Source organism: Paenibacillus alba, from assembly GCF_013204855.1.
GTDB classification, from domain to species: Bacteria; Bacillota; Bacilli; order Paenibacillales; family NBRC-103111; genus Paenibacillus_E; species Paenibacillus_E alba.
Genome location: NZ_JABMKZ010000004.1, coordinates 115343 through 230685 on the forward strand (window position 1 = coordinate 115343; position 115343 = coordinate 230685).

The window sequence follows — 115343 nt, forward strand, 5'->3', positions numbered from 1 at the left end:
CCCAGGGTTCATGCGTGGTTACCGTATCTGCCACCTTGTAGGAAGGATATCCGTTTTCCGTTCCATTCTTGCTCATCCACGAAGACTGGTTAGGCACGTCGTAAGGAATTTCGGACTGATAGAAATAGGTTCTTCCGCCGTTGCCGTTCCACAGTGTCTGATATTTGTTGTGATGCTCAACGAACAAACCGTAAATGGTGACATTATTTCCGTTGACTACAAGTCCGTAATTGGACACGTTAACCGCCCAACCGGTTCCTGTGCCGTGGTCGGCTCGCCAAATCCAAAAATGATCGCCGATGACGTTGTTGCTGTTGATCTTCAGGTCGGTATCTGCCAGGCCTGCTCCGGCGCCGCCTACTCGGAAGAAAAGATCCTGTAGGGAGGTCGGGTTGGAGGAGTGGTTCAACGAACTGCCAGTAGGTCCGACTTCCAACAACGAAGGTGAATTAGACGGGCCGGCATCGAACAATATTCCCGAGATATTCACGCCGTCCACATCGGAAACGGACATCGCAATTTTCCCGTTATCGGGAATCAGGGTCGGCATGCCGATGCCCAATACGACGGTGTTGGCATTTGTAATACGAATGGTATCGTTCAGGTGGAAAATGCCAGGCACAAACAGGAGGTGCTTACCTTGGCTGAGCGCCGAGTTGATGCTGGCTGCTGTGGCCGTTTCAGGACGAGCGATATAGAATTGATCGATGGAGATGGATGTGCCCGGTGTCGATCCACTTGCCCAGCTTACGCCTTTGGCGTTCGTCCGAAGCGATGGGACAAAAACGCTGTACTGCCCAGAGCTGTTGATGTAAAGATATGGTTTCTCGCGAACGATGGGTGTACTATCGACGATTGTGTAAGGAGGATCTGGGAAAGTAGCCGCTGGTGGCGTAGTGTCTCCAATCATCACTGTGTTCCAGACGGAGCCTCCCCATGATGCATACTGGTCATTCCGGTTAAACCATTGCTGCTGCGAGGCGGGAGTGATTTTATTACTTATGATGGAATCGGCCATGTAGCCACCGCTAGCCCAACCGGCATTAAAGTTCGAGTCAAAGTCGAACAACTCAAGATTGCCTTGAACTTGCAAGCGCCTCATAGGTGCCGCCTGCGAAACCGCCCATCGCATCTTGCCGCTTGACGGCGTAACCTTCAGATTCTCGATCGAGCGCCAAAAGTTCTGTGTCGCGTTGCCGTTAGCCCATTTAGCGTCTACGTTGAGTCCGCCTGTAATATTCACGTCTCCGGGATTCTGTCCCAGCCCGCCAATATGTGTATAGAAACCTTCCCGAATATTTACATTGTAGGTTCCGGGCTTGAAGAGCATCGCGTATCTCTGTGTACCGAACTGATTAGTTTCCTGTGTGTTGAAAATGTTAGTTGCCACACTCTCAATGTCGGTGGCGGGCATCGTTGGATCGAAGACGTAAACATTCGGACCGAATATCGTAGTATTCGCGTCACTGATGGATACCGCTCCGGCGGCACCGGAAAAAGCGGTCAATAAACTCGTAGCCATGGCCATAACAGAGACAGCCGATAGGACTTTTTTGATCATAACTTCGTATTCCTCCTCTATTGAATCAAGTTACAGTTCGTTTACTCTCTCTCCTTTGCAAATCTTTTTCTGAATAAGATCCCTAAACTTGAATTTGGGCAGTTCCCAAAACATAACCACCTCCTTTTCAATTTAAAATCGTAATCCTGTCCATGAAGATCACATGAAAGCGTTACCAAAAAGGCGCAAGACGGTGGATAGTAAAGGTTCTTGTCTGTACTAAGGTACGATTCCACACGTCCTTACTTTGAAGTATAATGAAAAGCATTATCCCATATAAGAAAATAAATTGACCATTTTTAATACTTTTTTAACCAATTAGTGGAAATTGCTACGCTTATATAAACAAAGAGCGGGCTTCAGCTCCCCGCTCCTTCGTATTGACTCAATCCTTTTCTAAATATAGCTATGCCTAAAACCACGCAGTAAATTGCAGCCAACGGAGTCAGCAATCCTATCCAGCCCCAGCTCATTTTGTCGAACAAGTAGGCCGCTGGAAAAAAGCTTACAAATGCATACGGAAGTATCAAGGAGAAAAATAACTGTACACCAAACGAATAGATCGTAATAGGAAATTTGGCGAATTCGGCCAAGCTGCTGACCATCATCGGCAATGAATTATTAGGGGCATGTGTCCAGAAAACAAGCGAATTGGATATAAGGTTAATTGCGGTACGCGTAACCATGGCTGAGATAAATAATACGAATCCTATCAGCGCCTTATCCCAAGTCCACTCGATATGAACATAGCGAAGTGCATTTACAAGCATAATACCTCCTACCACCATGTTGCCTAAACCGTTCATTCCGACAGCACCACTAAGCACCTGAAGCACCGGCGATATGGGGCGGAGCAGCATTCGATCCAATTCTCCCGAGTTGACCAGAAAACCAATCCGCCATGTCCCTTCAAAAAAGAACTGAGAAACGCCTGTCGTAAAATTAATGATCGCATAAATAAAAATTACTTCCCAGAAATCCCAACCGTGGATTTGCGGTATTTTTTGATAGATGACCCAAATAAAAATGAGTCCCATCGCCTGCGTCAAACCTGCTGCAATAACGAGTAGCAGGAAGTCCGCCTGATATTCCAATATGGCTTTCAATTGCTGGCTCATCAGCCGCATATATAAGTACATCGATCGACTTATCTTCCTCTTCAACCGGCCACCTCTTTCCCTTTTCAGCTTCGTTACCTCTTAGCCACCGTGTATCGTCACTTTTTTCACCGCTATGTTCCACAGCAGTTTACCAAGCAGCCATAACACCACGCCCCATATTAGCTGGACCGCGACCATTCGAACAGCTTCCATGGAAGAAGCCTGACCCAAATAGATCGAAGCCGGAATGTGAACGATCCCCTGAAACGGAAGCAGCAGACAAAGCGATTTCAACCAATCAGGGAAAAATGCCAAAGGAGCCAATGCACCTGAGAGCAGGTTGGTGATAGCTGCTCTCGCCAGTGAAATACCGTAGAAGCTATCTGTCCAAAAGCAGCATAAGCCCGCGAGATAGACGACTCCAAATTTTACAAGCAGCGCGGCAAGCAAGCTTATTGCAAATAATATCCAGGCCGTGAAGCCTACAGGCATCTGAACTCCTGAGAACAAGGCGAGTACCAAGATGGTCAGCACAATGGTCACCGTTCCTTCAAATAAGCTCGTCCCCAACGTTTCAGAGAAGCGTGCCTTTTGAAAGTCCAACGGCTTCAACAAATCCAAGGAAACGCTGCCATCGCGTATTTTCCCAGCAATACGGCCCTCCGAAGTAAAGGACAAAACTGAATTTGATATAAACGTTATTAATAAATACGCTTTCATAGCTTCCCAAGTAAACCCGCCTACCTCTGTTCTCTCCGCGTAAATCGCTTTCCACAAATACATCATGGATACAAGGAGGAGAAGGCTGCCTACAATATTGATGATAAATGAACTTCGGTAGGCGATGCTGTTTTGCATAGACATTTGGGCTAGTGACACATATTTTCTAATCATTCGCCACCATCGCTTTCGGCCGCTCCGCATCCGTTAATACAAGCTCCCCTTCATAAACCCTGCGAATCACGTGCTCGATCTTCGGCTCATCGATGCGGAAGTCAATCACTTCACCCAATCGCATGACACGGCTCACTACTTCGCTGGCTGATACCTCAAACCGGTCAAAGCGAATCGCAATATGCTGACCGTCCTTCTGTTCTACGAAGACTCCTGGCCAGTCGGTTAACAGATGTTCATTGCCCGATAGCGGCTGACTCAGCTGGAAGTGAATCGTCCTTTCCCGCGCAAAGGCATCCTTGACAGCCTGAAGGCTCCCATCATAGATGATCCTTCCTTGATCGATAATAACAAGCCTGCGGCAAATATCCTCGATGTCCTCCAAATCATGCGTCGTTAAAATAATCGTCGTTCCCTGTTCGCGGTTCATTTGCTTAATAAACTCTCGAATCTTCACTTTCACTGCAATATCCAAGCCGATGGTCGGTTCGTCTAAATAGACAATTCGAGGGTTGTGCAGCAGAGCAGCAGCTAAATCCGCTCTCATCCGTTGTCCCAGCGATAGTTTGCGGGTAGGTAGATGCAGAAATTCATCCAGCGAGAGCAGCTCCGTAAAACGATCCATATTGTACCGATAAACCGCATCCGGAACTTCGTAAATATCTTTGAGCAGCGCAAAGGATTCTACGATCGGAAGATCGAACCACAACTGTGTTCGTTGGCCGAATACAGCCCCGATGGTTCTCGCATTGTCCGTTCTTTGCTTATGGGGAACCACGCCATCAACCATAACACTGCCGGATGTCGGTACCAAAATACCTGAGAGCATCTTGATCGTAGTCGATTTACCAGCTCCATTAGGTCCTACATAAGCTACGGCTTCCCCTGCTTCAATACTCAGGCTGATGCCGTTTACCGCCTGCTTCTCTCTGTATTCCTGGGTAAACATGTGTTTAACCGCACCTACTAAACCGGGAGCTTTGACCGCTTGCCGAAATGTTTTGGTTAGATCCTGTACTTCAATTAGACTCATCCGTTCACCTGCCATTCTTATTTGGCTTACCAAATACTTGGTAATTTTCCATACTACAGAATAATACCTTAAGGATGGATATTTCGACAATCACTATTTTATTTTAAAAAAGGAATGGTCACTCTACGTAAATTGCCATCGTAACGATCTAACGTAATAGAAGTCCAACTTCCGTAATGGGGTCAAGCAGGGATTGCCTTCGCCGCTAGTTTAATCTTTCCTCCTCCATAATCCCCCAGAACAGGGGGTAAATCCACTCCTTGTATAAAAGGAAGTATGTTTTGAATCGTATGTCAATGTTACAATCTCTAACCCAACACGTTCTGCCTCTTGCAGTAATTTCCTAACTAAGGATTCGCCAATTCCTTTTTTCTGAAATTCCGGATGCACAATTATGTCTTCCATGTATCCATGCTGCAACCCCATCCCAGCAACATAGCCGAAGGCTATAAGCTTATTTTCCTCATCTCTGAGACCAGCCCAAAAGTTACATCGTTCAAATAATGTTGGATAATCTGAATATCTGCCGTCCCAGCCAACAATTTCCCTCAAATTGGGAACTTCATCCGCTGCTATTGGCAGATTAATTACAATTTCCTGCTTCAATGTATTATTCTCCTTTATTTTTTCTAAATTTGTTCTACACGATCTTGAAACTATCCTGCTGAGCGTTACTTCAACGGGAATAGGTTGCTGCTGCCAGGTTATTGCGCTATCGTTCCCAGTTAACGGAATATTCGATTCTAATTCCAATCTTCGAAATGTTCTGTTACAAAACGAATCTCACTCTCATAGTGCGCCAAGTGACCCTCATCAACCATTTTTTGAAAGGCTGGATTCCCGTCGGCGGCACCATTTCCCAACGTATCACAAAGTACTTTCAAACGTTGAGTAATCCACTGTCGCAAATTATTAGGGACTGGAGTTCCATAAGATTCAAAAACCAAATGAATTCGCCGACGGCGCTCCGCAGCGTGTATTTCATATTGGTATGCTACAGTTTTTCCAGAAGAATGGTCAGGTGAGAAACTCGCAAGCGGAACCGATGTGTAAAGGAAGTACGCAATGTCCCACATACGCGGAGCTGGGCCTGCCATGTCAAAATCAATCAGCGCCACAGGAGACCCCTTTTGAAAGACAACATTATACAAGGCTGCGTCATTATGACAGATCACTTCGTGTTCGGCATCATTGGCATAGCTAAGCTGCCATCTGTCCTCTGTATTAGGAATGAACCCTTTAGTTGCATCATGGAAACGGCGCAAAAGGCGTGCCAAACCCATAAGCGTTTCGTCCGACCACATGTACGGTTCAAGGTTTGGATAATTGTTTCCTGGAACTTCCCCTGAAATATAAGTCAATATTTCACGTCCAGAGTCATCAATTCCTAGAAATCTTGGTGCTCCCTCAAAGCCTTGTGTTTCCAAATGTTTAAGTAGTTCATGAATATTCGTGCTCCAATAACCTATGGGGCGGCGAACAGTGTTGGCCATACGGACTATGTGATTTATATTACCGCCTCTTAACACTTCTTCCTGAGTCACTAGGTCTCGTTCCTCTCTTTCTGAGCGCTATCGTTTTCCGTTAATTCAAACGTACTGAAGAACCCAAGTCTTTATTTGAGCCGCTACATCAGCTACGTCGGCAATCGTAGTATCAACAATCGGCATTGGTGGGGTATATGCCTTATCCGCATTTTCAAGCAACCATTTTGCAAATTTCTTGTAGTCCTGAATCATTTCTTCTGGCCAATTTCTTGCACGTAATCGTCTCTCACGAGTTTCATCATCACAATGTAAATTTAGGTAATATATATGCTTAAAATAAGGAAAGTCAATGCATTTTTCAATATCCCAAGTCATTGCTGTTCCGCATATAATTGTCATACGTCTGCTTTCAGCTATATTTCTCGCAACTCGAAGCCAAACGTTTCTTATTTGCTGCTCATCTGAAATACCAATCTCGCGAAGATTATCGATATCAAAGATATTAAAATCAGGCAATACTCTTCGCAGTTCATTAATAACGTAGGTTTTCCCCGATCCACTAGAACCTGTTACGATAAATAGGGGTATCTTTTGCTCTGATATTGAAATAATTTCATTAACCATTTACAACCCCACCTTAGATTAAGATAAACATCTTCGATTTATCTTATATACGTAGTCAAACAATAACAAGAGAATCTATTGTTATAGCCAAATTTAACCAAGTGAATTGAACTCTGCTTCCCTCTAGCTTAATACAAAAAAGGAGCAGCTGCCGCGGCGTAACTGCTCCTTAAGTCGCACTCATATCCTCTAACTCTCTTTCATCCATCAACAAAATCGAAAAAGATGAAATCCTGCGAACAGGATGTATACATCAAATGAATAAAGCAGGCCGCCGCGGCGCCTGCCTTATTTGTCTGTCAGTATGAAGCTTACTTTCTGCAATAGCACCTTCATCGGTACTTTCTTCTGTTCTTTTCATATATAAAAACTAGAAAACATTTATCCGTCGGAGAATTCGATTTAAGCTGTCATAAATAATAATGTTTCCTGCATTATCGATCGTAAATAAGGGATTCCCCCCTATGTTTAATGCACTTGGACCCTCTACCTGATAGGCTATGGATTCTTCATTTTCGATTTTATAATTAACCGCAGGCGGCTCATACGTTTGTGTTTTAGGATCAAATAAACCTTTGTTATACGTTAAATTATCAATATTTACATACTCCTCTAAATTTCCAGAAACATCAACTCGATATATTTTTTTTGCGTCGGATATGTAGAAATATCCATTCCGCGTTGCGGCTCCCGTAATTTGACCCAAATGAAGCTTAGCCACCTCACTAACCGTGCCATCCAAGTTAATCTTGCTGATTTTTTTGTTTTCTTTATCCAGTACATAAATGTTGTCATCCATGTTCACAGAAACATAATTCCCTTGCTTATCGGGTAGGCGTCCAATTACTTTAGTTTCACTTGGCGACTGGAAGTCGTATAACTTCCCCAAAAATGTATTGCTGTAGTAAAAATGCTCTTGATCCAAAAACGAGATGAAATTATTTTCTTCATTCATGGAACTATCTAAATTGTACGTCACCATCTTCACTTCTGGCAGTACCTCATAAATGACTGTTGCTTCTTCGATATAGGTTTCCGATGCCTGTGCAATCAAATACAGCTTGCTATTTAAACTATTGTAATACAGCTTTTTGGGAGTGATGTTGTTAGACGGAACACGTTGCATAATGCCCCTTGAATCTTTATATTGTATGTTAAATTTACCATCAATGAATGTAGTTTTCTGGATGTTTCTCCCATCCCCCTCCTTTTGATTATATGACAAAATGCCATATCGGTAATTGTAATATTTCTCATTGACATCAATCATGTACACATTGTTATTTGAGTCTGAAATGATATCTCTAATTTTAACATAGTTTGATTCTGCACTGGGCAGCGCTATCGATAAATTATCTACAGTAGGTTTGTCTCGCTTTGTCTGAACTGCGACAGGTTGAATGGCTTTACTAGTGATCGTAATCGCCAGCGTGGCACTGTCGAACGAAACCTTCTGATCCATATTTTCAGAAATAAATCGAAGGGGCACCATTGTCGTGTTATTGATAATGGTCGCAGGCTGCTCCAATGCAGTTGAGACTCCGTTTATCCTAGCATCCTTACTGTCGATGGTCAGAGTGATCGCAGTTTTGGCCGTAGACAATGTAATGGTCCGCGTAAGTTCATCCCATTTCACTGCAGTCCCCAGAGACTCAGCAACAAAGCGAAGCGGCACCATTGTCACGTTATTCATTAAAGTAGGCGGTGCCGCAAGCGTCTGGTTTTGACCATTGACTGTAACAACTTGCTCATTTAGTCTTAGCTTCATCTCATGATGATTCGCGATTGCTGTTGAGCCCACTGCAAAAGCAGGCTGAATAGATAGGAAAAAGCAACTTACACCAAGTACTATATGCTTTCCGAAGTTTTTAATCATCATGGTTTTCTTCCTCATTTTCTACAATTATTCGGGCAAATTACACTTCCAAATTTATTTTATTCCACACAACATTCCAATTCCCTTTTACCTTCATTTAGTTTACTTTAGTTTACAAAAGAAACGGCAGCCGATCATCTGGCCGGCTGCCGTCATGTCTTCATTCACTATAGTTTCTCGATAGCTAAGGATTTTCCCTACGATTCCCTATGCTTGTAACCGTCAACGATTAAATCCAGCTTTCCTGTTTCCGGGTCGATGACAAGGCCATGAACTGGAATATTTTTGGGCAGGAGGGGATGGTTCTTGACCGTTTGCACGCTTCCTTTGACAGAATCTTCCACACTATCGAAACCGTGCAGCCACTGTTGCAAATTAATTCCGGAACTTTCGAGGGTGTCGATCGTTTCGGATGATATGCCGTTCTCCTTCATTTTATTAATGGTTTCGCCAGGGTCAATACAGCTCATCCCACAATCATGATGTCCGACCACAAACACTTCATCGGCATTTAATTCATATACAGCGACAACAATGCTACGCATAACGCTTCCAAATGGATGCAAAACAATCGCTCCAGCATCTTTAATGATTTTCGAATTTCCATCCTTAATATTTAATGCTTTAGGAAGAAGCTCGGTAAGCCTTGAGTCCATACAAGTTACAACAACCATCTTTCTATCTTTGAATCTAGATGTTTTATATTTTTCAAATTCCTTCTTCTCTACAAACTCCGAGTTAAATTGTAACATATCATAAAGTCGGTCCAAGCTTTTCACCTCAATTTTTTCTTGTTATCTTATAATCTTATCATAACTTACGAAGTACCCTCAACATATCAATCTTTATTTTAACTATTGTATTAAGAACCCGTCTGTATGGTGATGTTTGAGATCAGGGCTCTACGCTCTTTCACCAACAAATATTTTTCGTCGATCATAAGCAAAAATAATCATCGCTGCGCCCAAAATCGCACAAATCATATACATAAACGAGTAGGAAGTAACGTCAGCGATCGGGCCCATCACAACACCGCCAAGCGACATGCCCAAATCAGCTGTCGCAATGAATAAACCAATCAGCATGTTACGGCTCATCTGAGGTAGCACAAAACTCAGATAGGTGGTTAATGCCGGATATAGAAGCGCTTGAGCAGTTCCCATGAGTACTGCGCCTGTGTAGAAAAAAATGGTCCCTCCTTCCAGTGAATAACTGACACACTGAGCCGCTACTGCCAGAGTGCACATAACGCCCATAATAAATAACGAATGCCATCGCCCGTCAGACGGGATTTTTTTTCTTAAAGCAAAGCGAGCCACGACCACGACCCCCGCCTGAAGCATGAGATAGACGCCGGCGCTGCCGTTTTCCAACTGCGCCGCGTACAGCGGCAGGAAGTTCGTAATTGCACCGAAAACACTCGAAGCAACGAGCATCAATAAACCGCATTTAAACAGATACGGATTTTTGATTAACTGCCCCAATGACTTTATGACTCCAAATCCAGGCACCTCCCGCGTTTCAGTAGTCCCCTTCAATTCTGTTGCCATGGGGATACTATAGCCGAATACGGCGGTACAAATTGCAATGGCGATTAGCAGCAGTGTGAAATAGTTCATTCCCCCCGTTTGCCAGATGCCGATTGCCAGAACGGGTCCAAGAATACCGGGCATATAGGTAAATAAAGAATAGAGCGATATCCCCTGCGAACGATCCTTTTCCGGAAGGGCGTCGATAATACCGATTTGCAAAGTCATAGAAAAAAATGCTGTTGAACAGCCTTGGAGTATCCGTGCAATCAAGTAGCCTTCCAAGCCACTACATGTATACAGCAGCAGTGCAAAACCGTTAATAATAAGAATAATTCGCAAAATTTTCAACGGCCCTCGTCGTTTGATGATCTCTCCAGCCCATGGACGAAATAGCATGGCAGTGCACATATATGCCCCCATGATCCATCCAATCACCGTATTGCTGGCTCCCAGCGCTTCTCCGCGCAGCGGAATGATGACATTTAATATGGCATTGGCGCTGAAAAAGAGAAGAGCAAGCGTGTATAAACGCACAAATGGCCAGGACAATGCTCCAGTCAAAGCCTCCTCCTCCTACTTTAAAACGTAATGTGCTTCTTCAACAAACTTTTTGCATAGTCGGATTGAACATATTTTAAATATTCTGTCCTCACGATTTCTTCAATCTGCCCATCTTTAAAAATTATGATTCTCTCACAAAGATAAGCAGCCGCTTGAATATCATGGGTGATAAAGAGATAACTCGTTCCGTAATTTTCCTTTAACTCTTTTAATAGATCAAGCACTTGCATCTGGACAGAGACATCAAGCGAACTGATGGCCTCATCCAGTACGATATATTTGGGCTGGGTAGATAAGGCTCTGGCGATACACACGCGCTGAACCTCTCCACCCGATAACTCATGCGGATATTGGGTCCGATAGCTCGTGTTCAAGCCGACTTGTTTCAATAAGGAGTCAAGCTTCCTTTGTTTCTCGGAAAGACAACCGTTTCGCAGGTTCAGCGGCTCCATTATCGCCTGTTCAACGGTATAATACGGATTCAGAGACGACGTATAGTCTTGAAAAACCACGCTGATCTGACCGGCTCTGACCGTTTTATCTGAAACGTCCCTTCCTTCAAACTGAACAATCCCGTGATCTGGCTTCTCGATGCCTGCAATCAAACGCCCTAATGTTGATTTTCCGCTTCCGCTTTCTCCAATAATTCCCAGGCATTCACCGTGTTTGCATGTAAAACTGACATTCTTCACAATTGGCTGCTTCTCTTTCGAAAAAAAACTATTTTTTCGATAAGCCTTGGAAACACGCTCAACGACTAGCAATCTCTACCCTCTCCTCTATCACAAGCTTTTTGAAATGAGCGCTCAGTGCCAATCGGGAAGAAATTAGATATTGCGTATAGGGATGCTGCGCTTCCGTAAAAACAGCTTGGGTTCGACCTCTTTCAATGATGGCTCCGTCCTTCATGACCAGCACTTCATCTGCAACTTTCTGGACAACCGCGAAATCATGAGAAATTACAATCATGGAACAGCCAGTTCGCTCTCGCATGTGAATCAATTGTTCAACCACTTCGAATTGCGAAATGGCATCAAGCGCTGATGTCGGTTCATCGGCGATGACGACCTCAGGCTCCAGGACTAGCGATAAAGCAATCATCATCCGCTGAAGCATCCCTCCCGACAGCTCGTGCGGGTATTTATTTAAATTCTCGGCAGGGTTCTTCAGCATGACGCTTGCCATCGCACGGATGATGTGTTCTTCACTTTCTTTCCGATTCCAGCCAAAATGCTGGGCAAGCGTTTCTCTCATGTGAACACCGATCACACAGGATGGATCAAACGCGCGCATCCCATTTTGAACAATCATGCAGAGCTGCTTGCCTCTTCTCTTTCTCATTTCCTTCGCTGAAAGTTTCAAGATATTCTCACCATTCAAATGAATGGCACCGGATTGACGAATCCACGGTTTGTTCAGCCTCATAATGGCTCGACAGGTCATCGACTTTCCGCTGCCGCTTTCACCTACAATGGACAGACAGCTTCCCTGTTTCAACTGAAAAGAACTGTCAGCTACAAGTAGTTCATTGGTGTTAGCATCCCATACATTCAGATGCTCAACTTTCAGCACATTCATCGTTTAAATCGTCACCTCTTTGGCCTGCAGCTTTTTAGGTGAAGTGCCTAATTGGGGGTCCAGCGCAACCTGAAGCGCATCCGACAAGAAATTAAAGGCCGAAACGATGATCATAATGGCCAGCCCCGGCGCAAGCATGAGCTGAGGCTTTGAGAACATTACGCTTCTCGCCTCGCTCAGCATCATCCCCCATTCTGCATGTGGCGCTTGAATTCCTAATCCTAGAAAGGAGAAGCCGGACATTTGCAAAATCATCGAGCACATCGCACTGCTTGCAATCACTGCAATATCGGAACAGGCAGCCGGAACAATATGTCTATAAATAATTCTCAGATTGCTAATACCTGTTACTTTGGCAAATTTCACATAGTCCAGTTCCGCATACTGCATAACGGAAGCTCGAATCACTCGTGCGAACCATGCCCATTTCATGATAACAAAGGCAATCAGTATATTTGCTAACCCTGTGCCTAGGATCCCAACAATCGCCAATGTCATGACATAGCCGGGAAAAGAAAGCATGATATCGCAAATTCTCATAATCAGGGCATCTGTTTTCCCTTTAAAATAGCCTGCCATGAGTCCCAGAATAGCTCCAATCTGCAAAGCTGCGAACAAAGCAACGGCAACCCACAGCACACTGGGGCGAATTCCGTATATTAATCTGGATAAAATACATCTTCCCAAGTGGTCGTTTCCTAGCAGAAAGCTCCAAGATAGACCGGCATAACGAAGATTCATATTGACCTCTTCTGGGTCATGCGGCGCAAATAGCGGCGCGCATAATCCGACAATTATCGTTCCTATAATTACGACAGAAGAAAGCATGGCAAGTTTATCTTTTGCTAAGCGCTGTGCAACCTTCATGACATATTGTTCCTTAATCTCGGGTTCATGGCAGCATTAATGAGATCCGCAATGGTATTAAATCCGACGAAAGCTACTCCCAAAATCAGAACGTAGGCTTGAATTACCGGGAAATCCCTTCCCATAATTGACTTAACGCTCAAGCTTCCTAATCCGGGCCAGGCAAAAACATTTTCTATGACGACCGTACCTCCAAGTATCGTAGGTATCGCCATACAAAATATCGAAACGACGACTTGCAAGGAATTTCTGACGATATGCTTGGTGATGACAATCTCTGACAAGCCGCAGGCCCTGCCATAGAGCACATAATCTTCATTAAGGTTATTCAGTATGGCGCTCCTGACGTTTCTGAAGTAAATGCCGGCGTAACTGATTGAGATCACCGAGACCGGCAGGATATAGCTCCGGTAGGATTCCATACCGCTTGTCGGCAGCAAATCCATTTTCACAGCCCAATACCAGATAAGCAGCGAACCTAGCCAGTAGGCAGGCATTGCTGTTACAAAAAAAGCCAAGCCTCTAATTGATTTATCCACCCATGTACCTTCTTTCATCGCACAAACGACACCTAGAAGGAGTGATCCTACAATGATGACGACAGAGGCAACGAAAGTGAGTTTTAACGTATTTAGAAAAGCTGGGCCTATTAACGAGCTAACAGGTTTTCCTGTCAAATAGGACTTGCCGAAATCCAAGTGCAAACAGGCAGTAAGCCAGTGTATATAACGGATGAAAAATGGCCTGTCAAGCCCCAATTCACCTTTCGTTTGGGCGATAAGCTCATGTGTAATTTGGGGAATATCTCTTGCATGCAGCACGGCTTCGACGGGATCCAACGGTGAAAGATTAAGCAGTACAAACGTTACGAATGAAATGACCAACAATAGTGGAATGGTTAGGAACAGTCTTCTCATCGCATACCTTCCCATAGAAATCTCCTTTGTCTAAAACACGAATCAAACCAGAATGTTATTCAAAATGCATTTGTTCAAATGGTAGTTCAAATTGCGTTTGTTTGAACGCGATGCTTTTTAGATTTTTGGGTGCTACCACGGTTACACGACCATTGGTGAGCGGTATGAACACGGCTTCATCGTGTACAATTTTCATAATATCGGCGTACAGCGATGTTCTGCTGTTCTCATCCGTGGACAATGTCACTTCATTAATTTTTTTGTACAATTCATCGGCTTTTGCAATACCTTTTGTTGTATACAAATAGGATGATTCCGTCGTAAACGCAGCTATCGTGCTCTGAGGATCATAAGCCAGTCCCCATGTCTGATTGAACAGTAAATCGTAATCGCCTGTCGCTCTTCTTTTGGCAATTGAAGTTGAATCCTCTCCAACAATAACTAGCTGGATCCCGATATTTTTGAGTGAATTTTGAATAAATTCAGCTTGCGTTTTTTGAGAAGACGAATTGCTGTCGTAATACATGCTAATGGCCAGCTTCTTGCCATTTTTCATTCTGACGGAAGTTCCGCTTTCTGACTCCCAGCCTGCTTGCTGCAAGTTCTTTTTGGCTGCTTCAGGATCATGTCCGCGCTGCTTCAACTCCACATTCGCATAATTGACATTCGAGGAAAAAAGTGAATTAGCGGGAGACTCCGTGCTGTTAAAAATATTTTTGCTTATGCTCTGCCGGTCAATGGCATACCAGATGGCTTCGCGCACGGCCGTTTCACTAACTGCACTATCGGTTTTGCTGCTATTGGCCACGAGCATCTTCGTATTCATCGATTCGCTTCGAACCAATTGATAATTGCCTAAAACCGCTAATTGATTCATGGCATCGACGTCGATGCTATCTGTGCCCCGATCATCTGTGAACACAAAGTTGATTTCACCTTTTTGTAAAGCCAACAAGGTTGTTTCTCCAGATGGAAGCACTTTTGCCGTAATTTTCTTGATTTTGGGCTCACCGCCCCAGTAACTTGGATTGGCTTCAAAGGTGGCATATTCATTGGTTTTATGCGCAGTCAACTTATATGGCCCCGTACCGTTGTAGCCGCTTACCCCATCCTTCGTGCTCCCATTTACAAAGTCATTGGGGGATAGAAAGACATAAGGTCTGGTCATGGATAATTCGAGCAAAGCCGGAGCATAAGGCTCGGACAACACCAATTTGAACGTATTGTCATCTATCGCTTCGCTTTTCACAATTTTCGTTGAGAACTTAATCCAAGCATGCTTGCTCGCATTCGCCTGAACGGCGTCGAAATTTTGTTTCACGGCTTTGGCATTAAAAGGTTCTCCATCGTGAAACGCAACATTTTTACGAAGATGAAACGTGTATTCTTTGTGATCTGCGGAGATGTCCCATGATTCTGCCAGAGCAGGTTTGATGCCGTCTTTCGTGTTTTCAACCAAGGATTCGAATACCATTCCTTGAGCGGACATAGCGCCTGTATATAGATGAGGATTCATATCGTTGATATCTTTGGGCGTTGCATATATAAGTGCTATATCCTTTTTATTAGCCGCTTCTTGGACTGCTGCAGCCGATGTTGCTTCCTTGTTGCTGCTGCAGCCTGCCAGCGTCAGAACAAACACGATGACTATCTGCAGCATAACGATTCTTCTTTTACTCACTAGAATTCCTCCTGCATCTCTTTATTGATTTCACTGCATATTCGCTGTATATCCTCATTGAAACTTTGAGTGGCAAAGGCAGCCGACTGCTTGAGCTTTTGATGAAAACCAGCTGCTTCAACTAATTTTCGCTCATATGTATGAAGAAACTTGTCAATGGTTGGACATGGTAAACCGAGGTGTGTCATCATGCCTTGGATAATTTTGATGCGGTAATAGTCTTCTTTCGGCATGCGGGGGATGTCCAGTTCCCCTTCCTTATTCATAAATATGTTCCTAAATGGAACTGCCGAAAAATCGAAATATTTGCCGTCTTCATTCGGTTCAGAGAAGGGATCAATGAGCAGCGAAGTATAGCGGATGTACAATAAATATTCTTGATGAATCGTCTCAAAGTGGCTGAAGTTTTCGATATCATCACGGGACAAGCTTCCCAGTCTGACGGGATAATTGTCATCTGTCATGAATTGAAGCAGATTTAGCCGTTTAATCCGCAAAGCATCCAGCATGTTCATAATTTCTTTCCATTGCGCTAGCATATCTCGGATCAAATATTGTGTGATAGGACCTTCGGGATACATCTTATAGACATATTTCTGAATAGGAGAATCGCCGAATATGGCATCCAATGAAAATTCATTCATGAACAGTGCCGGGTGAACATACAAAGAGATATTTCTTGATTCAGCCTCAATAGGCGTTTCCATCCGCTCAAGCACAATGCCGGATCGTTCAAATATTTGTCTGAGTACTTCGAGATTGTCAGAAGCAGTCCAGGTGGAGCCTGCAAAAATTTTCTTCTTCACGGCTGTTGTAAGAACATGATGATGGGCGCTCTCAGGTATCCATCTTGTATCGCCAAAATAGGTGGAGAAACTGATGATTTCAACCGCTGTGTCTAATTGTTTCATATAATTGCGGACTAGACTGTTTGAACCAAGCGTAGGCGAAATTAATACGATGCATTTGACGCCTTTCAAAACATCACGGCTCACCTGTTGCAACACTTCGATGTAAGCATCTGTCGTTATGGCCAGAATCAACGTATCCCACTCGCCGGTTATCGTGCCGAAGTCTTGGAATAGTTGATCGATAAGACACTCGCCTTCCATCTCTCGATGATTATCATTCTGGACGCTTACTCGAACCCTCTGATTGCTCTGTTTAAGCGCCGAATATAATTGTTCGGAGCGCGCGGACGCTCTTCCGGCGATTCCCAATCGGCAAGAAAGCTGCTTGTTTAAGCATACAGCGAGCTGAATCGTTGCAGGGCCTGTGCCCAGCAGCAAAATTTGCTTGAAATTGCTCATAGCTGCCCTCCTTTTCCTCTTATCATCCTGAAAGCTTGCTAAGTCTTCCGGTATAAGGCAATATCGAATACTTGATCTGGACGCAAGATCGTATCCGCAAGCATCCATTTATGTTCGTCAACCTTCTCCATCGGGTAATTAAACAGCGACTTCAACTGATTCCCATAACGCATAGCCACAACGACATGCTTTTTCGTTAAAACATGCAATTGATCCAGCAAATCATACTTATTGGATACGGTTGAACTGAAAATGATATGGGTTGCTTCTCTGGTGAAATTCAGCTTTTCCACTGTTTGTTGTTCCAAACGAATGTTGAGCTCTCCGCCTAGCTGTTTCACAACCTCGTATCCTAGTCTGATAGCTTCCTCATCAATATCGATTCCCACTACTTCTGCCCCTGTCCGTTTGGCAATGAGCAGCGGCGTCATTGGAAAAGAACCAGACCCGATCAGTAAAACCTTGGAATCAGAGGTTACTTCAGCACTTCCAAACTCCTTCTCAATACACGACTCAATATTTCGAAAATAGTCTGTGATATCCGCCTGTCCGTGCCGCAGCTTGAGCGCCCGATATTTCTCCATATGGGCAACAGCAAGCGCAGATTTGCTTCTCAAAGCTTCTACGAGCAGCGTAATTTCTTCAAGTTTATCCAGTTCCATGCGTTCCCAGACTTCTCTATTTGCGGGATTGGTGATAAATGTAGAATAGCTATTGATTAATTGCTCTAACGCTGGACTGTGAATCAAAGTATGATCATAACATGCTGCCAGCTCATCGAATTGTTGTGAAAATGCAATTAAAGCTACTTGCATCGTTTCTACTGCCTCCATACAGTTCCCTCCAATCAATTATCATCGTCAAAGTCAATGAATGCCTTACCCTGTGCGACAATACCGACTAGTCCCTCAATATGGAGATTTGCCGGTTCTACTGCATTCCAGCTTGCATTAACTTGAATGATGCCGCCGGGTTGTTTGATCTCAGCAACGATCGCTGCTTCATGCTTCCAAGCCAGGTAAGCTCCGATTGAAGCCGTGCCTGAGCCGCAACCCCGTTCCCAGACCATACTGTCCAAATGTGGAACATAGATGAGTGGAGCCATTTCCTGCGCTGCAGCCTTATACAATAAGATTCCTATCAAGTTAGCTCCGAGCGTTAATCCGAGTAATTTGGCTAATGACTCCGCTTGGCTTCTAATTGATGCTGCAAATTCATCGACTTCCATGACGATATGAATAAAACCAGGATATCTCATAATAAGGATAGCCAGTTCGTTTCCTTCGTACTGAATGATCCGATCTTCCATTTTTAGTGGACTAGGCATCTCAACCTTACAGTAGAATCCGTCCCGCCTTCTTGTCACAGAGCAATTGATAGCTTTCTCGAGGCCAGAGACTTCTAAAACGATGTCTATCGAATCATTGAGCGCTATCTCTCGTTCAGAGGCAAGGAAGGCGGCTAACGACATGCACGCATTACCGCAAAACTCGCCGCCGGCCATGTGTAAATATGCTGCTGCTTGACCGTTTGCCGGCTTTTCAATAAACCCGACTTGCTCCGCATACACATTGTCATAGGACATGAGCTTGGCAGCGATAGGTATGTACTCTTCAGTCTTGTGGTTCGATTTAACTAAAATGGTCATGTTCTGGGTTGGACTGCACTTAATGAAATCTACAATCTGTCTCCCCACTTCTACCCTCCTCATTAAACGTAATAATTACTATTATAAAACAAGGGTTAATCTGTCTTATCCATATCTAATATTTTACGACATTAAGAATAAAACATAATAGTAATTTTTACGATTTATAAACCAAAATATACCTTTTTATCATTTGCCTTGTCAATATAATCGTAAAATTTACTGTCAAACAGGCAGCCCTAGAACGTTGCTCACACGTCCAAGGCTGCCTGTTACTTTTTTCTATCGATTACATCTTCTATCGTTAAGCCATTAATTTCAAACCAACCGCTGCACTTAGCACCATCGCGATGAACACCAACCGTTTCCAATCTTTGGATTCGCCGTAGAACAGCATCCCGACGATAGCGCCGCCAACCGTTCCAATCCCCGTCCATATCGCATAGGATGTGCCCATTGGCAAGCTTTTCATCGCCTGGCTCAGAAGCCCGAAGCTCATCACAATGCCGACGATGAAAAGGCTGAACGAGCGAATGTTTTTTGCTTTATTAATCTGGTTCATGCCCACAACGCCTACGACTTCGAACATCCCCGCAAACATCAGATATATCCAGCCCATTATACAGCGACTCCTTTCTTATTCTGCTCTTTTGTCACAAATTTTAGTCCGAATACGCCGGCTAAAAGCAGAACAATGAGGAATACTTTAATAAAGCTGAACGGTTCTCCAAACAACAACATTTCCACCAGCACCGTACCCGCTGTCCCCATCCCGGTGAAGACGGCATATACCGTCCCAACCGGCAGTTTGGTAGACGCGCTGATCACCAAATGAAAAGAGATATACATCGCAATAATCGTGCCGATCCACGTCATTGTAGTATCTGCATGTTTTAATCCTGTAACCCACATGACCTCAAAAAAAGCGCCAATAAAGATATAAATCCAATTGCGGTTCATGGTTGTGTTCCTCCTGTTGATTTACTTTTTGATGCCGCGCCAGTATACGAACCAGGATGCCTCGATCCTTTTGAGTGATCGTTCGGTTCCTCCGAATAACAATTCTACAAACATGCCGTCCAAAACAGCGAGAAAAGCAATGGTCGCGGTATTACTGCTGATATCCGAGCTAATATCCCCAGCTGCGATCGCTTGATCAAAAACGGGGATTAGCATCTTCTCAAGGGTGTCCCAATAGCGATAACCTTCTTTGACAATGACATCATAAAGATGCGAAGGCGGAAAAAAAGACACGCGCAAAAATAATTTGGCATTATCATCTTTTTCATAACACACTTGATATTGGGTAAGAAAGCCATATAGAAGCTGATCAAGGGAAAGCTCCTTATAACGATCGAGATAATCAACCGAAAATTGCAATTCCTTCGTAAACACATCATCAAGAAGATCAAGAAAGAGTTCATCTTTTCCTTTGAAATGCGTATAAATGGATTGTTTCTTGATGCCGACTTCCGCAGCAATATCCGCAAGCGAAGCGCCTTCGTAACCGTTTTTGGCAAAATGTTTAAGAGCTACCTCTTTAATCCGCGCTGCCGTCATGTTTATCATCCTTCCGAACGTTCGTCAGGATGATTTTATCACGTTCTCTGTCTTTAGGCAACTGAAAGCAATATAAAAAGACCTCCAAAGGCTCCGATAACGATGGAAAAATACCGAATGCAAAACAAGCTTAGAAGGTCCATTAGGACCGTCCAAGCTTGTTATCTTTTACTTTATTTGCTCTTTTGAACCAACATTTTCAGCAGAATCGTTACAGCCTCAGCTCTCGTTGCATGGTCTTGAGCGGCGAATTGGTTCGCGTCTTTACCTTGCACAATACCTGCTCGCTTCACGTTAGCAATACTGCCTTTCGCCCACGTTGGAATATCCTTGTCGTCTGCGAAGTCAGTTACAGCATTTTCTTCGATAGACAAACTCATAGCGCGAGCTATCATCACAGCCATCTCCGCACGTGTAACTTCTGCATTCGGAAGGAATGTGCCATCATCATTGCCTTTAATGATGTCAGCTTGTACCGCTTGTGCGACAGCCTTCTGCGCCCATGCTCCGATATCTGCAGAATCTGTGAAGGTCGGTGTCACGCCTGCTCCTTGCGGTTTCAACGTATTCATCAGCATTACAGCAAATTCCGCACGAGTCACGGTATGATTCGGTTTAAATGTATCATCCGGATAACCCACAACGATTCCACTACTTATTGCTTGCTTGATGCTCGCCTCTGCCCAGTGCCCCAAGATATCACTAATATTAATTGCCTTTGGCGTTTCTTTTGGTGTTTCTTTTGGTGTTTCCGTTGGGTGGTTCGTTACAGGTATACCCGTAGCTGGGTCTACAACGAATAACGCAAACTTCCCAAAGTGATTAACTTCTACACTAATGTGGTTGCCGTTGATCTTACCCCCGGAGACACTCGTCCATTCTTTCTTCCCATCTTCATAATAGAAGACACCCACCGATTGATTGCTCTTCAAACTTGTTGGATCAAATGTTAGAGCTATCGTTACCGGTTTACTGAAGTTTTCCGGGATGTTTTTCAGAATTTCAAATACTGAGCTGCCCAGAACCTCTTTATTATTTATCATATTTTGGGGGTTTAGGACTTTCTCTATCGTTAATTTCAGTTCTTTATTTGTTGCATTAGCCGGAATCGAGATCCCGATCTTATCTTCAAGACTAACCTCGCCTATTGTACCCAAGGGAAGCGTTATTTGACCATTCGTTGAAATCAATTTGGTTTCAACTGGTGGTGTTGGTGGTGTTGAAGGCTCATCCTTTTCTGGATAGTAGGGTGGCAATGTTGGCAATGGCAGGTTCGCGGTTCTGGCTTCGACCAGATTGGAGGCCATTCTGTAGCCTGGAGCAAAATTGGCGCTCAGGCGGAACTGATAGTTTGTATTGTCTGTCAATGGATGAATCGTTGTCTGTGTTTCATTGGCAGCCAAGGCTTTTTGGCTCCAGTTTTTTCCGTCTTGCGACCATTCAAGTTCGAGATCGGTTGCCCCCTCTACCGCAGGCCAAGTGACGGTCGCCTGGTCTGAAGTTGTGACGATTTGCGGGCTGTCCAAGGTGAGTGAGAATTTTTGCACACGGCGCAGCATGGAATCATCTACATAGATATTTCCGGCATTATCGGCGGCAACACCGAATGTAACCTCAAATTCTCCAGGGGCTGAGCCTTCCTTGCCCCACATTCTGATTGATTTGCCATACGGATCAATCACTTGGATTCGATAATTCTTCGTCTCCATTACATGCAGATTTCCGAACTGATCAAAGGTGAGCGCTTGTGGAAAACTGAATTTCCCCGGTTCGGCGCTTTCCGTCTCTCCCCATTGTCCAAGATATTGGCCCATGGCATCGAATTTCTGAATGCGAAAGTTGCCTGGATCAGCGATAAAAATGGTGCCATCGCGATCGATCGCGACACCAGACGGTGCATTGAATTGCCCAGGAGCGCTTCCACGTGCACCCCATGTGAGCAAAGTTTGTCCCATCGGATCATATTTTCGTATCTGATGCAATCCCGCATTCGATACATACACGTTGCCCTCTTGATCGACTGCCATCCCCAATACGCCTGCATTCAGAAAATTAATATCATCCCAATGCCTCAGTTCGGTGCCGTCTGGCTGAAATACCCGAATGTTGCCTTGTCCGTTATTCACATAAACAAGTCCACTATGATCAACCGCAATGGCCCGTGGCATTCCGAAGACCATTCCGTCAATATCCCATGCTTGCAGAAACTGCCCATTTGATGTGAATTTCTGCACACGGCTGTTCATTGTATCCGCTACATAAAGATTTCCGGCTTGATCAATCGCCATCCCTTGGGGAAAACTAAATTGACCCTCTTCTTCGCCATCTTCTCCCCATTGACTAAACACAGGAGCAGCGAAAGCCTTCTCGCCATATCCGACGAACAGCGCGGACGTCATCACAGTAGCTGACAAAACACATTTCAAAAATACTAAATTGCTTTTCTTCATTGTCTCACTTTCCTTTTCACCATTCTTGTTGTCATAAATCAATCTGTAGCTGTCAAACCTGAACCTTGCTGCGCACTTCTCCTCTCAAAACAACTCAATTAATTGATAAAGATATTCATTATCAACGTTATTGAAAAAAAAGAGAGAATGATTTCTGTTTAAATAGCTCATTTTTATGATAATGATTTTCATTATCAGCTATTAATACTGCTCTATATTAGCAATAAAACAAATTTCTTGTCAATTCAATTATTTTTTCAGTGTAGTCTTAACACCAATTTACCTTAAATAAACGGCTTTCTCTTTGAACTTTTTGATCCTCCTAACAACAGGACGCCACCTGCTTGTTCGCATGCTTTTCCAATTATTGAATACATTTAAGTATTCGATAAACAGGAGGACACAAGTCATGTCACAACACGGGCAATCGTTCATGAGAGGTACGTTGGTCTTGTCTGTCGCTGCTTTCATCAACCGTATACTCGGTTTCATCAGCGGCATGTATATTGCTCGCGTACTGGGCGCAGAAGGGATCGGCATCTTGATGATGGCTCACCCTCTCGTCCCTCTCGTCATTACGATTACGGAGCTTGGATTACCGGTGGCAATTTCAAAGTTGGTTGCAGAGGCCAACGCTCGCGGCGAACGGATGAAAGTGAGGCGCATCCTGCATGTTTCGCTCGCTGTCACAGGCTTCTTAAGCGTAGCGCTCACCACCATATCGCTGCTTGGATCTGAGTGGATCGCCTCCATTTTGCTAAGCGATCAACGCGCTTATTATGCGATGCTGGCGATTACGCCGATAGCGCCAATCGTCGCTGTTTCCGCCGTATTAAAGGGATACTTCCGCGGCATGCAGCAGATGAAGACCATCGCGGCTTCCGATGTGCTGGAGCATACCGTACAAATCGCTTGTGTACTTGCGCTAGTCCATCTTTTGCTTCCTTACGGCGTCGCTTATGCAGCTGCCGGAGCAATGGCTGCCTCTGTTGTCAGCGAAGCGATCAGCCTTCTATTCCTGATAACAAGCTACAAGTTATATGGTGAATCAAAAATACCAGGCGAAACTTGGGCAAACCACCTGAAACAAGGAAGAAGCACACTTGGCGAACTGCTGCAGATTGGGTTGCCGACGACCGGGTACGGTGTCATTCATTCGTTATACAGCACCTTCCAACCGCTTCTTATTACAACCAGTCTCGCGCTGGCCGGCATTGGTACGGCGTTAGCCACTAAGCAATTCGGCATGCTGGCTGGTTATGCGTTTCCGCTGCTGTTCATGCCAAGCTTTATCACGCAGTCTTTGTCCACCGCTCTCATTCCTGCGATTGGCGAGGCGGCGGCGAATAAGAACAGTCTGCTTATACATGAACGGATGAATCAAGCTATGATCTTGGGACTCCTGATCGGCGCGCCAGCAACCGTTATCCTGTACGAGTGGGCCACTCCGCTAACGACACTTGTCTATCATGCGCCGGAAGCAGGTTTGCTGCTGAAAATACTAGCGCCGATGTTTTTCCTGCATTATTTCGACGCTCCGCTTCATGCCATTCTACTCGGGCTCGGCCGCGCGAAAGCTACCCTATTGAATTACATAATAGCCACGATATTCAAGAGTGTCTCGATTTTCGTGTTCGGCAGCCAATATGGTATTATTGGTGTTGCCTACGGCATCGGTATCGGCATCGTGATGCAAACACTGCTGAATTTCTTTTCCATCTCAAGCTCGATCGGATTTTATTGGAGTATTCGTCCTTATGTCAAAGTTGGGATCAGCATGATGCTGATGGTGATATGTGGACACTGGACCTATGACTATCTTGCCAGCCATGGTATGCCGCAGGTATGGTGCGTAGTCACTTCCATCGTTTGTTCCTTGTTTCTCTATTTCGTCACACTCGTATTGACGGGTACGCTGAATTGGAAAAGGACGCGCCACCGATTTTCGATTCCATGGTAAATTCAAAAGAAAAAGCAGCCATAATTGGCTGCTTTTTCGCTTCGTCGACAACACCTCTTAAACTTGAGATCGCGTTAAGTTATACCGATTTCGGGGCACTGGCAAATTCAAATGATCACGAAGCGTATCACCTTCATAATCGGTCCGGAATAAACCTCTCTCCTGCAAAAGAGGAACGACCAGATTCACGAAATCTTCTAAATTGCTCGGTAAAAGCGGAGACATCAGCATAAAGCCGTCTACGGCTTTTTGAACAAACCATTTTTCTAAATTATCGGCTATTTTTTCAGGCGTTCCTACAAAGTCGTTGACAGTATAAGACCCGGTTAATAAAGAGTAAAGTTCTCTAAGTGTGGGGTTCTCTTTGATAACGAAAGGGCGAAACTTTTCATATTCGAATCGTACACCTGTCAGTTCGCCAAATCCAATATCAAGCGTTCTGGCTTCAAGTGTATGCTTACTCAAATCCAATCCTCCAAAATAATCGGTCAGGAACTTTAAGCCTGTTTCGTCGGTTATGAGTGATTCTAAGTAGGCAAGCTTCTGCTGTGCGATCTCTTCGGTTTCCCCAATAATCGGCGAAATGCCCTGTAGAATCTGTACTTCATCGGCGGAACGGCCGAATGAGACGACCTTATTTTTGAAAGAACGGTAAAATTCCTGAGAGTCCTCGAGGCTATTCTTATGCGAAAAAATAACCTCTGCGCTCCTGGCGGCAAACAGCTGCCCAGCCTCTGAAGATCCAGCTTGCACTAGAACAGGATGGCCTTGTCTAGAGCGATTAATATTTAACGGCCCCTGCACCGAGAAAAACTCGCCTACATGGTCCAGCTTGTGAAGCTTGCTGTGGTCAAAAAACTGCCCGCTTTCTTTGTCGCGAATAAAAGCATCATCCTCCCAGGAATCCCATAAGCCTTTAATCACGTCAATAAACTCTTCTGCTCGCTTATACCGAAAGCCATGCTCAAAATGCTCGCTGCCATTGAAGTTCAATGCTGTATTTCCGGACAAATCTCTTGTCGTTACAATGTTCCAACCAGCTCTGCCCTTGCTGATATGATCAACAGACATGAATTGTCGCGCCAGATTAAAAGGTTCCACATAAGAGGTGGAGGCTGTTGCGACAACTCCGATCTTTGAAGTCGCCCCTGCTAACGCTGTAATTAAGGTGATAGGCTCATAGCGGGTCAAAATATTCGGATGCGACTCCTCATTGATAGCCAAGCTATCCGCGATAAAGGCAATATCAAACTTCCCTTTCTCTGCTATTTGAGCCAAATGTTTATAATAATCAATATCAATGCTGGAATCCGCCTGAGCATCAGGATGTCTCCAAGAGGCTACGTGCATACCGGTTCCCACTAAATAGGCGGACAACTTTATTTGTCTTTTACGAGACATGAGATCCTTCTCCTTTAATTCCGAGTAATATAATAAATTTAATATGTATTAATTTACCACCCTCTCTAATAACCGTCAATCCTAGGATAATAAGCGGGATCAAGTGGCAAAAGAAATGTTCTTGACAGAATTTAGGAAGTCATTTAAATTAAACTAATAAACTAGGAATACTTGGTATTAAAAGTGAGGGATTATCATGATCGTCATCAAAAATCTCAATAAAACATACCGAACACGCCAATCCGTGTTTACTGCCTTGGAGAATGTCAACCTTGAGATTGAAAAAGGGGATATTTTTGGCATTATCGGTTTTAGCGGTGCAGGCAAATCAACACTAATCCGCTGTCTAAACCGGTTGGAGGAACCTGATTCCGGGATCATTGAGATCGAAGGCAAGGTCATTACAGCTCTGTCAGAGAAAGACCTTCGCCTAGCGAGACTGAAAATCGGTATGATTTTCCAACAGTTCAACCTCCTTGATTCCAAGACTGTATTTGAAAATGTGGCCTTCCCTTTGAAGGTTGCAGGCCATCCCAAAGCGTACATTCACCAGCGTGTTAGAGAAATACTGGAGCTTGTAGAACTAAGCGATAAAGAGAATGCCCATCCATCCCAGTTGAGCGGAGGTCAAAAACAGCGAGTTGGCATCGCCAGAGCTCTCGCTAACGAGCCAGACGTACTGCTTAGTGACGAAGCCACATCAGCGCTTGATCCTCAAACGACCTACTCCATTCTAGAACTTCTGAAAGACATTAACCGCAAGCTTAATTTGACCATTGTACTGATCACCCATGAACTCGATGTACTGCAGCATATATGCAAAAACTTTGCTGTCATTGAGAAAGGCACAATCGTTGAACAAGGATCCGTGGACCAATTTTTCCTGAATCCGGAAAGCGACACTGCCAAGAAATTCGTAAAAATCATAGATTTCTATCGCAATAAGCATCATGTCGAAGAAAGGGTGAGAGTCAGCCTATGATTCAAGAATTAATCGAATTACTCTGGCCAGCTCTTTTAGAAACACTCTATATGCTATTTTGGTCTTCCATTTTCGCATTGATTATGGGTACTGCACTTGGCGTCACTCTTGTGGTAACGGAGAAAGGCGGTATTCTTGAGGCTACGGGGCTCCATAGAGTCATTAATATGGTCATTAACTGCATCCGCTCTATTCCTTCTATCATCTTAATCGTCCTGCTTTTGCCTTTATCTCGTTTGATTGTCGGAACGACCTTGGGTCCTACCGCCGCTATCGTGTCGCTTTCGATCGGTATCGCACCTTTCTTAGGCAGGATTATCGAAACATCGCTGAAGGAAGTTAGCATTGGGAAAATAGAAGCGGCCAAAGCCGTTGGAGCTTCCCCGTTTACGATTATTTTCAGAGTACTTATTCCTGAATCCTTGCCAGCACTTGTACGCGGAGTAACGATTGCCGTCATCGCCATCACCGAGTTTACTGCCATCGCTGGAGCCATCGGTGCCGGAGGACTAGGCAGTTTGGCCATCCGGTTCGGATATCAGAGATTTCGTGAAGACGTCCTGATCGCAACGGTCATTATCATTATTCTTCTCGTGCAAATTTTTCAGTGGACAGGAGATTACATCTCTAGGTCAATAAACAAAAAACGATTCAAGCTTGATTAAAGCTAAAACATGATTGTTCCTATCGGTTTCATTTGATTGACCAAATATACATAAAAGAAATAGGAGTGAGTTATCCATGGGTACAAAAGGATTATTTTCTATCGTTTCATTATTCGCAGCTTTTAGTGTACTCCTTGCTGGGTGCGGTGCTACTAGCAGCACGGAAGCATCGAGCAGTCCTAAAGCCTCCTCACCCGCAGCAACTGCGGCTGCACCAAGCAACGCTCCAACAGAAGCACCAAAAAAAGAAGTCACTTTAACCATCGGATCCGCCGAAATCCCGCATTCGGAAATCCTGAATTTCGTTAAACCGAAGCTAAAGGAACAAGGAATTAACCTTGTTGTTAAAGTCACGGATGAAGGTCTGTTGAATCAACTGCTTAAAGATAAGCAAATCGACGCGAACTTCTTTCAACATGTGCCTTACTTCGATTCAGTCAAAACAGAAAAAGGCTTCGATTTTGTAAATCCGATTAAAGTACATGTTGAGCCTATCGGCTTCTACTCCACCAAGCTCAAATCGAAGGATGAGATTAAAGATGGCGCGAAAATTGGTATTCCAAACAACCCATCCAACGAATATAGAGCGCTTGTACTCCTTCAACAGCAAGGCTTAATCAAGTTGAAAGACGGTTTGACAACTTACCAAACAACACCCAAAGACATCGTCAGCAACCCGAAGAACCTGAAATTTGTGGAAGCTGAACCCCCTACTTTAGCTAGATCCTTACAAGATCTTGATGGCGCGGTTATCAACACAAACATTATTATTGAGGCTAAACTCGATCCCAAAACAGCCTTATTCAGAGAAGATGCAAACTCTCCTTACGCTAACGTAATTACGGTTCGCAAAGGCGACGAAAATCGTGAAGAAATCAAGAAGCTGGGTGCTGCATTGACCTCTTCCGATGTGAAGAAGTTTATCGAAGACAAGTACGGAGTTGCTGTGGTTCCTGCATTTTAATAAAGTAAACAAAGAAAAAACGTCCTTCAAGCCGGTTACAGGGTTTGGAGGGCGTTTATTATTGTTCGATGATTTCTAGCTCATTATTGGAATACTCAAAAATTCTTTACGAATCTTATTCCAGTATCTTCATATCCAAGCTCTTTATAGAATTTATGCGCTTCGTTAATCCTTTGATGTCCTGTTACTAACCAAGTGCCCTTACATTGATTTTGAATTGCCAAGTCCTCAGCATATTTCATTAATATTCTACCTACTCCTTTTCTTTTTGCTTCAATATCAACAACAATCACTGAAATCTCACCGTATCTTGCTATGTCTTCTATATTCTCTCGAATTCTAAATCCTAATGTACCCATTATTTGATCTTCTTCATATACAAACAAAGAATCAAACGGACTTTGAGCTACAAAATCTATTCTGTTTTTCATTATATTCTCGGTGATTTCTCTATTTAGAAGTTGTGTCATTAACCGGCTCAATGCTAAACAATCCTTGGATGTTGCCTCTCTAATTGTATATTTCAATCTAAGCTCTCCTTAGGTTCTGAAGTGTTTAATTAATTTTCGCTCTCAGCACTTGAACCCTCACGGACTTAAGACGCGTAGCGCGTGTCCGATGGACTTTGGCAGTACTGGGATGTCTGCCTGATTCGTATTTCGTTAACGTAACGTCAAATTTCGTAACAATATTTCACCCTCAGATTTAAAGATCTTCCTGCATCTTATAAATTCCTCGATTTCAGATAATTTTACCGGTCTATATCCAGGACCACCACATCCACAGGAATGATATGTAAAACCGTTTTTATATAACAGTTCTACTTTCATCCATTGCTTAAGATCGTTTTGTTTAGGTGCCTTAAAATCATGTCCCATATCCTTCATACTTTCGCTGCATTGAGGGCATTTATAATGTCTATTTTATATCTAGTTCTCGAGCAGATGTTTGTTTAAAAACCTTTCTGCATTTAAAACATGCGTAAATATCCTTGTAAGGACCATACATAGCGTATCGACACTTATAAGCCTGACAACTTCACGCTTGAAGGCTTAACGTCTTGCCCAACCAAGTCTTCAAATGCCATTGTTTCACCCGCACTAACTTAGTTTTCATATGTATCCCCCAAGTAATAAGAAATATATCGGCAAATTATATCATAAAAAAGGTAATAGAGGGATAATTTTGCACCCTCCCACAATTCACTTATATATTTTTTGAATCAAAATGTATAGGAAAAGATATTTCACCTATTTATAAAGGTTTGCTACTATAAACTTGTTATTCCATGGGAGGTAGAAAAGATGAACGGTCGAAAACTAGGTGCCAGCGGCTTGACAGTTAGTGAGATTGCTTTGGGAAACTGGATTACGCACGGTGCTCAAGTGAATAATGAAACAGCCAATGCTTGTGTTCATGCTGCTTTGGATGCGGGGATTACGACCTTTGACACAGCAGATGTGTACTCGGAAACGAGGGCGGAAACGGTATTAGGTCAAGCCTTGAAAGGAATTCGTCGAGAGAGCATCGAGTTATGCACCAAGGTTTACCATCCGACAGGAACAGGACACAACGACAGAGGTCTTTCCCGTAAACACATGATGGAAGCCTGCCACGCTTCACTGAAAAGATTGCAAACGGATTACATTGATGTCTATTATGCCCACCGCTTTGATCCGACGGTATCACTGGATGAAACCTTTTTGGCTTTTTCCGATCTGGTTCGCCAAGGAAAAGTTCTTTACGTCGGGGTAAGTGAGTGGACGGCAGACCAAATTACCAAAGGAGCTGCGTTGGCTCAGGAGCTGAGGGTTCCACTGGTGTCTAGTCAACCCCAGTATTCGATGCTATGGCGTGTAATCGAAGATGAAGTCATTCCCGCTTGCCAGCGAGAAGGGATCGGGCAAGTGGTCTGGTCACCTCTAGCCCAAGGAATTCTTTCAGGCAAATATGCGCCGGACAAACCGTTGCCACTAGGGTCGCGTGCCTCAACTTCGGCGGGAGCTCCTTTTTTCGAACGATTAGCAGGTCAATGGCTCCGCACCGATGTATTGCTGGCAGTATCCAAGCTCTCCTCTGTAGCACTTGAAGTGGGATTGACCTTGCCGCAGCTTGCAATCGCATGGGTGCTGCAAAATCCTCACGTGTCTGCCGCGATTATTGGCGCATCGAAGCCGGAGCAAGTCCAAGAAAATGTCAAAGGTGCCGGGGTTCGCCTTGAACTTGAGGTCATGAAGCAAATCGATACAATATTAGATAGTCTAGTAGAGCGTGATCCAGCAAAAACCGGTTGAGTACCGTGCTATCTACTATCCATTGGTGTTGAACCCACTTCTTCCACTGTCCTAAGAAATGCAGACAAGACAGATTTATTCACATCCGTTCTCCAAGCGGTATAGAGAGGAACAGCCGGTACGCTTTCAACAAACGGCCGAAATACGACACCGCTGCGCCGAAAAACCGCAACGGAAGAAGGTACGATGGAAACGCCCAGGTTCGCTGCTACCAGGTTTACAATGGTATACATCTGGATGGCTTCTTGTACAACATGGGGATACACGCCATGCTGTGCGCAGAAACCAAGGATGAGATCGTGAAAAGAAGCTCCCAAATGGCGCGGAAATAAGATGAAAGGTTCCTTCACCAATGTGCTAACAGAAATGACAGGCTGGCTCGTTAATGAATGCTTTTCGGGCAAAACAGCAACGAGTGATTCGTTTGTAAAGGTTCGGTACTCGATATGCTTTGACGGCTCGATGAAACGCAGAAAGCCAACATGAATGGTTCCGTCTTGCAAGGCTTGCCATTGCTGTGTGGAAGTCATCTCGTGCAGCGTAAGCTGTATTTGGGGAAACCGTTCCCGGAATTCTTTCAAAATGTCAACCATTATATCTCCTGCTGCTGAATCTACGAATCCAACAACCAAATTCCCGATGATTCCTTGGTCAGCCAGTTGCGTCGTTTTAATGGACCGCTCCAACTGGGATAAAATCATTTTGGCTTCCTCTAAAAAAACCGCCCCCGCAGGGGTAAGACGGACTTGTCTCTTATTGCGTTCCAACAGTTTCACGCCAAGCTCTGTTTCTAGGTCTTGAATTTGTTGACTGAGGGGTGGCTGTGTCATGTTCAATTTTTCTGCTGCACGACTAAAATGAAGTGCTTCCGCTACTGCAATAAAGTAATGTAATTTTCGTATATCCATCCTTTTTCTTCCTTCTCCGCGCTGTCTGTAACGGCAAGTTTAAAGGCCATCCTTTATGGGAGGCCCTTTTTTGATCTCTAGGGTTTACTTCAGTATTATGATAAAGTTCCACTCGCTCCTCTTCTCAAACAAAAAAAACTTGATTTCTCAAGCTTTTTCAAATCCACTCTTCGGATCAAGCACGCGCAAGCCGAAGTCGATCATTCCACTCTGTGGCCATCTATCACGTTACATCTCTAAGAGTTACAGCATTCCAACAAGAACGAATTGCATCGCTGACGTTCTCACTGCTTAACTCGAAGATTCCATGTAGATGGGCCTTCAGCATGTAAACAAATGTGCCGTAATGCATCTGCACCATCATTTTCGGATTCATCGGCGTAAACATCTTTGCTTGAATGGCTTCTTCATATAACGCGTTCATTGGCCCACACCATCCGCCGGTATAGACTTCTTTCTTTACCTCTTCATAAATGTAAGGCGAGAACGAATACTGCTCAATAAATTGAAAACCCTGAGGATATTGTTTTCCCAATTCGATAACCCGACCCCAACCGAATTCAAACTTTTCACGAATCGTTGTGCCTTTCAGTAAGCCATCTCGCACATACTCTCCATTAAATGTAACAATCGCTTTGTACAATTCGTTAACGATATCTTCTTTACTTTTGAAATAATGATAAATATTCCCGGTTGATACACCAGACTCCTTCGCGATAAGCGCCATTGAGGTAGCCTGCAATTCCTTTCGAATGATGATGTTAAGTGTTGTTTCAAGGACAGCCTGCTGCACCTTGTTATAGTTGTCAAACATGAGGTTATCCCGCTCCCACCATAAGATCGAATGTTCATTCTAATCTAACATACACCTCATACAATCCGTAGTCAAGAATGTCAGATCGACTGGCGTTATGACGAAGTATTTCATAATGGGCTTACTTATAATTGTTAGCTATCGTCTCCAAATATTGTTCAATGGACACAGAATTTCTAAGCGCCATCAGATCATTGCCTGCTGTTCCGATGACAGTGCGAAATTTATTGCTCTCTCCAGTCGCCAAAGCGGCTATGGCATCCACAATAATCTGAGGATCATCCAGTGTAGAGCTGGATTCCGCATGATTCATTAAATTCTGCACTTTCGTCATCAGATTATCGTAATCCTGTATGTTATCATCTCGGTTCCAAGTGATACTGTTCTTGAAATTATTTCCTGTAGAACCTCCCTGCTCGATCAACCTAAGCTCGATATTCAACGGCTTCAGTTCGTAATAAAGACCTTCCGTCAGTCCTTCCAAAGCAAATTTAGACATATTATAGAGAGATCCGAGCGGCACCGCTGTTGTGATTCCCATGAAAGAGCTGATATTGATGAACATACCTCCGCCATTGGCTCTGAAATGAGGAATAAATTTACGTATAACATTGATCGGTCCTCGCGTATTAACGGCGAATTGCCAGTCGATCGCATCCTCTTGGGCTAATTCCAACGGACCGTAAGTCCCCATGCCGGCATTATTAACGACAACGTCGATCTTACCGAACGCAGCTATAGCTTGATCTATCGATGAGGATTCGTATTCTGTCAATTACTTGAGTCAAGCTCATTAACGTCGATTTGCCAGTACTACTAAGATGAAGATAAAAGGACGAATATGGAAACCGCCCTTTTACCCATTCAGCCATTACAATATTTCGATATACCCTTCTGTTCCATGCACGCGAATTCGTTGTCCATCTTTTATCAGTTTGGTAGCATTCTCCACCCCGACAACTGCTGGCAAGCCATATTCACGTGCGATAACGGCTCCATGGGTCATCAGTCCACCCACTTCGGTGACTAGTCCTTTAATGGATACAAACAATGGTGTCCAGCCAGGGTCAGTAAAGGAGGTGACTAATATATCTCCTTCTTCTATATCAGCATCTTCCATGCGTAAGATAACACGTGCACGTCCCTCTATCACTCCGGAAGAAACAGGCAGACCTGCAATAGCTTCGGCTGGGAGATTTTCACGTTCGTACTTCCCCGTAATGATTTCACCATCAGACGTTATAACACGTGGGAGAGTTAGTTTTTCATATAATTTGTAATCGTCTATTCGTTTGCTAATGACTTGATCATCCAGTTTATTGGTGCGTACGACATCGCGAAATTCTTCAAAAGTGAGATAGTATACATCTTCTTTTTCATGAATAACACCCGCTTGTACGAGTTGTTCGGCTTCTTTCAGTAAAGCTTGCTTATAGACGAAGTAGCGATTAATCATGCCGTATTTGGGATATTCACGATAACCGATGAAATTCCGGATTAGGCTGATCACTCGTTCTGTCTCTTTGGCTTTATGTTCACCATCCGGTAATTGTTTCAAGCGATCTAATAACTCTTGTTCTTTTTGTAAAGCTTCCTTTCGCCCTTGCTCAAATTTCCTTTTGCCAGCATTAGGCTCAAAGTTTTTGATGTTACCAAGAATTATCGGGACAATGGTCATTGGTTTTTCACTCCAACGAGTTTTGGTCACATCGATTTCTCCGGCACATCGCATTCCGTATTTATTGAGATAAGCATAGATAGCGTCTTGGGTTTGCTGTCCACCATCGAATTTAATCAATTCATTCAAGAAGTTATCATCTTTTACATGCTGCAAATAATCAATGACTTCTGGATATGGACGAATCACATCTGCGACATCCAATAGCGCCAGACCCATTTCCGAAGTAATATTGTTTGGTACAGATTGAGAAAGCGTATCTGCTACGTTCTTTTCTCCTAGCCATTTGTTCATTTTTTCATTGATCCATGAAGAAGCATCCATAGCAGTCATAAACACAGCCGAACTTTGTGGGTCAAATAGAATCTTCTTTAATTGCTGGAAATCTTCCAGAATAAAATCAAATAAATCTGACCCTGTTTTCGTTTGAATGTTTTGTTTTAACTCTTCTATTGATGCTTGACTACGCTTAATCAAATCTGAAACGATGGTTGGATCGTTTTCGATTTGTGCTTGAAAACCCTCAGACGACATATCTTTATTGCTTTCACCAAATCTCTGTTCTTTTTGATCATTTGGTAACAATTTTATAAAATCTCGCTCTATGATGGTCTTGAGTGCGCCTTTTATGAGCGGATCGGATCCCAGGGTATTTAATAAAGCTTCCCGGCCAACAGGTGTAGCCAGCCTAGTTGCAATATCAACGAACAACCTCCCACCGGCTTTTCGCATAGGTGCTTTCGTTGTTAATAAGAAAAAAGACAATCCCAATGGTTTGATGGGGTCGGTCATCATTTGTTGATGGCCAACAGATACATAGACATGATTTTCTTGATCATTCGCTTCAGGGATAGGATATAAAGTCGTGATTGGACGACTTTGGACAATATAAAATGTATCCTGGGCCAAGCACCATTCGATATCTTGCGGGCTGCCAAAATAAGCTTCGATCTGTCTTCCAATGCGTGCCAGTTGCAAAATTTGTTGTTCAGTAAGTGTTTGAGTTCTTTGCTGATCAGAATCGATCTGCTTTGTCTCTGTTCCGCCTTCTTTTCGTCCATAGATAGCCAATTTTTTGGTTGCTATCCGCTTATTGACGATTTCCCCTTCCTGTACTTGATAATTATCGGCAGATACCAAGCCAGAGACCAACGCTTCTCCAAGTCCAAAACTGGCATCGATAGATAGCAGCTTTCGGTTGGATGTTATGGGATCAGCGGTAAATAAAATCCCTGAAGCCTGCGGGAAAACCATCCTTTGAACGATAACGGATAAATAAACTTGGCTGTGGTCAAAGCCATTTTGCATACGGTAGATTACCGCCCGATCCGTAAATAGAGAAGCCCAACATTTGCTGATATGCTGCAAGATGGCATCGACGCCGATGATATTTAAATAGGTGTCTTGCTGACCCGCGAAAGAGGCATGTGGCAAATCTTCAGCAGTTGCACTAGAACGCACAGCATAAGCATATTCATCACCAAACTGGGAGTGATAGTAAGTAACTGCTTTCACAACATCGGAAGGAATTTCTACCTCCATAATGATTTGTCGAATCTTCCTGCTAATTTCACCAATTTGATCGCGATCTTCTGCTTTTAGCCTAGTTAGTCGATCCAACAAAGCCTGATACGCTTCGTTTTGCTCGATGGCTTTAGGATATCCCAATGTTGTAACACAAAACCCTTCTGGTACTTGTATTCCTTCAATTTTTGATAACTCCCCTAAATTTAACCCTTTTCCGCCAACGAGCATAAGCTGCGTTTTATCCATTTCCTGAAAACTGAGAACGAAAGAACTCATTCCATATCTCCCCTAATCATTAAATTGAGAAAACATTTGACAAGAGCTTAGCGGCATGGTAAAGTTAGAGTGTAAGATACATATTCTATATTCATTTTCACAATAAAAGCCGCAATCTGATTATATCATCGTGTTTGTTTATATGCAATATGAAGAACCTGATACACTATCAGGTTCTTTTTTGGTTTCCCGTTATCCATAATCCCCACCTTTGGTCTCGAACGCTGCAGCCTATAATGATGGCTTTCAAAAATCGTTTCAAGAACAAGGCATTCCTCATTTTTTGCATTCCTGTCCATATTATCACAATGAAAAAATCAGGCTTCATAAAATTATTAGCATGCCTGATTTCATCCATTGCATATATGTTCTTTTATGCCATTCGCATCCTTAATTTGACATAACTTTATCATAATTATGCTAATTCATCAATGAGACTGCTTCTTACGAGATGCATCTGCCACGACCAAGGGCTGTATGGCACGATGCGTGAATGCGTTGTTATAAGGACAGCACCCCAATGGAGTAACTGTCCCAATGCTTTCAGGTTATTCATCTAAGTTGATGCTAACAATCTCATAGATCGTATAAACGGCTTTCTCGTTTCTGCATCTATTTCTATTCGAGCATGAACCCCAAACACCTCAGCGAGCGCCTTCTGGTTCACAATTTCTTCAGGTGTCCCTTTGTACCGTATTTCCCCACCTTTCATCATGATTAAGTCATCCGAGTACATGACCGCATGATTCAAATCATGTAGCACCATGATAATCGTCATGTCCATTGATTCTTTGAGTTTCACAACCAACTCCATGACTTCCAATTGATGACTAATGTCCAGATAGGTAGTTGGCTCATCCAAAAACAGCAATCTCGGTTGCTGGGCAAGAGCCATAGCCATCCAAGCTCGCTGCCGTTCTCCACCAGATAAAGAAGCTACGCTGCGGTCTGCAAGCGGCAGTACACCTGTTTGTTTCATTGAATTGCAGATAATTTCCTGATCTTCATCGTCCAATCTTTGCAGCATATTTTTATGGGGAAATCGGCCATAAGCCACTAGATTTCGGACACTAACATCCGTTGCTTGATCATGCTGTTGCATGAGAAAAGCTAACTCTCTGGCAAGTTCCTTCGGCTTCCATGATTTCATTTCCCTGCCGTCCAGCATGACGCTTCCTCGATCCATCTTCATCTGCCGTGCTAATGTTTTCAGTAATGTACTTTTCCCACATCCATTTGGCCCCAAAATCGTTGTAATATGGCCTTTTTTTATATCTGTTGTCAAAGAGGAAATGATGGTATGCTCGCCATACCGGACGGATAGGTGATCCACTTTAATGATATTCATAATTCCCTCCTGCGAAGCAGAAACAAGAAGAACGGTGCTCCAAGGACACCCATGACAATCCCTACCGGCAGCTCAATGGGCGCAAATGCAAGACGAGCCACCGTATCAGAAATTGTAAGTACAGCTACACTTAATAAGACACTTGCCGGAAGCAGCCAGCGATAATCGCTGCCAATGAGCAAACGAGCAGAATGTGGAACGATCATACCTACAAAACCGAGCAAACCAACTACACTGACGGTACTAGCCGCAAGCAAAGTTGCGATCGCAGTAAAGTATAACCGATACATTTCTACACGCAGACCTAGTGCCTTGGCTTGTGTATCCCCAAGTGCCATAATATTTAATCGTTGGCTGCCTATCAATGCAAGCACAGTTCCTATTATCGTATAAGGAAGAAGGATGTTAACGTGGGGCCAGCTTCTTGCTGATAATCCGCCAACTAAGAATAACAGGGCTCCCCCTACTCGATCACTGTAAAAGGTGAGCAAAGCAGAAATTCCAGCATTGAGCAAAGCAGACACAGCTACTCCTGCAAGAATAACTCTGAGCGGACTTACTCCACCGCGCCAAGCCATCAGATAAATGAGTAAAGCGGCACCAATAGCACCGATGAATGCCACCGGTGTAAGTAAGTACACATAGGATGGAAATAAGATAAGAACCCCGATTCCAAATAAACCGGCTCCTGAGGATACGCCAATAATATGAGGATCAGCCATCGAATTACGCATGACTCCTTGTAGAAGCGCTCCTGATAAAGCAAGACTGATACCGACCAATGCAGCAACGATTGTTCTTGGCAGCCGGATATTCCATATAATATCGCGATAGGTGCTCTCTCCGCCGAGTAACGAAAGTATAACTTCAGGGATCGCTATATTTACGGCTCCGCATATAAGACTTAGACCTATTCCCAGCAAAGCGAAGAGTGCGATTACGACAAGCATACTAGCACGCCATTTTGCACTTTTTTGTTCGATTTTCATTTTACTTTTCCCCGAAAATATCAGGATAAACCAGCTTAGCCAGATAGGATAAGGATTGATCAAAGTTTAACCCTGGATTAGTTACAAAGAGTGAAGATGGGAGGAAATAGATATTATTTTCTTTGACAGCCCTCAATGTTTTCCAAGCAGGATTACTTTCTAAATCAGATTTGAGCTTCTCTTTGCCGTTATCTTCTGTGCCATGCACGGAGAAGAATAGAAAGTCTGGATCCAGTTCAACAAGTTTTTCCAAGCTATAGGGAGCTGAACTAGGCATCTTACCTGCTGGGAGGGATTCAGCGACATTTTTAAGCTTCAAGCGATTGGCAACGTCCAGTGAAAGCGTCGAATTCTTTTGTACGCTAATCCCCATTGGCATGATAGTAATCATTGCAAATTTGGGGCTTTGTTGTGGCAGTTTGCTTATAACGGTTTGCATTTTTTTCTCCGTTTGATCAAGCGCAGCCTTAGTCTCATCTTCTTTCCCTGCTATTTTCCCGAATAGTTCGGCAGCAGCTTTAATATCTTCGTAGCTTTTGATATCGAATAAGGCCAAGGGCACTCTAGAAGCAGCTAAAGAATCTTTCAAGGAGGCATGGAACATCGATTGACCTATAACGAGGTCGGGTTTTAGGCTCATCACTTTTTCCAAGCTAATATGGTTAATCTCACCAACTTGTGCCGTATCTTTGGCCGTTTCTGGAACAAGAATTCCCGGAGCAGTCGCTAATCCAACAGCTTTGCCTCCCACTTGATAGAACAATTCCTGAATTTCTGTGTTTAACAAAATGACACGTTGCGGTTTGTCCTTTAAAGTTAACTCTTGCTTCGTACTGTCTTTGAAAGTCACAAAATTTCCGTTCGAAGGAACAATACTGTTAGCAGGTGTAGCTGGAGTTGTCTGCTGCGCAGCGACAGTAGGGTTTGGCGATGATATTTCCGTAGGCTTCGCGGATGAGCACCCTATAGCTAATGTAGATAAAACGAATGTGCTTGCAATGACTAACCCTAAACGTTTCAAGAAAATTGCACCCCTTTATGTTTCATATGCCATTGATCATATAGCAATATTTAGGGGGCGTGATGACTCCAAAGTGCTATTTATAAGGGAATAATGTGAAGAATTTTTGCCAATTACCCGAACCTAACCTAATTTCGCCATGATGCGCTTTGCAGTCTGCATGCATTTGCAACGACCGAAACCGAACTAAGAGCCATGGCTGTTCCTGCGACCCAAGGAGCCATGTAACCCATAAAAGCCAGCGGTATAGCCAATACATTATACATAAAAGCGAAAAGCAGGTTTTGACGGATGTTCCGCATCGTCTTACGGCTCATCACGATGGCGTCCGCAACACCTCCCAAATCACTATGAAGTAAATTTACGTCTGCCGCTTCCTTCGCGATCTCCGCACCAGTGCCTACAGCAATACCGATATCTGCGGCTGCAAGAGCTGGGGCATCATTCACACCATCACCGACCATGGCGACACGTTTGCCTTTTCGTTGCAGCGTTCTTACTAAGTCTACCTTGTCCTGTGGAAGCATTTCTGCATAGACCGTCGTAATACCCGCTCTAGCAGCAATCGTATGAGCTGTTCTACGCTGGTCACCTGTAACCATTACGATCTCTGTATGCAACTTTTTTAATCGACGTATGGCCTGAGGTGTCGATGATTTCAATGTGTCCATAAGGGCAATAATACCTGCAATCGCACCATCTACCGCAGCAAATAGAACCGTTTTCCCTTCTATTTCTAATTGTTCTGTTACTTGGGCAAATCTTTCAATCGAAATCTCTGAGTGATTCATAAAAGTTCTAGAGCCAATGATGAGGTGGTGTTTATCTACTTGAGCAATCACACCCATTCCGGCAACGACTTGAGATGAAATCGCATCTTTGACTGGAAGTCCGCGCCGAACAGCTTCTTTCACAATCGCTTTGGCAAAAGGATGCTCCGTTCCCTTCTCAGCAGCAGCAAGCAAACGAAGCAGTCGATGTTCCTGACCTGAATCTGTAATGAGATCTGTAACCCTTGGAGCTCCATGGGTAAGTGTTCCCGTCTTATCTAGCAAGACGACATCGATCTGCTGCAATTGCTCCACATACTTCCCTTCTTTAAATAAGATGCCCGATTCCATAGCACGACTCGTACCAACCAAAATCGAGGTTGGCGTTGCTAAGCCTAGAGCGCAAGGGCATGCGATGACAAGTACAGCTATGGCTTTAAACAGTGCCCCTTTGAAGTCTCCCGGACTTAGCCAAAAAGACCATATACACATGGTAAGCAAAGCAAGTCCTAGTACGGCAGGAACAAATACAGCTGCGATACGATCAACAGATCGCGCTATTTCAGCCTTAGAACCCTGTGCTTCCTCCATCAAAAGGATCATTTTATTCAAAGCTGTATGAGATCCAACAGCAGTCACTTGCATGGTAAGGACCCCGTCCATATTTAAGGATCCGCCTATCAGCCGGTCATGTTGACGTTTACCCATAGGAACGGATTCTCCAGTAACGAAAGATTCATCCACAGAAGAGTTGCCGTTCAATACGCGTCCATCCGTAGGAATAATTTCTCCGGGAAGAATAAGCAGTGTGTCTCCAACTTTGACGTTATTTAACATGATGGTCTCCTGATGGTACTCAGGTCCGATGATTATTGCCGTCTGCGGACTTAGGTTTTGCAATTGATGAATGGTCTTCAAACTTCTGTTTTTGGCCGACGCCTCCAACCATTTGCCAAGCAGCACAACGGTTATGATCATGGCGCTTGTCTCAAAATATACGGCGTGTGGGTCAGATCCCCCAGCATGCATCATGTTAATGGTCATATAATGACTGTACAAGTACGCGCATGTCGTACTAAGGACTACAAGCACATCCATATTGGCAGTTTTGCTTTTCAGAGCTTTCCATGCATGAAAGTAAAAAGGAGCACCAATGACAAATTGAACAGGCGTGGCAAGGATCCATTGAAACCACGGCTGAAGAAATAACTCAGGAATCCAAATACTGGATGTTAGCGTATAATGACGCACCATTGCCCACAAAAGTGGAATCGTCAGGAACGCAGATATAAGTAATTTTGCGCCTAAACCAAATACTATTGTCTGTGTCTTATCCTTCTCTCTAGACTTTCTAGCTGAATACCCTAACTGTTCAATGCGAGCAATAATTTGCTCTTTAAGAGCAGAATCGGAGTCCATCAGTACGGTAGCTCGTCCTAATGGTAAATTGACCACAATTTCGCGAACGCCACCCATTTTGCTTACGACCTTCTCAATACGCGCAGAGCAGGCCGCACAAGTCATCCCTTCAATATCCAAGCTCACTTTTTGAAGCATCGAATTTTCATTCACTTTGTCCTGCCTCCCATACAAGTCCACGTACTTACTTGCAACTATATGGGCTATGTTCAAGGAACATGCTAGATTCGTTGTAACTTTTTAAATCGAGTCTTCAAATAGCTCTTTCGAGTCATTAATTTGAATGATGAGTGTCTGAACCAGAACCATCAATCTTCCTATGTACAATTTCTTCTTGATCTAACAACTTGTACAGAACCAACATCGAAACCGAGAACACTATATCCATGAAAATAATTGAAAGCGTTGGGTAATCTGAGATCACCATGACACCCAGCATTGCGCCCATCATCCCCCCCATTAAACCAGCTAACATGCCATCTAAGGAAGCGATAAGATGTACGGATTTTCCTGATACATAGCCAATGAGCATACCAATAGTGACTCCAATGACGGTTGGAAGAAACAATGACGTCAAAAGAATTGCTGCAATTGTACCAACAAGCAAGCTTGAACCCATGGCAATCGTCATTGCTGCCATCATGCCTGTCATTTTAGATAAATACTTACCCTTTGATCTTAAAATGAAGATGAGAATAACAGCTACCAGTAGTACGAAGATCAAAGAAATGATACTTATGTTAATTGTTAGCTCAGAAGGTCCCATTTGCATCTCTGCTGAAATATCCCCTCCGTGTTCATGTGCCGCAACTGTTAATTGACTCATTATCTTCCTCCATTCCAAATGTACATATGCCTCTACAGCTACTTTATTCTAGTTAATGCGAAGGATAGTCAATCTTCTGAAGGTACTTTCATAATTGAACAAAAAATAAAAATCCGCCATTTCAGCGGATTTGAAATTTAACTATTGTATTGTCACTCAACTATATTCTTCCATTCAATAATACGATCACATATTTTGTTGACTAAATGACGCTCATGACTAATGACTAATACACCTGTACCATTACGTTTCGCCCAGTTCAGGACAGAATGCCATATTTGCGCTTGGGTGATTGCATCGAGCATGGTTGTCATTTCATCGGCTATCAGATAACGGGTTCCCTCTCCAAGCGCTCTAGCAACACAAATACGTTGTAACTCACCACCGGATAATTCGTTTGGGTATCGACCTAGCCAGTTGTTTTCGATGGCTAATTCAGCAAGTATATGATTGTTGCTCGCTCCTGACTCTTGAAGAGTTCGACGCAGTTTCCACCTAGGATTCACTGCTTGTTCCGGATGCTGCAGCACCAGTTGCACAGAATTCCGCTGACCGCTGGGAATCCGGCCGCTATCAGCAATAACTTGTCCTTCATGAGGTTGAAGGTGACCGGCAAGCAATTTCCCCAGCGTAGATTTCCCACAACCGCTAGGCCCGACAAGTCCAACAATCTCTCCGCGTTCCATACTAATGTCCACATGCTGAAAAACCCATATCCTATTATAATGATAACCGAGCTTCTTTCCCTCAAGTGGCATGCAAGCACCTCACTTCCCCATCTCTAAGTTTACGAGGTTCAGGAGCAAGCTCTTCACATTCCGATGTAGCCAGAGAACAGCGCGGAGCAAACACGCAGCCCTTCGGTAAAGCATCCGGTACAGGTTGAACGCCGGGGATTGCCGCAAATTGTTGGCTGGGAAGTGCTTTCCATAGCGCCTTCGTGTAGGGGTGCCTCAGCATTTCTCCATCTCCCGTAAAGTCACTGCGAAGTGCGATTTCTACTACAGTTCCTGCATAAAGTACGGCTATTCTATCTGCCACAGTTAAAGCCGCCTCAACATCATGTGTAATCAGCATCACCGCACAGCCTTCTTCTGCCTTCTGACGAAAACGAAAAAATGTTTCTGTCATTGCCAAGTCATCTAGGCCAGGAGTCGGCTCATCCGCAATTAACAACCTAGCTCCGCTAACCGTTGCGGTCGAGATGAGAATTTTACGAGCCATTCCGCCGGATAACTGAAAAGGAAACCATTTTGCAACATACTCGGCAAGGTTATACTTGTTGAAAGCTTTCCGCTGAAGCTCCACAGGATCACCTTGACGAACAGACTGCCGCACCTGCTCCCCGACGCGCATCAAAGGATCCAAATACTGGACAGACTGCGGGATGAGCGCGATTTCTTTGCCACGCAACCTTCTCTGACTTACTGGTGTCAAGGCTTCGCCTTTAAAGTAAATATCGCCTGAGACCTGCGCATTATTAGGGAGAATACCGAGTATGGCATGGGCAAGCAGACTTTTACCTGAACCGCTTGAGCCGACGACCGCCAAGATTTCTCCTGACATGATTGTAAGATGAAGGTTATGAATCATTTCAGTATGCACCTGACGTAGACGGCGATCAAACCGAGTAAAGCGGATCGAAAGTTTACTTACTTTCAGCATAAGCGAGCCCCTTTCTCCAAATTTCATATATTATTGTCATGAGCATGTCGTGGATCCACCCATTGTTTCAAGTTTTCTCCTAACATAGCGAAAGCCCGCACCAGTAACAACAGACATAAGCCTGGAAACAAGGCCAACCACCAAATTCCTGAAGATAAATAGCGCATCGATTCCGATAAAATAATGCCAATTGCCGGCTCGTGTGGGGATAGCCCCATACCTATAAATGTAATAGAAGCTTCATGCAAAATAGCATGCGGGACAATGAGTATGAATCCGACCAAAAGTTGGGGAATTAAATGAGGAATAATGTGCCTAGTCGCGATCCACCAACTGGATTTGCCGAAATTGCGAGAAATTGCAATGTAAGGCGCTGTTTGAATCTGCATCACTTCCGTGCGTATAACCCTCGATAAGCTTGGCCAATGTGTCAAGGCAACACCTATGATAATGCCTTTGGCCCCTCCGCCAAGAACAAAGGCAATTAATAGAAGCGTCACTAGATGAGGCACACTTAGAAATAAATCAGTCAACCAGCTTACGAAGCGATTCACGACATTGCCCATTATCGCGGCCGCAAGTCCCATAATACATGCAATGATGACGCTTGAAGCCCCTGCGACTAGACCTACTTGAAGACTGAGAGCAAGTCCTTTGATCGTGCGAGTAAGCATATCTCGCCCAAGCCAGTCTGTACCAAAAAGATGCTGACTGGAAGGCCCTAAATTACGCTGTTCCAAATTAGTGGATAGACCGGAAGTATTCATCCAAACGGACATTAAATAAATTGCTACTAATACGAACAATGCAAGCAATGATGATAGCCATAACCGATGTCGATAATGAAGTTTAGGCATCAGCATTCCCTCGCGCAGAAGACTTTTTATGATCGCCTACCCTCTTTCATTCTTGGATCGATAAATCGGTAACTTAAATCAGCCATCGCATTTCCTGAATAAACAAATATTGTACTAAACAACACAACTCCCATTAGCAGCGGGATGTCGCCGCGGAGCCCAGCTTCTACTGCCGCCTGACCCAATCCCGGATATGAGAATACTTGCTCAGCTAATACAGCTCCGCCGAACAGCTCGCTGAACGAGGCAAACTGCAGCGTAAGTGCTGGCAAGGCCACATTGCGAAGACCATGTCTCCAAAAGATGGTGAACCCTCGCTCGCCTCGGGCTCTTGCAAACAGCCAATAGTCTTTGTCCTTCACATCAATAAGCTTTTCTCTCGTATGCAGCGCAATTGCTGCGACTCCTGTAACACTAAGAGTCAGAGTAGGCAGCAGTAGATGCTTGACGCGATCCATCAATTGAACTTGATCGGAAGTAATGCCGGCAGGGACCGCAAGACCAACTGGCAAGATTCCTAGCCATACCGCAAAAACAAGAATAAACAGTAAGCCGACCCAAAAAGTCGGTGTTGAGGAAAGGGTATAACAATACCAACGGACTAATTTATCGATCCACGTATTTCGATTCATCGCCGCGAGCACACCCGAAACGAATCCGATCAGTCCAGACAGCAGCCAGGCGGCCCCCATAAGCGCGAGTGAAGAAGCGAAGCGCTCACTGATTACTTCCAGCACAGGACGCCGATAAATCATGGAAGTTCCCAAATCACCGCTCGCCAAAGCGCTCAGCCAATGCCAATAGCGCATCAATGGCGGATCATTCAAACCCCAGTATTGTACGATCGCTTCGCGCTGTTCCGCACTAACCCTCATCATATCGGCACCAACATAAGCTTGAATGGGATCAATCGGCGAGAGATGAACTAGTGTAAAAGAAATCGCGCTCACGGCAATTAGCAGAAAAATCAGACCTAGTCCTTTGCGAATCAAGAAAAGCAAGAAGCCTCGAAGCCGGTTTGTTAGAAATGTTGAGTCCTGTTTTATGATTTCCATTGCCATTCCTCAATGTTATCGGTTACCGGCCAACCATGTCCATGCGGATGAATCTTTTGATTGCCGATATTAAGACCGGATTTAACCAAATAAAGATGATCTAGATTGACCAGCCACGCCCAAGGTGCATCACCTTTTGCGCTTAATCCTGTTTCCCCATCCCATTGAGCCTTTTTCCAGAATGCCCAAGCTTCTTTTTCATTTGTTGCCCGCAAAGCTTGCGTCATGTAATCTTCTACCTTCGGATTATTATAAAAACCAGGGTTATAGTATTCTACTCCGCCAAATTTATTGCTGTAAACATTGTACATCTCGAGAGGATCATGACTCCCCCATCCCAATAGAACTGGATTAGCGTGCATCTGTTTTACAATGTCGTCCCAGCTCTTCCCCTCCACTTTGACCTGAATACCTAAAGGTTTGAGCATATCCGCTGCAGCAATAGCAAGCGATTGGCGAGTGACATCACTAGAGGGATAAAGCAACTTAATTTCTGCTTTTAATGCCCCTTTTTCTACGATTCCATCGTTATCCGTGTCATTCCATCCGTTCTCAGCAAGCAGCTTTTTCGCTGTATTCATGTCTGCATCCGCAAAAACCGCTTCTTGATTGAACCAAGGAAGACCGTCATTCAACGTATAGGCAGGCGTACCATGCCCTTCTAGTACACCTTGTACCAATGCCTTCCTGTCCAAAGCCAGATTAATCGCCTTACGAATGGATGCATCAGCGGTCACATCATTACCAATCGGATAACCATCCTTCGTTTTACCTCCAGATTTCACAAAAGGAAACATAATGCCCCGATTATCGACAGTTTTGGCTGCGATCAGCTCCATCCCATTCACAGCTTGTTTGCTGAAAGCCGCTGGGATAGCTGCCATATCGATTGTCCCCGCTTTGGCTGCCGCAAAAGCAGCATCTTCTCCTAGGAACAGGAAGGTGATCTTTTGGAAAAATGGTTTATTACCGTAGTAATCTGGATTGGCTTCAACAATCAATTGCTGACCCTTATCCCATTGAACTAATTTAAAAGGGCCAGAACCAATCGGTTTAAGGGCATAATCTTTGTTATGGGCATGTTTTGGAACAATGCCTGTTGACACAAGCATCTGTGTAAACGTAGATTGCGGTTCTTTTAATGTAAACTTTACCGTTGTGTCATCTGAGACTTCTACGCTTTTTACGTTGCTCAGATCGATTGAGGAGCCGCTTGCTGCAGCGGTTTGATAAGTATATTGCACATCTGCGGCCGTTAAAGACTTGCCATCGCTGAATTTGACGTCCTTGCGCAACTTCACTGTCCAAACTATACCATCCTGACTTACCTCATATCCGGTAGCTAAATCATTAACAACATTCAAATCTTTGTCTCGTTTGAGCAGCGTGCTTTGAAATAACGGTGAACCGTAACGTCCCCACCCGGTAGTCGGATCAAATCCTGTATCGGGCTCACCGCCGATTGCCAGAACAATGTCTTTTTTCACTGATTCGGCCACTGGCTCTGGCTTCTCTGTCTTACATGCAGTTACACTAATCACTACTGTCAATAAAATTAAAAAAATGAATAAACGATGCCTCAAATCATTCACACTCCCTAATGTTCACGTGTGCAGTAACACGATTCGATAAAATAGTAACACACTATTCTGTCATAGTCATTATTAATTTAAGTGAAATACGTAAGGCAATTAGAAAATATAGGGATAAAGTGCAATACCATCTGTATATCTACTTTCTCTCTCGGCCACTAGGAGGGCAGATTTTGCATTTCACTGGATAGACTCCAGTCAAAGTAACATCACCTCCGTTCCCAAACCCGAAACACTGGAGTTATTCCAGTGGAATTTGGGGTTGAGGCCTCTAGGAGTGCGTTTTTTTGCATTTCACTGGATAATCTCCAGTCAAAGTAGCATTCCCACCTTCCCAAACCCGAAAACACTGGAGTTATTCCAGCGGAATTTGGCAACAGGGTTGGGATTGTAGTTGGGGTTGAATAGGCAGATGCGGTTGCTGTTAGGGTTAGGCGTCACTAGTAGGACTCTCTAAAACAAAAGGGGCTGCCTCGCAACAGTTAATACCCTAATCAACAAAATTCGTGTACAATAGAATAATTCTTTTGAAAGTGAGCTGAAAACTGATGATGTGGTCACCACTATTTGAAAATGATGTACCTGTAGTTATTCTCCCTTAACGGTAGAAAACTACATCTCCGTTAAGGACAGGAATTGTCTTGAAAAACGGAGGGTACAAAATGAAAAACACCTTATTAGGTTCTTTCTATTTATCACTCGCTGCTAGTATTTGGGGCGGCATGTATGTTGTAGTAAAACATGTGGTAGACGTTGTGCCGCCACTTGAATTAGTATGGATTCGTTATGTAATTGCGCTTTTTGCATTGCTAATTATTAGCGTTGTAACCAAACAATCATGGTGTATTAAAAAACGAGACTTGCTATTAATTTTCATCATAGGACTTATTGGAAATACAATTTCTATCCTAACCCAGGAATTTGGTACGATGCTTTCTACAGCACAAATGGGTGCCATTATTACTTCAACGACACCTGCATTTATGGTGCTATTTGCGCGCATCCTTTTAAAAGAAAAAATTACGTTTAACAAAGCAATATCAATTCTTTTAGCCACAATCGGAGTCGGTATTATTGTCGGAAATGCCGATATCGATCCATCTCTTCAACTTGGTGGTCTATCACTGCTTATTGCAGCTCTAACCTGGGCGCTTATGTCTGTTCTTATTAAACGGGTACCGGGGCAATATTCACAAATTGTCATCACGTGCTACACTACCCTTGTAGCAGTTATTTTGCTTACCCCTTCTGCAATTAGCCGATTAGCTGAGCTTGATGTTCAAGCCATGAAGCATCCATCTATTTGGGGCGGTCTTTTGTACTTGGGAGTTATTTCGACAGCATGTGCCTTTTTACTGTGGAATCGCGGGTTGCAAATGCTTAATGCTTCGAGTGGCGGATTGTTTTTCTTTTTCCAACCAATAGTCGGTACTTTTTTAGGGTGGTTATTACTAGGTGAACAAATTGACTTGTCCTTTTGGATAGGTACTTTATTAATTTTTATTGGTGTATTGTTAGTCATTCGAGAAGAATAAGCATTATAAAAAGCTGATTGGCGTTATTTGCCGATCAGCTTTTTGTTATGCCCCTCTGTCAGATTGATGATAGAATGAAATGCAAAGTATTAAACGCCTACGCACAAATAGACAGACCCTCCTAGGAGTTGACATGATACTATGATTGTGGAAAATCACCTTATCCTTTGGAACCATGTATTGCTGAAAATAATGGATGTGCAGCGGACCGAGCTCCCGATTGGCGAGTATTTGCACACATCCCAGCTTTCGTCGAGTGCTCTATTGTACACGATAAAAGGTCGTGCACGGCTCCTGCTGGACGGAGATGAGCACCTATTGGAGAATGGCTATGTTTGTCACGCCGGCAAAGGCGCAGTTCTTAGTATCATGGACATCACCGACCATTTTGAATATTATATCATTCAGTATAAGGCCTCTCTACCGCTGCCATGTAGCCAAGATCTGCTTCAATTACTGGCTCGTACGGAACCATTTGATATCCAATATGGTTTTGTGGTCAGTCATGCTGCTCCGCTGCTCATCTCCTTATCCCGCATGGAGCGGGAATGGAACCAACCGGAAGCGATGGCGAAGCTGCAGGTGAAATCGTTATTTTATCAGTTCATTTGCGAGCTGATGGGACAACTGCAGCACCAGCGATTGGAGCAGGATTCACCGGATATCGTGCTCCAAGCTGTCAGATATATGGATGAACACTATTCCGAACAGATTACAGCAGACACTCTTGCAGCGCTATTGAATTGCAGCTCTCGGACCATGCAGCGTATGTTTAACAAGCGGCTGGCACTTGGGCCGATTGACTACCTGATGCAGATCCGTATAGACAAGGCTAAGGAATTACTTTGTCGTACGAATGCAGGGCTCAAGAATATCGCCGAAGCCGTCGGATATGTGGACAGCTATTATTTCAGCCGATTATTTAAGCGTTACACGGGCGTTTCTCCAAGCGCATATCGAGAAGCGATGCAACAAGCCATAGGCGATGAACCGGAGAATGTTAGTGTTGTCGCGCCTACACTGGAAACAGTTGGCAGCCATAAGAAAGCGGCGTCAGATCCGCTGGATACTGCTATCCGCCGCTCACTGCGGACGATCATTCATCTTAAAGGTGAACTGCTGCTCCGGCGGCAGCCTGAGAAAATTGCTGTGCTTGATCCCCAGTTTATGGACCATATGCTGGCTCTTGGTGAACAGCCGGCCGGCAGCGTCATGGTAACCGGAGATCTTAATAGCTTTCCTGGGTATCTGATCGGCAAGCTCCGTGCGGTTCAGGCCTTGGGAACGATGAATGAACCCGATCTGGAAGCGCTGCTTGCTTTGGCGCCCGATCTGATCATCTGTACCGAGTTCCAGAAGAACATTTATGAAAGCCTTACGCATATAGCACCGACCGTCATGCTCGAGCGCAATCGCGACTGGCGAGATACATTGCGAACCATCGGGCGGATTATAGGCAAGAAACTTGAGGCAGAACAGGTCTTACAGCAGTATAAACACAAAATCAATGGGTTGAAATCGCTGCTTGCAGCTAAGCTGCATGGGCAGTCGGTAACGATGATCCGGCCGCGGGACAATACCATTAGGCTGCATACATGTGCTCATCGTACGGCGGCGATTCTATACAACGATCTGGGGCTGCATCCGCCGAAGTTAGCGGTTGACCGCAAAAGGACCAGTTCAATGATACCTTTGGAGGGGTTGCCAGAGCTGGATGCGGACCATTATTTCGTATTGACCGACAACAAATTTCAAGCTTGGTCGGATGAGATCCAGACCACGACGACATGGAAAAGTCTACGCGCCGTGCAGCAGCATCATGTCTATCACGCCAAAGCGAGCATTTGGATTGCTTATTACGGCCCTATCGCGATGAATCAGGTGGTCGATCATGTAGCGGAAGTTTTCTTGGATGCAAAATGATTCCATTTCTTATACAAACACTGTTGGCTCCGGATCCTCCGATCCGAACAACAGTGTTTTTGTGTCGCCACAATCCATGGAGATTGGCGCAAATATCCATTGAAGATAACCGAACTAGCCGTTATATTGTTCTAAGTGATGATGAGTTTCATTCTCAATAAGAAAAAGTGGAGGAATTACATAATATGTATCCAAAAATCAAGTTTGTATGGACCATTAGCCTTTTAGTCAGTTTGGTTATGTTTCTGGGCGCATGCTCAGCCTCAAATCAAAGCAGCACTAACGCTGGGGTAGGAACCCCGAATCAAGCTAACGCCAAAAATACGGAGTCCGCAAACGGCAACTCCGCAGAGACGCCCGCCCTCGCAGCACCGGTCACTATTCAGCATCTGAAGGGTGAAATGACGCTCAAGAGCGTACCCAAAAAAATTGTCGTGCTGGACGTTCAGTACGCAGATCAAATGCTGGCGCTGGGCTTTAAGCCCGCGGGCAGCGTAATAGCCGAAACCGACAACGGGCTCCCTCCCTATTTGGGCGATAAGATGGGCAATATCCCGTTACTCGGAACCTATTTGGAACCTAATTTGGAAGGAATCATTGCAATTGAACCCGATCTCATCATCGCTACGGATTACCATAATAAGATCTACGATAATTTAGTGAAAATCGCACCAACGATTATCCTACAGCGTACTGAGGATTGGCAAACCGTACTATTGAAGTTTGGGCAAATCTTGAATAAGCCACAAGAGGCACAGGATATGGTTACTGGATACAAGCAAAAAATAAACGATCTAAAAGCTGCATTGGCACCTAAAATGAAGGGCCAAACAGTTGCCTTGATCCGGCCTAGAGATAAAATGATTCGTCTCCAAACGACTTCACATCGTACTTCACAAATTCTGTATGACGATCTGGGCTTGGCTCCACCCCAAATGGCAATCAACGCTAAGGATACAAGCACGATGATTTCACTTGAAGTTCTACCAGAATTAGCTGCCGATCATATGTTTCTGCTTCAGGACGATACGAATTTGGAGCTAACGACGAAATTTCAGGACACTTCCATCTGGAAAAATTTGAAGGCGGTTAAGGACAAACATGTATATGCGGAAAACACGGCGCAGTGGATCGGTTATTATGGACCTATTGCCATCAATTTGATTGTCGATCAGATCGCTGATGCGCTCAAATAAATCCTTTTGAACAGAGAATACTAGGGGGTTTTGGTGTATGAACAAGCAGTCGCGGCTCGCGCTGGATGAATGGGATTACTTGAGCCGACATTTTGGCTTGTGTGAATCTGATCCAACCCGTTCTGTTTATTCAGTGAAAGCATTGGACTTGCTCGATGTGGAGATATGCTCTGATTATCTGGACCGGCTAACCGTGCTGCTGCAGTCTCCGTCGAGGATGATCACAGCTTCGCAGTTTTTTAAAAGGTACGCGGCCTTGACCGCAGTTCCGCTGCTGTACGCCATGACAGTGTACAATAAGGGACTGGATTTATCTGCCGATAATTGCTCTCTTGCATCTTCACCGGGTCACTCCTGGCTGGAATATGTCAGTCTTGGCGATATGGATGCTGCAATACCCGAAGCTAGCGAACGGCATATTTGGCGCAATACGGTTATTCAAGCTCTTTTTGCCGGGAATATAGGGAAATTAATAGCGGTCATGTCTAAAGTGGCCAACATCCCCAAATCGATATTATGGGAAAATGTTGCGGTTCGTGTGTTCTCACTATACGAGAAACGAATCGGGGTAACGGGTGAACAGCAAGAGCAATCCCGAGCAGACTTTCAGTATTTGATTCATCGGGCTCCTGGTGCTTTATTCGGGGAAAAACAAAACCCGTTAAGCCGCTTTTATGGCAAACCGACATTCTCATCAGCTTCTAATATGCCTATGCGGGTTCGTAAAACCTGCTGCTTCTACTACGAGGTCTCCAGTGTGGAAGAGTACTGTTCCAGCTGTCCGAAGTTGAAGAGCTAAGGCATACAAGTAGTAAAAATGCGGCAGCCATGGACGAGAAAATTGAGTCCTAGACTGCCGCTGTTTATTCGAGCTCTTTATTTCAATACATAGCAAACTTATAGTGAATCGTTACCTCCAAAATGTAATCTTGTCAGAACTTAATCGAACTGACTCATGCCCTTCTTCCTTGGCTTTTCCTATTGAAATAATCATTATTGGCGCATAGCGTTCTTCATCTAAATCAAATGCTTTTGCTACCTGATCAACTTCAAAACCGGCCATTGGGTTCGTATCATACCCATGTGCATGAGCTACTAACATTAACTGCATGGCAAAAAGGCTGCTATCGATTTTGGCAACTTCAATTTTCAGTTCTTTTGGTAGAGCCGGAAACATTGATAGAATTGTACCGAGTTGACGATCCCGTACTTCAGCTGGCATTTTTCCTTGTTCCACGGCTGTATTGTAAATCTCTTCAGCATATACATAGCTTTGGGTATCGCCAAAAATTAATAACATGGCGGATGAAGTATCGTTTTGTAAGGTATTGAATCGTACAAGAGGTCTCAGTTTTTCTTTTCCTTCCGGAGTATCAACCACAATTACACGCCAAGGCTGCATATTGGCAGAGGACGGAGCCAAACTGGCTTCCGAAATAATTTCGCTTATCTCTTCATGGGATATTTTAATGTTCTCGTCATAATTACGCACAGAGCGTCGTCCCTTGACTACACTAGTGAAATCGTTATTTAAAATATGGTTAAACATAGAATCTCTCCCTTTGATAACATTAGATTTTTTTGACATTGTGTATGCCATTCGTTATCATATTCGTATTATGAACTATAAACCTAGGTTTATAGCAATACATACAGAGGTCCTATTATGAAAATAAATGATGTTTCCAAATTAACGGGTCTGCCAATATCAACATTGAGATTCTATGAACGTAAAAACCTAATTCCGGACACATTTGTTAAAAGAGATGTAAATAATTATCGTATTTACTCAGAAGAGATTGTTGAATTTCTCAATGATGTGAAGGTACTTTTATCCGTAGACTTTTCTATAGAAGAGTTAAGTTTGCTAGTAAATCAACAACTTAATTTATCATACGAGGTAAAGAAAAAAATAGTTGAACAAAAAATCAAAGAAATTGAAGATGTCCAGAAACGATTGAAAAAGTCGAAACAATTTTTGAATGCAGTCTTGGAAGGAAAAGCAAATTTTCAAACAAAGTGTTAAGGATACTCACAGGCCCCCTACTTCAAGTTGGGAAAATAGAAGGCAGCCGTCTCAATCCGACGGCTGCCTTCTATTTATACTCGTAGTCGCTTCATATCTTGTCTAGGTGTAAAGCGAAAAACCACTGATCTACATCGGATTTGTTCATTTATCGTAATTTGGATATCCTACCAACAAGTTTAAAGAGTTGTTTCCAGGTTGGTCATTCGATTCCGTTCATCGAAATGTGCTGTAACCGTAAGCTTAGCAGAAACGCCTGTTAAACTGTCATTCGATTCAGAAACTGTAAAACCTTTGTCTTTCAAATAAAAGCTAAGTGCTTTTCTATGATTGAGCTCAAATGCCATGATTAGTTGTGGAAATACGGTCAATACCGCTTCAGGTCTTTCCTTTAAATCTTCTTCTATCACATCAATAGTGAAAAATGCCGTTCCTGCGCCAAAGTTGCCTGCATAATAAAAACGGTTTTTAAACATTCCTGAAGCAATGCTTGCAATCATATGTCCTTCATGGTCGGTCGCAGACATTTTTGCTTCTTTCAGTTCAAATATGTTGTTCTTAATACCATACGCTTTCATTTGATTGGCTTGTGTCAAACTACTTGAGGAAATCTGTGCTTGCGTGTTTGCCCAAGCCCATAACCAAGTGTCTGATTTGTGCGAAACACTACCCAACATTTGAATGGGGAAAGTCAAATCCTCCCCAAATGTCGCTGTTCCCGCGCTCATATCAACATTCCAATCAAGATTGGCGATTGTATTGGACATTGCTAGTTGTTTCTCAAAAGCAACACCACTGTATCGCTCTAATAATTCTTCTAACGATGAAAAGTTCTCAACATCTTGTAAAAAAACTTTATGTGCAACAGGTTCAGAATTTCGCTTCTTTAAAAAATCAAATATTCCCATTTCTCCACCCACTTCATATGAATTCCGTTATTACACTTTGCCGAAGAAAAAAGCACGAAAAATGCCCTCGATCCCCTTATAGGACAGATGGCATTTCTTGTATTACTTCCAATATTGAGCACCAAAAGCATCACGTCCGGAGGTACTCCGTTCTTCCTTATATTCCTTGGGGTTTTTGATGTGGTAATTCTGGTGGTATTCCTCCGCAGGAAAAAAAACCACAGCCGGTTTAATCTTTGTTACAATCGGCTTATCAAAACGTCCGCTATTCCCGAGCTCTTCTCTTGACTTTAGGGCAAGCTTATGCTGGTCTTCATTGTGATAAAAAATGGCAGTACGATACTGGCTGCCTCGGTCAATATATTGTCCTTCATCATCGGTAGGATCTATTTGTGGCCAATATAGCTCAAGCAGTTTCTCATAAGGAAAGATGGTCGGATCGAACGTAATCTCGACAACTTCCAAATGACCGGTTTTCCCAGTTTTCACTTGTTCATAAGTAGGATTTTCCACTGTACCACCCATATAACCGGATAGTATCCCATGTATACCTGGTTGTTCTTCGAACGGGCTTACCATACACCAGAAGCAGCCACCAGCGAATGTTGCTTTTTGCATCACTTGCTCTCCTCGATTCCATTGTAAACTGATTAGATATTTGCATTTTCGTGACGATTTTTATTATAAGTCTTAATCTACTATAAGTACACTGGAGTTCTTCGATGGACTTGTTGAACGCGAGTATTGGCAGCAATTGATCCTACTGATGCTACTGGACAAGGTAACGATCGTAAAAGCCAATATCGAGCTGCTATCTTATTTCATGATGAAGAACAACATATGCTAGCCATAAAATCTAAAGAAGAACTTGGAAAAAGCGGTAGGTTCGATAAGCCTATTGTCACCGGGATAGAGGAATCTTCTGTATTTTATCCAGCTGAAGAGTACCATCAGAATTACCATCGAAAGAATCCAAAGTATTATAAAGAATCCCGAGTATATTCTGGTCGTGATGCGATTATAGAGAAATACTGGAGTTAAAGATCTCATTTTGCAGTGTTATCCTGTTTATTGCTTTAGTCTTTATCTTCAATGACAGCAATTCCATCTATTTCAAGAAGGCAAAATGGACGCGCAAATTCTGAAACAAATAGAACGGTGAGTTGCATTTTCTGAAGCTAGAATCGTTGCGATATTAGTAAGCGCCTGCTTAGTTTGCAATTTCAAATCACCAACTCCAACTAGCTCACCTGTTGAATTAATAGCATGTTGTCCGCCTATATAAATTGTTTTTGCCTTTCCACTTACGGTAATCGCTTGACTAAATGCTTTTGATTTAAATAATCCCTCTGGGTTTTTATGCTCCATTTTGAATGTAGACATTGGTTATCCTCCTTTGAGCAATTCAATCTTCTTATTCCCCGTGATCGGAACCGATCAGCTCTCCCATCGTTCCCCGAACATAATACAGCTCTACCATGTACCTATAACTGTCCATCAATTGAATGTCCTTCTTGGCGAAGCCTTCTTTCCAGTCAGCGAACGCTAATCAGTATGGCTTGCCGATTGCGACTGCAAAAGAAACACCTCTCGTTTATTCTTAATGATCTAAATCAATTTTTAAGATATGAGATAAAAATACCTTCTTTTGGAAGGGAATAAGGATATTTCATCTGTTTTTATTAAGGAGTTACTGGACGCGTGAAAGCTCTTTATGTTTCCCTTGAAGAATGTGCTAAAATATGGTTAAGCAGATTAATACTCTGCGTATACGAACGCACAGAGGTTTCCAAAACTTTAATTTAGGAGGTTATAATATGGATGATTATTATTTGGTCAAGGACGGTAGAATTGTACGCTGGGACGGGCTAACACTAGGGGGAAGCAAAATCAGAGCCGATGAGCTAATTGAGTCATTTGGACGTAAGGCTATTGATGAAATTGAACAATTTGGATTTTACACTATAAAGAAATCTTAACGTACCTCCGCATTAACGTAATAGAGGCTGCCGTTTGTATCGGCAGCCTCTTTTCATTCTGTGTTACGTACACTAAAGTATTATTTATTCTGAAGCCCCATGATTATGAAATTCAAGCAAACCTGCCCGCGTCAATTCATCCACATGAATTTCAGACAATTCCTCTAAGATCCCCATTCCATATTCGGTCAATCGTATGAAAATACTGCGTTTGTCCTCCGGATTCGGAAGACGCTGAACCAACACCATTTCTTCACACCGCTTTATCAACTCTGCACAAGCATGGGGGGTGATCTGCAAACGCTCAGCAAGCTCTTTGGGCGTTGCGTAGTCCCGTTCGGGAAATCCCATAATAGACAGCATCAGTTGGTGATATTGAGGGGTAAGCCCTTTTCCCCGCGCAGCTTCCTCACTGAAGCGAATAAATTTACGAATGCGATATCGGAATAACGCTAGTTGCTCGTACACATATTTGGGCAATTGCTTCTCATTCATGTCAGGTTCAGGCTCCTTATCAAAAACAGATTACATATAGTTTATAGTATTCACTCTAATGGGACAATTCCAAAAAATAAATAAGGCATAATCAAGTCACTTTATATAACACGTATATTACCATATTGAAAAAAAACATGAACTTTAATGTTTTAATGTCATGTTATATAACATATAATATTGACTTAAGTCGTAGAGCGATATATATTTATGATAGTTATATCCAGTTATGTTTTGTTGAGTATTTCGTTCTATGTATCAACAAATCCATCCGTGCTTTGCACGAAAATGCGAGTGATCCTATATGTCAACCTTACCAACCAAAAAAGTGAAAAGCGTTTGCCCCTATTGTGGCGTAGGTTGCGGAATCGTACTTGAAGTATTTGAAAATCGCGTAACCAAAGTGACGGGAGATAAAGATCATCCCACTAATTTCGGCAGGCTGTGCACCAAAGGTAACACGTGTGCGCAAGCAATCGCCGAATCTGGACGTTTGGAATATGCTTATAGTCGCTCGAATCGAAACGAAGAGCTAACTAGAAACGGTATTGACGCTGCAATTAAAGAAACTGCAATGCGATTGCGCGCAATCCTCGATGAATATGGACCTGATGCTCTATCCTTCTATGTTTCAGGTCAAATGTCATTGGAAGCACAATACCTCATTAACAAACTTGCCAAAGGATTTGTTCGTACCAATAATATCGAATCCAACTCACGCTTATGTATGGCTAGCGCAGGGAGCGGCTACAAATTATCTCTTGGATCGGATGGTCCTCCCGGCTCTTATCAGGATATGGATCGCACAGATTTGTTTTTCGTCATTGGAGCCAACATGGCTGACTGTCATCCAATTCTTTTCCTTCGGGTCATAGATCGCGTAAAAGCCGGAGCCAAGCTGATTGTCGTTGATCCGCGCCGCAATGCGACTGCTGACAAAGCAAATCTTTTCATGCAAATCAAACCTGGCACAGATCTCGCTTTGCTGAACGGTCTTTTGCATTTACTTGTCAAAAACGGTCATACAGATTCTTCCTTCATCGATGAATTTACCTCTGGTTGGGAAATTATGCCTGATTTTCTGGAAGCATATACGCCTAGTATAGTGTCTGAAATTACAGGCATCCCCGAAGCGGATATCCGTCAAGCGGCATTATGGATCGGCGAATCGCCCGAGTGGATTAGCTGTTGGACAATGGGCCTCAATCAAAGCACACATGGTACGTGGCATACGAATGCCATCTGTAATCTGCATCTGGTCACCGGCAAAATTTGCCGCCCTGGCAGCGGCCCCTTCTCGCTCACCGGACAACCGAACGCGATGGGCGGTCGAGAGATGGGGTATATGGGACCTGGACTACCTGGGCAACGTTCCGTACTAGTGGAGGCTGAACGAACGTTTATAGAGGATATGTGGGAAGTACCTCGAGGCACCCTTAGAACTGAAATTGGAACCGGCACGGTATCGATGTTTCAAAGTATGCAGGCTGGAGACATCAAAGCGTGTTGGATCATCTGTACGAACCCAGTAGCCACCGTACCTAATCGAAAGAACGTTATCGCCGGCTTACAGAAAGCGGAACTAATTATTACACAGGACGCATTTTTCAATACGGAAACCAATCGATACGCAGATATTTTGCTCCCCGGTGCATTATGGTCAGAGGCCGAGGGAGTCATGATTAACTCCGAGCGGAACTTGACACTTATGCAGAAGGCGGTTGATCCACCCGGTGAAGCGCTCCCTGACTGGCAGATTATCGCCAGAGTTGCTTGTGAAATGGGCTACTCCGCTGCCTTTACTTACACTTCTTCTGTAGAGGTTTACCAAGAAATCCAAAAGGCTTGGAATCCTAAGACAGGCTATGATATCCGAGGTGCTTCTTATGAACGACTTCGTGAAAACCCCATGCAATGGCCCTGTGCGCCAGAAAGCCTCGGTGATCGGAATCCAATCCGATACTTGAACGATGGAATCAGCCAGAAACTGAAGAAAAATAAGGATGGCAGCCTACCACGTATTGTGTTCCCGACTGAAAGTGGCAAGGGAATCTTTCTGGCACGCCCCTATTTACCGCCTGCTGAGATGCCGGACAGTGAATTCCCCTTTATACTGAACACGGGCCGTTTGCAGCATCAATGGCACACCATGACCAAAACAGGCAAAATTCCCATGCTAAACAAGTTAAACCCGGGTCCATTTATCGAAATTCATCCTGAAGATGCCGAGGCGCTCAGCGTAGTCGACCAAGATCGAATCGAAATTCACTCACGGCGAGGCCTAGCTATTCTGCCTGTCGTGATTACCGACAGAGTACGCCCCGGCAATTGCTTTGCTCCGTTTCATTGGAATGATGTTTTCGGTGAGAAACTTGCTATCAACGATGTCACCAACGACGCGATTGACCCTATTTCTTTTCAGCCCGAATTTAAATATTGTGCCGTCTCTCTGAACCGTGTTGCTCCGCATTCTGAAATGATTCCATCCATCGCGCAAGGCGATGCAGTAACCAAACAAAGGGAGGTCGTACACATGGCGCAAATTGATACAATTGCAAGCATGTTGGGTATTCAATCATCCTCTGTGATGACGTTGGAAAGTCATGAAAAAACATATCTTTCAGGATTCATAACGAGTTTGCGTACGGAAGAATCGCGTACATTATCGGGTATTCCGGTACTGCCCCCTACTGCGCCTCTCGAACCGACCAAACGGTATTGGCTTGATGGTTTACTCGCCGGGATGTTCTCGCGTACGTATCTTCCCGACGCAGGTACCATTCCATCGCTTACGACTCCCCTATCATCAGAGAACTCTCCTGCTTCTTCACTGAAGACAGAGAAAGCAAGTAAGCTCCCTGTCACCATTGTTTGGGCCTCGCAAACCGGAAATGCCGAAGGAGCTGCCAATGATTGCGCGAAGAAACTGCAAGATGCCGGTTACGACATTCGACTTGTAAATATGAATGCTTACAGTATTGCTGATTTAACTTCCGAGCGCCATATCCTCTTCATCGCGAGCACATTCGGAGCTGGCGATCCACCCGATAACGGCGAGAATTTCTGGCAGTCGTTGAAGGCAGACAACATGCCGAGATTGCCCAATCTTCGCTACGCTGTTCTTGGTTTCGGAGACACGAATTACGATCTATTCTGCGGATTCGGACGTAATATGGATACACGTTTAGAACAGCTTGGTGCTAGTCGTCTCTTAGGTCGCGTCGATTGCGATACGGATTATGGGGAGCAAGTCGAAACATGGATGACTGCAATTGCGAAAGTTTTAAACGAACCTATTGACAGTTCCGCACCAACACCACTCCCCGTAGTAGACATCGACTTGGGCCCTGTTCCAGAAGCAGTTGCGACGATCGAACTGATAGAAAAGAAGGAATATGATCGAAATCATCCGCTGCTCACAGGTGTCATTGTCAACCGGCGTTTAAATAAAGCAGATTCAGAAAAGGAGACGCGCCATTATGTGTTCGACCTCAAGAACAGCGGCATGCAATATGAGGCAGGAGATGCCTTAGGGGTATGGCCAACCAATTGTCCTGAACTGGTTCAAGAGATTATGGCAGTGGTTCAGTTAGATCCTACCGTTCTAATAAAAGTAAAAGGTCAAGGAGAAATGAAAATTGGAGAAGCCCTGCTCCGACACTTCGAAATTGTCCGTATCACACCGGGGATTCTCCAATTCGTTCAAGAACGTACGCCAAGCAAGATACTCGAACATCTTCTGAAAAGCGAAAATAAATCGGAACTGAAGGACTGGCTCTGGAGCCGCCAACTCGTTGACTTCCTGCATGAGTTCCCAGTTACCATCAACGCAAATGATATTATCCAACTACTCAAACCATTACAGCCGCGTTTATATTCCATTTCCTCTAGCCCGAAAGTGAATCCAGACGAGGTTCATATCACAGTTTCAACCGTGCGCTATTCATTCAACGACAAAACAAGATATGGTGTCTGTTCGGTCTTCCTTGCTGATCGAGCAAAACTTAACTCAGAAGTTCCTATTTTTGTCCAGAAGTCAGCTAATTTTCGTCCTCCAATGAATCCGGAAGTACCTATGATAATGGTCGGACCGGGTACCGGTGTAGGCCCGTTCCGTGGTTTCCTTCAAGAACGTTTGGCAAGCAAGGCAAAAGGAAAGAACTGGCTCATTTTTGGTGAACAGCGTGCCGAGAGTGATTTCTATTTCAGAGATGAGCTTGAGTCTATGCAAAAGGAAGGTTTTCTACACCGTTTGGATACTGCCTTCTCCCGTGATCAACCTGAAAAGATCTATGTGCAACATCGCATGATGGAGCATGGGGCCGAGTTATGGGCATGGCTCAAAGAAGGTGCTCACTTCTATATTTGCGGAGATGCAAGTCAGATGGCCAAAGAGGTCGATGCTGCGCTTAAAAAATTGATTCAGGAACATAGTGGCATGAGCACCGCTGAGGTAGAAAACTATGTGAAAGAAATGGCGAATTCAAAGCGATATGCAAAGGATATCTATTAGTCACAGATCTGATAAACTAAAAAAGCCCGCGATTTACGCGGACTTGATTCGGACAATATTCTATTCATCCGACATCCACCAACTAAACGTCGGTGGCTTTTTTGCTTTCAAATAGGAATTCAGGGAATTCTCCCTATTCTTCTTCTTGCTCTTGCTCCTGCTCTTGCTCAGAAATATTCGCAGAACTAGTAGTTTGAGTTTGTGTTGCTTCCTCATTTGCTGAGGTTGCTGCTTGATTGCTAGCTAATTGAGACTGTGAAACTGCATTGCTAGCTTGATTGTTTGCTTGATTGGATTGTTGAGTAGCCATTATGACTCCTTTTTAAATAGTTATTTGCACTGGAAAAAAGCACATATCTAATATGCACAACAAGCTGCTTTTTTATGACATTTCCTTTTTCACCCCTCTTTAAATGGTAAATCATGGAGATATCGCCTTTTCCAACTTTTCATTCATAAAATCGCTTTGATTTACTACATAATAAAGGTAAAGACATAATGTGAAGGAGAAAGCTATGAGCCGGCAGAAACTTCAAGACAGACTGAAGATGAAGAAAGTTGAGCCAAGTCATGGAGAGCAATTCAACGATCTGCTTCGCTATGTATTCCAGGTGACGAATCATGATCTGCATACTTTCGGCTGGGAAAACCGCGAGATTGCCCAGGCCAAGCTTCCTGTACTGAAGCAGGCCGACGTACTAGGCTGGTTCGATGGCGATAAGCTGATTTCCCAGTTGGCGGTGTACCCGTTCCAGGTTAATATTTTTGGGGAGATCTATGATATGGGCGGCTTAACCGGCGTTGGAACCTACCCAGAATATGCGAATCTTGGATTGATGAGCCAATTGATGCGCACAGCGCTTGCAAATATGCGCGAACGGCAGCAGTCGATCTCTTATCTGTATCCCTATTCGATCCCGTTCTACCGCCGCAAAGGCTGGGAGATCATTTCCGATAAGATCTCATTCGAGGTGAAGGATACGCAGCTGCCGAAGCTGAAGACTGTGGCTGGAAATGTGGAACGGCTCTCGATCGATCACCCGGATATTCGCGATGTGTACCGCCGTTTCGCTCTGAATCGTCATGGTGCAATGCTGCGGAGCGAATTGGCCTGGGAAGAACATTTGCGATGGGATCTGGATGATCTTACCGTAGCGGTCTATTATGACGATAATCAGCAGCCGCAAGGCTACCTGCTCTATTGGATTGCCGAAGAAGTCTTCCATATGAAGGTAATGGTGTATATGCATGGAGAGGCCCGAGCGGCGTTGTGGAATTTCATCAGCGCGCATTTCTCGATGATAACGCGGGTCAAAGGCCATATATACACGACAGAGCCTCTCGCATTCCTACTGGAAGACAGCGATATTAAGGAGACGATCTCACCCTACTATATGGCACGGATAGTCGATATTCACCGCTTCGTGAAGCAGTATCCGTTTCTGCCCCAAACCACGGAATGCCAGTTGACTTTTACCCTGCATGATCCGATGTTGGAGTGGAATCAGGGTAAATTCACGCTGAAGGTGGATGAGCAAGGTAGCGGTCAATTAGTGGAGGGCGGCGGTAATCCGGAGGCAGCCTTCGATATACAGACGCTGACGACGATGCTGATGGGTTATAAACGTCCGGCATATTTGGCGCAGGTAGGCCGCTTCCAAGCACAGCGGGCGACTATTGAGCTGCTCGAGAAGCTGATAGAGCGCAAGATACCGTATTTTGCCGATTACTTCTGATGCTCGCTTAGATCGTGCAAATTAATCTGCTAATCCTTGGCTAAGTGCTAAAATCTGATCTTTTATATTTACATGACTTAATCCCCCGTGATAACAAACGACAGATGCAATGTCAAGGTCTACATATTTTTTCAAAGAAAGACGAGCTGCCATCAGATCCAGTGTGGTAGGAACATGGATTCCCCCAAGAATCCCGTCTGCACTGTACATCGAATCCCCGGCAATGAGAGTCTTACTATGCTCTAAGTAGAGACTGATATGACCGGGAGTATGTCCAGGAGTATGGATAACACGAATTGTGCCGCAAAACGGCAGTTCCTGACCGTCGATCAAGGTTTCATCCACTTTGCCTTTTGGGGGATTCTCAAGGTGTCCGTCTTTGATAAGAGGTATCTCTCCCTGAATATACGGCTTCTCCAGCTCGTGTGCATATACTTTAATATCCTTGCCACGCTCCTTCAGAATCTCAGGAAGACTGCCGATATGATCCACATCCTGGTGCGTCAAAATCACAACTTTTAGTTTGTCGAAGGACACTCCTGCCTTTTCCATGGCTGCGCGTAAATCTTCCATTTGCCCTGGGAATCCGGTGTCTATTAAAACGGCCATTTCTTGATCCCACATAAGAATTGGGTGAATCATATGCCCATGATAATCAAGATGAAGCATTTCTACTCCTTCAGATACTTCCATACGGTTAAACCTCCATAAAATATAATTATTACGTAAAATAATATTATTACGTTAATTTACCCATTGTCAACCTCTTCACGATAAAAAAACCCACAGCAACGGGGCTGAGGGTTCATATAGATCTGTCTTTTTGTGTTTCGTATCAGCAAGTCGTTGGCTCTTCCGTTTTAGCTGCTAACGGGTAAAACTCCTGAATCTGCACGCTGCTCAACGAGAAAATTCGTTTTGCGCGCTTCACGAAGCATCAATAATCCGATTAACAAGGACGCAGCGCCAATAATGATTAATAATGCACTTATCTCCAGACTGTAGGCTGTCAGCGATCCATGCCGAAATGCCATTCCGCGTATTAAGCGGTTAAGCCAATTCATTGGCAGCGCCCATGCGATGACCTGAAAAAACATGGGAAACGCAAGCGGAGTCAACTGAATCCCTGTAGCCAAAAACGATGGATACAACACAAGACTTGTTCGCAAACCCACTTTGGCCTCATCTTTGGCCGTATAACCAATCAATATCCCCATAAGAGACAAGGCAAAAGAATACACCAGCAATGGGAGAATAAAAATATAAGGCTCTGCTTCAAAGCGCATATTGCCTACTTGCTTTAATAGTCCATAGCTTAGAATTAAAGAGAATGTACTCAGAACAGCATAGGGTACGCTGCGAACCCATAGCTGAACAGGCGATACGCCGTTTGCAAGCAGCTTCCCTTCTTTGCGAAGACGCGGCGCAATCGATCCTGCTGCGCTGGTTGTCATCATTAGCACGATTATATTCACAAATCCAAGAACCATAAAGCCTACATAACTTGTCGTCGGATTGAACAGCATCCGCTGCTGAAGTGATAATGGAGATATAAGCCCTTTGGCAGTTTCCGCATCCATCCCATTTTGCCCCAGTCGTGTCATGGAAAGAGTCATATTTTCCGTTGTGATGATCTCTTGAATGGCGGTTCGGATACCCATAAGCCCTGAGGGCATCGTGTTATCCATTAGAATCCCAATATTCGAAGACATGCCTTGCAACTTACGCAGCTCCAGTTGTTCAGGAAGCAGAATGACCGCTACAGCCTGCTCGTTGGCCAGCAAGGTTTCGGGGTCTACGCGGCCCGCGTATACATTTGTGACTTTCATGTATTGGGACGCGTTCATTTTCGAAATCAGTTGCCGCGAATAAGCACTATGGTCCTCGTCAATCACAACAACCGGCGATTTGTTGATTTGGTTTTTCGAAAACATCAACCCAAAAAACAAAGCCGCAATCAGCGGGCCGATAAAGATTGTAAGAAGAAACTTGCTGCTTACTACGTGCTTCCACTCCTCAATCAGCGATTTCATCAAGGTCCACCTCCGCTGTCATACCCGGAAGAAGATCGGCGTTTGCATTCACGGCAATTCTGACAAGAAACATGCTTAAATCAGCTTGCCCTCTCTCTCTCGTCATGCGCAAATTGGCAAATTGAGGGGCAGCCGAGATCGAAGCGACAACGCCATCCACTTGAGCAGATCGCTTCAGATATGGGAAGCGAACCTGAACACTTTTATTGACATCAAGCTTATGAATTTCCCCTTCTTGCACATATAGGTCCGCATAATAGCTAGTCTTTTGCACAACCGCAACCGGCATACCTGGCGCAAGCTGATCTCCTGGCTTTACCATGATTCTGCTAATCAATCCCTCCTCCGGCGAAAGTACGTCCACCTCTGCGCCTTCGGCTGATTTTACATGGAATAGAACATCTCCCTGTTTGACGGAATCGCCTGCCGCTGCGTTGGTTTTAACAATTGTCCCTTTACTTTTATCGTAGACGACCATTTTTTGCTCCGCTTCAAGTACGCCTTGTTTTCTGCTCTCCGCCTGACTAGCGGCATCTTTGCCTTTAGCAGCAAGAAGGACACCTCCTGCAATAACCACGACGGCAATTCCAATAAATAAACCTACTTTAAGTTTCATTGTTCGATCTCTCCCTCTCCCTGAATGCTTTTTCAAAATATGATGTTCGTAATATATTATAATCATCATATTTTAAACCCGTCAATAGCTTCAAGAACAATTGACACGTTTTATTATGATGACTATAATATTTTAAGATCGATTTATAAGTAACGGAGTGATTTCAATGCCCTATCCCGAAGGCCATAAGTTAAAAGTTAGAGGCAAGATCATTGAAAGTGCCGCTCAAGCTTTCCGTACGAATGGGATTCGCGACATAAGTGTCCCTTTCATTATGAAAGGAGCCGGACTGACTCATGGAGGGTTCTACGCGCACTTTGACAACAAAGAGCAACTGGTCGCCGAAGCCTGTCGCTATGCGATTAACGACACGATTTCATTTCTGCAGGATGTCGCTGACCAAGAGAATGCAGCTCCCAAAATCAATGCCGTCATTGATTATTATTTAAGCTCGTATCATCGCGACAGAACAGAAATGGGCTGTATCCTGCCTGCCCTTTCCGGCGAAATTTCCCGGTCCTCCGATGAAGTTCGGCAGGTGTTCACCCATGAGTTGGAGCGAATGATTGACTTTATTTCCAATGTGGCGAAAGTGGACACAGCCATAGGCAGCGTACTGCTTAGTACAATGGTCGGAACTTTAGTGCTGGCACGATCCGTTAATGATAGCAAACTTAGCGATAGTTTTCTCACAGCTGGCAAGCAGCATGCCAAAGAGTTAATTAAGACCTAAACGAAAAAACGTCACCTCCCTTTTACAGGAAGTGACGTTATATGGCGTTATCTTTTGGAGATCGTATCCCAGTCGGTTGCGGTGAAATTTCCCATATGCCAGAGCGAAATGCCTTTAAGATGATAAACTTTGGCGAGCCAGATTTTTTTGGCGATACTTTGCGTGTCTTCATAATAGATTTCGTTCGCAGTGCCGCTATCCTGATAATGAATCAGCTTCAGGAAATACGGCAGGCTCCAGGTTAGGGAAACATTCGGAGCCGTGAGGCGTTTTTCCACTAGATCAATGCTCGGACCTGCGGTCGTCGTCTGACCATTCGTTGTGATCCACTGGTTCGCCTGCTTGGAAATGCCGAGCACTAGCTTGCTGGCTGGCACTCCCTGCTTGAGCGCCCTCTCCACCCCATCCCTGACGAGCGGCAGCGGAGCAGAAGGAAGTTTCGAGTCATCATGTGTAAAATCGTACGCCATGAGGTTAAGGGTGTCGGCCGTTTCGCTGAGACCTTTTAAATCATAGCCTTTATAATAATAATCAGTTGGAACGGAAACAGCGAGGGTCTTACTCCCTATGGCCGCTTTCACGTCTCTAACAAATTGCAAGTAATTCGGCGCGTCTGACGCATTCATCAATCCTTCAAAATCCAAGGAAACGCCGGAAAATCCAAAAGCCGGATCGCCAAGTTGAGTGACAAGCTGGCCAATAAACGCCTTCTGCGCTGGTACATCTCGCAAAAATACTGACAGTTTCTTGCCATCGTCGTAAAAAACCATCAGGTCTTTATGAACATGTGCCTGGTCCGCCGACTTTACCACATCCGTATACCCCTCCGGAATTTTGTAAGTGGTCGTATCCGTACCCAGTTTTGCCGTACCCTCCGTATCGTATTCGAGATGGGACCAGCCCATCGCGACATTGTCGACGAGAGGCATTCGGCCGATGGCAGGGCTCGATTTGATTGCGTAAAATCCAGTAACCTCCAATTTATTCGCAGCTGCTTCGATATCGATGAGGCGGTTGATCACGGCGGCTGCTTCGCTTCGGATCAATCCGCTTTTCGGACGGAAACCTTGGTTATCACCTTCCATGACGGTCCGGTTTACCGTATAAAACACATACGGAGCCAGATTAGCACTAATTTTGGAGCTGTCGGCAAACACTCGTTCGTCCCGCTCCTTCGACCAATCTCCTGATGTCCACTGAGAGCCGGCCGTTCCTGCTTTCCCCAATAAATACTTACCGACGACGGCGGCTACTTCTTCACGTGTAATCGGCTGCTCGGGCTTCAATTCACCCGCTTCGTTCACCATAAAATCAATCCATTGGCGCTCCGAAGCGGCCGCTATGTATGGAGATGACCAACGGCCGATCGCGTCCGTAGGCACGATCCCCGAAGTCTGGGAAATGTCCAGCTTAGCCGTAGCGACCAAGAGCTTGATGAAGGCTTCCCGCGACAACGCTTCTTGCGAATGATAACGGGAATCCGGGTACCCCTCAATAATACCGAGCGCCGATAACGTATATACGTAATCTTTTTCCCAGGCTTGGTCCGCCACATCCTTATATGTGACCATTGGGACATCGTAGGCATACGTGTTACCAGCTGTTGCGAACAGGAACACAACGGCAAATCCAACCATTTTCTTGTACATGTTTTTCTCCTTCTCTGAGTCGTTAACTCTATTAAACGTGCAAAAGAGTAAAAAGTTGCTAGAAGATATCATTCTTATAGGTCGATGTATGTGTCTATAGACTAATTAATGAGTATTAATTTTTATTTTTATTTTTCGGAAATACACCCCTTTTTTTACCAGATGTGGTAAAGTGGAAAATGAAAGTATAAGCGGTTTAATTTTAAGAAAGGAGGATTCCGTTGTTAGTCATAACCATCCCCTGCTGTCATTCCAAAAACTAAAAAGGAAGTGCATTTATGATTACACGAAGCAAAATTATCGCTTTAAGTCTCAGCATTTGTTTGCTACTCACTTTATTGCCTATATCAGGCTTCGCCCAGACAGAGGTTGAGGCAGTAACTGCGGCCGGCGTTGTTCCGAATCCGTGGAAGCAACAAAATATCGGTTCGCCTGCATTGACAGGCACCGCTTCTTACGATCTGGGCACGGACCAATTTTCAGCAAGCGGCGCAGGCACGGACATTTGGGGTAAATCGGATCAGTTCAATTATGTGTATCAACCTTGGACGGGAGACGGCGCCATTATTGCTCTTGTCTCTTCTCAAACAAACTCGAACGATTTCGCCAAGGCAGGCATCATGATAAGGGAAACGCTCAAAGCTGATTCCAAGCATGTGGATTTACTATTGACTCCTACCAACGGATTCACCTTTCAGTACCGGACAGAAACAGGCGGAACTTCCCAAAGCGTAAAAATTGCTTCGACGAGCCCAGCTTGGGTGAAGCTGGAACGCAAAGGCAGCGTCATCAAAGGATATGTGTCCAACAACGGTTTGAACTGGGGCGATTTGGGCAACTTGACTTTGAACATGAGTGCCTCGCTCTATGTAGGATTGGCTGTCACCAGCCATGATGCTTCTAAGTTAAGCACAGCCACTTTTGACAAAGTGAAAGTAAACGCTACCGGTGATGTATTCCCCCCAACCGAACCAACCAACTTGCAGGCAAACAGTGTAACGAATACAACGGCTAACATATCCTGGACCGCATCGTTGGACGATGTTGGCGTGAAAGGCTATGACGTGTACAAAGACAATGTACTGACGCAAGCGAATGTAACGAACACTTCCTATACCTTTACCGGCTTGACGCCAGATACCACTTATACGATTACTGTGAAAGCCAAAGATGCGGCGGGGAATATTTCCAATGCCAGCAAGCCACTAACGGTGAAAACGACCAATCAAGCCGATACAGAGAGCCCGATTGCCCCGACCAATCTTGCAAGCTCAAGCAAAACATCCTCGTCAGTTAATTTGACCTGGACGGCCTCAACAGACAATGTAAGCGTTTATGAGTACGACATCTATACAAATGGCATACTAGCCGGCAGCACGCCTGCTACATCCTTCAATGTGACAGGTCTTACGGCAAATACCTCATACAATTTCACTGTAAAAGCAAGGGATTTAGCAGGAAATATATCCGTGGCAAGCAAAGCGTTGTCTGTCAAAACTAACCCTGCCTCTTCCGATCCTTATACGCCAGAAGTTGTCGCAAGCAATCTGGAAACGCCATGGGCGATCGCTTTTGCACCGGATGGACGAATTTTCTTCACGGAACGCAACAGCGGCAGAATTCGTGTCGTTGTGAACGGGCAATTGAAATCAACGCCAGTCATTACTCTGGGCTCTCCTTTTTATTACATGCCTAAGAGCGAAGGCGGACTATTGGGGCTAGCGCTCGATCCCGATTTTGCTACCAATCATTACATGTATATTTACCATTCCTACAAAACCTCCGACAATAAAGTCGCTAATCGGGTCGTTCGCCTTATAGAAAATAACAACACAGCTACACTTGACAAGGTTCTTATGACTGATCTTCCAGGTGCGGTCTACCATAACGGCGGCCGTTTGAAAATTGGCCCTGACAAGAAACTGTATTTCAGTGACGGCAACTACGGTAACAAAGACGATACATTAACTTTCCTTGGAGGAAAAACGTTCCGCTTAAATTTGGATGGAACGATTCCAAGCGACAATCCGTTTGGTGCCTCATCTCCGATCTATAGCAGAGGTCACCGGAATCCTCAAGGATTAGCCTGGCAGCCTGGCACGAACCGTCTATTTGAGTCAGAGCATGGCGAGGCCTCCCATGATGAGATCAACTTCATTGAACCTGGCAACAATTATGGTTGGCCCAAATATGAGGGCGATGATCAGAATCACGCAGGCATTACACCACCGCTTATTTATGCCAATGGCACAACCTGGGCGCCCTCTGGCATCACGTTTGTAACCAAAGGGCCATGGGCGGGGAATCTGCTTGTCGCCAATTTAAAAGGCAAACAGATCATTCGCATGGTGATTGGACAGCAGAACGGCAAGCCGACGATCGACAGCAATAATCTCAATTATTTGTATGTAAATAAATACGGCCGCATCCGTGATATTGTCGAAGCGCCGGACGGTTCGCTTTATTTCGTTACCAGCAACAATGGCGATAAAAACGGTGACGGCACGCCGGATAAACTGATTCGATTGGCTCCAAACTTCTAACCAAGAGCGCCTCCTTGATGGTATTGGGTTTCTAACCCATGCACAAACCATCATACCGAGGCGCTCCTTTTTCGGTTGAAGAAAATTTTTATAATTTCAGAGTAAATGAAACACAAATGGAGGATATTAAGTCCAGAGGAAATTACATGTAAAAGGCGAGATGAGAGATGAACACCTCGACAAGGGAAGCAAAACTAGCCTATATTGATCAAGTTTTTGAGCATAGTTCTGATTTTATAAATAAGGAAGCCTATATTTATCAAGCCCAGATCCAAGTATGCTATCTCGGGACACTCGTTCATTATGAAGATACTTATGACACATTAGTAGCCAGGTTGGCACATTTGGATGTTAAGGATAACCTGATCGATCAGATCGCCTTATCCCCTTCAACAAGGGTGAATGTCCCCTTAACCGAGCTCGTGAATTCCATCTTACAAGGCATGCTGATTATTTTCCCCCAAGAAGGTTACGAAAACATTGTGATGGAGCCCTCTTCGATCAACAGCAGTCGAAGTATTGTGGAAGCTCAAACGGAAAATCCGATTCAGACATCATTAGATGCCTTTACGGAAGACATGTATGCCAATATAAGTCTCATTCGCAGAAAAATGAGGGTCAAAGATTTATACGTCCAGACTTACACTCTTGGGGCACAACTCCCTCGTGAAGTGGCTATCCTCTATGTGGAAGGGCAAGCCGATCCGAAAGTCGTTCAACTCATCCAAAACTGTTTGAATGAAAACGCCAGCATGGATATTTCCGATGTGCAAGGACTGATGAAAGCTCTTAAACAGCCTAGTTACAGTATTGTTCCTACTTATCTAACTTCTGAGCTTCCTTCCACAACCAAACACAATTTGATGGACGGCCGCGTGGTCATCTTCTTGGATCATTTTCCATTCTCACTTTCATTTCCCTCGATTATATCGGACTTTTGGGATGTAAAAACGGACAAAGATCAACCCACCTTGTATATGTATTTATACAGGATTGTTCGTATCTTGAGTTTAATCATCGCTATTACGATGCCAGGTTTATATGTGGTTCTCAATTCTGTCAACCCTGAACTTTTGCGTATCCAGTTGGCTGTATCGATCACAAACTCAAGAGAAGGCGTTCCCTATCCTGTTCTTGTTGAATTGTTGATGATGCTGTTCATCATTGAAATGGTCATCGAAGCGAGTATTCGTCTTCCCAAAAGTATCGGCCCTACCATTACGATGGTCGGAGGTATTATTCTGGGACAAGCTGTCGTTCAAGCCAGGTTAGTCAGTTACTTTCTTATTATTGTCGTAGCCGGCTCGACGATAGCGCATTTTACGATGGGCACGTATATGAACACAGTCTCCATTCGGCTGTACAAATATGTCGTAATCTTGTTTTGTGCTTTGTATGGCATCCTGGGTCTTATGTCGTCCATCGCCTTATTTTGTTTTTACCTTGGTACGATTACAACGTTTGAGGTGCCTTACTTGAGTCTCTCCACTAGAAGAGGGAAATCCAAATGAGCAATAGAGCCCTATTAACGATGTTTGTAATCGCTCACCTCTCGTTGTATTTTTATATTTATCCTGTCAAAATGATTGAAGCAACGTCCACTGGACATTGGGAGCCTATTCTTGTTGGTTTTCTTATTGAATTGTGTTGTGTATGGGTATATGTGAAAGGACTCTCTGCTTTTCCGGGCAAGGATATTGTGGATATCTGTAAAATGGTAGCAGGGAATTGGATCGCGCGCCTTCTGCTTATTCCTTTGCTGGCCTTTTTATTTTTGAATTCCAACATTACCCACAGCTATGAGATGGAATCAATCAGTATCCTTTTACTGCCTAATACCCCAACGTATTTCATTGTATTACTCTATGTCATTCCCCTTTACATTGCATGGAAAGGCTACGAAGCAATATCAAGGGGAGGGATCTTGTTGTTCATCTGTGTGCTTCCTTTGATTATATTCTCATTGATAAGCTCGATGAGTAATTTCGATTTCGATAACATCTTTCCCCTCTATGATACTCGGTCGAATTTCTTCAAGAGGCCGATGTTTTATTCTGCTTTTTTTGTGCATGCCGCTTTCTTATTCTTAGGCATGGTTAAGATGCGGCACAAATTGCCGATGCGTCAAGTCACTCCTATTATAGGAATCCTTTTTATGTTTGCCCTATTCTCTGTTTATGTGCCTATGCTCATTTTCGGACAGGAATCGATTATCTATTTTCGCTATCCGAATGTGTTGACATCAGATACGGTTGACAGTGAGTGGGTTGTATTCGATTGGCTCCCTACTTTCTTCGTTATTGCGATGATCGCGATCGCGATGATAGAAGCGGCAGTGACTTTCTGGATGATGGCAACGCTGATCGAAAAGCTATTTTTAAGAAAAAAACGGGGGATAGCTGTCCTCATCGTTGGCATATTATCTTATATCTTCAGCTGTTATTTGGATAATATTGACACATTGGAGAAATTTACTATCGTGAGTACCCTCCTCTGCTTCTACAGCATTATTGGTATACCGCTTGCCGTCATTCTCATGAGTCTGAGGTATAGGAGGAATCCTGCTTGATCCGTCGCTCATTCCTATCGATTATGCTTCTGCTGTGCACCTTAAGCGCGCTCCTTACAGGTTGTTGGGACACGAAAGATATTAATAAGCGACTCATGCCCGTTGTTATGGGAATATGCAAGGAGAAAAATCAGGAATACCAAATTATCTTGCAAATCCCTAGTCCTCAAAAGCAAGGCTCTCAATATATGGAGAGCAGTTCCGCGACAATCACCAATGCGATTGACAACATTCGAACCAAATCAGAAAAAAGCATCGACCTTCTACATATCCGACTGTTTCTTGTCTGTGAGAAAACGGCAAGAGAAGATCTTGGCGATATCATCGATTACGCGGTACAGGCAAACGATATTTCGATTAAAGGGCTGCTGGCGATTGTTAGAGGGAACTTCAATGAAGTTATCCATCATCAAATAAATGCGAATCCAGAGCTTTCTTCTTATGATTTCTTCAGTGAACAGGCTGGCTGGACACCCGAAACGACGATCACACGCTTATGGGAAGCATACCGGGATATTAAGTCATACACGCAAGACATGTCGATTCCGATTCTCACCAAAGGAACGGATACGCTGTATCAGTTTGAAGGATCCGCCATCGTCCGTGTAAATAAAATGGTAGGTGAAATTTCTTCTGATGAAGTATTGATTTACAATGTATTCCAGGAAAAGTATACCGGAGGCACCATTGAGGTTGCCGACCAAAGCAGTGTTAAGATCAAAAAAGCAACTATTAAACACTCCGTTAAATGGACGGCATCAGGACCTGAATTAAAGAGCCGTATTCTGTTGAAAGTGGAGATTTTAGAGAATAAAAATGAAGAATCCGAAGAACAGATTGCATCGAAGCTCAAAGAAATCATTGAGAAAAGAGCCGATAAATTACTAGCTGAGCTTAAAAATGATCGGGCGGATGCCCTTGGCATCGGGCAGCTCTTTCGAAGAAAGATGAACGAGGAACAAATTAAAAATTGGAAACAACATTGGTATTTGAATATGGAGCATGACATTACCGCAGAAGTTACTATACTTAATAGTATTTATTTAAAGTCTCCGAATAAAATCAAGAAACCAGTGTCTTAAAAGTTCAATAAACAAGCTGGCGCCGTGACTCTAACGGTTTCAGCTTGTTTATTGTTGAATCAACTTGTTTGTTCCGAGATCGCCTCAAAATATTCTAAAACGACCTCGCGGAACTCCTGAGCAGCCCGCGAAATGTACCGGCTTTTGTGCCGCAATAAAGCAATCTCTCTTACCAATTCTTGTTCTTCAACTTGGAGATAATGGATCTGTTCCCGCGCATTCATTGCCGTGCTAGGTATGAAGGCAATGCCAATTCCGGCTTCCACGAGAGCGCTTAGCCGGGTTGGCTCATTTCCCTCATACACATATTTAGGTACAAATCCTGCCGAGCTGCAGACAGAGTCTACTAAGTCGCGAGTCGTATAACCTCTTTTTACACCGACAAATCTTTCGTCCTTAAGTTCTGTTAAGGATACGCTGCTTCGGTCTGCCAGCTGATGCCCCAATGGAACAGCTACAAGGATGGGGTCGATGAACACAGTTTGACATTCAATATCATCCCCATGTAGAGGGGGCGAGGACAAGCAGTAGTCAACCTCTCCCCGGTGAAGAAGCGTCACCATTTCCTGTGTGGTCAGCATTTGCACATGAAACTGGATTTGGGGATGCTTTTTCTGAAATTCTCGAAGAATATTGGGCAGCGTACTTGCATTGGTCACTGCCAATTCAATTGTGCCATGTTCTGGGCTGGATAGATCGCTAAGCTCCTGCTTTCCCTGTTCCAATTCAAACAAAGCCCTTTCTGCACGATGGAGGAATCGGCTTCCGAACGCATTCAAGCGCAGCTTCCTCCCTGTTCGATCAAATAGTGGAACCCCTAGATCCTCTTCGAGGCGTTGAATCGTTTTACTAAGCGACGATTGAGTAACGTGCAGACTTCGCGCCGCTTCGGTCACATGCTCCAATCGAGCTACCGCGAGAAAATATTGCAATTGAAGAAGCTCCAATTCGTACCCTCCTTTCATTCCCTCAAGTCAATGAGATCATAACATAAAATGCGTTGGAGTAAATATCGGATTTCCATTACGATATCATTAATACACTTAGGGGGAAAGCAAAAATGAATACTCGCAATAGGTGGTTGATGATTTCGGTTGGACTGGGGATGCTCTTGAACCCCTTAAATTCTTCGATGGTTTCTGTGGCTATTCCAAGACTGCAAAATGCGTTCCATCTTGACTTTACAGTTGTTTCATGGATTATTTTTTCCTTCTATATTGCAAGTGCTATCTCTAATCCTGTCATGGGAAAAGCCAGCGATTTATTCGGACGCAAGAAGATCTTTCTTATCGGGCTTGTAGTAGCCTTCGTTTCATCCATATTAGCTCCGCTATCACCAAACTTTGGTTGGCTCATTGTGTTCCGCATTGTGCAATCTATTGGGACCAGCATGATGCTTTCAGTTGGAATGGCGATTATTCGCATTCATATTACGGAGAAACAAGCGACTGCGCTATCCGTTCTGACCATCTTCCAATCGGGTGCGGCAGCCATTGGCCCCTTTATTGGCGGGATTTTGATTCATTGGTGGGACTGGTCCGCTATCTTTTTCGTCAATATTCCGTTCGTGGTCGTAAGCTTTCTACTCTGTTGGAGGACTATTCCTAAGGACGAAACGCCATCATCCGTTGCACGCGGCATGTCCTTTCGCCAATGGTTGGCTCTGATTGATGCGTCAGGAATCATTCTCTTCACCGTGGGACTCATTGCCCTGCTTGTTGGACTGCTTTCGGTAAAATCATCTGGGAGTATCTCATTCATGAATGTTATTGTCGGGCTAATAGGCCTCGTTGCCTTGGGGGCTTTCGTACGTCATGAATTGCAAACAAAGTCACCCTTCATTCCTTTGCGGACATTCGCCAAATATCCAGCTTTAACTTGGGTTAATGTCCAATTTATGGTCGTGAACGCACTTTTTTACGCGCTCTTTTTCGGGATTCCGTCCTACTTGCAAACAGTACGTCATGTCAGTGAATTCCATACCGGCATTCTGATGTTAAGCTTAGGCTTGTGCTCGCTCATTGCTTCTCCGCTAGCAGGACGATGGATCGATAAATCAGGACCTAGGCCGGCATTGCTCGTGTCCGCAATCCTGATGACACTCGGGTCCGTGTGGATCGTAACATGGAATCAAACTTCGCCGGTTATCAGCGTATGTTTGGCATTAGCTGCCTTCGGTATCAGCAATGGGTTGAACAGTGTCGGCATGCAGGCGGCCTTGTTCAAAAGCTCTCCCAAAGAAATAATCGGTGTAGCGTCCGGTTTATTTAGCACCTCAAGAAACCTGGGAGCCATTCTCTCTTCATTGCTCATAAGCATCGTAATGGGAGGTACGTTCAGCTTCGCGGGATTTCGAGAACTTGGAATTATCCTCACGATCATTGCCTTATCCTTGGTACTTATGAGTTGGAGGCGCCGGGAGTCAGAGGAATTGCAAGAAACAGCCGTTTAGGCGGTCATCATTTCGTTAGTAATTTCTTCTCTTTTGTGCTCAGTGAAATGCCTTTTTTGGTTATGGAAACTTTCCTATCGTCCTTCAATGATTTCCAGGCAATATCAAATTGGACTGTGTTCATACTAAAAATAGGTATAATCTCACTATCCCCATAGCCATCAGGCAATTCAACCAAATAATCTGTATTTGCTTTGGTTTTCAAAACGTCCATAATTTGTTGCTCATCTTTGCTTAACACTCGACCCTGCTTAGGCGCAGGGACTTGTGACGCTCCGGAATTCTGGTGAGTACTTCCTTTCTTTACCGCTTTTGTTGTCTTGGATTGTGATGATTTTGCTGATTTTGGTGTCGCCAAGTTAGTGTACTTTAAAGAACTGTCTAGGTTGATCTTATACTCATATTTCTTATGTAAAATGTCGATAATCGATTTCACTCGGATATCATTTGGTTGTTTACTAGTCAAATTGCTTATTTGGTGTGCAAGCTCAGATTCAACCCAAATCTGGTCTTGTACTCCTGTTTCTCGGAATAACTTGTCAATGTTCGTGGCCAATAAGTTGTCGATGACACCTTCTTCGTTTTTGGAAGGAGCATATTGCGTAACAAGTCCCCCAGGATCTGCAAGAACAACTTGACCTTGCTCATCAATAAGAAATTGCAAGTCAGAAATGCGAATCTCTGCCGCTATCATTCTATTTTCCATCTCAATAATTTGGTGGATGCTTGAAGCATTCAGGTATTTGGGGATTTTAAAATGTTCCGTATCCTTGACCTTAACAAAATCCTTGGAATGCTCGGCATAACGCTTCATAATAACTGCCGGAAGGTCACCGTGTACGGTAATTCCGATAATTTCAACCATAGGCAATTTAGGATCAATTCGCTTGATATCATGGAGTATGCTGAGCTCGCCACAAAGCATTTTGAAGCTATCATCGCGATTCATAATCCCCATGACCATGTCATCGTGGTCGATTAAACCAAATACACTCTTCTGCTTGCCGCTGGCTATTGGGTCTTTAGAAATGGCTGCATCTTTAAATTCATCAAGAAAAGGAAAGTTTTTCGTGTGCAGTCGGATCAGATTATAGCTGGCAAGCAAGTTGTTATTCGTTTTGTCCATCATGAGTTTAGCGATCGCTTCATCATATTTAAATACATTCACAAGGATGGACAAAGGATCCTCTATAAGAGAAAATACAACCTCAGGGTCTTCTCTATCTACAGAAAGCAACCGCCTCGTTTCATAGTCGATGGTACCAAGCTGAGAATTTACTTTATCCTCAAGAAGCAGCGTTTTCAAATGTACTTTATGTTCCGATTCGACCGCCAAATCCATAAGCCTGTAGATTTCCTTATTAAGTCTATCCCTATACTCTTTCATTAAGGCGGTCTCTTCGAATTCTGGCTTCTCTGCTCTAAATTCAGCGATTTGATCTCTGTTTTTTATAACAAGACTGAGGTCTTGCTCCTCCAGCAGCGCTTGCAGCTGCTTGTTTTTGCGTTCAAGGGTCTGATCTCTCTTCTCATCTTCCCAGTTAAAGGTAGGCTCTTTGGTATTGCTTCGGCGCGTCCTTTTCCAAAATTCGGCTTCTGCCGCTGGATCTTTTGCTACCATGGGTTTATCCCAGGAGGTCAAAAGATGGTTGAGCACCCCAACTTCGCTTTCTTTCATGCCTTCTTTCGATTCCGCGGTAAAAACACCCAACATCTCTTCTTTCCAGTTTTGTTCATATTCCTCATTCATTACTTGAAAAGCTGCCTCTAATAAAGAGTGAACTTTTCCCTGAATCTCGTCTTTACTTACCGCATTGACCATGTCCATCAATGGATTCTCCGCATCCGGCAAGTGTGTACAGTCGAGAAGTATTTTAGCGATGTCATTGTGCTTAAGTCCTGTATACGTCTCAAGATTCTCAATAACTTTCATGCCGCCCAGTTTTTCGCTCTTATGATTTCTCCATAGGATGTTATCAATCCAAATTTTCTTCTCAGCCAGCCCTGGCGGTGCATCAAGAATAACGCGTTTGAGATTTGGCAAGGTGCCAATGAGATTTTCCCATCTCGCTGCTTGATCATTACCTTCTTCCTCCATGAAAATAACCTTCATGCCCACCAGTGCCGGGCCTTCCAGAATCCCGCTGCGCATCCCCACACTCACGACATCGTATTGTCCCGAATGAGCCAAATAATGAAGCATGCGAATCTGTCCTTTACGTCCTTCATTCTGGTAAGGAAACTCCGGATGATTCCAGAACTCGGTTAAATCCGGTACCGTTGTCACGCCCATTTTATCCCCGATATTTACCGGTGTTCTTCCTGATTTCGTAACATCCTTAATAAGCTTTTGCTGACTCCCTTCACTTGTATAGTGATGTGCATGAGGGTGTGTAAGCTCGCCTTGTTTCATCCATAACAGGGCATAGGCTCCTGGGGGCATTTGCATCTTATCTTCCAGCCATTTTTGGAGTTCAGCCTCTTTCTCAATGTCAGCTTTACCCAGCCATTTGTCTTTAATCGTGGCATAAGAACCTTTGGTGTCCTTGTCAAAGCTATCCTTAATTAATTTCGTTTCTGACGTAATCTCCATCGGAGCAAACTTTCGTTCTTTATTTTCTTCTTCTGTTGAAGTTTCAAATTCCGCAGCCCTTGTGCTTATCCAATTTTTTTTGTTGCCAATGAAACCCTCATTATATTCTTTCTTGGCGTTAGGTACATGCAGAATGTAGACATTCTGTTTCCCGCCGATCACCCCTTGATAGAAGCCTTCCATCATTTTAGCCGTTCCGTAGTGCGCGAAATCCGAAAGAATGACGACGCTCATGTCTGGACGAATAGCCAACGCGCCAGCGACGCCATACATGTCTCCCCGCATATGTGCCCCTTGGACGATCAGCGCACGTTGTTTCGTTAAAGAAATATTACTATTATCGTCGGGTGGTAGGGGCAATCTGAAAGCATCCTTCGTCTTCTCTATGAGATGATTCAGCATGCCAATGGCACCATTGAAATCATTAGAATGATAGGCGGACAGCAGCTGGTCCCAGGTGTCAAGAATGTTTGCTTTCTGGTCAGGCGAACGTTTCGTGGCTTCAAGTATGGCTTGTTTAAATGTCTGTTTATCCGTATTAATAGCAATTTCCCACATATATTGGTACAAATATTTTTTTAGTAGGTGATCTGGAATAATATCCGTACTCTGTTCCTTCATATATTGATCTGGGGATTTATCTATGGAACGCTGCAGTTTAGGTCCATCAGTTGAAGCTGATCGACTGATTACCGGTTTGTTTAATGTCCTAGGAGATTGGCTGCTTTGATGCCTCAGTAACTGCATGACGGCTTGATTGCCCACGGTTCGTTGCAACTGCATAACCGTGGCAGGACTTAAAGGCATCCCTGCGGATATCGAAGCGGAAACGCCTTGTGCCTTCGTTTCTACAGCAGCTTGGGATTGCAGGCTTGTTGCAGCAGCAGGTCCTGCTTGTGTAGGTGACTTGGCTATTATCACAAATTCCCTCCTCGCTCAATCGAATTTCATCGCATGATGTGTCCAGGACAGCTTAACAGCTCAAGGTATTAAACTTGATACTATGAATCTATATATGGTAATAGCTTACAATTACACTCTAAGTTATGCAACCTAATTATTGAAGCTAGAGTGATTGCAAAATACAAAAAGTCCTGATTACCAAGTATGACAAACAACCGCAGTCAAGGGCTTGATAAATAACCCATTAGCTGCAGCTGTTATACGTCATTTAAACCTGCTTATCCTTTAAGCCCCGTCGTGCTGATCCCATCGACCAGATATTTCTGAAATCCAGCAAAAACGAGTACAACAGGCACAAGCGATAAGACCGACATGGCGAATAAAGCGCCCCAATCGGTTTGCATCGTCGGATCTGAGAAATTTTTGAGCGCAAGGGCGACGGTAGCCAACTTGGGCGAATTGAGATACAACAAAGGACTGAAAAAATCGTCCCACGTCCAGTAAAATTTAAAAATCGCTACGGTGATAATTGGGGAAATCAGCAGCGGAAGAAGAATACGCGCCAAAATAGCGAACAATCCGCAGCCATCAATTTTGGCCGACTCATCCAATTCCTTCGGAATTCCTCGTAAAAATTGAATCAGCAGGAAAATAAAGAAAGCTCCGCCAAAAAAGGAAGGTATGATTAACGGCTTGAATGTGTTAATCCAACCTAGCTTTTGGAATAAAATATATTGCGGGATCGTCAGTACTTCACTGGGCAGCATCATCGTCGTCATCATGCAGGCAAACCAAATGGCCGCCCCGCGAAACCGAATGCGAGCAAAGCCATAGGCTGTTAAGATCGATGAAATGATCGTGCCGAAGACAGACAAAATCGTCACAATAAACGAATTTTTGAAAAAAACGGCAAACGAGATTCCGGCAAATCCTTTAAATCCGTTCGTATAATTATCCAATTTGAGCGTAGAAGGAATTAACTGGTGCGCATGGACGAAGATTTCACTCGTATCTTTCAGTGAGCTTGACACCATCCAGAGCAGAGGATACATCATGACCAGTGCAAAGCCTATGGTGAAGGTATGCAGCAGAATCGCTTGCCAGGTTTGTCGCTGTTTGGACATCATCCTGCCTATTCCCCTCTCGATTCATAGTGCACCCAATTGCGGGAAGTTGCGAACAGCGCGGCTGTAAAACAGGCAATCACCGCAAGCAGTACCCAAGCCATAGCAGAGCCATAGCCCATTTCATAATAGCGAAATGATTTCTCATACAAATACAAGGCGTAAAACAATGTTTTATCGAAAGGTCCGCCCCCTGTTACAAGCATGCCTTCGGTAAATACCTTAAAACCATTAATAATTCCCATGACTAAATTAAAAAAGATGACGGGTGTAAGAAGCGGCAGTGTGATCCAACGCAATCTTTGCCAAGCACCTGCACCATCCACAGTTACCGCCTCATATAGCTCCTTCGGCACCTGCTTCAAGCCAGCAAGAAAGATCAGCATCGCTGAACCAAATTGCCACACGGCAAGTAGGACAAGCGAGAAAATAGCCGTCGATGGATGCGTGATCCACGAAGTCTGAAAGGTTTGTCCTGTCACCGCTGTCAGCAGTGAATTAACCGCGCCTTGCGCACCGAACAATTGGCGCCACATCACAGCTACTGCGACGCTGCCGCCGATTAAAGTGGGCAAATAGAAGGCTGAGCGAAACAAGCCCGCGAGCTTCAAACGCGTGTTCAATAGGATCGCCACAGCCAGTGCGAACAAGAGCCGCAGTGGAACGGCAATGAATACAAAAAGGAGCGTTGCACTCACTGACTTCCAATAGCGTGGATCACCCGTGAACATCGTCTTAAAATTATCGATTCCGATCCATTCCGGCGGGGATAAAATATCGTATTTCGTAAATGCGAGCGCAAGCGATACGATCATCGGTATAACGGAGAACAGTATAAATCCGATGAGCCAAGGCGAAATGAACGCATAGCCCGCCGCATTGCGATAATCTCGCAGCTTCCTTGCTCGCGCTGGTTGCGCCATGCCAAGTTTCCCTCTTTCCTTCAGCGAACCGCGGGGAAGAAGTCAACTTCCTCCCACACCGTGTTCCGCAGCTATTATTTCCCTTTGGCCAGAATGGCGCTCGCTTCCTTACGGAATCGCTTTGCTCCGTCTTCCGGCGTTATTTTCTCGAACAAGACCTCATCGCTGATATTTTTGTACACTTTAGCAACTTCCGCTCCTGCCGCAGGTTCCGGTGCATCGATCGCAGACGCATATTTCTCTACATTCGTTAAATAAGCAACTACACGTTTCTGTGTTTCAGTAAATGTATCTTGAATACCCTGAATGACTTTAGGGTTATAAGGCATGCCGAAGTAAGCATTAAGTGATTTAGCCGCTTCAATGTTGTTCGTGTAGAAATCAATAAAGAGTGCTGCTTCCTTCGGATGCTTCGACGATTTGGCAATCGAGTGGAAGAAGGATGGCTTAATGTACATCCCTTTGCCATCTCCAGGATACATAGCTAAGCCGACATTCTTTTTCAGCTGTTTTTCCATGATATCCACGTGGTTGCTCCAGTAGGAGAATCCGCCGAATGCCGTTTGTCCCTTCGTAAAAGGTCCATCCTCCAGGCTTTTCACTTCCAGCTCTGTACCTAGCGGTGTCACGAGACCATCCTTTTGCCAACGAAGCTGCTGTTTAAAGAAGTCGACGAAGAGCTGATCGTCCTCATACCCAAGTGCATCCTGCCCTTTGTTGAACAGAGACTTGTCATGCTGGCGAAGCCAGACGCTGAAATGGGATTGCGCAAGGTGGGTGTCACCGAAGATGCCGAGCTTATCTTTGATCGTGCGCAAATCCTTCTCATACTGCTCCCATGTATAATTGTCAGCTGGCGCTTTGACACCGGCTTTCTCAAGCAGTTCCGGATTATAGAACATGACCAGTGCATTGTTGCCTATGTTGATGCCGTATTGCTTGTCGTTGAAGCGGCCGCCGGCATTATGAATCGGGTTGACGCCTTCGAGATTAATCGTTTTGTCCTTCATATAATCATCAAGTGGAAGAAGCAAATTTTTGCCTACGAAATTGGTGATTTTGGAGTAATCCATCCGAATGACATCCGGCAAATTGCTCGAAGCGGCAAGCACGCTCATTTTATCCCAGTAGGCGTCGCCAGCGTAATATTCGGCCTCTACCTTAATGTTCGGATAGGCTTTCTGAAACAACTGCACGACGGCATTGTTCCTGTCTACGGTCAACTGCGAGCCAGCCCAATAAGTCATCCGCAGTGTAACTGGCTCTTTGGATACCGGAGCTGTTGTGGCCGCAGCCGTTGCAGCGCTTGTCTCAACCGGTGCACTGGAAGTACCGCTAGAGCACCCTGTCAATGCTATGACAGTGCTCAAAGCTACTGTTAAACCTGTTATTTTTGCTTTCGCCATTGTGATTTCCCATCCCCTTTTTTCTATTTCATGATCTGCTTTACTTCATCCAAAGCTCTTTGCGCCATTCCGTTGACCACTGCGTCATCCATCGGAGGGTTGTGCAGACCTGCACGTACGTCGCGGTACATCCGCTCTAGCGGCAGGCTCCTCGACAAGCTCGCAGCACCGACGATGCGCATCGCCGTATCCACAATCGCAATTGCATGATTCGTCGCTACATGTTTAGCGAGTCCCAGCTCTGGCTTCAGCGCCGCGCGCCGCTCTGGCTCTCGATCCCACCTGTCAGCCACCGAGTAGAGCACCGTACGCGCCGTTGTAAGCGCGATGTCCATTTCCCCGATTTGCCGACGAATATTCGGCAGTTCAGCAATCGGTGTGGTCAAACTGTTCGGTCGATACTGCTGTGCGAAATGAATCGCAAAGCTCCTCGCCGCATACGCAATCCCGATATAACAAGCAGGAATATGCAGCAGCCAGCCCCCTTCGTCAGGTGTTCGTTCCTTGCGAGGCGCCCCTGAGAGATGAATCACCTGGTCTTCCGGAACGAACACATTCTCCAGCACTACGTCATGGCTCCCCGTCGCTCGCATGCCAAGGGTATTCCACGTTTCTTCCACGCGAACTCCGGGTCCGACACGAACGAAAAAATCTCCGGTCTCCTCTGTGCCTTCAATCGCCGCCGAAACGGTAAAGCAAGTGAGGATCGGACTCAGCGTGCTGTACGTTTTGCGTCCACTCAGCAGCCAGCCGCCCTCAGCAGCAACGGCCTTCGTTTCCGGTCTTCCTCCGCGACTTGGGCTGCCGGTTGCTCGCTCAGATGCCAAATGATTAACCAGCGCCCCCGTTTCCACCGCTTCCTGGCAGAATCGTTCGTACAACGATGCCGGCCAAGCATTCGTAAAGCGCAGCTGATGCAGCAGGCCAACATGCCAGCCCACAGCAAGCGCCGTTGAGCCATCGCCTCGCGCAAGCCGTTCTTGGGCAAGCACCAATTCGTACAGCGACGCTTCTTCTCCGCCGTAAGCGCGCGGCACCGTCAACTGCAAGTAACCGGCTTCACGAAGATCAGCGAAATTATCGAACGGAAAGCTTCCCTCTGTATCATGCTGTGCGGAACGCTCAACGAAGCGAGCAGCCAAGCGGTCCGAGCGTTCAGCAAGCTCAGCCTCTCGCTCGTTGCGAATAAACAAGTCAAACCTAACGTTCTTAGTCATCTCTTACTGCCCTCCACTTATAAACACATGTGAATACTAGGAATTAAATCGAGTATATACCGGATTCCTCCAAACCAACATAGAAAAAACCGATACGTTTTTTGTGAAAATCCGAGAGAGCCCCCTCAGCGCTGTTGTCCGGATAGGCTTTTCCTGTATTCGAGTGGCGAATAGCCAGTATACTTCTTGAACACATTGCCGAAATATTGCTGATCCCCGCCAAAACCGGAGCGTTCAGCGATCTCATACATTTTGCTTTCGGTCTCTATAGCAATTAATTCCTTCGCTCGTTCGATGCGCAAGCGCGTCAAATACAGAGAAAACTTTTCATTCGTCTCTTTGCGAAACAAGCGCCCTAAATATTCCGCGTTCATGTACAGATGGTGCTGGCCGAGCCATTGCAGCGATAGTTCTTCATGTGTCAAATAATAAGCGATCAACCGTTTCATGCGCAGGACCACCGCTGTACCTTTATGCATGGCGGATGCCTCGAATCGCTGTCCCGCGCTTTCCAACTCGGCAGCGATATACGACTCGATGTCACCGAGCGTCGGCAGACTAAGCAGCTGGGCTGTCTTGCGCAGCAGTTCCTCCGGAGGCGTTTCCTTGAGCATCGCCGTCATCAACTGCAAGATCAGGCTTAGCGAGGTGTGCCGATCGCAGCGCGCGGCGGCTAGCGCCCTGAAGAACGCGGCTAATTCGTACCGCGCTCCCTCGATGTCACCCGTGCGGATGGCCGCGGCAATCAACTCGCCGCGAGCCGCCTCGGGCGCAGCGGCAGCCGCGAGCGCAGGCTCCGCCAGCTCGCTTGTCGCGATGCGGCCCGCGCCTAGATAAAAGGCGCGCGCGGCATATGCGAGCGCGTCCTTGTATAAGCGCGCGAGCGCATCCGGGGGTCCTGCATCGCTGACCGCCAGCGTGAGCCGCAGGCCCGGGCAGCGGCTCAGCAGCTCATCGCGCAGCCGCTCTGCGGCGGCCACTGCCGGCGCAAGACCCGCGTCCGCGACGGAAGCAAGCAGCCGGTTCCCGGCTACGGCGCTTTGTCCGAGCGGTCGGCCCGCCCCACTCTGTGCGGCGGCGACCTCGCGGACGCGCAGTTCCTGGCAAGCCGTGGCGCTCTCCCACTGCACGAAGATAAGCCGCAGCTTCGACTCGAGCTGCTTCGCCGGCCGCAGAAGCTCTGCCTTATTCGGCGCCAAGGGCTCCTCCAGCAGCAGCGCAAGCAGCGGTTCGCGCTCCGTTAGCCAGGCGTCGCTGGCCTGACGAGCTGCTGCGAGCAAATCGTTGCGGCGGCGCAGCTCGTCGAGCTCGCGGATAATCTCGCGCAGCGCCCCTTCAATCTCCTGCTCATCGCAGGGTTTGAGCAAGTAATGCTTGACGCCGTGATTCATGGCCCCAACAGCGAGATCGAATTCGTCGTAACCGGACAACACCGCGAAACGCGTTTCAGGCCATTGTTCTTTCGTCCGGCGAATTAGTTCCAGACCGCTCATTCGCGGCATTTTGATATCGGTTAGAATAATGTCAGGGCGCAGCGCTTCGATTTGTTCCCATGCTTGAAGCCCATCTGCCGCTGTGCCAATCAGCGCTAGTCCAAGCCCCTCCCAATCAACTGTCCTGGCAATAGCCTCACGAATGATTCTCTCGTCGTCGACCAGTAAAATATTATAGATGTGCATGGCTGTTTCTCCTTCTTTCCTTAGCTTTCGTTCCCGGAGGATTCAGCAAGAGCGGCACCTCGATACGGATGATAGCTCCTTGCTGAGTTCCTTGCTCAATCCGGATTCCGTAAACATCACCAAACCACAATTGAATCCGATCATGGATATTGGATAAGCCTATTCCTGTGCTGCCCGATAGTGGATCAACTGACGATTCAACTTGCTCCAGAGTTGCAGGAATCCCTGGTCCTTTGTCCTGTACAAGGATTACCAAACGGTCAGCTATTGCCTCCGCTTTCAAGGATATCTCACATTGCCCCGTTTGCGCATCTACGCCATATTTCATACAATTCTCCACCACTGGCTGCAAAATCAACCATGGCAGATGAAGGTTAAGAAGCTCTTCCGGTATGTCCGCAGCATAAATCAGCCGTTCTTCGAAGCGAAACTGCTGAATCGTAATATAATTCTGGAGTTGTGCCAGTTCCTCGCGCAAGGTCACGAATTCCTTCTGCCTGATTGTACTGCGCAGCATATCGCCAAGCGCCTTGACCATACGAGCCAGATCACTGTGGCCGTAGCCCTTCGCCATCCAGTGGATCGAATCGAGTGTATTGTATAGAAAATGTGGATTCACCTTAGCCTTCAGTGCTTCATACTCCGCTTCCTTGAGTTGAATTTGTTTCACATAGTTCTCTTTAATGAGTGCGTCAAGCCTTGCCGTCATTTTATCAAAGTTACGATTCAATATATTAAATTCATCCCTGTATACTGGGTATAGAGGTTCACCGATTTCAAAATTTCCTTTCTCTACCAAAGAAATGCGCTGCGTTAGCGCCTCTAGCGGTCGCGTCATACTGAGCGAAAAGCGCATGCCAACCCAGAACAAGGCAACAGCCAGCAGCACATATAAGCCAAGCAGTACGTTTTTCATCGTGTTCACGTGACTGAAGACAGAATCATAGGAAATAAAATGAACAAATGTCCACCCGGTATACGCAAGTGTAAACTGCGCCGCCAGATAGCTTTTTCCATTTAGTGTAACGACATTGGAGTCACCTTTGTGTACAACTGGCAGAGGCAAGTCGCGATTACTCGTGAACAATAGACGATCTCCGGATGCAATCATCAACTCGGAATCGTAATCCCCATGTTTCTTGCTTGAGGCGTACACCACCTTGGGTGCTTCAACACCGATCATCAGTGTGCCGAGCCGCTCCAAACTCAACTCGGCAATTTCGCGAATGTCTCTCACGCTGTAAAACGTTTCCTCCCGCTCTTCCCCGCCGACCCAAACACTCGCCCCGCCCCGTTCATTGGCTATGCGGCGATAACGCTCCTTGTTGCCTTCGTTAATGCTGGCAGCGTTAACCCCAGCACTAAGAAGGTTGCCGCTTGAATCGAGAATTGTGATCGACGAGACGGAGAAATCCGATTGATGGTAAGTCAGCAGCTTTCGCTTCAGCTTGTTGGCGGCATCAAAGACCTCGTAAGACGACGGTGACGTCTTCATCGTCTTCAGATCTGCTTGAACTTCCGGATCGGAGAAAATGGTCAGCGACAGTTTGTCGATTTCCCTCAATTTCTCCTCCATCCGCTCGGAATACAAATAAAATTTGTCGGAAGCTTCCCGATAAATAATTTGCTCATACAGCTTATGCGACTGCTGCACAAACAGCCAGGCTAGCCCGCTTGAGGCAAGTACACCTGCCAGAATAAAGATAAAAAGTTTATGCTTAATTTTCAGATGCTTCATCATCATCATTCGTCCTTCACTTTTCTATGGGAGGATCGACATGAAGATCTTGGTCTGGTTCTGTGAAGCTCCAGCGTGTGAAGGTAACCTCGAATCCAGCGCGGGTTGGCGAACAAGTATAAGGACCTGCCTGATTCCCGCTGTCATAAGGGAAACGTGCTACCCGAACCGTGCGCCATCCGTGGTGTTCTGTCCGTGCCCTAATAATCACAGCATCCTTCATAACGGAAGCGCGTAGTGTGACCTCTTCGCCTACCCAATCCGGTACAGGCGCAAGTGACCAGTCGGAATAGCCATCAGTTACGACTACGGAAAGTTGTGGAATGCCGTCATTGATTTCAATCCCTGTTTTAATCCATTGCCCGGGACCATGGTACAGCAGAATGCCTGCCTGATCATAGAGCTCCTTAAAGGATCCGAGTTGAAACGATACCTCTACCGCTGTGTTGGTATTCCACTCTGTTAGTAAAGCGGGCCCGTCCTCGTGCTCAAAACCATATAATGTCTTTTTCCAGAAGTCTTTTCCTATTTCAGGCGAAACCTTAAGGAAATTCCCTTCGATCCTAGCAGAAAGAGGTGAGTTCATCCATGTTCCTGTCTCCCAGTTCATTCTCGTTATTGTCATTACTATGACCTCCTTATGTCCCATTATGGAACCAATTGTTCTTATGATTCTTCTGCATCAATCATGACATTATTATCTGATTTCGTCCAGATCCGTGTATTTCTGTCTCCTAATCTACAAAACAAAAACCCATTTGCACGATGACAAACGGGTCCCTGTTGCTTCAAATTGAGCTATGTAAAATAGACTGATTGTAACAAGGCTTTCGTATAATCCGATTTCGGGTCAGAAAGAATTGTTTTCGTGTCGCCCGTCTCTTGGATCACTCCATTTTTCATCACGGCAACATGATCAGCAAATCCTGAAATCGTATCCAGTCGATGTGTGATATACAGAATGGACATTCCCTCAGAGCGTTTTAAAGATAATAGGAGCTGGAGCATCTCATTCTCTATGGTCGGATCGAGGGCCGAAGTAATTTCATCGGCAACCAGCAACAACGGCGACATGGATAACGCTCTCGCTACCGCAATCCTCTGCTTTTGTCCACCGGAGCATTCCGCAGGATAACGATCCATGAAATCGGCGGAAAGCATCACTTTTTCAAGCAGCTCTTTCGCTTTAGCATACGCTTTTTTCTTAGGATATTTACTTAAGCGAAGCGGCTCTGAAATAATGTCTTTCACTCGCCAATAGGGATTCATTGAACGGTCAGGATTCTGGAAAACAAGCTGAATGAATGAAGCTGGCCTATCCGTTTTTGGTGCTTGAATGTGTTCTGCCCACGTAATTGAGCCGCTTGTTGGCTGCTGCAAGCCTGCAATCAACTCGGCTAATGTTGATTTGCCTGAACCGCTCTCACCGATTAGCGCAAATATTTCATTTGGCCGCAACGTTAGAGATACGTCGTCTACAGCTTTAGTTATTTGCCCTTTTTCGCTATTTGCATAATGCTTGGACACTTTTTCTACACGTAACAACGCGTTCACTCCCAGCTTAGCTTCTCACTGTACAAAATGATGGTAAAGCTGCTTGCCTTTTCTTAAATAAAGCTGCTTCGATTCACCCTCCACTTGCGTGCCATCCTGAAGTACGATAATGCTATCAGAAATATGCAGCGCTGCAGGAATATCGTGGGTGATTAAGAGAAGCGTCATACGATGCTCTTTCACTTTTCTGACTAACAGATCGAATACTTCTCTTTTCACAATTGGATCTAATGCCCCAGTAGGTTCATCTGCAATCAGCACCTTTGGTTTATTCACAAGTGCGAGTGCTATTAACGCTCTGCTTAGCATTCCACCGCTTAGTTGATGAGGATATAAAGACATGACTTCGGCTTTAAGCTGTACCTCTGCCAGTGCGGCAATTGCAGCCGCATGTTTCGCTTCCTTGATTGTTTGCAGCTTCATCGTTTCATAAAATTGCTTGCCGATCGTCATAATGGGATTAAAGCTGTTCCTTGGATCCTGAAAAATATAGGCGGCATCAATCCATCGCTGCATCGTATACCGCTCTCCATTCCTATAAATAGGTTGACCGCCAATCATCACGGTGCCTTCCACCGATTCATGCGGAACAAGACCATAGATGGTGCGTGCCATTGTCGTTTTGCCTGATCCTGATTCACCAACTAGGGATGTTATGCTTCCCTGCTTCACCTCAAATGAAATGGGATAAACAATATTTTTATCACCATACATGACCTTTAAATCTCGTACGACAATAGCAGGTGTTTGTTCATCGGCAGTGTCAACTAGCTGCTCCTTGTCTTTCAACTGTACAGCACGGCTCTCTCTGCGATTCAGCTTAGCTGCATAAAGATTTCCTGTGATCTTGCTCTCTCCAATCAGCGCCAGTGCAATGGTGACAAAGAGTATCGCAACGGCAGGAGGAACGATCATCCACTGCCAAGCATCAGACATAAATGTTTGTGTTCGCGAGAACGCATCCTGAAGCATTTTCCCCCATGAGACGGTACTTGGATTACCAACGCCAAGGAATGACAAGCTTGCTTCCATGGCAACTGCCGTACGAAAAGAAAGAATAAACTTGGTCCGCACAAGCGGCCAATTAAAGGGCAACAGATGGCGAAACAAGATATACCCTGTTTTCCCATTATACAGTTGGGCTGCTCTGACAAACTCTCTTTCCTTCAGCGAAAGCACTGATGCTCGAATCAGCTTCATATAACCAGGCCAGGTTAGCAAGCCCAGCGTTAAAATCAGCTGCCACGTGCTGCCTCCTGTAAATGAAGCAACAATTAATATGAGCAGCAAGGAAGGAAGAACTAACAGCATATTGGCGAACCCATTTAACAGCGGATCCAATCTTTTGGAGTAACCCGCTAGCAAACCCAAGCTCGCACTTAAAATCGTGCTGATGAAAGCTACCATAATCCCTATATAAAGATTCGTTCTGGCGCCATATACAAGCTGACTGTAAATGTCCTGTCCAATGGCGTTCGTACCTAGCCAATATAGTTTGGAAGGGGGCATTAAGCGCTCTCCATCTATCGTATATGGTGATGTCACGCTGACCATAGGCCCAAATATGGCAACCAAAATATACATCCCGAATAACAAAATACCAACACGCTGAGACCAAGTTAGCTTCATCCCAGCTCACCTCTTTTCACTGCGGTCCGAATCCGTGGATCTAGATAAGGGTAAATGATATCGGCAATCCAATTAAGAAGAAGCACAAACAAGGTCATCATAAGAAATAGACCGTGCAATAACGGATAATCCCGAGCAAGAATCGCCTCTTGCAGCAGCTTGCCAACACCTGGATAAGCAAACACCGTTTCTACAAGAATGGAACCGGCCATCAGCGCGCCCATGCGAATAATAATCATCGTGACAAGCGGCAAAGCAGCGTTGCGGGCAATATGCTGGAAGACGATTCCTCGTGAACCCATTCCTTTTGCCGAGGCAAATTCAATATACGGTTCGTTGCGTACACGGATTGCTTCATTACGCATAAGCAAATAGATCCCTGCAAGACTTCCTATTGTAAGCGTTAGAGCAGGAAGTACGGCATGGCGAGCGATGTCCATCGCATGATCGATCCATAAATCAGAGCGTAAAAACGCGGTTTGAGCACCGCTCAGCGGAAGCCATTTCAGCTTTACTGACATGGAAATTAAAAGGATCATCCCGATTAGAAACTCAGGAATCGTACTCAAGCTAAGCATGGACAGAAACAAGCTTCGATCTGTTTTACCCGGATATCTCCACGCCGAGTATAGCCCTGCAAGCAAACCTATGATAATGGATAAAATGCTTGAAATTCCTACAATACATATCGTCCACGGCAAACGTTCAATAATTATCGTGTAGACAGGTGCTTTATAATTGATCGACAACCCGAAATCAAAGGTGAAAATTCCTTTTAAATATTCTATAAATTGTACGCCCACAGTTTGATCCAAGTGATAGTATTCCAGCATTGCCGCCTTTTGTGCTTCGGTCAAAAATACAACGCCCTCTTCGCCGCCGCCCGTTATATATTCAACGGGCCCCCCCGGCAAAAGCCGAGGAAGCCAGAAGTTGAGCAGCAATACGAATACCAAAACGAGCAGGTAAGATACGTATTTATTATTTTTTAACATTGACAAGGAACACCTTGTTTTCCCATAGCGGCATGCCATCCGCTATCCCACCGTAAGTGTTCTTCCAGCGATCAAACGTTGCTGCTTTATGAATTTCATAAAATGGGCGGTGATACAGCACAAGAGTAGGCAGCTCTTCAGCAAGAATATCTTGCATCTGGTTTACGATTTCATGACGTTTCACATCATTAACTTCTTGCATTTGTTTGTCAGCAAGCTTATGGAACTCGTCCAACTTCAAGCTTTTGCCTCGTGAGGAAAACGTATTTGCCGCTTTCCCGGAGAACCACAATCGCAAATAATCGGGATCGCCGCTTGCTCCAATGTGACCGGTCAAGGCAATATCATATTTATTCTCACCTAAAGCAACCGTGAAAGCAGCGGAATCGAGCTGGACCAGATTTAATTCGATGCCCACCTTTTTGAGCATTTCCTTCATCATGGTTGCATCCGGCATGGCTGAGGATGTCATCAAGTTTAATTTTAAATCTTCGCGAACGCCATTTGCATTTTTCTTATATCCAAGCTCATCCAATATTTTTTCAGCTTGAGCAGGATCATAAGCGTATTGCTTCACGTTTTTGTTGTACCAAGGCGAATCCGTAGGTACCACTCCGGCATTGCCGACCATCGGTGTGCCACCTGTTACTTTAGCTGAAATTTCTTCACGATTCAAAGCGTACGCAATGGCTTGACGCAACCGTTTATCCCCTAGTTTCGGGTGATCCATATTGAAGGAAATACGTACAACGCTACCTGTTGGATCGCTTTTAATCGTTTTAAGGCCTGCTTTTTCAGCCGATTGTACGTCCGCATAACTTGTCGTATACGCTTGATCGATTTCGCCGTTTTGCAAAGCAAGCAGTTTATTCGCCGCCGATACAAAGGCAATTTCTTTGACCAGCACTTGGCCTTTAAAGAAGTTGTCGTTAGCTTCATATAAATATTGTCCAGACGCCGAGTCATACTTCTTCAGCTTATAAGGACCTGTTCCGATTAAAGCAGCAGCATCACGGAATTCCACAGGTTTGGTGACTTTTTCCCATATATGCTTAGGAATGATCGGTACAATCCCCACCAAATCACTAAGGAATGGCGCATAGGTATTATTCAGATGAAAAGCTACGGTCAAATCGTTCACTTTTTCAACGCTTTTAATTTGACTGATGTCCCCATTCCAATTATATGGATACGTTTTGTAATAATTGTAGCTGAATACAACATCGTCTGCCGTAAAGGCCTGACCGTCATGCCACTTTACATTCTCTTCGAGCTTAAACGTATACGTCAGTCCGTCTTTGCTTGTTTCCCAGGATTTTGCAAGCCACGGAATGACACCTTTATCGTCTTTCCAAGTCAACGTGTCAAAAATAAACGAATTTCTCAAGTACCCAAAAGGACCCGACGAGCTAAAAGCAAATGGAGATGGATAACCGTTATTGCTGCCAGCAATTTTCAACATATCTACGGTTGGCACCGTTGTTGCCAAAGGAGCCGCAGTTTGTGTGCTTTTAGGCTGGGACTCATTCGTGCTGTTTGCGTTATTTCCCCCACTACATCCTGCAAGCAGTAAAGTAAAACTTAACGTTAATAAAGCAAATGGCTTATACGTCTTTTTAAACATTTCTTCTTGTCTCCCCCTTATGATAATCATTCTCAATATTAGATGAATTTGTACGCTATATCCGCCCATTTGCCAGCCATGGCAGAAACCCGTCCAAGAATCGTTCAGTTGCCGGCATAAAATAAGAACCATAATGATATTCAGGATCAAGCGTCGTTAAAATCAGTGTACCCTGCGTGCTTTTCTTGTCTACATACAGAATCGAACCGTCGTTCTCAATTTCAATGAGCGATTCAACTTCTTGCTCAGGAAAAAATACGCCATGATAATGCCATGTTGCGTCTTCAAGCGTTATATACCGGAATAAATCATGTTCGGGCATTGTCAGTACTAACCCGCTTTGGGCGCCAGGTTCAAGCCACCACCAAAAATTAGTGGGACGAGACTCCCAGCGATGATTCGGAAACCAACTGTGATGCTGAGCGCCTAAAGCTACGACCGTTTTCCCACTGTTCAGAAAAGCATGAATTTGCTCCAGATGACGTGTAACCTGCTCTTGGTGTATTTGCGAAGGGACGATTAGCACATCAAACTGATTCAAATCCGTTTGTGCAAGCTTTGGCAAATAAAGCAATTCAGCAATATACGGTTTGTATTTTGGTTCAGTAAAGGAACGGTGCTGATGGGAGCTACCTGAATAAAGAACCGCTATCTTTCTCATGCTTGTGCCCTCCTACGCTGCAGCGATTGATATTCTTCATAAAGAAATCTATGAAACTGCGCTCCGATCCGTCCTGCACTATTTGATGAATGTCGATAATTCAGTAGATTGCGCCCAGCATGCACAACAATCGTACCTTGACTGCTTTGTCGGTCGATATAGGTAATTGGCTCTTCTCCTGCCAATCTCAGCAGCACTTCGGCACCTTCGGGAAGCGGGTGATGTCCACGACTGAAGAAACCGGCTACCCCTTTGTTGTATGTAATATCATCGGACAGCACGCCATCAAAAATCGGATGATCAAGCACGGTAACTTGATAATCGAGATAACTATGAATCATTTTTGGCACAAATAGTGATGCACCCGGAATCCAATGACGAAACAATTGTCCGCCAAAAAATAAGAGATTGCCTTGATCCAAAAATGCCTTAATGCGATCTTTCTGATCGAGCATTAACTCCTGGTCGATAAACTCATCCAAAAATAGAAACTTATGCCCTGCTTCAAGCAAATCATACGAAGCCAAGTCATATTGATCAAGCACCTTTATATTCGGATCACTTTGGCCATCACGAACGGTTTGCTCACTGAAGATAGCGCCTGAATCCAACAATAGGAAGTCAGCTGCGGCAATCCTGCTCATGAAAGTCTTTTAACCTCCAAGAGCTCAGATTGCGGAAGCAACAATGCCTTCTCGCACAAAGACGCTTTGAGTTGTTCATTTGCCGCTGTATCTTCTTCCGTCATCGTTCCTTCTCGGCCTTTTTTCAAATAATCATAAAATACAGCAGGCAAGAAATCTGCTTTCAAAGCAACCTCCACCGACGCCCCTTGTGAATCCGAAATAACATAGGCATAAGATTGAGGACGGTGCGGATCATATTGGGCTACAGGATAATGAACATCCACCGTGTAAGCTCCTCGTGACACTGCCCGCGTTGTATATTCGAATGCATCACGAAAACCAGGGCCTGCATGACCGGAAATGACAGATAACGTGCTTCGTTCTGGAGCTTCTTCTCCATATAATTCGGCTAATGCCGCCTGAACCGCACGAAACCCTACGCCGATCGCCATCAAAGCTAATTTTCCATGATAATTACGAAGTTCGGAGAACTGTAAAGTTAAAACCTCTCCACGATCTTTTACTTTTACGAATGACATGTGAACACCTCTTTGCAATTGATAATCATTATCATACACTTGGTGATAATGATTATCAATGATAATATCATTAAATCTTAAGCCTCTGTGTCTGTTCTGTGAAGGGTATAATTGGATAATTGTCAATATAGCGAGAGACTGTAATTGTATTTTCCATAATTAAAAGAGTCTGTCTCGAAGTGCTGCTGGACACGGGAAATCCTCCTTCCTCTGGGCTTATTTGGGGTAAGCTGTGAATTTTGAAAACCACGGCTCGATTGCCTTTGTTAGTTGATAGCTGTCTCGACCGCCAGCGTAAACGGAGCCAATGATAGCATCATCATGGCGATTCACTGCTGTATTTACGATGCGAGCGAGGTGATTTTGAAGAGGTTTTTTCTTTTAATCCATTCTCGTCAAAAATTGATCCATGGAAATTTATAAAACAAAACAAGGCTATCTCTTAGGTCTTTTCAGACTTTAGAGATAGCCTCTCTTTCTTCTAACACCTTCATGGTAGGATGGCTTTTGTTGCTTGAGTGATGCCCAAGCTGACAGTTTTGCCTTTGGTCCGTATATCTCGCATAATTCCTGCGATTATGCATCCTTTTGGTCTTGGGAACTGGCAAAATGGTAAAAAACATGCAATTATGCATCCTTTAGAGGCCTTTTTGCGATTCCAGGATGGAAAATTCTAAAAAGCCTGCATAATCGCAGGCTTTCTCTGTTTTCAGACGATTTGATCGAAAATGCCTGCATTTTCGCAGGTTTTTCTGAGTAGGTGAGCCATTACCTTGCCAATATGGTCGCTGGCATTCGCTTTCCCAACGCGTGCGAGCCTTGGCGCGCATTTTAGCGCCTGCTTATGGCGTCGCTCAAAGCTACAGATCGCTTTGGGACTACCCCTTTTACAGTTTGTTCGATAACATTCGTAGAAAGTAGCAACTCTGTTAAGCATCACTTATTGCTTTGGGGTTTATGCTTTCTAATATACTCGTCAACCTCAGCCCAAATTATATAACCTATTCCTACAAAAAGGGAAAATTTGCTCAGTGTTAATGGATAGTCACCAACAGAATAAAGCATATTTTGAAATAATTCTGGGCTCCAAGAGCTAACATTTGAGCCAAATATCGCTGCACAATTTCACTAACTACATAAGCATAAAGTTCAACATTACTCGACTCCGTCCGGGAAGTGTTTCTCATGATGTTTGTCGCCCTTGTGCCTCAGATCATCGATCGTTTGCACGAGTGTTGAGACAATTTGTTCTTTCATCTGTCTTACTGTTTCGTAGAACGCAACTTCTTGCTCTCCGATAGGTCTAATACCAGCTATAGCTTGTGCGGCGACCAGTTTGCGGTGATTATCTTCGAAATCTTCTAATGACTTAATCACGTGTTTCGCATAAAGGGTAATATCCTTGTTCTTAGCGGGAATATCAAGCTCCAATTTTTCGATTCGATTGATCATGGCGGTCATCCTCTCTCATTCTACGCTTACGAGGTTAGCTGTCGGATTCGGGCAGCGAGATTGCCCTACCCCCATTGCAAACAATTGCAAGTGGGATTCACCCCTTACGATCACCATATTGTGTAATGGCTGCGTCTTTGGTTCCCCCGTTCCTTATCAGAATTCAGCGATTATGGAACAATATTTAGTTGATGAATTGAATACTACGCTCTCTTGCAGATAATGTAAAATGAGATATGAAATGAAAATGACGACAATACGTTGAGAAAATCAAATCGGAAACGTATTCATACCCGTATTCCTTTCACTACCTTGAATTTCATCTGGAATTCTCTGCCTTTCTTAACTGCTGAGATAACACAGTAAATAAATTTAAATTTAACCTGGTAAAGAAAGCGCTACTAGTTGCGGATATAATTAATACGTACGCATGAGAGCGACCTGTCTGCCTAACTATCTACCGATACTTGGATAAAAAGAAGATCATAGCTGGCAGCAACGCCTCCCGGCACGCTGAACTTAGCCTCGTATTCTTTATACATGCTGGCGAACAGGCGTCGAGAGCTGAGACCCTCTCTAGCAACAGCTTCGGAAGTGCTTGCTCCCATCCCTTTTACGGAAAGAAGAAAGTCTCTTGCTGAAGCGTACTTTTCTATTCGAATCGCCCGTTCATTTTGGATACTTGAAAATCCTGATTCAGCGAGCAAGCTATTCCACTCGGCTGGCGTACGAAACGTTAGTCCATGCCGCTGAGGCTCCATTCCTTCAGCTCGATAAACTTCATCAAATGCCTTATGCAGCTCGCAAAATGTGTCAGGCCCAAATGTCGTGAATATTAGGAGGCCTCCAGCACGAAGCAATCGCCGAAGTTGACCTAGTGTTTGCCTAGGATTGCTCAGCCATTGAAAGCAGGCGTTGGAAACGATGAGATCAAACGAGGCCTTCGGAGCATTAGGCGCCCACACCTCAACATCAGCATTAAGAAAGCGTAAACGATCCATTGTGTTGGTGCCTGTAATTTTTGCTGCAGATGATTGAACACGTTGCTGAGCCAATGTAATCATTGCGGGTGCGATATCAAGTGCAGTAATACTCGCACTAGGCCATTCTTTTAGTAGAATTTCAGTCAAAGTTCCCGTACCACAGCCAATTTCAAGGATGCTCTGTCTGTCCCTGATATCTTTCTTCTTCATCCCAATGAATGAGCTTGCAAGCTGGTCTGACATTATACGCTGAACATGAGCGTGAGCGTCATATGAATTGGCACTTCGGTTAAATTGACGTTGAATCTCACTTATCCTACTGTTCATGCCACCATCTCCTCAGTTCATCAGCTATATACTCTTCTCTTCCCAAGAACGGAACATGCCCACAGGCATGTATGGGAAATAACTTTGCTTTAGGTAATTGGGCCATAAGCTCCAATCCAGCCCCGTAAGGACAAATCTGATCCTCCGTTCCGTGGACAAGAAGAACCGGATAATTGATGTTCTGCAGTTGAGACAAGATTTCCTCACTTCGCAAAATCTGAAGACCCGCGATTAGCGCTGGGGTTGTCCAGCTGCCGATTAGGGGAAGGCTTTCTCCCCGTTTGGCCGCCCATTCAGCCTTCGTAAACATAAGTTGTCGGAACTTTGATTCAACGGCCAGTCGATCCTGTACGACCCCTGCCATCATTTTCCTGACGTAGGCATCTCCCCAACCACGGTCAATCTCTTCTTTGGAGCGAGTAAAACGAGCCGTTGCTGCGAACAATACAAGACCATCAGCAAACCCTTTGGCCGCTAGTCTCAGCGCCAGCAAGGCGCCAAGCGACCAACCTGCGATTAACAGCGGACCGTGTAAAGCCCTAGCCCTAAGATAATTCACAGCTGTTTCCGTCTGGAGCAGCATTTTCTCTGGCGTTTCGGCCTCCCTGTAATCTACGGAAAGATGTTGATATTCCGGCAGTAACAACCGAAGCCGATCGAAAACCGCATCTGGCATGCTCCATCCGCTCAGCCACAAGATCGTGCTGCTTGACTCTCGATGAATCATCGAATTCATGGACGAAGCACCCCTAATTGAAGCCCCACATTGCGAATCAGCAGGGCAGCATCGGTCAGTTCCTTATCGGTATGTGCAGTTGACAAGGAGAAGCGAATTCGCGCTGTAGAATCAGGCACAGTAGGTGGACGGATGGCAACCGCTGCAATCCCTTCCACTTCAAGTGCTTTACTGAACCTAAGGGCTCTATCGTTATCTCCTACGATCAGTGGCACTATAGGAGAGCTGCCGGTACCGATATGAAACCCGGCGTCGCGAAGCGAGGACCGAAATAATCGGCTTGCTGCCTGAAGCCTTTCTCGGCGCCAATGCTCCTCTTGTACCAAACTTAACGCCTTGCTTATACCAGTTATGAGCGATGGAGGCAGCGCAGTTGAATAGATGAGCGGTCTAGCCTTGTTCACCAACCATCGAATGAGCGTGCGGCTTCCACAAATATAAGCGCCGTAGAGACCAAACGATTTGCTGAATGTTCCCATATGAATATCGACATCATTTTTCAGCTCTAGTTCATGGCACAGTCCCTCGCCTCGCCTCCCGTAAATCCCCCCGCTATGTGCCTCATCCACCATCAGCATCGCTCCGTACTCGCGCTTGAGCGCAACAAGTTCTCGCAATGGCGCCTGAACGCCATCCATGGAGAAAACAGCATCTGTAACGATCAGCTTACGGCGTTTATCACGGTATTTATGTAATAATGAACGCAAATGTTCCATATCATTATGACGGTAGCGGGCATGCTCCGCACGGCTTAATACGATGCCGTCTACAATGCTCGCATGGTTCAACTGATCGCTGAAAACAACATCGCCTCGGCTTACTAGAGCACTAATTACACCAGAATTAGCCATATATCCATTGGCAAAAACTAGGGCAGATTCGCAGTTTTGCCAATCGGCCAGCGCTTCTTCAAGACGACCATAAGGCAGCAGGTTGCCTGTCACATGGCGCGAAGCGCCTGAGCCAGCACCTTCCGTGAGCAGCGCTTCGCGCATCACTTCAAATATGGCAGGATGTTGGGAAAGTCCAAGGTAGTCATTGGAGGACATGTTGAGTAATCTTCGTTCTCCGCGCCCCGTATAGCCAGGAAATCCGGAGACCCGGCTGTCTGCACGCAAGGTACGCTCCAACGAGGCATCAGCCAATCGTTCAAGTTCTTTTTCCATCCAATTCATGGTGTGCACCGCCTTAAAGGGCATTTATTTCAATCTCAAAGCCCAAATCTTCAATCATTTGATAATCAGCAGATATCTCTTGGCCTGCTGTCGTTAAATAATCACCAACAAAAAGTGAATTTGCGGCGAACAGTGACAAAGGCTGCAGTGTCCGGAGGTTGACTTCACGACCACCTGCGACGCGAATTTCTTTTGACGGGCAAATGAAACGAAACAGAGCTAGCACTTTCAAAGCTTTCATGGACGGCGTGCGGCCGGCATGTTCTAGAGGTGTTCCCGGTATCGCATTCAGGAAATTAATCGGGATCGAATCGCTATCCAGTTCACGGAGTGCATAGGCCATTTCAATAATTTCTTGATTGGTCTCGCCCATGCCAATAATGACACCAGAGCACGGGGACATGCCATGTGTCTTTACTTTCTCGACGGTTTCCACACGTTGATCATAGGTATGGGTCGTCGTGATAGCTGGGTAGTTGGCTTTACTGGTGTTCAAATTGTGGTTGTATCGATGTACGCCAGCTTCAGCAAGACGTTTGGCTTGATCGTCATTGAGAATGCCCAGACATGCGCAAATTTTCAGCGGCATAGTTTGACGAATCTCTCTAACCGCATCCACCACTTGATTAAGTTCCTTGTCTGTCGGTCCTTTCCCGGCCGCTACAATGCAATAGGTTCCGGCTTTGCGTGCCAAAGCTTCACGTGCACCTGCAAGCAATGTGTCTTTATCAAGCAGGGTGTATTTTGGAACCGGAGCCGTCGAAACGATCGATTGCGAGCAGTAGCCGCAGTCCTCGGGGCATAGGCCGCTTTTGGCGTTGATGATCATATTCAGCTTCACTTTTTTACCGTAAAAATGTTTTCTCACCTTAAACGCAGCCTGCATGAGCAGCAGTACCTCATCATTATCGGCTTCCAGCACGGCGAGCCCTTCCTCTAAGGATAAGCATTCCCCTTGCAATGCTTTCTCGGCAAGCGATTGCCATTCCAATTTCACTGCATTTGTTTTCATCTCCATCATCCTCCCATTGCTTGAACTGCTAATGCCTCTCTGATAGGCGCGAATTGTATTGTTTTTCGTACGGTATGTATCAACGTCTCGGAAGTCGCTTCGGTGTGCAACCGAGGAAACCGACCAAGAACCTTAAGACCGCTGTATTGTTCAATTAGTTGGGCATTCGTGGCAACACTTGGATCTTTATGCAGCTCCGTTAATTCACCATCATTCAGTATGACGCCAATTATGGGGATACCGCGATGCCGAAGGAATGAAGCAGTCAGAAGTGTGTGGTTAATTGTCCCGAGACTAGATCGGGCTACAAGTAGTGCAGGTATTCGAAGCTCCGAAATGAAGTCCGCCATGAGCGTGTCATCAGTCAGTGGTACAGCAACGCCGCCCGCTCCTTCAATGAGCAGTGCCTCATAACGTGTAGTGAGCAGTTCACCAGAGGCGATTAGCTCCTCCAGCGTAAGAGTCACTCCAGCTTGCTTGGCGGCAAGCAACGGCGTAAGTGGAGCTTCAAATGTAAACGGCGCGATGGCCTCGGGCCGTTCATTGATTCCTGTGCTTTTCAGCAGTCGCTCTGCATCGGTGAGCCCGCTTCCAAGAGGTGCACCGGTCTGAATCGGCTTCCAGACGCCTGCATTCAGCCCTTCAGCGCGAAGCATAGCGGTAATGGCTGCCGTGACAACCGTCTTCCCAACACCAGTGTCCGTACCTGTCACAAATAATCCTCGGATTGGTTCAGCTTTCACTTTGTTCATGCAACTGAGCCACCTTCGGTGACGCTAATTATCGATTCTGCCAAAATATTTATCATGGCTTCCAGCTCAGCTTCACTGCTGGCAAGCGGAGGGATGAAGACAATCACATTGCCGAGCGGTCTCGTCAGCATACCAAGTTCTCTGGCTCGCAGACTCGTACGAACGCCGATTTGTTCTGCCCAATCGTATGGCTCACGGGAAACCTTATCTCGTACGAGCTCGATTCCGATCATCAGTCCCTTTTGCCGGATTTCACCGACATGTGGACGGTGTCTAAGCGCTGCAAGCTTTTGCTCGACGAATGCTGCTTTTACTCGTACTCCTTCTAGCATGTTGCGCTCTTCAAACAGTTTCAAGCTGGCCAAAGCAACGGCACAGCCAAGCGGGTTCCCTGTGTAGGAATGACCATGGAAAAAAGTTTTCTGCTCGTCGTAATCGGCATAAAACGCTTCATACACCACATCAGACGCAAGCGTAGCTGCCACAGGCAAATAGCCGCCGGTCAGCCCTTTCCCTACCACCATCAAATCTGGTGAAACCTCTTCTAAATCACAAGCGAACATAGCTCCCGTCCGGCCAAACCCAGTTGCCACTTCGTCAGCAATGAGCAGCACGCCATACTTGCGGCACATGGCTGCCATCTGGCGCAAACACCCAGGCGGCATGACAATAATGCCACTTGCCCCTTGGACAATCGGCTCCACAATGAGCGCCGCAATCTCATCCGCCCGCGTTTCGAGCAAATTATGCAGTGCAGCAAGCGTGGCTTCCAGTGCTTTCGTCTCACCGCCTTCATGGCGATATGCGTAGGGATATGGAATGACGTGCGAAGGAAACAACATCGGACGGAAAACGTCATGATACAAAGGAATTGCACCGACACTGACCGCGCCAATTGTATCTCCGTGGTACGCTTGATTCATCGTGATAAAACTCGTTTTACCTGCTACCCCCTTGTTTTTCCAGTATTGAAACGCCATTTTGATCGCGATCTCGACACCGGTTGCCCCTGAATCAGAGTAAAACACTTTGTTTAATCCGACCGGAGTGATTGCCACCAGCTTCTCTGCAAGCTCAATTGCAGGTATATTGGCCATTCCAAGAAGAGTCGAATGAGCTACAAGACCTAACTGTTCCGTAATCGCCTGATTCAGCTCCGGCACGTTGTGTCCATGTACGTTGAGCCAGACTGATGAGAAACCATCGTAATAAGCGCGTCCTTGCACGTCATACAGTTTAATGCCTTCACCGCGTTCAATAATAAGCGGATCAGAGTTATTGTAGTCTTTCATTTGAGTAAAAGGATGCCATAAGTGATTCTTATTCATGACAGCAAGCCTTTGGTAATCCGTAATCACAAAATATCACCATCCTTTATTTGTTTAATTGTTAACCAAATTAATTTATTTAAGTTGACAATTGGATGTGGTCATTTTAGCAGACTGGGAGCCACTCTGTAAAGCGAATTCAAATGAAAAATTGGATTTTAGCACCATCATAATCTAAATTTCAAGTCATTTAATCGGATGTGTGCGCTTGCAGGAAATAGAAAAAAGGCTGCACTCAGCAGCCTCTAAGTAAGCTATTTTCGCTGTAGCGGCATCCTTTTGCACTCCTAATTAGGCAATTGGTGTGCCATTTGCAACCCTTACGTCTGGTTGCAAGAGAACAACGTCGCCTTCGCCAGGAACCCCACCCAGCACTAATACTTCAGATTTAAATCCAGCAATGCGTTTAGGTGGAAAGTTTACAATGGCTACAACCTGTCTGCCCAGTAATTGTTCTGGATTGTATCTTTCAGTTATTTGTGCTGAAGAAGATTTAATTCCCAAACTACCAAAATCAATCGCTAACTTCATAGCGGGCTGCCTCGCTTCTAGAAACGGATCAGCTTTAACAATGGTGCCAATTCGAATATCTAACGCAGTAAAATCTTCATAGTTTGCCATATTTCCTCCAAAATCTACCCATATTTATAGTTTAACTGTTCCCATCAATCATTAGATCTATCTGATGTATAAAATCCCCAGCAAGTTCTAGTTGTCTAGATGCAAATTTCAAGTCCCCGTGACCTGCAAGGGCAAAATCCAAATTACCTAATGTAGACATTACGATTCGTGCGATAATAGCAAAACCAAAAGCTTGCAGATCGGCACTATTGTCAATATGTTCCACTATGTATCTAAAAGTTGGCTCCTGAATTCCACCGAATAAGGCAAGATTGCCAACGAATGAAGCTAGGTCCCAGTAGGCGGGCATCCATGACACATCTTCAAAGTCCGTCCAGAGCCAGCCTTCCGTGCTTGGTATTAAGTTTCTTGCATGAGCATCTCCATGACATGGCATCAGCCTGCTTGGTTCTAACCCCATCTGTTCATCTACCCTTAGAAATACATCTAAAAGTGTTTGTACACGCTGATCGGTGTGACTCTTCAATTTAACAGCCGATTGACATGTCCGCTCCCAAACACCAAGCATAGGAAGTTCCTCCGAGTAGGCATTCATTGCAATCGATAGTCTGTTTACCATTTCTACGGCTTCGCTGGGTGAAGGAGGCTGTAATGGTGTGGGGCGAACATATTTCCAAAATGTCATCCATGTGCCACCAACATCTCTCGGACCCGCATCAATAAGCTCAGTAGGCAATAACACAGGGATGCCTTTGTCTTGGAGGTGACGTGCTACATGTAACTCTCGATCAAGTAAATTGTAAACGTACTCTGTATCTTTTTCATTTGAAATGGCAATGGCTGCTCGGGCCACAATCGGATAGGGAGCCAGATGAATGATTAGGTTCCCGCCACTACTAAGCACGTTAGGTGTAATGTCAGCTAAACCAGTTTTTTCTGCCATTAATACCACTTGTGAAATAAGGTTGTGTTTCTCAGTCACTGCAACAGCTCCTTAACTAAGATATAAAAATATCTTAGCACCCTGGCTGTATGACTCATAGGTAAAAAACCTTTAATAATCAACTATTCCCCCTTGAATTCACCATACTTGGGGAATGCCATACAATAACGAAGTATCCAAATCCTGAGGAGTGAATAAGATGTTCAAACTAACCTTAGAAACTGCAAAACAATTGCTGGCAGCAGCGGAACAGAAAGCCCGGCAAATGGGACTGTCCAGCGATATCGCGATCGTTGATGAAGGGGCGAACCTAATCGCTTTCCATCGTATGGACAATGCCCGAATTGGGGGTATCGACATTTCCCAGAACAAAGCTTGGACTAGCGTAGCCATGCAAATGCCAACAGCCAATCTTGCGCAATCGGCGCTTCCTGGTGCTCCCTCGTTCGGTATCAATACTACCAATCATGGGAGAGTTGTCATTTTAGGCGGAGGCATCCCATTGATCAGTAAAGACAGAGTCATCGGTGGCATCGGTGTAAGTGGAGGCACGAGCGCTCAAGATATCGAAGTGGCCAATGCCGCTGTTTATGCCTTCAATAGCCTACTAAGAGTTGGAGAGGGTTTTATTACTAGTGCTCGTATCGGTTCTATCCACTCGAACCAATAGGTTGGCGTTTGTACATGTGCAAATCGGCCCGTTACTTAAAACAGGCTGCCGATCTCTTATGTCGGCAGCCTGTTCAAGTTGTTGATTAGCTATTAATGTCCGTTTTCATTCATACGCTTTCGAACCCTCCACTTCCCCACTGTTTACCATATCGATCACAGCTCTAAACAGATTCGGGGGGTATTCGGCAATCCGATGACACAAGTACAAATACCATTGATGGCCATATGTAAGATAGATCCGCACCGGGTGTCCAGCTGATCTTAGCCTGCTGCTCAAGTCTGGACGAATACCATACAACATTTCAACTTCTACATCTGTGTTGGACAACCATCCACGATCCAACACTTCTTGGATAATAGGTTCGTCATGGGTAGCGATCGACACACGGTGTCCTTGGCGAGTCGCGCTTTCAACAAGTTCCAAATAACGATCGTTAAGTGCTGTTGATCGAGGGATCGAGCAATCAGCTGGTTCTTGGTACGCACCTTTGACGAAGCGCAGCCGACTAGGTGAGCTCGCAATAGCAGCCAAATCTTGCGGTGTTCTTGTCAAGTGTGCCTGTAAAGTAATGCCAATGTTCGGATAAAACGAAGCTGCCCGCCTGTAAACAGAGAGAATGTCCGCTGTCTTGCTGGATTCTTCCATGCTAATGAATAATTCGATACCAGCTCCCATGGCATGCTCAGCTAGATTCATCAAATGTGAACATGCAAGCTCCTTATCCAACGAAAGTCCGATATGTGATAGATCAAAGGATACACGAGCAGAAATCCCACTTTGGCTCAAGTCATGGATCAGAGCCGTCAACTCAATTGCCGCTGCTTCACATTCTGTGACATCCGTCGTATTTTCACCGATATACTCCAGGGACACCGCATAACCTTTATTGACCAGCTCCTGTCCTACTGCCAGCCCGTCTTTGCGATCTTCACCTGTTACATATCTTGCAGCCGCGAGGCGCAACAATCGATTCATCTCTGGTGTCTTTTCCACATAGGACTTTAGGTCTGAACGGCGAGCAATAGATTTTAATGCTGCTGCGAATTGTGTTTCCAAATCTGATACCTGGTGCATGATGGCATCCCTCCTTCTTTCAGATACTCCCAGCATACAAGGAAGAAGGATGACGGTATTGTATATTATTGCTCTTTCTTAAATCGATACCGCGTATTTATGTGGTGTAGTTCCAACAATCTTGTCAAATGTTTTGGAGAAGTGACTTTGGTCATAGAAGCCCACTTCTATCGCAACTTCGGCAATAGACCGCTTTTTTATCAATTCCGTCTTTGCCTGATTTATTCTTAGTAAGTTTTGATAGGCATGCGGAGGCAGATGATTCCACCTCTTAAATAATCGAATGAGATGAAACTTGCTGATTCCGGCTACATGCTCCAACTGCTCTAGCGTTATCCGTTCGGTAAAATGGGCATGCAGGTAATCTTTTATACGTTTAACGTATTTCTGGTCTTGCTGTCCTTGTTGGGATTCGTGCTCAAGATCTGACGTATTCTGGCTAACGAGTGCTTGTATCAGCTCTATTAAAGCAGTTTCGATCTCTAGCGGAGAACTGCTTCTCGCAAGTGCCTCCATCGTACGATTGATGTGTATACGGCAGGCTTTATTTTTACCCTCTCCCAATAAAAACGGGATCTGAAGCTGATCGAGCTCCCTTTGCGAGAGGCCCTGGAACCACGCTGGATGAATGAACAGCATCTTGTATTTCCATGCTACACCAGAGTCCGGATAACAAGCATGGAGCATCATCGGTGGGAAACTGATCACTCTCCCTTTTTCAACACGATGCATGACCCCGTCGCACCAAGCGTTCGTTTCCCCTTCGTCTATTAATCCAATCGAATATTCCTCATGAAAATGCTTTTGATAGGCAAAATCGCTCTTCAGACATTGCTTTGCTTCCAAGAAAGGCAGCGCATCATCGCGGTAAAAGGTCACATCAGACATAATTGGAGTCCTCTTCTTTCATAATGTGGCTAGATTCATATCCGTACCTTCCTATAAATGTACTACGATTTTAATTCGGATAGTGATTTTTTTCAAATTGGTCTAGAAAAAGGCATTGAAATTGGACCTATACTTGCTATCCTTAAATTCATATCATTTACCGAATAAGCTTAATCGTCTTACGATGAAAGGATGACTACAGCAAGGAAGTATAAAGCCTTTTACGAAACAGAACTACCTGATTCCAAGTACGACGAGGTTTGGAAACGGTTGTTGGAAGCAGATAGTAGTCATGGTTAGGGGGCTCACCTGCATGGAAAATTAGTTGGAATAACTCATTACTTGTTTCATCATATTCGCTATGACTATAAGCTTGAGTAAAGCAAACCTTTCCTGTCTATCAACAACAGACTGCCGATGAATCGGCAGCCTGTATTTTTTATCTAGTTTTACTTATGCACTACGCTGACGGAATACAGCTCAACAATGGTATATGGCGTAGTGGTCACGGAACCGGATGTGGCAGTTTGATCGTAATCGCCACACTTGAAGTAGAATGATTTCCCTGAGAAACTAGGTTTTTTTGAAAATACTTGCGAGCCATTGATAGAGATCGTCGCTACGCCACCTGAAAGCGACATCTGATAAGTAAACTTTGAACCCAGAGCAGCTTTGGTACTTAAATCTGTGTAAGTACCTGCTCCTTTTGCTTCTTCATATAATACTTTGAAATTGCCGCCTTTGGAGTTGGGGGTTGCTGTATATTCCAATTCGGCCAACGGGATGGAATCAGTGCTGTTGAAAATTTGTCCAATCGTCGTCGCACCACTCGAACCGCCACCCTGTAATGTCACAGCAGCCTGATTCGTCATGGTGTTAGTTCCGTTCCAACTCCAAGCTGCATTGCTTCCGCTGGTCGTTTGTTCCCTCATCTCAGATCGGGGATGAGACGAACCCGATGTGGTAGATCCTGTCTTAGGGTCCATGAACGCTTGGCCTCCGTCGGAAGCTGTGTAGAAATATTTACTGGTATATCCCGAGACCAATGTCGATGAACTAATTGTCGATCCATCGGGTTGCTGCAATGACCAGATATGGAAATCAATATTTGGCGCAGCACTTGCTGAGGTAGCCAACGTAAATGCAGCTGCAAGTGAAAGTACCGCAATTCCTTTGCTAAACGACATGAACCTGTTCTTTTTTTGGGAAATAAACAAACTTTTCATCCTTATTCGCATCCTCTCATTACTTGTATTTAACCGAGTACAGCCGATGCTTTGTAATCGGTTACAACAAATTTATCAAATGAAAGGCGTTTCATGTTTCACTACATTGTCCTTTTATTTTGTTTAATTGCTGTCTTTTTCTGTTGCTCCGAGGATTCAGAGTTCAATCGTGATGTGATGGGTTGTACTTTGTATAAACCTGCGATTATGCATCTTTTAGAGCGAGGTTTAGCCAATAATCGAGTAATTCCTGCAATTATGCATGTTTTCGCGGCCTAGATTTGATTTCAGGATGAATAAGCTGGAAAAGCCTGCATCATCGCAGGCTTTTCCACTTTTTGCACGATTTTCTTGAAAAGCCTGCACTTTTGCAGGTTTCAGACTCCGTGCACCAGCCGTGATGCTATACTTACGGTACTTTGACCACAAAAGGGACTGTAAATACTTTACCATTTTGCTGAAACTGTCCCCAGATTTTATATACGCCACTGTGAGGGAACGTCGTCATGAATTTGGCATCGGGTCCAGATGCTTTTTCATCTGTCGGATGAACGTGCAGATAATTTTCTGCATCTTGGGTTAAGATCACGACGTGCCCAACTGCTCCTAGGTAAGGCTGCAGGTCTGTTACAGGCTTCTTAGTCTGAGCGTCTTTGATATTGAAATTCAAGTTTAACTCCATGCCCGCCATAAGATGATCAATGGAAAGTGTTACTTCCTTACCATCCACCGTCTTCGTTAATGAGGCATCTGGTTCAATGGGTTTTTGCACAGGCAAGTCTCCTTGAACTGTTATCCATTGGCTTTTACTCATGGCCCCCATACCCGTTGGAGTAATATCGGCGATCACCTTGAAATCGCCCGCAGTCGGAAATTGTGTAGTAACGGTAAATTCACCTTTTCCTTTATAATCCGGGTGAATATGATTAAAGAAAGATAAATCTTTACTGACAATGATAAAGTGCATCTGTTGTTCATGTACGGTATCAAATTTATCAATGGATTTACCGTCTTTATCCTGAATTTTTATCGTAATCGTAGTATCTTGCTTTGGCATGGTTTTATCACTAGCAAGCTTAAACTGGGCTTGGACATTCCCGGCTTGCGTGGAACCCGCCTCTTGTGACATGCCGTTATGGTCCATCGAACTGCCTGATTTACCGCATGCCGTTAACAGCGCAGCCGTAAGTACAATCGAAATGGCAACTTTCTTCATAATTTCCTCCTCATATACTAAAGGGAGCTTTGATCGAAGATCAATGTCTCTCCTGTTTATATCCTTTAGTATAAAAGGTACTTATGTAGATCTTGTGTAGATCTGCACTAATTTTTAGGAATATGTATCTTTACAGTCGTTCCTACACCAACACCACTTTCCATTCGAATGGTCCCTCCATGTGCTTCCACCAATTTCTTGGCAATCGTTAATCCAATCCCACTGCCTCCTGATTTACGATCGCGGGATTTTTCTACGCGGTAAAAACGTTCAAATACAAAACGCAAATCATCTTCATCTATACCAATCCCAGTATCCGAAACCATAATGAGCACCCTATGTTGTTCTTCCTTCACTTCAACAGATACTTTCCCCCCTGGGGGCGTAAACTTTAGCGCATTCATTAAGAGGTTCACCATAATTTGACCTAAACGCTGCCTATCCAAGGTCGCTTTAACGTTGGTGGCACCACCCCAAACAAGGGTAACACCCTTTTGATCATAAGAAGCCCTGATCGCTTCGATATTACCATGAACAATGACTGAAACATCTTCTTCATGCAGCTTCAGCTTGAAATGCGGGGAGTCCATTTCCGTTAATTGCTCTAAATCGCCAACAAGGAACCGCAAACGTTCAATCTCCTCATAACAAGACTCTAAGCGCTGTGGAGTCGGCAGCCAAACGCCATCCATCAACGCTTCCATATGGCTTTTAAGTGTTGCAAGGGGCGTTCTTAATTCATGTGCCACATCAGCAGTCATCGTTTTACGCAACTGCTCCTGCTGCATGATCTGTTCAGCAAGATGATTAAGGGAGCCGCCTAGATCGGCAATCTCGTCATTGCCTTTGACCGTCGTTCTTGCTCCAAGTTCGCCACTTGCCATTCGCTCTGCGACCTTTTTCATTTGTATCAGCGGAGCTGTGATCCGCTTTGCGACAACAAGACTTAACAAAACAGAAAGCAAAATACCCAGAATGGCAGACCAAAGAACAGACTGTACTAATGCCTGCTCAAAATGAGCATCAAATGTTGGAGAGTTCATATCCATAGTTTGAGATTGATACAGAGAGAAGTGGTAGTGTGTCTCTAAAATAAACGCAATCGTTGAGATAAGTAAAACACCGGAGGCTACGCCAATAAATGCGATGACAATTCGTGCGTACAATCCTTTCATCATGATTCGCCTCCCGTAAAGCGATAACCTACGGAAAAGACAGTAACGATGTATTGAGGTTTTTTGGGATCAACTTCTATCTTTTGGCGGAGATTTTTGACATGCTGATCTATTGAACGATTGTCACCTTCAAAATCAAAACCAAGCACTTTTTCAACTAACTCCTCCCGTGTAAAGGTTCGGTTCGGATGATGTGCCAGAATCAGCAGCAATTTATATTCATTTGGAGTCAGACTAATCAGTTTCCCTATTTTATAAACTTCATGTTGCACCGGCCGAATGACAAGGTCGTCATTATGAAACGCGATGAACTCTGCAAGAAGCGTATCATCTTGCGTGCGACGTAAAATGGCCTTTACTCTTGCAGTTAATTCACGAGGGCTAAATGGCTTCACGACATAATCATCGGCACCAAGTGTCAATCCTTGTACACGGTCATCTTCAGAAACTTTGGCTGTTAGCATGATGACAGGTACAGGAGAAAACTGCCGTATCGCCTTGCATACATCTTCGCCGGACATGTCCGGAAGCATCAGATCCAAAATAAGAAGATCCACATTTCCGCCGCGGACGAGTTCAAGTGCTTGTTGGCCTGTACCGGACTGAATAGTCGGATATCCTTCCATTTGCAAATAAGATGCAACAACTTCACGAATCTTTTCTTCATCATCAACAATTAGAATTGTTTTCATTAAATTGAACCGCCTCCCGTTATGCTCACTCTGTATGAAGCGCTTCGTTGACCTATTTTTAAAAATATACCATACCCCCTTATCGTATAACAAGCGCTTCTGAATTATTCCACAACTTCGGTTTTCATTGTTCTAATGAAAAGAGATCCAACAGCAATAAGCTGTGGATCTCCTTCTTTTATCTTATCTATTGCGACGTCTTATATCGCGAAAGTCATAGTAATAATAACCAACAAAATAAAAAGAACCAAAACTGCTGCAGCACTACTACCTACTCCTACTCCTGCTTCATATCCCATAGTAAGTCACTCCTCTCATCATAATTTCAACATTACTATTCTCAAAAGAAAAAGGAGTCATCGGGTTGAAGAATGGGCTGAATGCTGTAAATGGACTTGCTCTAACTATACGCACTCGCTGTTAAAAATTGTGGTGTGTTATGAATTACCATACAAATGCGCTCGTAATAATGACCAAAAGAATGAAGAGGACCAAAACAATTGCCGTACTTGTACCCACACCACCACTACAACTTGCTGCTGCAGCATAACCCATTCCAAATCTCTCCCTTCTTGTATCGGATAGTTCATTGTATTTCAATGGCGTTTGAATGGTATGGACAAATGTCAGTTAAGGAAAGCCTGTTTTATGATTTGTATCATTTCTCAGTGTTAATGAAACACTCGCCTAACCCATCGTAATATTTAGCATGAAGTCCATAACAACACACATTTATTTATCCTGGTTCTCCCATATAATTGTAATTAGGAGAGAAATCTCCAAATCCTAAGAAAGGCGGTAACGATCTCTCAACTTAAAAACATTTATAACGAATAGGAGCGTGTTTCTATGATGATGAACAAAAAATGGCTGAAAGCCCCCTTACTCTCAGTTGCAACCCTAGCCTTTTTCTTAACGGGTGCGGCAGGTGCATGGGCAGACACTTATGAGAACCCCAATGTAAATGGTTATAGTACGACTAACACGTACATTAGCAGTTCTAATTTGAATTATGGCACAACGGCTAACAATAGCATCGTTGATTTTTGGAATTTCTCCAATGATGCCAATACGACGCATACAGTTACATTTTGGGTGGACACGCCTGGAGCTATAGGAACATTCTACATACAGGATATAACCAAAAATACGTCGAATTTAAGCCCGTTCTTTACACAGGGCAACATTGCTCCTGGTGGGCAGAGTTACTCCATTACGCTGATACCAAACCATCAATATTCACTGCAGATTCCACCAAATGGGCCTAGCAGTTATAATTATCATTTTAAAATTAACTAGAAGTTTGACGAAAACAAGAGCAGCTTCCAAGTCGGGTTCCGACCTGATAAGCTGCTCTTTTTCTGGCAAGAAAAGCAATTACTTGCTCCCTATTTTTAATTAAGTCTTCAATTAATATCCCGTTAATCTTAGTAATCTGAGTTTTGGTAAGGTTTGACATTATTAAAAAACAAACCCTCACATGAAATGAGCTTCCCTCCCATCTAAGTCTATCTCTTAGCCAAGGACAATATTTCATCCGAAACGAGATCAGGGCGATATTGATGAATGTAATGCTCGGTATCCTTGACCACATACTGCTTTGCTAGCAAGGACCAGGACGTAAATTCCGCTTCGGATTTGTTCCAATCGTCATTCTTAACCCCTAAATAATCGGATGTCAGCACGGTAAGCGGGAATGGGAATGGCTTTTTGTCATCTACAACGATCTTTGCATTCACCTTGAATTGACGCAGCTCGTCCTGTATATTCGCATTTTCAAGCTTAAGCAAGGAAGCTGTCAGGTCAATTTTCTTCAGGTCATCCGGCACGAACTTCAAGCCGTTGCGAATTGAGCGTGAACTTTCAATAACACTGTCAGAGTGAAAAAGCATCCGAATCACGCCTGTTTTTATGAGCAGCTTTTTGCCAAAGCCGTCAAGGACGGGATCCGTATCGTTGTAGTAATATTCCGGACTTCCGCCATCCACCATCACGATGCCTTTTACCTCGCCTGGGTATTTCTGTGCAAAACGGATCGTTTCGAGGGAGCCTAGCGAATGTCCCACAAACAGGTAAGGCGGCTTTTGGCCGGATACTTTCAGCAACTCGTGTATTTCATTCGTTATTGTATCAATGTTACGCTTCTTATCCGTCGTATCGCTGTACCCATAGCCGAAGCGGTCGTAAACGGCAAATTTAACATGTGGCGCAAGCTTCTCG

General features: G+C 44.7%; 103 protein-coding genes, 2 pseudogenes and 1 riboswitch (2 of these 106 running past the window's edge). Of the genes and pseudogenes, 22 read left to right on the forward strand and 83 right to left on the reverse strand.

What is annotated here, in order from left to right; genetic code table 11:
* The 22 genes from HQN90_RS07515 to HQN90_RS07620 form a co-directional block, all read right to left on the reverse strand.
* A protein-coding gene (locus tag HQN90_RS07515) for a discoidin domain-containing protein (protein ID WP_173217169.1) crosses the window boundary here: on the reverse strand, positions 1-1561 show its 5' portion. The gene continues 908 nt to the left of window position 1, outside the view; only the first 1561 of its 2469 coding nucleotides appear in the window; the start codon lies at positions 1559-1561; the stop codon falls past the left edge of the window.
* A gap of 359 nt (positions 1562-1920) precedes the next feature.
* A complete protein-coding gene (locus tag HQN90_RS07520; protein ID WP_246362137.1) occupies positions 1921-2724 on the reverse strand; it encodes an ABC transporter permease in 804 nt (267 codons plus the stop codon).
* 36 nt (positions 2725-2760) lie between these two features.
* Entirely contained in the window at positions 2761-3555 is a 795-nt protein-coding gene (locus HQN90_RS07525) for an ABC transporter permease (RefSeq protein WP_173217170.1), read from the reverse strand.
* Positions 3548-4588 carry an ABC transporter ATP-binding protein gene (locus HQN90_RS07530; protein WP_173217171.1) on the reverse strand — a complete coding sequence of 347 codons (1041 nt, stop codon included), beginning with the start codon at positions 4586-4588 and terminating at the stop codon, positions 3548-3550. The genes HQN90_RS07525 and HQN90_RS07530 overlap by 8 nt, the downstream gene beginning before the upstream one ends.
* A 210-nt stretch (positions 4589-4798) precedes the next feature.
* Positions 4799-5194, reverse strand: coding sequence for a GNAT family N-acetyltransferase (locus HQN90_RS07535; protein ID WP_173217172.1), 396 nt, complete (start codon positions 5192-5194; stop codon positions 4799-4801).
* Between the two features lie 137 nt (positions 5195-5331).
* On the reverse strand, positions 5332-6132 hold the full coding sequence (locus HQN90_RS07540) for an aminoglycoside phosphotransferase family protein (RefSeq protein ID WP_338042291.1): 801 nt from the start codon (positions 6130-6132) through the stop codon (positions 5332-5334).
* Positions 6133-6177: 45 nt separating this feature from the next.
* Entirely contained in the window at positions 6178-6699 is a 522-nt protein-coding gene (locus tag HQN90_RS07545) for an AAA family ATPase (protein WP_173217173.1), read from the reverse strand.
* A gap of 370 nt (positions 6700-7069) precedes the next feature.
* On the reverse strand, positions 7070-8578 hold the full coding sequence (locus HQN90_RS07550) for a stalk domain-containing protein (RefSeq protein ID WP_173217174.1): 1509 nt from the start codon (positions 8576-8578) through the stop codon (positions 7070-7072).
* A 194-nt stretch (positions 8579-8772) separates the two neighbouring features.
* The gene (locus tag HQN90_RS07555; RefSeq protein WP_173217429.1) at positions 8773-9345 is read right to left on the reverse strand and encodes a beta-class carbonic anhydrase; all 573 of its coding nucleotides are present in this window, start codon (positions 9343-9345) and stop codon (positions 8773-8775) included.
* 132 nt (positions 9346-9477) lie between these two features.
* Complete coding sequence (gene cntE, locus HQN90_RS07560) at positions 9478-10668, reverse strand: staphylopine family metallophore export MFS transporter CntE (protein WP_173217175.1); 1191 nt, start codon at positions 10666-10668, stop codon at positions 9478-9480.
* Positions 10669-10685: 17 nt separating this feature from the next.
* Positions 10686-11432, reverse strand: a complete 747-nt coding sequence (locus HQN90_RS07565) for an ABC transporter ATP-binding protein (protein ID WP_173217176.1) — start codon at positions 11430-11432, stop codon at positions 10686-10688.
* The gene (cntD, locus tag HQN90_RS07570; RefSeq protein ID WP_173217177.1) at positions 11419-12246 is read right to left on the reverse strand and encodes a staphylopine uptake ABC transporter ATP-binding protein CntD; all 828 of its coding nucleotides are present in this window, start codon (positions 12244-12246) and stop codon (positions 11419-11421) included. The genes HQN90_RS07565 and cntD overlap by 14 nt, the downstream gene beginning before the upstream one ends.
* A gap of 3 nt (positions 12247-12249) precedes the next feature.
* Entirely contained in the window at positions 12250-13113 is an 864-nt protein-coding gene (gene cntC, locus HQN90_RS07575; RefSeq protein WP_173217178.1) for a staphylopine uptake ABC transporter permease subunit CntC, read from the reverse strand.
* Entirely contained in the window at positions 13110-14045 is a 936-nt protein-coding gene (opp1B, locus tag HQN90_RS07580) for a nickel/cobalt ABC transporter permease (RefSeq protein ID WP_173217179.1), read from the reverse strand. The genes cntC and opp1B overlap by 4 nt, the downstream gene beginning before the upstream one ends.
* Positions 14046-14085: 40 nt before the next feature.
* Positions 14086-15711: a staphylopine-dependent metal ABC transporter substrate-binding lipoprotein gene (gene cntA / locus HQN90_RS07585; RefSeq protein WP_420851034.1), complete on the reverse strand. Its 1626-nt coding sequence runs from the start codon at positions 15709-15711 to the stop codon at positions 14086-14088.
* Positions 15711-17021 (reverse strand): opine metallophore biosynthesis dehydrogenase, encoded by a 1311-nt coding sequence (locus tag HQN90_RS07590; RefSeq protein WP_173217180.1) that lies wholly within the window; start codon positions 17019-17021, stop codon positions 15711-15713. The genes cntA and HQN90_RS07590 overlap by 1 nt, the downstream gene beginning before the upstream one ends.
* A gap of 38 nt (positions 17022-17059) precedes the next feature.
* Positions 17060-17854, reverse strand: a complete 795-nt coding sequence (locus HQN90_RS07595; protein ID WP_173217181.1) for a methyltransferase domain-containing protein — start codon at positions 17852-17854, stop codon at positions 17060-17062.
* Positions 17855-17868: 14 nt separating this feature from the next.
* Complete coding sequence (locus tag HQN90_RS07600) at positions 17869-18717, reverse strand: histidine racemase CntK family protein (RefSeq protein ID WP_476739323.1); 849 nt, start codon at positions 18715-18717, stop codon at positions 17869-17871.
* Positions 18718-18973: 256 nt separating this feature from the next.
* A complete protein-coding gene (locus HQN90_RS07605; protein ID WP_216855244.1) occupies positions 18974-19288 on the reverse strand; it encodes a DMT family transporter in 315 nt (104 codons plus the stop codon).
* The gene (locus HQN90_RS07610; protein WP_173217183.1) at positions 19288-19629 is read right to left on the reverse strand and encodes a DMT family transporter; all 342 of its coding nucleotides are present in this window, start codon (positions 19627-19629) and stop codon (positions 19288-19290) included. Before HQN90_RS07610 ends, HQN90_RS07605 begins: the two co-directional genes overlap by 1 nt.
* Before the next feature lie 21 nt (positions 19630-19650).
* Positions 19651-20229: a TetR/AcrR family transcriptional regulator gene (locus HQN90_RS07615; RefSeq protein WP_173217184.1), complete on the reverse strand. Its 579-nt coding sequence runs from the start codon at positions 20227-20229 to the stop codon at positions 19651-19653.
* 173 nt (positions 20230-20402) lie between these two features.
* Positions 20403-22679: an S-layer homology domain-containing protein gene (locus HQN90_RS07620; protein ID WP_173217185.1), complete on the reverse strand. Its 2277-nt coding sequence runs from the start codon at positions 22677-22679 to the stop codon at positions 20403-20405.
* 409 nt (positions 22680-23088) lie between these two features.
* Here HQN90_RS07620 and spoVB point away from each other — a divergent pair, with 409 nt between their 5' ends.
* Positions 23089-24639 carry a stage V sporulation protein B gene (spoVB, locus tag HQN90_RS07625; protein ID WP_173217186.1) on the forward strand — a complete coding sequence of 517 codons (1551 nt, stop codon included), beginning with the start codon at positions 23089-23091 and terminating at the stop codon, positions 24637-24639.
* A 57-nt stretch (positions 24640-24696) separates the two neighbouring features.
* Here spoVB and HQN90_RS07630 read toward each other — a convergent pair whose 3' ends face one another.
* Positions 24697-26040 (reverse strand): LLM class flavin-dependent oxidoreductase, encoded by a 1344-nt coding sequence (locus tag HQN90_RS07630; RefSeq protein WP_173217187.1) that lies wholly within the window; start codon positions 26038-26040, stop codon positions 24697-24699.
* 196 nt (positions 26041-26236) lie between these two features.
* Here HQN90_RS07630 and HQN90_RS07635 point away from each other — a divergent pair, with 196 nt between their 5' ends.
* The 3 genes from HQN90_RS07635 to HQN90_RS07645 all read left to right on the forward strand — a co-directional run bounded on the left by HQN90_RS07635 (position 26237) and on the right by HQN90_RS07645 (position 28651).
* Entirely contained in the window at positions 26237-27022 is a 786-nt protein-coding gene (locus HQN90_RS07635) for a methionine ABC transporter ATP-binding protein (protein WP_173217188.1), read from the forward strand.
* Positions 27019-27687: a methionine ABC transporter permease gene (locus HQN90_RS07640; RefSeq protein WP_173217189.1), complete on the forward strand. Its 669-nt coding sequence runs from the start codon at positions 27019-27021 to the stop codon at positions 27685-27687. Before HQN90_RS07635 ends, HQN90_RS07640 begins: the two co-directional genes overlap by 4 nt.
* A gap of 76 nt (positions 27688-27763) precedes the next feature.
* Positions 27764-28651 (forward strand): MetQ/NlpA family ABC transporter substrate-binding protein, encoded by an 888-nt coding sequence (locus tag HQN90_RS07645; protein WP_173217190.1) that lies wholly within the window; start codon positions 27764-27766, stop codon positions 28649-28651.
* Between the two features lie 95 nt (positions 28652-28746).
* On the opposite strand, the gene HQN90_RS07650 is transcribed toward HQN90_RS07645, so the two are convergent.
* Both HQN90_RS07650 and HQN90_RS38590 read right to left on the reverse strand, forming a co-directional pair.
* On the reverse strand, positions 28747-29178 hold the full coding sequence (locus HQN90_RS07650) for a GNAT family N-acetyltransferase (RefSeq protein ID WP_420851035.1): 432 nt from the start codon (positions 29176-29178) through the stop codon (positions 28747-28749).
* Positions 29179-29313: 135 nt separating this feature from the next.
* A pseudogene (locus HQN90_RS38590) lies at positions 29314-29659 on the reverse strand (hypothetical protein).
* Between the two features lie 296 nt (positions 29660-29955).
* Here HQN90_RS38590 and HQN90_RS07655 point away from each other — a divergent pair.
* The gene (locus tag HQN90_RS07655) at positions 29956-30945 is read left to right on the forward strand and encodes an aldo/keto reductase family protein (protein ID WP_173217191.1); all 990 of its coding nucleotides are present in this window, start codon (positions 29956-29958) and stop codon (positions 30943-30945) included.
* Between the two features lie 8 nt (positions 30946-30953).
* On the opposite strand, the gene HQN90_RS07660 is transcribed toward HQN90_RS07655, so the two are convergent.
* The 14 genes from HQN90_RS07660 to HQN90_RS07725 all read right to left on the reverse strand — a co-directional run bounded on the left by HQN90_RS07660 (position 30954) and on the right by HQN90_RS07725 (position 47690).
* Positions 30954-31853, reverse strand: a complete 900-nt coding sequence (locus HQN90_RS07660; RefSeq protein WP_173217192.1) for a LysR family transcriptional regulator — start codon at positions 31851-31853, stop codon at positions 30954-30956.
* A gap of 223 nt (positions 31854-32076) precedes the next feature.
* Positions 32077-32667 (reverse strand): TetR/AcrR family transcriptional regulator, encoded by a 591-nt coding sequence (locus tag HQN90_RS07665; RefSeq protein ID WP_173217193.1) that lies wholly within the window; start codon positions 32665-32667, stop codon positions 32077-32079.
* A gap of 121 nt (positions 32668-32788) precedes the next feature.
* Positions 32789-33442 carry an SDR family NAD(P)-dependent oxidoreductase gene (locus tag HQN90_RS07670; RefSeq protein WP_173217194.1) on the reverse strand — a complete coding sequence of 218 codons (654 nt, stop codon included), beginning with the start codon at positions 33440-33442 and terminating at the stop codon, positions 32789-32791.
* Between the two features lie 96 nt (positions 33443-33538).
* Positions 33539-36148: a phosphoenolpyruvate synthase gene (gene ppsA / locus HQN90_RS07675; RefSeq protein ID WP_173217195.1), complete on the reverse strand. Its 2610-nt coding sequence runs from the start codon at positions 36146-36148 to the stop codon at positions 33539-33541.
* 556 nt (positions 36149-36704) lie between these two features.
* The gene (locus tag HQN90_RS07680; RefSeq protein WP_216855245.1) at positions 36705-37496 is read right to left on the reverse strand and encodes an ABC transporter ATP-binding protein; all 792 of its coding nucleotides are present in this window, start codon (positions 37494-37496) and stop codon (positions 36705-36707) included.
* Complete coding sequence (locus tag HQN90_RS07685; protein WP_173217196.1) at positions 37493-38485, reverse strand: FecCD family ABC transporter permease; 993 nt, start codon at positions 38483-38485, stop codon at positions 37493-37495. The genes HQN90_RS07680 and HQN90_RS07685 overlap by 4 nt, the downstream gene beginning before the upstream one ends.
* Before the next feature lies 1 nt (position 38486).
* A complete protein-coding gene (locus HQN90_RS07690; RefSeq protein ID WP_173217197.1) occupies positions 38487-39335 on the reverse strand; it encodes an ABC transporter substrate-binding protein in 849 nt (282 codons plus the stop codon).
* 299 nt (positions 39336-39634) lie between these two features.
* Positions 39635-41848 (reverse strand): heavy metal translocating P-type ATPase, encoded by a 2214-nt coding sequence (locus HQN90_RS07695; RefSeq protein ID WP_338042292.1) that lies wholly within the window; start codon positions 41846-41848, stop codon positions 39635-39637.
* 121 nt (positions 41849-41969) lie between these two features.
* Positions 41970-42521: a hypothetical protein gene (locus tag HQN90_RS07700; protein ID WP_173217198.1), complete on the reverse strand. Its 552-nt coding sequence runs from the start codon at positions 42519-42521 to the stop codon at positions 41970-41972.
* A 152-nt stretch (positions 42522-42673) separates the two neighbouring features.
* Positions 42674-43279, reverse strand: coding sequence for an ABC transporter ATP-binding protein (locus tag HQN90_RS07705; protein ID WP_173217199.1), 606 nt, complete (start codon positions 43277-43279; stop codon positions 42674-42676).
* Entirely contained in the window at positions 43269-44186 is a 918-nt protein-coding gene (locus HQN90_RS07710) for an ABC transporter ATP-binding protein (RefSeq protein WP_216855246.1), read from the reverse strand. The genes HQN90_RS07705 and HQN90_RS07710 overlap by 11 nt, the downstream gene beginning before the upstream one ends.
* 23 nt (positions 44187-44209) lie before the next feature.
* The gene (locus HQN90_RS07715) at positions 44210-45043 is read right to left on the reverse strand and encodes an ABC transporter permease (protein ID WP_246362139.1); all 834 of its coding nucleotides are present in this window, start codon (positions 45041-45043) and stop codon (positions 44210-44212) included.
* 26 nt (positions 45044-45069) lie between these two features.
* Complete coding sequence (locus tag HQN90_RS07720; RefSeq protein WP_246362141.1) at positions 45070-46098, reverse strand: ABC transporter permease; 1029 nt, start codon at positions 46096-46098, stop codon at positions 45070-45072.
* The gene (locus HQN90_RS07725) at positions 46086-47690 is read right to left on the reverse strand and encodes an ABC transporter substrate-binding protein (RefSeq protein WP_173217203.1); all 1605 of its coding nucleotides are present in this window, start codon (positions 47688-47690) and stop codon (positions 46086-46088) included. The genes HQN90_RS07720 and HQN90_RS07725 overlap by 13 nt, the downstream gene beginning before the upstream one ends.
* 662 nt (positions 47691-48352) lie before the next feature.
* Here HQN90_RS07725 and HQN90_RS07730 point away from each other — a divergent pair.
* The 4 genes from HQN90_RS07730 (at position 48353) to HQN90_RS07745 (ending at position 53143) form a co-directional block, all read left to right on the forward strand.
* A complete protein-coding gene (locus HQN90_RS07730; protein WP_173217204.1) occupies positions 48353-49225 on the forward strand; it encodes a DMT family transporter in 873 nt (290 codons plus the stop codon).
* Positions 49226-49366: 141 nt separating this feature from the next.
* Positions 49367-51148, forward strand: coding sequence for an AraC family transcriptional regulator (locus tag HQN90_RS07735; RefSeq protein WP_173217205.1), 1782 nt, complete (start codon positions 49367-49369; stop codon positions 51146-51148).
* A 185-nt stretch (positions 51149-51333) separates the two neighbouring features.
* The gene (locus HQN90_RS07740) at positions 51334-52344 is read left to right on the forward strand and encodes an ABC transporter substrate-binding protein (RefSeq protein ID WP_173217206.1); all 1011 of its coding nucleotides are present in this window, start codon (positions 51334-51336) and stop codon (positions 52342-52344) included.
* Positions 52345-52381: 37 nt separating this feature from the next.
* Positions 52382-53143 carry an IucA/IucC family C-terminal-domain containing protein gene (locus HQN90_RS07745; RefSeq protein WP_173217435.1) on the forward strand — a complete coding sequence of 254 codons (762 nt, stop codon included), beginning with the start codon at positions 52382-52384 and terminating at the stop codon, positions 53141-53143.
* A 111-nt stretch (positions 53144-53254) separates the two neighbouring features.
* On the opposite strand, the gene HQN90_RS07750 is transcribed toward HQN90_RS07745, so the two are convergent.
* The gene (locus HQN90_RS07750; RefSeq protein WP_173217207.1) at positions 53255-53893 is read right to left on the reverse strand and encodes a nitroreductase family protein; all 639 of its coding nucleotides are present in this window, start codon (positions 53891-53893) and stop codon (positions 53255-53257) included.
* A gap of 117 nt (positions 53894-54010) precedes the next feature.
* Here HQN90_RS07750 and HQN90_RS07755 point away from each other — a divergent pair, with 117 nt between their 5' ends.
* Complete coding sequence (locus HQN90_RS07755) at positions 54011-54370, forward strand: MerR family transcriptional regulator (RefSeq protein WP_173217208.1); 360 nt, start codon at positions 54011-54013, stop codon at positions 54368-54370.
* 179 nt (positions 54371-54549) lie between these two features.
* Here the strand turns inward: HQN90_RS07755 and HQN90_RS07760 are convergent, their stop codons facing one another.
* Both HQN90_RS07760 and msrA read right to left on the reverse strand, forming a co-directional pair.
* A complete protein-coding gene (locus HQN90_RS07760) occupies positions 54550-55278 on the reverse strand; it encodes a DUF6882 domain-containing protein (RefSeq protein ID WP_173217209.1) in 729 nt (242 codons plus the stop codon).
* A 102-nt stretch (positions 55279-55380) separates the two neighbouring features.
* Entirely contained in the window at positions 55381-55896 is a 516-nt protein-coding gene (msrA, locus tag HQN90_RS07765) for a peptide-methionine (S)-S-oxide reductase MsrA (RefSeq protein WP_173217210.1), read from the reverse strand.
* Positions 55897-56031: 135 nt separating this feature from the next.
* Between msrA and HQN90_RS07770 the strand changes: the two are divergent.
* Positions 56032-56319: pseudogene (locus tag HQN90_RS07770) on the forward strand (peptide-methionine (S)-S-oxide reductase); the annotation flags it as partial.
* 72 nt (positions 56320-56391) lie between these two features.
* On the opposite strand, the gene HQN90_RS07775 reads toward HQN90_RS07770, so the two are convergent.
* Entirely contained in the window at positions 56392-56661 is a 270-nt protein-coding gene (locus tag HQN90_RS07775; RefSeq protein ID WP_216855248.1) for a RidA family protein, read from the reverse strand.
* A 434-nt stretch (positions 56662-57095) separates the two neighbouring features.
* On the opposite strand from HQN90_RS07775, the gene HQN90_RS07780 reads away from it, so the two are divergent.
* Positions 57096-57257, forward strand: coding sequence for a hypothetical protein (locus tag HQN90_RS07780; protein WP_158082112.1), 162 nt, complete (start codon positions 57096-57098; stop codon positions 57255-57257).
* 84 nt (positions 57258-57341) lie between these two features.
* Here HQN90_RS07780 and HQN90_RS07785 read toward each other — a convergent pair whose 3' ends face one another.
* The gene (locus HQN90_RS07785) at positions 57342-57752 is read right to left on the reverse strand and encodes a MarR family winged helix-turn-helix transcriptional regulator (RefSeq protein ID WP_173217211.1); all 411 of its coding nucleotides are present in this window, start codon (positions 57750-57752) and stop codon (positions 57342-57344) included.
* Between the two features lie 304 nt (positions 57753-58056).
* Between HQN90_RS07785 and HQN90_RS07790 the strand changes: the two genes are divergently transcribed.
* On the forward strand, positions 58057-62265 hold the full coding sequence (locus tag HQN90_RS07790) for a bifunctional nitrate reductase/sulfite reductase flavoprotein subunit alpha (protein ID WP_173217212.1): 4209 nt from the start codon (positions 58057-58059) through the stop codon (positions 62263-62265).
* Between the two features lie 133 nt (positions 62266-62398).
* On the opposite strand, the gene HQN90_RS07795 is transcribed toward HQN90_RS07790, so the two are convergent.
* Positions 62399-62575, reverse strand: coding sequence for a hypothetical protein (locus HQN90_RS07795; protein ID WP_173217213.1), 177 nt, complete (start codon positions 62573-62575; stop codon positions 62399-62401).
* A gap of 205 nt (positions 62576-62780) precedes the next feature.
* Between HQN90_RS07795 and HQN90_RS07800 the strand changes: the two genes are divergently transcribed.
* Positions 62781-64001: a GNAT family N-acetyltransferase gene (locus tag HQN90_RS07800; RefSeq protein ID WP_173217214.1), complete on the forward strand. Its 1221-nt coding sequence runs from the start codon at positions 62781-62783 to the stop codon at positions 63999-64001.
* Positions 64002-64022: 21 nt separating this feature from the next.
* Here HQN90_RS07800 and HQN90_RS07805 read toward each other — a convergent pair whose 3' ends face one another.
* The 3 genes from HQN90_RS07805 to HQN90_RS07815 form a co-directional block, all read right to left on the reverse strand.
* Positions 64023-64694 (reverse strand): MBL fold metallo-hydrolase, encoded by a 672-nt coding sequence (locus HQN90_RS07805; RefSeq protein WP_173217215.1) that lies wholly within the window; start codon positions 64692-64694, stop codon positions 64023-64025.
* 167 nt (positions 64695-64861) lie between these two features.
* Positions 64862-66034 (reverse strand): ABC transporter permease, encoded by a 1173-nt coding sequence (locus HQN90_RS07810; protein ID WP_173217216.1) that lies wholly within the window; start codon positions 66032-66034, stop codon positions 64862-64864.
* Positions 66018-66650 carry a biotin/lipoyl-containing protein gene (locus HQN90_RS07815; protein WP_173217217.1) on the reverse strand — a complete coding sequence of 211 codons (633 nt, stop codon included), beginning with the start codon at positions 66648-66650 and terminating at the stop codon, positions 66018-66020. Before HQN90_RS07815 ends, HQN90_RS07810 begins: the two co-directional genes overlap by 17 nt.
* Positions 66651-66816: 166 nt before the next feature.
* Between HQN90_RS07815 and HQN90_RS07820 the strand changes: the two genes are divergently transcribed.
* Positions 66817-67383, forward strand: coding sequence for a TetR/AcrR family transcriptional regulator (locus HQN90_RS07820; protein WP_173217218.1), 567 nt, complete (start codon positions 66817-66819; stop codon positions 67381-67383).
* A gap of 47 nt (positions 67384-67430) precedes the next feature.
* Here the strand turns inward: HQN90_RS07820 and HQN90_RS07825 are convergent, their stop codons facing one another.
* Positions 67431-69032 (reverse strand): glycosyl hydrolase family 18 protein, encoded by a 1602-nt coding sequence (locus HQN90_RS07825; protein ID WP_173217219.1) that lies wholly within the window; start codon positions 69030-69032, stop codon positions 67431-67433.
* A 278-nt stretch (positions 69033-69310) separates the two neighbouring features.
* Between HQN90_RS07825 and HQN90_RS07830 the strand changes: the two genes are divergently transcribed.
* The 4 genes from HQN90_RS07830 to HQN90_RS07845 all read left to right on the forward strand — a co-directional run bounded on the left by HQN90_RS07830 (position 69311) and on the right by HQN90_RS07845 (position 75226).
* Entirely contained in the window at positions 69311-71575 is a 2265-nt protein-coding gene (locus tag HQN90_RS07830; RefSeq protein ID WP_173217220.1) for a PQQ-dependent sugar dehydrogenase, read from the forward strand.
* A 167-nt stretch (positions 71576-71742) separates the two neighbouring features.
* Positions 71743-73086, forward strand: a complete 1344-nt coding sequence (locus HQN90_RS07835; RefSeq protein ID WP_173217221.1) for a spore germination protein — start codon at positions 71743-71745, stop codon at positions 73084-73086.
* Positions 73083-74144 carry a GerAB/ArcD/ProY family transporter gene (locus HQN90_RS07840; RefSeq protein WP_173217222.1) on the forward strand — a complete coding sequence of 354 codons (1062 nt, stop codon included), beginning with the start codon at positions 73083-73085 and terminating at the stop codon, positions 74142-74144. Before HQN90_RS07835 ends, HQN90_RS07840 begins: the two co-directional genes overlap by 4 nt.
* Complete coding sequence (locus HQN90_RS07845) at positions 74141-75226, forward strand: Ger(x)C family spore germination protein (protein ID WP_173217223.1); 1086 nt, start codon at positions 74141-74143, stop codon at positions 75224-75226. The genes HQN90_RS07840 and HQN90_RS07845 overlap by 4 nt, the downstream gene beginning before the upstream one ends.
* A 59-nt stretch (positions 75227-75285) precedes the next feature.
* On the opposite strand, the gene HQN90_RS07850 is transcribed toward HQN90_RS07845, so the two are convergent.
* On the reverse strand, positions 75286-76173 hold the full coding sequence (locus HQN90_RS07850; protein ID WP_173217224.1) for a LysR family transcriptional regulator: 888 nt from the start codon (positions 76171-76173) through the stop codon (positions 75286-75288).
* Positions 76174-76286: 113 nt separating this feature from the next.
* Here HQN90_RS07850 and HQN90_RS07855 point away from each other — a divergent pair, with 113 nt between their 5' ends.
* Entirely contained in the window at positions 76287-77678 is a 1392-nt protein-coding gene (locus HQN90_RS07855) for an MFS transporter (protein ID WP_173217225.1), read from the forward strand.
* A 7-nt stretch (positions 77679-77685) separates the two neighbouring features.
* Here the strand turns inward: HQN90_RS07855 and HQN90_RS07860 are convergent, their stop codons facing one another.
* The 24 genes from HQN90_RS07860 to HQN90_RS07975 all read right to left on the reverse strand — a co-directional run bounded on the left by HQN90_RS07860 (position 77686) and on the right by HQN90_RS07975 (position 106218).
* Positions 77686-81192 (reverse strand): hypothetical protein, encoded by a 3507-nt coding sequence (locus HQN90_RS07860; protein ID WP_173217226.1) that lies wholly within the window; start codon positions 81190-81192, stop codon positions 77686-77688.
* A 260-nt stretch (positions 81193-81452) separates the two neighbouring features.
* On the reverse strand, positions 81453-82298 hold the full coding sequence (locus HQN90_RS07865) for a carbohydrate ABC transporter permease (RefSeq protein ID WP_173217436.1): 846 nt from the start codon (positions 82296-82298) through the stop codon (positions 81453-81455).
* Between the two features lie 8 nt (positions 82299-82306).
* Complete coding sequence (locus HQN90_RS07870; RefSeq protein ID WP_173217227.1) at positions 82307-83221, reverse strand: carbohydrate ABC transporter permease; 915 nt, start codon at positions 83219-83221, stop codon at positions 82307-82309.
* 74 nt (positions 83222-83295) lie between these two features.
* On the reverse strand, positions 83296-84627 hold the full coding sequence (locus HQN90_RS07875) for an ABC transporter substrate-binding protein (RefSeq protein ID WP_173217228.1): 1332 nt from the start codon (positions 84625-84627) through the stop codon (positions 83296-83298).
* A 23-nt stretch (positions 84628-84650) separates the two neighbouring features.
* On the reverse strand, positions 84651-85844 hold the full coding sequence (locus HQN90_RS07880) for an acyl-CoA dehydrogenase family protein (RefSeq protein WP_173217229.1): 1194 nt from the start codon (positions 85842-85844) through the stop codon (positions 84651-84653).
* Positions 85845-85969: 125 nt separating this feature from the next.
* Positions 85970-87523, reverse strand: coding sequence for a response regulator (locus HQN90_RS07885; RefSeq protein WP_173217230.1), 1554 nt, complete (start codon positions 87521-87523; stop codon positions 85970-85972).
* Positions 87510-89270 carry a sensor histidine kinase gene (locus tag HQN90_RS07890; protein ID WP_173217231.1) on the reverse strand — a complete coding sequence of 587 codons (1761 nt, stop codon included), beginning with the start codon at positions 89268-89270 and terminating at the stop codon, positions 87510-87512. The genes HQN90_RS07885 and HQN90_RS07890 overlap by 14 nt, the downstream gene beginning before the upstream one ends.
* 7 nt (positions 89271-89277) lie before the next feature.
* Positions 89278-89886 (reverse strand): DUF1349 domain-containing protein, encoded by a 609-nt coding sequence (locus HQN90_RS07895; RefSeq protein WP_173217232.1) that lies wholly within the window; start codon positions 89884-89886, stop codon positions 89278-89280.
* 173 nt (positions 89887-90059) lie between these two features.
* On the reverse strand, positions 90060-90806 hold the full coding sequence (locus HQN90_RS07900; RefSeq protein ID WP_173217233.1) for an ABC transporter ATP-binding protein: 747 nt from the start codon (positions 90804-90806) through the stop codon (positions 90060-90062).
* A gap of 24 nt (positions 90807-90830) precedes the next feature.
* Positions 90831-92444 (reverse strand): ATP-binding cassette domain-containing protein, encoded by a 1614-nt coding sequence (locus HQN90_RS07905; protein WP_173217234.1) that lies wholly within the window; start codon positions 92442-92444, stop codon positions 90831-90833.
* Positions 92441-93439 carry an ABC transporter permease gene (locus HQN90_RS07910; protein WP_173217235.1) on the reverse strand — a complete coding sequence of 333 codons (999 nt, stop codon included), beginning with the start codon at positions 93437-93439 and terminating at the stop codon, positions 92441-92443. The genes HQN90_RS07905 and HQN90_RS07910 overlap by 4 nt, the downstream gene beginning before the upstream one ends.
* Positions 93426-95063, reverse strand: a complete 1638-nt coding sequence (locus HQN90_RS07915) for an ABC transporter substrate-binding protein (protein ID WP_173217236.1) — start codon at positions 95061-95063, stop codon at positions 93426-93428. Before HQN90_RS07915 ends, HQN90_RS07910 begins: the two co-directional genes overlap by 14 nt.
* Before the next feature lie 55 nt (positions 95064-95118).
* Positions 95119-95724: a hypothetical protein gene (locus HQN90_RS07920; protein ID WP_173217237.1), complete on the reverse strand. Its 606-nt coding sequence runs from the start codon at positions 95722-95724 to the stop codon at positions 95119-95121.
* Complete coding sequence (locus tag HQN90_RS07925) at positions 95721-96368, reverse strand: phosphate starvation-inducible protein PhoH (protein ID WP_173217238.1); 648 nt, start codon at positions 96366-96368, stop codon at positions 95721-95723. Before HQN90_RS07925 ends, HQN90_RS07920 begins: the two co-directional genes overlap by 4 nt.
* Complete coding sequence (locus HQN90_RS07930) at positions 96365-96889, reverse strand: hypothetical protein (RefSeq protein ID WP_173217239.1); 525 nt, start codon at positions 96887-96889, stop codon at positions 96365-96367. The genes HQN90_RS07925 and HQN90_RS07930 overlap by 4 nt, the downstream gene beginning before the upstream one ends.
* A 1155-nt stretch (positions 96890-98044) precedes the next feature.
* Positions 98045-98341: a hypothetical protein gene (locus tag HQN90_RS07935; RefSeq protein ID WP_173217240.1), complete on the reverse strand. Its 297-nt coding sequence runs from the start codon at positions 98339-98341 to the stop codon at positions 98045-98047.
* Between the two features lie 7 nt (positions 98342-98348).
* Positions 98349-98520, reverse strand: a riboswitch (cyclic di-AMP (ydaO/yuaA leader).
* A gap of 270 nt (positions 98521-98790) precedes the next feature.
* Positions 98791-99651, reverse strand: a complete 861-nt coding sequence (gene bioC, locus HQN90_RS07940; RefSeq protein ID WP_173217241.1) for a malonyl-ACP O-methyltransferase BioC — start codon at positions 99649-99651, stop codon at positions 98791-98793.
* Positions 99641-100387 (reverse strand): alpha/beta fold hydrolase, encoded by a 747-nt coding sequence (locus HQN90_RS07945; protein WP_246362143.1) that lies wholly within the window; start codon positions 100385-100387, stop codon positions 99641-99643. Before HQN90_RS07945 ends, bioC begins: the two co-directional genes overlap by 11 nt.
* A complete protein-coding gene (gene bioF, locus HQN90_RS07950; protein ID WP_173217242.1) occupies positions 100384-101562 on the reverse strand; it encodes an 8-amino-7-oxononanoate synthase in 1179 nt (392 codons plus the stop codon). The genes HQN90_RS07945 and bioF overlap by 4 nt, the downstream gene beginning before the upstream one ends.
* A 13-nt stretch (positions 101563-101575) precedes the next feature.
* The gene (gene bioB / locus HQN90_RS07955; protein ID WP_173217243.1) at positions 101576-102574 is read right to left on the reverse strand and encodes a biotin synthase BioB; all 999 of its coding nucleotides are present in this window, start codon (positions 102572-102574) and stop codon (positions 101576-101578) included.
* 5 nt (positions 102575-102579) lie between these two features.
* On the reverse strand, positions 102580-103326 hold the full coding sequence (bioD, locus tag HQN90_RS07960; RefSeq protein ID WP_173217244.1) for a dethiobiotin synthase: 747 nt from the start codon (positions 103324-103326) through the stop codon (positions 102580-102582).
* The gene (gene bioA, locus HQN90_RS07965) at positions 103323-104654 is read right to left on the reverse strand and encodes an adenosylmethionine--8-amino-7-oxononanoate transaminase (protein WP_216855257.1); all 1332 of its coding nucleotides are present in this window, start codon (positions 104652-104654) and stop codon (positions 103323-103325) included. Before bioA ends, bioD begins: the two co-directional genes overlap by 4 nt.
* Positions 104655-104945: 291 nt before the next feature.
* Complete coding sequence (csaA, locus tag HQN90_RS07970; protein WP_173217246.1) at positions 104946-105275, reverse strand: chaperone CsaA; 330 nt, start codon at positions 105273-105275, stop codon at positions 104946-104948.
* 31 nt (positions 105276-105306) lie between these two features.
* Complete coding sequence (locus tag HQN90_RS07975; protein WP_338042294.1) at positions 105307-106218, reverse strand: phosphotransferase; 912 nt, start codon at positions 106216-106218, stop codon at positions 105307-105309.
* A 160-nt stretch (positions 106219-106378) separates the two neighbouring features.
* On the opposite strand from HQN90_RS07975, the gene HQN90_RS07980 reads away from it, so the two are divergent.
* Entirely contained in the window at positions 106379-106849 is a 471-nt protein-coding gene (locus tag HQN90_RS07980) for a GlcG/HbpS family heme-binding protein (RefSeq protein WP_173217247.1), read from the forward strand.
* Between the two features lie 105 nt (positions 106850-106954).
* Here HQN90_RS07980 and HQN90_RS07985 read toward each other — a convergent pair whose 3' ends face one another.
* The 8 genes from HQN90_RS07985 to HQN90_RS39555 form a co-directional block, all read right to left on the reverse strand.
* A complete protein-coding gene (locus tag HQN90_RS07985) occupies positions 106955-107926 on the reverse strand; it encodes a proline dehydrogenase family protein (protein WP_173217248.1) in 972 nt (323 codons plus the stop codon).
* A gap of 78 nt (positions 107927-108004) precedes the next feature.
* Positions 108005-108814, reverse strand: a complete 810-nt coding sequence (locus HQN90_RS07990; RefSeq protein WP_173217249.1) for an AraC family transcriptional regulator — start codon at positions 108812-108814, stop codon at positions 108005-108007.
* Positions 108815-109263: 449 nt separating this feature from the next.
* Complete coding sequence (locus HQN90_RS07995; protein WP_173217250.1) at positions 109264-110040, reverse strand: polysaccharide lyase family 7 protein; 777 nt, start codon at positions 110038-110040, stop codon at positions 109264-109266.
* 409 nt (positions 110041-110449) lie between these two features.
* Entirely contained in the window at positions 110450-111256 is an 807-nt protein-coding gene (locus tag HQN90_RS08000; protein ID WP_173217251.1) for a hypothetical protein, read from the reverse strand.
* A gap of 107 nt (positions 111257-111363) precedes the next feature.
* Positions 111364-112434 (reverse strand): sensor histidine kinase, encoded by a 1071-nt coding sequence (locus tag HQN90_RS08005; protein ID WP_173217252.1) that lies wholly within the window; start codon positions 112432-112434, stop codon positions 111364-111366.
* Entirely contained in the window at positions 112431-113123 is a 693-nt protein-coding gene (locus HQN90_RS08010) for a response regulator transcription factor (protein ID WP_173217253.1), read from the reverse strand. Before HQN90_RS08010 ends, HQN90_RS08005 begins: the two co-directional genes overlap by 4 nt.
* A gap of 200 nt (positions 113124-113323) precedes the next feature.
* Complete coding sequence (locus tag HQN90_RS38245; RefSeq protein ID WP_216855249.1) at positions 113324-113422, reverse strand: YjcZ family sporulation protein; 99 nt, start codon at positions 113420-113422, stop codon at positions 113324-113326.
* A gap of 145 nt (positions 113423-113567) precedes the next feature.
* A complete protein-coding gene (locus tag HQN90_RS39555; protein WP_326076466.1) occupies positions 113568-113678 on the reverse strand; it encodes a YjcZ family sporulation protein in 111 nt (36 codons plus the stop codon).
* 294 nt (positions 113679-113972) lie between these two features.
* Between HQN90_RS39555 and HQN90_RS08015 the strand changes: the two genes are divergently transcribed.
* Positions 113973-114422, forward strand: a complete 450-nt coding sequence (locus HQN90_RS08015) for a hypothetical protein (RefSeq protein ID WP_173217254.1) — start codon at positions 113973-113975, stop codon at positions 114420-114422.
* A gap of 209 nt (positions 114423-114631) precedes the next feature.
* Here the strand turns inward: HQN90_RS08015 and HQN90_RS08020 are convergent, their stop codons facing one another.
* Positions 114632-115343, reverse strand: partial view of an alpha/beta fold hydrolase gene (locus tag HQN90_RS08020; RefSeq protein WP_173217255.1) — the 3' portion only. Its footprint extends 257 nt past the window's final position; only the last 712 of its 969 coding nucleotides appear in the window; its start codon lies off the right edge, out of view; it ends in the stop codon at positions 114632-114634.

Coding starts and splice junctions, on each gene's coding strand:
- HQN90_RS07525 (WP_173217170.1), bottom strand. CDS start 3,555: ATGATTAGAAAATATGTGTCACTAGCCCAAATGTCTATGCAAAACAGC.
- HQN90_RS07530 (WP_173217171.1), bottom strand. CDS start 4,588: ATGAGTCTAATTGAAGTACAGGATCTAACCAAAACATTTCGGCAAGCG.
- HQN90_RS07545 (WP_173217173.1), bottom strand. CDS start 6,699: ATGGTTAATGAAATTATTTCAATATCAGAGCAAAAGATACCCCTATTT.
- HQN90_RS07550 (WP_173217174.1), bottom strand. CDS start 8,578: ATGATGATTAAAAACTTCGGAAAGCATATAGTACTTGGTGTAAGTTGC.
- cntD (WP_173217177.1), bottom strand. CDS start 12,246: ATGAATGTGCTGAAAGTTGAGCATCTGAATGTATGGGATGCTAACACC.
- cntC (WP_173217178.1), bottom strand. CDS start 13,113: ATGAAGGTTGCACAGCGCTTAGCAAAAGATAAACTTGCCATGCTTTCT.
- opp1B (WP_173217179.1), bottom strand. CDS start 14,045: ATGGGAAGGTATGCGATGAGAAGACTGTTCCTAACCATTCCACTATTG.
- HQN90_RS07590 (WP_173217180.1), bottom strand. CDS start 17,021: ATGAGCAATTTCAAGCAAATTTTGCTGCTGGGCACAGGCCCTGCAACG.
- HQN90_RS07595 (WP_173217181.1), bottom strand. CDS start 17,854: ATGGAGGCAGTAGAAACGATGCAAGTAGCTTTAATTGCATTTTCACAA.
- HQN90_RS07605 (WP_216855244.1), bottom strand. CDS start 19,288: ATGGGCTGGATATATCTGATGTTTGCGGGGATGTTCGAAGTCGTAGGC.
- HQN90_RS07610 (WP_173217183.1), bottom strand. CDS start 19,629: ATGAACCGCAATTGGATTTATATCTTTATTGGCGCTTTTTTTGAGGTC.
- HQN90_RS07615 (WP_173217184.1), bottom strand. CDS start 20,229: ATGACGGCAGCGCGGATTAAAGAGGTAGCTCTTAAACATTTTGCCAAA.
- HQN90_RS07620 (WP_173217185.1), bottom strand. CDS start 22,679: ATGAAGAAAAGCAATTTAGTATTTTTGAAATGTGTTTTGTCAGCTACT.
- spoVB (WP_173217186.1), top strand. CDS start 23,089: ATGTCACAACACGGGCAATCGTTCATGAGAGGTACGTTGGTCTTGTCT.
- HQN90_RS07630 (WP_173217187.1), bottom strand. CDS start 26,040: ATGTCTCGTAAAAGACAAATAAAGTTGTCCGCCTATTTAGTGGGAACC.
- HQN90_RS07635 (WP_173217188.1), top strand. CDS start 26,237: ATGATCGTCATCAAAAATCTCAATAAAACATACCGAACACGCCAATCC.
- HQN90_RS07640 (WP_173217189.1), top strand. CDS start 27,019: ATGATTCAAGAATTAATCGAATTACTCTGGCCAGCTCTTTTAGAAACA.
- HQN90_RS07645 (WP_173217190.1), top strand. CDS start 27,764: ATGGGTACAAAAGGATTATTTTCTATCGTTTCATTATTCGCAGCTTTT.
- HQN90_RS07655 (WP_173217191.1), top strand. CDS start 29,956: ATGAACGGTCGAAAACTAGGTGCCAGCGGCTTGACAGTTAGTGAGATT.
- HQN90_RS07660 (WP_173217192.1), bottom strand. CDS start 31,853: ATGGATATACGAAAATTACATTACTTTATTGCAGTAGCGGAAGCACTT.
- HQN90_RS07665 (WP_173217193.1), bottom strand. CDS start 32,667: ATGTTTGACAACTATAACAAGGTGCAGCAGGCTGTCCTTGAAACAACA.
- ppsA (WP_173217195.1), bottom strand. CDS start 36,148: ATGAGTTCTTTCGTTCTCAGTTTTCAGGAAATGGATAAAACGCAGCTT.
- HQN90_RS07680 (WP_216855245.1), bottom strand. CDS start 37,496: ATGAATATCATTAAAGTGGATCACCTATCCGTCCGGTATGGCGAGCAT.
- HQN90_RS07685 (WP_173217196.1), bottom strand. CDS start 38,485: ATGAAAATCGAACAAAAAAGTGCAAAATGGCGTGCTAGTATGCTTGTC.
- HQN90_RS07700 (WP_173217198.1), bottom strand. CDS start 42,521: ATGAGTCAATTAACAGTTGCGGCACATGAACACGGAGGGGATATTTCA.
- HQN90_RS07705 (WP_173217199.1), bottom strand. CDS start 43,279: ATGCCACTTGAGGGAAAGAAGCTCGGTTATCATTATAATAGGATATGG.
- HQN90_RS07710 (WP_216855246.1), bottom strand. CDS start 44,186: ATGCTGAAAGTAAGTAAACTTTCGATCCGCTTTACTCGGTTTGATCGC.
- HQN90_RS07715 (WP_246362139.1), bottom strand. CDS start 45,043: ATGCCTAAACTTCATTATCGACATCGGTTATGGCTATCATCATTGCTT.
- HQN90_RS07720 (WP_246362141.1), bottom strand. CDS start 46,098: ATGGAAATCATAAAACAGGACTCAACATTTCTAACAAACCGGCTTCGA.
- HQN90_RS07730 (WP_173217204.1), top strand. CDS start 48,353: ATGAAAAACACCTTATTAGGTTCTTTCTATTTATCACTCGCTGCTAGT.
- HQN90_RS07735 (WP_173217205.1), top strand. CDS start 49,367: ATGATTGTGGAAAATCACCTTATCCTTTGGAACCATGTATTGCTGAAA.
- HQN90_RS07740 (WP_173217206.1), top strand. CDS start 51,334: ATGTATCCAAAAATCAAGTTTGTATGGACCATTAGCCTTTTAGTCAGT.
- HQN90_RS07745 (WP_173217435.1), top strand. CDS start 52,382: ATGAACAAGCAGTCGCGGCTCGCGCTGGATGAATGGGATTACTTGAGC.
- HQN90_RS07750 (WP_173217207.1), bottom strand. CDS start 53,893: ATGTTTAACCATATTTTAAATAACGATTTCACTAGTGTAGTCAAGGGA.
- HQN90_RS07755 (WP_173217208.1), top strand. CDS start 54,011: ATGAAAATAAATGATGTTTCCAAATTAACGGGTCTGCCAATATCAACA.
- HQN90_RS07760 (WP_173217209.1), bottom strand. CDS start 55,278: ATGGGAATATTTGATTTTTTAAAGAAGCGAAATTCTGAACCTGTTGCA.
- msrA (WP_173217210.1), bottom strand. CDS start 55,896: ATGCAAAAAGCAACATTCGCTGGTGGCTGCTTCTGGTGTATGGTAAGC.
- HQN90_RS07775 (WP_216855248.1), bottom strand. CDS start 56,661: ATGTCTACATTCAAAATGGAGCATAAAAACCCAGAGGGATTATTTAAA.
- HQN90_RS07780 (WP_158082112.1), top strand. CDS start 57,096: ATGGATGATTATTATTTGGTCAAGGACGGTAGAATTGTACGCTGGGAC.
- HQN90_RS07785 (WP_173217211.1), bottom strand. CDS start 57,752: ATGAATGAGAAGCAATTGCCCAAATATGTGTACGAGCAACTAGCGTTA.
- HQN90_RS07790 (WP_173217212.1), top strand. CDS start 58,057: ATGTCAACCTTACCAACCAAAAAAGTGAAAAGCGTTTGCCCCTATTGT.
- HQN90_RS07795 (WP_173217213.1), bottom strand. CDS start 62,575: ATGGCTACTCAACAATCCAATCAAGCAAACAATCAAGCTAGCAATGCA.
- HQN90_RS07800 (WP_173217214.1), top strand. CDS start 62,781: ATGAGCCGGCAGAAACTTCAAGACAGACTGAAGATGAAGAAAGTTGAG.
- HQN90_RS07805 (WP_173217215.1), bottom strand. CDS start 64,694: ATGGAAGTATCTGAAGGAGTAGAAATGCTTCATCTTGATTATCATGGG.
- HQN90_RS07810 (WP_173217216.1), bottom strand. CDS start 66,034: ATGAAATCGCTGATTGAGGAGTGGAAGCACGTAGTAAGCAGCAAGTTT.
- HQN90_RS07815 (WP_173217217.1), bottom strand. CDS start 66,650: ATGAAACTTAAAGTAGGTTTATTTATTGGAATTGCCGTCGTGGTTATT.
- HQN90_RS07820 (WP_173217218.1), top strand. CDS start 66,817: ATGCCCTATCCCGAAGGCCATAAGTTAAAAGTTAGAGGCAAGATCATT.
- HQN90_RS07825 (WP_173217219.1), bottom strand. CDS start 69,032: ATGTACAAGAAAATGGTTGGATTTGCCGTTGTGTTCCTGTTCGCAACA.
- HQN90_RS07830 (WP_173217220.1), top strand. CDS start 69,311: ATGATTACACGAAGCAAAATTATCGCTTTAAGTCTCAGCATTTGTTTG.
- HQN90_RS07835 (WP_173217221.1), top strand. CDS start 71,743: ATGAACACCTCGACAAGGGAAGCAAAACTAGCCTATATTGATCAAGTT.
- HQN90_RS07840 (WP_173217222.1), top strand. CDS start 73,083: ATGAGCAATAGAGCCCTATTAACGATGTTTGTAATCGCTCACCTCTCG.
- HQN90_RS07855 (WP_173217225.1), top strand. CDS start 76,287: ATGAATACTCGCAATAGGTGGTTGATGATTTCGGTTGGACTGGGGATG.
- HQN90_RS07865 (WP_173217436.1), bottom strand. CDS start 82,298: ATGTCCAAACAGCGACAAACCTGGCAAGCGATTCTGCTGCATACCTTC.
- HQN90_RS07870 (WP_173217227.1), bottom strand. CDS start 83,221: ATGGCGCAACCAGCGCGAGCAAGGAAGCTGCGAGATTATCGCAATGCG.
- HQN90_RS07875 (WP_173217228.1), bottom strand. CDS start 84,627: ATGGCGAAAGCAAAAATAACAGGTTTAACAGTAGCTTTGAGCACTGTC.
- HQN90_RS07880 (WP_173217229.1), bottom strand. CDS start 85,844: ATGACTAAGAACGTTAGGTTTGACTTGTTTATTCGCAACGAGCGAGAG.
- HQN90_RS07885 (WP_173217230.1), bottom strand. CDS start 87,523: ATGCACATCTATAATATTTTACTGGTCGACGACGAGAGAATCATTCGT.
- HQN90_RS07890 (WP_173217231.1), bottom strand. CDS start 89,270: ATGATGATGATGAAGCATCTGAAAATTAAGCATAAACTTTTTATCTTT.
- HQN90_RS07895 (WP_173217232.1), bottom strand. CDS start 89,886: ATGACAATAACGAGAATGAACTGGGAGACAGGAACATGGATGAACTCA.
- HQN90_RS07905 (WP_173217234.1), bottom strand. CDS start 92,444: ATGAAGCTAACTTGGTCTCAGCGTGTTGGTATTTTGTTATTCGGGATG.
- HQN90_RS07910 (WP_173217235.1), bottom strand. CDS start 93,439: ATGTTAAAAAATAATAAATACGTATCTTACCTGCTCGTTTTGGTATTC.
- HQN90_RS07915 (WP_173217236.1), bottom strand. CDS start 95,063: ATGTTTAAAAAGACGTATAAGCCATTTGCTTTATTAACGTTAAGTTTT.
- HQN90_RS07920 (WP_173217237.1), bottom strand. CDS start 95,724: ATGAGAAAGATAGCGGTTCTTTATTCAGGTAGCTCCCATCAGCACCGT.
- HQN90_RS07925 (WP_173217238.1), bottom strand. CDS start 96,368: ATGAGCAGGATTGCCGCAGCTGACTTCCTATTGTTGGATTCAGGCGCT.
- HQN90_RS07930 (WP_173217239.1), bottom strand. CDS start 96,889: ATGTCATTCGTAAAAGTAAAAGATCGTGGAGAGGTTTTAACTTTACAG.
- HQN90_RS07935 (WP_173217240.1), bottom strand. CDS start 98,341: ATGATCAATCGAATCGAAAAATTGGAGCTTGATATTCCCGCTAAGAAC.
- bioC (WP_173217241.1), bottom strand. CDS start 99,651: ATGAACAGTAGGATAAGTGAGATTCAACGTCAATTTAACCGAAGTGCC.
- HQN90_RS07945 (WP_246362143.1), bottom strand. CDS start 100,387: ATGAATTCGATGATTCATCGAGAGTCAAGCAGCACGATCTTGTGGCTG.
- bioF (WP_173217242.1), bottom strand. CDS start 101,562: ATGAATTGGATGGAAAAAGAACTTGAACGATTGGCTGATGCCTCGTTG.
- bioB (WP_173217243.1), bottom strand. CDS start 102,574: ATGAAAACAAATGCAGTGAAATTGGAATGGCAATCGCTTGCCGAGAAA.
- bioD (WP_173217244.1), bottom strand. CDS start 103,326: ATGAACAAAGTGAAAGCTGAACCAATCCGAGGATTATTTGTGACAGGT.
- bioA (WP_216855257.1), bottom strand. CDS start 104,654: ATGAATAAGAATCACTTATGGCATCCTTTTACTCAAATGAAAGACTAC.
- csaA (WP_173217246.1), bottom strand. CDS start 105,275: ATGGCAAACTATGAAGATTTTACTGCGTTAGATATTCGAATTGGCACC.
- HQN90_RS07980 (WP_173217247.1), top strand. CDS start 106,379: ATGTTCAAACTAACCTTAGAAACTGCAAAACAATTGCTGGCAGCAGCG.
- HQN90_RS07985 (WP_173217248.1), bottom strand. CDS start 107,926: ATGCACCAGGTATCAGATTTGGAAACACAATTCGCAGCAGCATTAAAA.
- HQN90_RS07990 (WP_173217249.1), bottom strand. CDS start 108,814: ATGTCTGATGTGACCTTTTACCGCGATGATGCGCTGCCTTTCTTGGAA.
- HQN90_RS07995 (WP_173217250.1), bottom strand. CDS start 110,040: ATGAAAAGTTTGTTTATTTCCCAAAAAAAGAACAGGTTCATGTCGTTT.
- HQN90_RS08000 (WP_173217251.1), bottom strand. CDS start 111,256: ATGAAGAAAGTTGCCATTTCGATTGTACTTACGGCTGCGCTGTTAACG.
- HQN90_RS08005 (WP_173217252.1), bottom strand. CDS start 112,434: ATGATGAAAGGATTGTACGCACGAATTGTCATCGCATTTATTGGCGTA.
- HQN90_RS08010 (WP_173217253.1), bottom strand. CDS start 113,123: ATGAAAACAATTCTAATTGTTGATGATGAAGAAAAGATTCGTGAAGTT.
- HQN90_RS38245 (WP_216855249.1), bottom strand. CDS start 113,422: ATGGGATATGAAGCAGGAGTAGGAGTAGGTAGTAGTGCTGCAGCAGTT.
- HQN90_RS39555 (WP_326076466.1), bottom strand. CDS start 113,678: ATGGGTTATGCTGCAGCAGCAAGTTGTAGTGGTGGTGTGGGTACAAGT.
- HQN90_RS08015 (WP_173217254.1), top strand. CDS start 113,973: ATGATGATGAACAAAAAATGGCTGAAAGCCCCCTTACTCTCAGTTGCA.